Below are 115,343 nucleotides of genomic sequence, written 5' to 3'. Positions count from 1 at the left end.
TGATAACAATCTGGAAAATAACAGATTCAATCCACGCGAGAATTTTTTCTTCTGCCGATAAGTTTTCACTAAAACGCGATTGCAAATCGGTTCGCCAATAAGGTGCACTTAGGCCGCCGACGGCATTTAGGAAATAGCAATCAGCTGTGGGATCTAGTGCAAGTGCGCTATCAATGTCTTGCGGTGTAATTGCCAAACCGGTTTGTTGTTGGATAAAACTGATCGCAGCCGCTGCGCCGTTTACGGTTGCCTCCCATGCGTAATATTTTTTATCTACAGGATTTTCCGGCAACCAGAGGGGGCTCACCAATAACCCTTCAGGTGCATGCAAATTTTCACTCAGGCGCTGGATAAATGCGCCGGTGCCGATATTGATGTAACAGCTATCCGGCTCCGGTAAACCGCGCGCAAAAAGTGATGCACCTTGATCGCGCGCGCTCGCGCTGAAGGGGATGGTGTGATTGCCCAACTGCAAATCGCCAAAGTGGCTATTGTGATATTGGCAATGCGGCAAAACAGCGCGTGGGATTTTAAAAATATCCAGTAGCGATTGGTCCCACTCGTTGCACTGCAAATTCCACAATAAGGTGCGCTGGGCGTGGCCGGGATCGACAAGGGATTGTTTGCCAAGCAAATGCCAAAAAATATAACTGACGATGGGGCCGATACTGAGGCAATTGTCTTGTTGCGCTTGTACGACGTTTTTATCGTGCTCAAGGCACCAACGTATTTTGGTTGCGCCGTAATGCGGAGACAAACGCAAGCCTGTGAGCTCTTGGGTTTGTTGGTGTGTAAGTGGACTATTCGTTAAGTAAGGTTCACCGCGAATATCTTGCCAACTTAACACTGGCGTCAGCGCTGCACCGGTTTGATTGTTCCAGCACAACAGCGATGAGCCCTGCCCGGCAAAACTCGCGGCCTGGATTTTTGTTACATCGTCGCCAAGATGCTGTTGTATTTTTTGCAAACAGTCGCGAATACCGGTGAGGATTTCTTCGCCGTTTTGTTCGATGTATTCGTAGCTCGATTGAGCAGGCCTGCGATGTGTTGTTGCGCAGGCGGCAGAGTAACAACAGATTTGTTTGCCAGTGCTTGAGTAGATTGCAACGCGGGTGCTTTGGCCGCCTTGGTCAATTGCAAGAAAAAGATCAGAGGGAAGATGGACTTGGGACATGACACTTGCTCAATAGGGTTATTGAGCAAGTGTAGCGAGAAAATGAGATGTTATTCGCCAAGGTTGGGATTGGGCATAAATCCGCCGTAGGGGAACTGGGCGATTTTATCGCTGCCGCCTTTGACCTCGGAAATCTTGGCGGGACCTTCTTTTTCTACTTCATCGATACGCACGATGGAATGCATCGGAATGTAGGAGCGTTTTACACCGGCAAACTCGGTTTTGAGTTTTTCTTCGGCGGGATCTATCAATAAACCACTGCGCTCACCAAATACAAACTCTTCAATTTCGATAAAGCCATACATTTCGCTTTGGTAAATCGCAGAGCAAAATACTTCGTAAACCTGACCTTGGTTGAGGAATATCACTTTGTATACGGGTTTAACAGCCATAACACTCTCTTGGGAAATCATTTGATAAACAGCTCGGGCAAGGTACCTGATCAGACCTTGCAAAGGGCGCGCAGGATACCACATGTTTCCTCTATTCTCGCCCCATTTGACTGATTTTCATACAGAGCTATTAGTCGATTGGGTTATTAACCACCCTAAAGCCTAACCTTAAATTTTCTCACCGCAGGGGCAGAAACCCGTGGTTTAGGTAAGCTAGAACCACCTAATACAGGGCGTTAACCGGTATACTGCGCGGCCTTGAATACTAACCAGTCGATTTGTTTATGAACTTTGCCTCCCTCGGCCTCGCACCCGAATTACTCCATGCCATTAAAATCATTGGCTTTAAAACCCTGACGCCCATCCAGCAGGAGGCGATTCCCGCTGCACGCCGCGGCATCGACCTGCTCGCTACCGCCCAGACTGGCACGGGTAAAACCGCCGCCTATAGCCTGCCGGTATTGCAGCAAATGCTGGAAAAAACCAAACACACCGAGGCCGGTTTTGTACGCACCCTGATCCTCGCGCCTACGCGCGAACTGGTGCAGCAAATCGCCGAGGCAATGCAGCAATTCGCGCAGTTCACGCCGTTTAAAATCACTACCGTCTATGGCGGAGTAAAACTCACCGGCCAGGCCAATAAGCTGCGCGCGGGTGTCGATATTCTGGTAGCAACACCGGGGCGGCTGATGGAGCATGTCGAGCTGGGCAATATCAATTTGGCCAAAGTGGAATTCGCGGTACTCGATGAAGCCGACCGCATGATGGATATGGGTTTTGTTACCGATATGCACGCGATCCTCACCAGCATTGTGCGCAAACACCAAACGATGTTTTTTTCGGCAACCAGCTCACCGCTGGTTACCAATCTCGCCAAGCAGGCAATGAACCGACCCACCCTGATCTCCATCTCCAAGCGCAATTCAGTCGCGGAAACTGTGGACCACGTGCTCTACCCGGTGGACAGCGACCGCAAATATGAACTGTTCATCCATTTACTGCGCGAACAGAATTGGTATCAGGTGATGGTGTTCAGCAGCACCCGCGAAGAAGCGGAGAACCTGCACAAGGCATTGAAACTCGATAAGGTTGACGCGGCGGTAATCCACAGCGAAAAAACCCAGGGTTCGCGCAAACGTGCGCTGCAGGAATTTAAAGAAGGCAAACTGCAAGTGTTGGTGGCGACCGAAGTCGCCGCGCGCGGCTTGGATATCCAGGGGCTGGATTATGTCGTCAACCTCGATCTACCCTTCTTTACTGAAGACTATGTACACCGCGTCGGCCGCACGGGTCGCGCCGGTAAAAAAGGTGTCGCAATTTCATTGGTGACACCCGCTGAAGAACACAAAATATCGCTGATCGAAGAAGTGATCGGCACCAAAATCAAACGCGAAAAAATCAAAGATTTTGAAGTGACCGAACAAGTCGTCAAAGTCGCAAGCAAACCCAAAAGTGGTTTGCTGAAATTGGCAAGCAAACCTTCGGGCAGATCCAAAGCAGGCGACCCTAAAAAATCAGGCTTTGCCAAAGCGGGTACATCTAAATCGGCCGCCCCCAAATCAGGAAGAGGCACTGCTACAACCAAAACCAGCAGTAAACCTGCCAGCAAACCCAAACGCGCCGGCTCAAAAGATGCGCGCCCGGCCAGCACACTGGGTAGATCAACACGCCCGAAAAAGAAATAAGCCAACAGAATTGATGGCAATAAAAAAGCCGCCTCCGGGGTTCCTGAGGCGGCTTTTTTACATCTGACCTGAGCGATTAATCATTCAGATCTTCGTCATCATCAATACTGTCATCACCAGCTTCGCGCGGTTTGCGGATGCCGTGCGCAGCTAAAATCTCAACGTAAAAACTATCGCCACCAGCAACCGCAACTTCATCCATCTTTTTGGTGAGTTCGCCCAAACGCACCACTTCTGCGACATCCGCCGTCACGCCAAATTTGCAATCGAATGCCCAGTAATCGACACCTTTTGGCAGGGTTTTGCGGCGTTCGCGTTTTACGTATTTGCGCACTTCGTGCTTGATGGCCTCCAATACGCGGTCACTATTTTTGCCTTCGACATGGAGTTTGAACGTCTTTTTCATGGTTTACCTATAAGAATTTGAATCGGGAACAGCCATAACCAGGCTGGATCGCGGGCGCGCATAGTAACACGGGCGCCCTCACCTGCGCTGGCTCTATCGGCGATGGCCAAACCGTCCAAGCGGCGCGCGATAAATCAACCAGAGCCCTGCACCAATCACAGCGGCAGTTGCGCCCATATCACGCCAAGTGTGGTAGCCAAGATAAAACATCAGCTCACCGTAGGCCAACAGGCTCGTGCCCAACAGAATCCACACCAAGCGAGTACGCAATCCAACACCAATAAATATCGCCAAAGCCAGAGCCGCCGCAGTGTGGGTGGAATAATCCAACCCCAGCGCTGGCCACCAATGCCAGCGGTTATCGGCAAACATCAATCCATACACCAGCAGTGCTGACGCCAGCAAACGCAGCCAAAACCAGCGCTGGCCATTCATCCATTTAACGGTTGCAACACCCAATGCAATGGCTAATAGCAGAGGTACATAGACATCGGCGATTTGGTCGAGTATGGCATTCATGGATTATTGGCTCATAGAGGATAAAAACCGCCGCAGGCTAATTCATCGATCGTCGAATGCCAAGGCCTTTTCTATAGGCTTTACCCCGTAAGATAGCTATAATGCGCGCCTTCTTTTTCTGCGCGTTTTTCGATCAACGGCGTAACCAAACCGTGATTTAGCAACACGCATCAGTCAGCGTAATTCCAAGCAGGTAGTCGTTCGATGTCCACCACTGAAGTGCCCAGCAAAAAGCTCTATATCAAAACCCACGGCTGCCAGATGAATGAGTACGATTCATCGCGCATGAAGGATTTGTTGGGTGAATCGCACAACATGGTGCCCACCGAAGACCCGGAGGATGCTGATGTCATTCTTATCAACACCTGCTCCATCCGCGAAAAAGCACAGGAACGCCTGTTCCATGAACTAGGTCGCTGGAAAAAACTCAAGAAAAAGAACCCGGACCTGGTGATTGGTGTCGGCGGTTGTGTTGCCAGCCAGGAAGGTGCTGCTATCGCCAAGCGCGCACCCTACGTGGATTTAATTTTCGGCCCGCAAACCCTGCATCGCCTGCCGGAAATGATGGAAACCAAGAGAAGCAACGGCGTAGTCGTGGTGGATGTCAGCTTTCCTGAAATTGAAAAGTTTGACCGTTTGCCACAACCCGATGCCGATGGCGTCAGCGCCTTTGTATCGATCATGGAAGGCTGCTCCAAATACTGCACCTTCTGCGTAGTACCCTACACCCGCGGTGAAGAAGTCAGCCGCCCGGTGGCCGATGTGATGGCAGAAATTCTGCACCTCGCCAAACAAGGTGTGCGTGAAGTCAACTTGCTCGGCCAAAACGTGAATGCCTATCGCGGCGATGCAGCAGACGGAACCCAGATTGATTTGGCGGAATTGATTACCTACGTTGCTGCCATCGATGGTATCGATCGCATCCGTTTCACGACATCGCACCCGGTGGAATTCAGCGATGCGCTGATTGAGGTTTACAACCAGGTTCCCGAATTGGTAAGCCACCTTCACTTGCCGGTGCAGAGCGGCTCTGACCGTATATTGATGGCTATGAAGCGCGGCCACACCGCGCTGGAATACAAATCCAAATTGCGCCGCATCAAAAAGAATCGCCCTAATATCAGTTTCTCTTCGGATTTTATTATCGGCTTCCCCGGAGAAACGGATGCCGATTTTGAAGCAACTATGAAGCTGATCCAGGATATGGATTTTGATACGTCATACAGTTTTATTTACAGCGCACGCCCGGGCACTCCTGCGGCTGACTTCCCCGATGACACACCGGAAGAAGTGAAGAAACATCGCCTTGCTATTTTGCAGGATCGTTTGATCCAACAAGCGCTGGCAATTAGTCGCCGCATGGTGGGCAATACCGAGCGCATTCTGGTGACCGGTTATTCCAAAAAAGATCCCGGCCAACTCTGCGGCCGCACCGAGAATAATCGCGTAGTGAATTTCCGCAGCGACAATGCCGATCTAATTGGTAAATTTGCCGATATTCTTATCGAAGAAGCGCTGACCAATTCATTGCGCGGCACATTGGTCAGCTCGGAACTGGATGCAGACTGGATAAAATAATTATTCCCCAAAAATAGGAATTGAAAAGCGCAATAAAAAAATCCCCATGCTGGCAATACCAACACGGGGATTTTTATTTGCCAAGACTGTAGGTAAAACTATCAATAGTTAAACACTAGCAGTTCTTGTCGGATGCCTCTTCGCAAGCATCCTCAACACCATCCTTGATTTCATCCGCGGTGTCATCCAATTTATCGCGGGTTTCATCAAGCGCTTTATCAACATTCTCGCCCAGCTTTTCAGCTGATCCATCGTTGGAGTCACATGCAGCTAAGGGCACAGCTAACAAAGCGATGATAAATACACGTTGTAATAAATTCATAAAAACTCCTTATGCAGTGGTTGTATCGACACAGAATATATAGCGTATTGCGTGCCAATCCTGCAAAACACAGAATTGGCGGGCACTTTACCGGCACAGGAGGTATAAATAAAATCAGGATGGCATCTGAATTTTGTATGTTTTACAAAATTTGAATAGAACTAGCACAATTATTTAACAATCCGCCAAAACAACAATCCACTCAAATTACTTAGGCCAATATAGCCTCAAGCTGGGCGAGCGACACTGGCTTTAATAAACTGGCCGTAACACCGACATCTGCAGCCCGTTGAGGATTAACAGCTTCTCCGCTGGCAATAATAATACGCAGTTGAGGGTTTAACTTATGAATTTGTGCAGCACAGTCATAACCATTCATATCAGGCAAATTCAAATCGATCAGCACTGTATCCGGTTTGTGTTGCTCAATTGCTGCCAAGGCGGCAGTGGCATACTGGGTACTAAATACTTGCCAGCCTATAAGGGTTAATAACCCCTCCATTGCTGCCAAAGCATCTGCATCATCTTCCACGACTAAAATGGATTTTTGCTGTGGTGGTATTACCGGTTCATTCTTGGAGAGCCCACTCTTCGCAGGAGACAGAAATCGAGATAAACAATTATAAAGCCGGGTTTGATCAAGTGGTTTACTTAAATACGCTGTAAACCCCGATTCAAAACACCGATCCATATCACCTTTCATATGTGCTGCGGTTAGTGCCACCAGCGGCCGCGTAAAACCCTGATAGCGCAACTGCTGCGCAGCCTGATGCCCATCCATAACCGGCATATGAATATCCATCAAAATCAAATCGAACGTTTTATCGGCAAGGTTATCGGAATTAACGATACGGATAACATCCGCGCCATCGGTGGCGTAAACCACTTCCGCGCCGGTAAGTTGAACAAATTGCCCCACCAGAGTACGAATATCGCGCAAATCATCAGCTACTAGTACGCGGCCAGTAAAATGTGGTATCTGTACATGAAGCTCTTCCGGTTTATCAAAATTTAATGCAAGAATTTCGGTTTCTACACATTCAAGATGATCCAGCTCCAAGGTAAAACTGAACTCGCTCCCTACACCAACTTCACTGCGGACCTCTATATTTCCGCCCAAGCGTTCCACTAACTGTTTACTAATCGTCAACCCTAGCCCGGTGCCCGCACGAGGATGAACTTGTGCATTTTTTGATTGCACGAAAGGTTCAAAAATAACTTTAAGAGTCTCTGCACAAATACCGATTCCGGAATCTTTGACACAAAAACAGATTTTATTATTTCCATTCTCCTCAAGCCAATCAATCTTTAATAGGACTTCCCCTTCACGGGTGAATTTAATCGCATTGCCCATCAAATTTAACAAAATTTGTCGCAAACGCATTTGATCGCTGTAGATAACAATGGGTAATGGGTGCGGTGCTTCAATGCGCAACTGCAAATTTTTGTCAGCTGCAGCACCTTGCATTAAAAAATAGATATCAGTGAGAAAAGCTGAAAGCGAAATCGGTTGCTTCTCCAACTCCAATTTACCCGCCTCAATTTTAGATAAATCCAAAATATCATTGAGCAATCCAAGTAAGTGTTTGCCATTGCGATGCACTATACGCAAATGCGCAGAGCTTTCTGAATCATTGCTTTTATTCAGTAATAATTCGGTAAACCCTAAAATGGCAGAAAGTGGTGTGCGCAATTCATGGCTGAGATGGGCAAGGAATTCACTTTTTGAACGATTCTCAGCTTCTGCCTTTAACCGCTCTACTCGCTCGCGCTCAACTTCACGACGCGCCAATGCATAGCGAATTGCGCGCGCAAGTTGTTCGGCACTGAGTTTGGATTTTACTAAATAATCAACAGCACCTGCCTGTAACGCCTGACGATCCACCTCAACCTGATGCATACCAGTAAGCAAGATAACCGGGCCAGAAAAACCTACTTCATTGGAAAACTTTAACAATTCAATACCATCACGTGCACCGAGTTTATAATCCATCAAACACAGGTCGTGTCTATCTTCTGCTAATAATCGCTGGCCCGCCTCATAGGTCGAGGCCCAATCCAGGATGCAGGTATGACTAATATCTTCGAGTAAATCCTTAACGAGTATGAAGTCATCTTCGTCATCATCGATAATTAGTAGCTTTACATGATGCATGTTAGCTTTTTGCCTCCTTGATAATTACGGCAGCTCCACAAACTCTACCCAATATTTTCCCAAAGTGCGCATCAATTCAACCAATGCATCAAATGTCACGGGTTTGGTGATATAGGATGCAGCACCAAGATCGTAACCTTTCACCATATCCTCCTCCGCTTTTGATGTTGTTAAAATCACAACCGGGATACGACGCAGTCTAGGATCAGCTTTAATTTCTGCCAGCGCTTCACGGCCATCCATTTTTGGCATATTTAAATCCAATAAGATCAAACCTGGCATTGGGTATAATGCGCGATCACTAAAATCATTATCACCACGCAAATAGCTTAACAATTGCACCCCATCCTCAACAAAATGCAATTCATTGAGAACACGGCTTTCATGCATAGCTTCTTGTGCTAACAAACGATCATCAGCATCATCATCTGCCATTAAAATGATCAAGGTTTTTTTGGGAACATTCATAGGTACATCCTTAGTTTGCTAAAATAGCGACATCTCACTGCTATGGAGCATCCGCAAGCAAATCGATTAAAGGCTCTATCACCATTTGTGTCATAGGTAGAAAGATTGTAAATATGGCACCTTCACCGGGTTCACTCTGCGCTGTAATTGTACCGCCGTGGCGTTCAATAATTTTTCGACATAAAGCCAAACCTATACCAGTACCGGAATACTCGTCGCGTCCGTGTAAACGCTGGAATAGGCTAAATACCCGCTCAGCATATTGAGCCTCAAATCCGATACCTTGATCGGCGAAGCGTAAACAGCACCAGTGACGTTTATCATCCGCTATAGGTGATGCCAGGTTACTTTCGCAAGTGATGGCAATAATAGGGCGCGCATCAGGCGAATGAAATTTCAAGCTATTGGCGACCAGATTCATAAATACTTGTGCCATTTGCGAAGCATCGGCATCAATTGTTGGCATAGGATCTATATGTAATTGGGCATTGGTTTCTTCAATCGCATAATCAAGATCATCCATCACCCTATGCATGACTTCATTTAAATCGACCCTAACAAATGGCCGCTGTTTTGTGGTCACGCGCGAAAAACTCAATAGATCATCAATTAACGCTGACATACGTTCAGACGCCGCCTGCATGCGCACAACATAATTAGAACCCGTTTCACCTAACTGACCAGAAAATTTTTGTTGCAATCGATCACCAAAAGCACGAATTTTACGCAAGGGCTCTTGTAAGTCATGGGAGGCAACGAAGGCAAACTCTTCCAACTCCCGGTTACTGCGTTGCAATTCCTCGGAGTATTGCAATAACGCTTGGGTGCGCACACCGACCTTTTCTTCCAATTCGGCATTAGCGAGCGCGAGGGCTGAATTCAATTCCGCTACTTTATTGGAATTACGGTACAAGGTATAAAAAACGCCTAACGATAGAATCAAACCAATACCATTCGCCAGCAACAACGCCATGAGAATAAATTGCTTATTCTCTGCTGCGACCACTTTGTTTTTTTCCAGCAACGTAAATTCTTCATTTTCCATTTCACCCAGTAGCTGTGAAATAGCACGCATCAATTCAATACCCTCGTCGGTTTTAACCTGACGTATTGCCGCTCGAATTTCATCCCTATTGGTCAATGCCACTATCCGTTGCATTTCATCAATTTTTTTTCTCACATAATTGTGAAGAAGTTCGAAACGATTTTTTTGTTGCGGTAGTTGCGTTGTCGATTCGCCCAACCGATTTAATAAATCATCGACCACAACCAATGTTTGGTGATAAGGCTGAAGATAATCGGCATCTTCAGTTAGCAGGTAACCTCTTTGACTGGATTCTGCTGCCGCAAGTTCCGTGTTTAGATCTTTAATCAAATTAATTGTATGCAAGGTATTATTAATACTGATGTTATTTTCAGTAATCACATCAATAGAGCGATAGGCAAGTACAGCACTAACAGCAAAAAAAGTAATGGCAGCGGAAAGAGCCATCACCCACACAGAGCTAGGCAGCTTATTGATAATATATTTATTGAATGGATTGTTACCGATTAATGAGTCGCTACTCACGTCTCCCCGCCCTCGCTACTACTATCGAGCGCACGAGTGAACCGGGTATTGTGCAGTGTTTCGAGCACCTGGCTACACTGCTGGCACTCCGTCAAAATAGTCTCAAATATACTGATTGCTTTACGTATATCCCCTGTGCGCTCCAAGGTCAACTTACCCAGCTCTGCGTTAATTGAAATGGTATTGAGAGGATTGCGCAAGTCATGCACAAATCGATTTTTTTCGCCGTCCATATTCAACTCCTATAACTCAACATTGCCATAACTGTTCAATCGGTTATAGAGTGTCTTTAAACTGATACCAAGAATATCGGCAGCCTGCTTTTTATCGCCATCAAAATGCTCCAGAGTAGACTCTATAAGCTCACGCTCAACCTCTTCAACTGTTTTCCCAACACGAATACCCGCCTGAGGCTGATGAGCAACTTTAGAAAAAGGTGATGTAAGATTTTCAGGCAACACCAATACCTTTTGTTGTTGATCAGCCATAATGTAAGCGCGATGAATAGCATGACGCAGTTCGCGTACATTGCCTGGCCAGTCATAATCAATCAATCGTTTCATTGATTCGTCATTAATACCTATGGCGCCATTATATTCCTGATTAAATCCAGCCAAAAAATGCTGGACTAATAATGGGATATCTTCTTTGCGCGCGCGCAACGGTGGAATGTGAATGGGAAACACCGCCAAACGAAAATATAAATCCTCTCGCAAGCAACCCTGCACGGCCATATCTTGTTCGGTGCGATTAGTTGCGGAAACAACCCTTCCCTCAATATCAACACTCGTTGTGGCGCCCAAGCGGGTCACTTTCTGGGTTTCCAATACGCGCAATAAATTAGGTTGAAGATCAATTGGCATCTCCGTAATTTCATCTAGAAATAAAGTTCCCTTATTTGCCTGTTCAAATACGCCAATTTTTCGATGGGTTGCACCGGTAAAAGCTCCCTTCTCATGACCAAATAATTCGCTATTGATCAACTCACGTGAAAAAGCGCCGCAGTTGGCCGCAACATAATCCCCCTCTACCTGACTGGCATAATGAATCGCTGCAGCCACCATTTCCTTTCCTACACCGCTCTCACCCAACAACATAACATTGGCTTTGGTTGCCGCCACTCGTTCAATCATTTCATATAGATGGCGCATGGGTGCAGATTCACCAACCAAATAACCAAAATGTAATTTGATAGAGGACTCTGATTTGGCAAATGCCAGCTTTTTTTCTTCAAAAAGTGATTCCAATTGTTGCAAATCTATGGGCTTGATGAGGTAGCCTATATTTGACCCATATAAATTTTTTACAATCGATTTAACAGAGGGGTGACCAGTAATAAGTGTAATTTTCGTGGTATTCGGGGTTGGCAAGGCTTCCAGCAAATGCAAGCCGCTGCCATCGGGCAGGATTAAATCCAAAATCATATGGGTGTAGACATTTTTGCTGATCAACTCCCGAGCCTGTGCAACAGAATCTGCAGCAGTCACACTATGCCCCAATAACCCCAGCAGTTGCACAGTTGCGTCCAGAAAACGTTTATCGTCGTCAACCAGTAAGACATCAGCCACAATCAAACTCCTCATGTTAGCTAGCTAGCATCGAGGCGTATTCTAGCACCAGTCAGAGAGAAGAAAGCAGCAGCTATAACGAACTTAGCGATACAATTCACTTTTTTGTGCCAATCGAGCGCTGCGACCAAAATCTCAAACCAGACAAAGCAACACGGTACAGCTGATGCGACATGAGGATTTTAGCTCCCAATACGAGCTGGGTCACGGCACCAGCAATAAAAGGAGCTATTGCAAACGTAATCAAAAATGAACTGAATTTAGACGTATTAATTCTTGCACACCAACATTGCTGCAGCACTGTATTTTGCAACAATAACTGATCATTCTTTCGTTTTATCTCTGCTATTAAATCCATCTTGCATACTCCGTACAAAATTATCAATTTGTAGGCGCGTACAGGGCAAGGTCATACGTGTACGATATTTTACAAACAACCAACGACAGACTAATAACAATAATACCTGCTGCAGAAAAAACGTCAGCATACCCAAACCGATCTGCCCACTTGCTGCAAATACCGCCCACGCCATAAGTACAGAAAAAGCGCACCAGGTTAATAACATAACGGGCATCATTAACAGCCACAACATGATCAACTTAGGGAAAGTACGAATAGCAAGTAAAGCCTCTACCCTCGCTAAATCCACGACACCCCCGATAAAGCCTACCAATTGCTCTCCCAGCTGCAAGGTTTGCTCTACATCGGCTTCCCAACTGGCAGAAGAGAGTGGCGACGCATTATTTTCTGTCGTACTTTCCCCTAAAAGTTTATCACCTAGAAAACTCCCCCGAGGATTTTTAACATCAGGGGAATTTTTTTTATGATCATGACTATTCATGAACCGACAACTCAGTGGCGACGTTGCAATAAATAAGATACTAACCAACCCGCCGCAAAAGCGACGCCCACTGTCACCAGGGGTTTAGCCCTAACAACTTCTTCAGCTTTTTCTTCCAACTCCAAGGCGCGTGCTTTACCTTCTTGAAGGTGAATTTTTGCGTTAGCAGCAGTTGCACTGCCAATAGAACCAACAGCATCATAAATACTGGATGTTGCTTCTTTAAATTGAGCAATAGCCTCTGACATAGAGATATCGTCCAATTTACCATTCTCATTACTTTTTAATGAAGCTTGAGTAGCCATGGTTATTACCTCTCAGTTTGGTTAATTAAACACATTAAGGACTGTGTAAGTTACTCACACTTGCGATAACAGCGTAGTGATGCTGTCACTTAAAGACGGCGACGACCAAAAATCAGCGACAAAACAAAAAGCACTAAAAACACAAAAAATAAAATTTGTGCTATCCCTGATGCCGCACCGGCAATGCCACCAAAACCGAGAAGACCGGCAATAATGGCAACGATAAAAAATATCAACGAATAATAAAGCATGGGATTCTCCTTTTTAAGCATTCATATTGTTACCTTCAATGAACGTGCCAAGTTATTTCCTTTTTACAGAAAGTACATATTGTTCTTTGAAATAAGCAATTAAGATAAAAAAGAGATAAAACCAATGGATTCATGCACTTATAACATGATCGACAATACGGATGGTGGTGTGCAGATGGTAATTATGCTTAAAAACTATTAAACAAAAAAATATTGAAATATAAATATTGCAAAGGTTACAAAAGGTAGAAAACCTTACACAACAATCATCGTGTTACTACCTCTTTTCACAGCTATTATCGCCATCCAACACATTGATCCAGCAGCCAATTAAATCAAGGTGCGAAGATAAAATTTTAAAACAAACCAATAAGGGAATTGCAATTAGCAGCCCGATTACGCCCCATACCCAACCCCAGACAAACATCCACAACACTACCAATAAGGGATTCATATTGAAACGTTGCCCCAATACTGTCGGCGTAACGAGTTGTGACTCAATAAAATTTAACAGCAAAAAGCTGCCGGGCACCATGAGTGCCAAGCCCCAAGTTTCATATTCAATGAAGCCCACGCCAGTCAAGATGATTGATAAAACCAAGGGGCCTATATAAGGTGCAAAATTCAAGATGGCCGCTAAAGCCCCCCAGAGAAATGGATCGTCTACACCCAACAGTGCCATTACACAGGCCGTCGCCAGACCTAAACCAATATTAATAATGGAAATCAACAGTGCATAACGTGAAATATCATCACGTACAGTTTGAAAAATAATAACCGCTTTCTTTTTCTCAGCAAAAGACGATTGGGCACGCACCAAATTTCGCATTAAATTATCGCCATATACAAGAAAAAAATAGGTGATTACAAACACCGCGACAATTTCTATTAAAAACATTGCCGTTGTTCCCGCAACCACAGAAAATGCAGAAAAGAAAATAGTTTCCAGTGCATTACCAACCGCGCCACTGTGCCCTTCTGCATCGGGCAATATTTGTGCCCTGAACAGATTAAATCTATCTGACAATCCATTAATTTGCGCTACAAGTTTGTCACCCAAGGCTGGCAAACTATCCAGCCAATGGCCCGCCGGCCCAACAAGAATCACAAAGGTAGCCCCCAACCCCACAATTAGAAGAAGCACGACTAATGCTGCTGCAAGGGCATGCGGCACTCTAAAACCAGCAACAAAACGAACTAGCGGGCTGGAAAACAACGCTATAAAACCTGCTACGAATATAGGAAGCATCAATGTGCGACAAAAATACAAGGTATAAAGCACCGCAATCACAACTAATATATTCAGCGCCAAGGAAATAACGCCGTCTTTTCTACTAGTTGGCTCACGGATGATGAAAGTGCTATTCATATGGCCTTCCTCAATTTGCTGCAGTGACCAAAGGCTCTTGCTATTTTCATACCACCTGTAACAGACATTTAAAATCACAACCGAAAGAGCATTTAAAATGCACATAAAATTTACAAATTTTGTAGATTTTTCAAATTTATTTAGAATTTTTATTTTAATTTTAAAATTAAAATACATAATTTGTTTTTACTTCCTACACAAGAAAGACGTGGGCTTTAGGGTGTTTTTAGGAAATTGGCATAAAATCAGCATTATTTTTGTATGCGTTTTTAGTTAAACGCATCGACTACTTTTTAACTTTCTGCTTTACGATTGACCGAGTTACAAAACAGTTAGCAAAAGGAGAACATCATGAAATCGACTTTATTTTATTCGATTGCCATGCCACTGAGTGCATTTGCACTAACTGCTACCATGTCAGTAGCCGCCAACAAAGAGTCAGGTACAACCAACAGCACCTACACTGAAAAACAATCAGCTGCCGAATTTTGGGCCGAATTTAAACAAGACAGTGAACAAACCTGGCAAGACAGTAAGTCCGCATTCAAAGATGGCTGGATTGAAAGCAAGTTGGAGACTGCGTTGATCCTTAATAAACACCTCAACCCGTTCGAAATTGACATTCGCGTGGATGGCGATAGAGCAACGCTGGAAGGAAATGTATATTCCGATATTGACAGAGAGCTTGCAGAAAATATTGCACTGGGTATTGAGGGGATTGACTCAGTGACGAACAAAATAAAGGTTATTGAAAAACCCGCCAAGGTGGCGGAATCCAATCGTCTTAAGGGCCGTAGTTTTGCCCAGTACGTGACCGATGTTTCCACGACTGCGGCGATTAAAACTGAGCTTTTGGCATCCAAAAATATTAAGGGCATCGACATTGATGTGGATACACTCAACGACAAAGTGACTTTGTCAGGCAAAGTAAAATCACAGGAAGAGAAAGCGTTGGCACAGGCTATAGCGGCCAAACATAATGATGTAAAAGGGGTAGTGAATAACTTGCTGGTAAAATCCTGATTGCAAAAGCAAATATTCCGGGGGCGCCTGTCGCCCCCGTATCGACAGTCATATAAAATTAAAAATAACAACAAATACAAAGAGTTACTAAAACAACCTAAAAAAACAATTAAATTAAAGAACCATTCAGCACAGATTCAGCAGTAATTTAGGCTTTATCACTTCCGCCGAATGGTTTAGTCTTAGTTTTCATTGAGTCACAAGAGCTTACCAACCACTTTGAATACCCAGGTTATAGCCCCCCCGGAAATAGTCACCCAGTCATTGACGCTGGAACCCAGTGATAGTCGTCGCCTTGCCAATCTCTGCGGCCTTCTTGGCCAACATCTGCGCCAGGTTGAAGAACGCCTGGAGATAGAAATCCGCCATCGCGGTAGCGAATTCGAATTGACCGGCCCTTCCGCCAGGATTCGCGCGGGCGCGGAGCTGCTGCGCAATCTCTATCTCACAACCGAACAAAACGAACTCACCCCCGATGAAGTGCATTTAGCACTGCAAACTTCTGGTATTGAACAACTTATGGAACAACTGGATAACGCAGAGGCTCAAGCGCTGAGCGGCGCGTCACCTACTACGATCTCAAATAACGATGAGGCCGGCATTACCCTTATCCGCACCAAAAAATGCACCATCAAACCTCGCGGTTTGAACCAGCAGCGTTATGTACGTGCCGTGCAAAAACACGATATCAACTTTGGCATAGGCCCAGCCGGTACCGGTAAAACCTATCTCGCCGTTGCCTGCGCTGTGGAAGCGCTGCTAAAAAATGAGATTGAACGTATTCTGCTGGTACGCCCGGCAGTAGAAGCTGGCGAAAAACTGGGTTTCCTGCCGGGCGACCTCGCCCAGAAAGTTGACCCCTATTTGCGCCCGCTCTATGACGCCTTGTTTGAAATGCTGGGTTTTGACACCGTTGGCAAACTAATGGAACGTGGGGTTATCGAGGTTGCGCCGCTGGCCTTTATGCGCGGCCGCACTCTGAACAACTCCTTTGTGATTCTCGATGAAAGCCAAAACACCACTCGCGAACAGATGAAAATGTTCCTGACCCGTATCGGCTTTGGCACTACGGCTGTCATTACTGGCGACCCAACCCAAATAGACTTGCCACGCGGCATGGCCTCTGGACTGCGCCACGCAATTGAAGTGCTGGATAATGTGAATGGCATTAGTTTCACTAACTTCACCTCCAAAGACGTGGTCCGCCATCCGATTGTTCAACGCATCGTCGAAGCCTATGAAGCCTTTGAGCAACAACAGCCGAAGCAAGACTAAGCACTATGGCCTATCAAATCGATATTGAAAGCAACAGCCAAAGCCAGCAAATCCCTGCGGTGGCTGATCTGGAACGCTGGATTAGTGTCGCCTTGCAAAGCCAAAAGCTTGCAGAGGCAGAGGTCAGTGTTTATATCGTCGATGAGGACGAAAGCCAGGAATTAAACGCGCAATATCGGGGGAGAGATTATCCAACGAACGTGCTCTCCTTCCCCGCTGACATTGCGGAGGAAGTTGGAGTGCCACTACTCGGTGATCTGGTAGTCTGCGCCCCGGTAGTGGAGCGCGAAGCGCAAGAGCAAGGCAAAACACTGCAGGCACATTGGGCGCACATGCTGATCCATGGAACCCTGCATTTAGTCGGTTTTGACCACATTGATGACGATGAGGCCGAAGCAATGGAAACCCTGGAAACCCTAATCTTGACCAGTTTAGGGTATCCTGCCCCCTATCAAGAAATCACTGAAGAATAAAAGACCTTGGGAACTTATATCATGTCGGACGACCATCCGAGTAGCACCACTACCGAAAAACACGAGCGCCACGAAAAGCATGAGAAATCGTGGCTGGATAAACTGCTCCATGCATTCAGTGCGGAACCAAAATCCCGCGATGAACTACTGGAAATTATTAAAGATGCCGCCGACAACCAATTGTTGGATCAGGAAGCCTTAAGCATTATCGAGGGCGCGCTGGATGTCTCATCACTGCAAGCGCGCGAAATCATGGTGCCGCGCTCACATATAGTAGCGATCCGCATTGAAGATTCACCACAAGAATATTTACCGCAACTAATTGAATCCGGCCACTCGCGTTTCCCCGTAATCGGCGAAAATATTGATGACGTAAAAGGCATTTTGTTGGCAAAAGATTTATTGCCGCTCGCGCTAAAAGGCACAGACAATTTTAATCTGGAAACCATTTTACGTCCCGCCACTATTATTCCGGAAAGCAAACGCGTCAATGTGTTACTGCGCGAATTCCGCGAAAACCGCTACCACATGGCATTGGTTATGGACGAGTATGGTGGCATTACTGGCTTGCTTACCATTGAAGATATCCTCGAAGAAATCGTCGGCGAAATTGAAGACGAAACAGACGAGCAGGAAGAAGCAACTGATTTTATCAAGCGCGTGAGCGAGAATGATTACATCATTAAGGCCCTAACGCCTATCGAAGACTTCAATGAGTTTTTTGGGAAGGAGTTCAGCGATGAAGATTTTGACACCATCGGTGGCATACTCATGCAAGAATTCGGTCACTTACCCAAGCGCAATGAAGTTGTGCAAATGGACAATATGCAGTTCAGAGTGCTTTACGCCGATAACCGCCAAATTCATTTACTGCGCCTGACGATATTAAGTGATTAATTTGCAGCGAATATAATTGATAACAATCCCGCCACACGGCGGGATTTTTTTAACCGGACACATAAAAGACAACACCTATGCCCGATAAAATCCTGAATTTATCACAGCCTGTGGCGCTATTCATTGCCCTACTCAGCGGTGCATTAATCACCTTGAGTTTTGCGCCTTTTACGCTCTGGCCGATTGCGCTTATCAGCCTGGCTGCCTTTTCATTATTGTTAAAAGAACAATCGCTCAAAACCATTCTCTGGCGCTGCTTTGCATTCGGAGTGGGGTTTTACGGTGCAGGAATTCACTGGATTTATGTTAGCATTCATAACTTTGGTGGAGCTTCGCCACTATTCGCTGGTTTTCTTGTTTTTATCTTTGCCTGTTTTATGGCGGCCATTTTTATCCTGCCCTTTTATATTTTCGGTCGCTGGTTTAATCATCACTCGCTTGGATTAATAATTGCCCTGCCCGCCTGCTGGCTGCTGGGTGAATGGATGCGCACCTGGTTGCTAACCGGTTTTCCATGGTTATTTTTAGGCTATGCCCATCTAAATACACCACTTGCCGGATGGGCACCAGTTACCGGCGTGATGGGTATGAGTTTTATTGTGATTCTGACTGCTACAGTATTTGCGGAATGGATATGGAAAATAAAAGCTGAGCCTGCAAAAAAAATCTCATTACTTATTGCTAGCACCTGTTGTGCTGCATTTTGGATCGCGGGAATGACTTTAAAAAACATTACCTGGGCAGAAGCTGATCCAACTCCCATAAAAATCGGCATGGTACAACCCAATGTCGACCAAAGCACCAAACTCAGCTTTAATCAGGACACCACTATCACCGCACTCAATCAGTTACGCGATCTTAGTACTGACTTGTGGACGAATGATTGGGTAATTTGGCCCGAAGCTGCGATTCCAACATCACTAACTTATCAGGACGCACTACCGTTTTTGGAAGAGATGAACACCACGGCCGCCGAACACGACACTGCACTTTTTACCGGTGTCATATATGAAGACCGAGATAAGAAAAAATATTACAACTCAATTGCAGGGCTCGGCCAAGGGTATGGTTTTTATCACAAACGTCGTCTGGTTCCATTTGGTGAATATGTACCATTGGAAGAACAACTACGTGGCCTGATTGAATTCTTTAATCTGCCGACCTCGTTTATCCATTTGGGACCACAAGACCAGCACGGTTTAATCGCAAAAGGTGTGCGCATTACACCGGCAATCTGCTACGAGATTGTCTACCCCGATTTAATCGCCCGAGCAGCCAAAGAGACGCAAGTGCTATTGAGCGTCAACAATCTCGGCTGGTTTCTCGATTCAATCCAGTCAAAACAATTTATGCAAATGGCGCAAATGCGCGCTCTTGAAACTGGCCGCTATCTGGTTTACAGCACGAATAATGGCCCCAGTGCGATCATCGATAACCACGGTAAAATCCTCAGCCGCAGCAATTCATTCCAGGCACAAACCTTCACAGGTGTGATTTATGCCGTAAAAGACTGGACCCCCTTTATGATGTACGGCAGCGGTCCATTGGTAATATTCGCGACATTGCTATTGTTATGCATCAGCTTGCCACAGTTGCTTAAGCGCGACCCTTTGCCCGAAGAAGCACAATAAGTATTTCGAATGTAATAGCAATATTTGGGGTGTCTTGCAGCGGTTTTATCGCTAGAGTAAAGCTAACGTCATCACCTCAGTATTGCTATGAGCACCACAACTACCAACACATTTGCTGATCCACGCTGGCCTCTATTAGGCGACGTCGGCGCTGATGGCCAATTTATGTATGCCGTTATTACCACTGGCGTTTACTGCCGCCCTGGCTGCCCTTCGCGTCGCCCCAATCCTGACAATGTGCGCTTCTTTGACAATCACACCCAAGCAGAAGCAGCCGGCTTTCGCGCATGCAAACGCTGCCATCCACAACACTTGGGCAGCGATGCATTGCAAACACAGCGCATCACTAATCTATGCCGGTTTATTGAATCTGCAGCACAAGAACCCAGCCTTGCTAACCTTGCAGAATATGCCGGTATTAGCAGTTATCACTTACAGCGCATATTTAAAGCTGCGACTGGCCTAACACCCAAGGCGTACGCCAAAGCCCATCGTCACCAACTAGAAACTCAACGCAACTCACTTATTCCCAGGAAGCAATCCGCAATGACTCTTTATTTTGCTCTGGAGACATGTTCACTCGGCGCTGTTCTAATCGCACAAAGCGAAAAAGGTATCTGTGCAATTCTATTAGGTGATGATCCACAACTTTTACATGCCGATTTACAGCGTCGCTTTCCCACTGCTGAACTTATCCCAGCGGATTCAACATTTCTAAAAACTGTTATTCAAGTCATTCGCGCGATAGAACAACCACAACTGAAAATTGATTTACAGCTGGATATTCGCGGCACTGTATTTCAACAAAAAGTTTGGCAATCACTACAAAAAATTCCTGCCGGCGAAACACGCAGCTATACAGAAATAGCCGAGGAGATAGGATCTCCCAACGCCGTGCGTGCCGTAGCAGGCGCTTGTGCAGCCAATGCTATAGCCATCATTATTCCCTGTCACCGAGTAGTGCGCAGCGACGGCAATCTGTCGGGGTATCGCTGGGGTGTCGAGCGAAAACAAAAATTATTGCAGCAGGAAGCAGAAGAGGGGAAATCATAAATCCATGCCGACCATCATCGAGACCTGCATTGCGTTACCACACAACTTTCGCCTTACAGACTTTTTAGCATTCCATCAGCGCGATGCGCAAATGCTTGCTGAAGTAGTCAATGAACAGCAATTAAAAAAAGGGATTGTGTGGCAAGCTATGCCCGCCTGCATCACATTCAGGTTTGTTAAAAAACACGTGGAGGTACAGCTCCATCTAGATTCTGGTCGAAAAAAAATGGATGCCGAAAAAACTCAAGCTCGTTTACACCAACATGCCCAACATATGCTCGGCCTGAACCAAACGATTAGCGATTTTGAAAATTATGCCGCAGACCATCCACAGGTCAAACATTTGATTGACCGACAATCCGGCTTGCGTGTTCCGCAAGCAGCGACGACTTTTGAGGCATTGACCTGGGCAATTATTGGGCAACAAATAAGCGTTAACGCTGCGGTATCTGTCCGCCGAAAATTCATCCAGCAAACAGGTGTGCGACATTCGTCAGGCATTTGGTGCTACCCGAGCGCAACACAAATTGCTGCACTCTTAGAAGACGATTTGCGCTCACTAGGATTTTCGCATAGCAAAGCACGAACAGTCATAGAATTAAGCAAGAATATCCATAACGGCGATTTGCCACTCGAGGATTGGCTTAACGATTGTTTGCAAGGAAAACCACTCGCTGCACAACTTATTTACGATGCCCTGATTAAGGTACCCGGTATAGGCCCCTGGACAGCCAATTACGCCTTACTACGTGGTTTTGGGTGGTTGGACGGCTCGCTTCATGGCGATGTAGCCGTGAGAAGCAATCTACAGCTTTTGCTAAATACTGCAGAAAAGCCCGATGAAAAAACAACACAATCATGGCTAGCCACGTTTTCACCTTGGCGCGCCCTGATTGCAGCACATTTATGGAAGATGCAAAAAGTAGAAGGGTTTTGAAATACTATTAAATAATTAACTTAAGACGAATGAATAAAAAATGCATGCTACAAGGGGAACGCAAAAAATGTTATCCGTCAGAAAACTCTTTCTTTACTGAGGAACAAATCTATGTTCATGACAACTCAAATCCTGATATTGTTAATCGCGCTTCTGCACATTTATATATTAATATTGGAAATGTTCTTGTGGGAAAAGCCTGCAGGCCTGCGCGCATTCCGCAACACCCCGGAAAAGGCGGCAATTACCAAAGTATTGGCGGCTAACCAAGGTTTATATAACGGATTTTTAGCGGCAGGTTTGCTCTGGGGGCTATGGTTGGGTGAAGCAGGCACATCGATTAAGGTTTTCTTTTTAGTGTGCATCGCAATTGCTGGTATCTATGGTGCAGCGACTGCCGCGCGCAAGATTCTATATATTCAAACGATTCCGGCATTGATAGGTTTAGGATTGTTATTGTTTGCATGATGCAATAGGGATACCCTGCTTAAGCCTCTTAATAAAAATCAGGCATTATAACCTTGGGATAACCCGTATGATTTTGCTCTCGCCTATCAAAACACTAACGCTTTCCCTCCCATCGCACAAAGACCGTCACCCACACTTGAGTGCTGCGAGCGGTTTGGTGCAGGTTGGCAACTGGCTGTATGTAGTCGCCGATGATGAAAACCATTTGGGATTATTTGCGCGCGATGGCGATGGCCACGGAGAGTTAATTCCACTCTTCTCCGGCGATTTACCCCTGGAACTTGAAGAGCGCAAAACCGCCAAGCCTGACCTGGAAGTATTGACCCTGATTCCCGCCTCAAAAAAATACCCGAATGGCGCACTACTGGCGCTGGGCTCCGGCTCCAAAGAGGCGCGCCACAAAGGCGCTATTATTTCATTTAATGACCAAGGCGAATTAGGCGATGCAGAAATTATTGATCTCGCATTGCTTTATCACGAATTAAAGGAAGAGATAGGTAAAATTAATATCGAAGGTGCAGTCATTATCGATAAAGATATTATTTTGTTCCAGCGTGGCAACAAGAAAAATAAACTCAATGCAACCATTCGCTTTTCACTTAAACAATTTTATCAATACACACTTACGAAGGATAAAAAGTCCAAACATAAACTCGATGCGATTATTAGGCCCTACGATCTAGGAGAGATAGCGGGGGTTCCACTTTGTTTTACCGATGCAACCACTTTGCCCGACGGCACCATTATTTTCACTGCTGCCGCAGAAAATACCTCTGATGCTTACCTGGATGGCCAATGCATGGGTTCTATCATTGGTGTTATCAACAGCCAAAGCGATTTGCACAGCACTATCGCCATCGATAAAATAATCAAGGCAGAAGGTGTGGAGGCACAGCTGGTCAATAATAAAATCCACCTGCTGTTAGTCACCGATGCCGATGATGCAACCCTACCGGCACAAGTCTACGCCGCCGAGCTCAGCGGGTACCCATTTTAAAAACCCAGTATTGAACAGGTAGAACAATTCCCGTGATCTATATCGCCAAAAGTATCGCCGCACTATTTACATTGACCTTGCTGGCCTTTGCCGCCCTGCAATTTAATGATCCCGATCCAGTGATTTGGGTGAGTTTTTATTGCCTCTGCGCTGCCACCCCACTACTGGCGCTGGCAAATAAATTTATCAGCCCGCTTTTCTGGTTGACGCTAGCGTTATGTGTTTTAGAATTAGTCCTGACTGCACCCGGTGCCTACAATTATTATTTGCACATGGAGCAGGAACCGTTAATGCAAAGCATGAATCCGGACAAGCCTTACATAGAGGAAGCGCGCGAATTTTTAGGCGCACTGATTGCTGTGGTTCTGGTATGCCTTAGTGCCTTGCTTGCGCGCTACACGGTCAACAATAATAAATAATTTCAACACAGGCTATTCCAGCCTCTTTATGTCCAACCTCGATAAGGTGATCCAGCATATGCAATTACAAAAAAAACTAGGCTTGGGATTTATTTTCTTTGGTGTTGCCATCATTCTTGGGATGTATTTTGTAGCGGATGGTGGAGCGTTTTTGTTCTCGGCACTCATTGGTCTCATGGCCATTTTCTTCGGCGCATTCCAGTTGATGTTAACCGCTGATTTAGCCACCAAGCCGGCCGCTAAAAGCAAACCTAAAAAAGCTCGCAAGTAAACGCTGACTGCATGGATTGTCCATAAACCCAATGGCAACCCATGCGTTTTTAGCAAACTCACAAGCTTGCCAAGGCTACCTGATTGCGCCCTAAATGCTTTGCTTTATATAGCGCTTGATCAGCACGTTTAATCCAATCCCCTGCGGATTCGCCGCGCTGTAAATCCGCTACTCCCAGACTGATACTCAAGGGCTCCTTCAAACCAAATTCAGCAGTAAAGATTGCCTGTCGCAATTTTTCTGCAACGTTGGTGGCCGCCAACACATTAATTTGCGGTAATAGAATTAAAAACTCTTCGCCACCCCAGCGCCCCAGCACATCTGACTGCCGCAAGTTTTCGCCCAAAATATCGCTCACCTGACGCAAGACCTTATCGCCCATTGGATGGCCGTAATTGTCATTAACTGCTTTGAAATGATCGATATCCAAAATAATTAATGCTGTCGATTGGTGATAGCGCTGCGCGCGCTCAACTTCATCGTGCACTAGCGTTTCCATATGGCGACGATTAAACGCCTGGGTCAGCGAATCGGTAATTACCAGGATATTGGCTGCGGCCAATGCATCCTGCAACGCTTGGGTGCGCTCATCTACGCGTGCCTCCAAATGGCTCTGGTAATCGAGATTGTCATCCAGCACTACCCCCATCAATAACATAGGTGTGCCCAGTGCGAGCACAATCAACGACCAGCGGCTAAAGGCTTCAATACCCGCGCCCATATGTAAAGGGTCCAAACCGAGTACCACGAGCAATGCCGCACTGCCACCGGCAACTGATACCGCCAGTGCAGCACCAATAAATCGCAGACGAATAATAATAAAAGCCACCAGCGGAAATAATAATGCCGCGAGCGATGGCTCAAACCTCGCCAATAGCAGTGGAATAGGAATCGCCAGTGCGCTAAAAAATAATGGGTAATTAATGATTGCAGAAGCTTTGTTGCGCAGCGCGAGCCACAGGGGCACCACCAAAAATAATCCCTGCATATCGGACAAAGCCATCATCGTAAACCGTGACAACAATTCATCAGTACTGATCAACCCAACTGCCAAATGCAGAATCGCAATGCCGGCAACGCTGATCATTACTGCAACAATAATTGCCAGCAAAAAGCGCTGCAAACCAATACGGCTGAAGCGCGGTTCATTGTCCAAACGCCACAAACGCCAGGCCAGAAAACCTTGCAGCGTATCAAACAAAGGGCTGAATATAATGAGAGCAATCGTTGCCAGCACACCATTAGTCGGCATCGCCAGCAAGGCAAAAGAACCATTGATGACCAGCGACGCAAACCACACCAACGGGATGGCACGGCGGCGATAGAGACTAAACATAATCAAACCAACCCCGGAGGTCAGCCAGACTTGCGCAAAAAAAGTACCCGGAAATGCAGCGTAACGAATACCTACATAGCCCAAGACTACATAGCCCAGCATAAATAAAAACGCCTGCAGCCAGGGGAATTCTGACCGGGTAGGCGCTGCAGAAAGACGGAACAAAAAACACCTCCACACCCGGCAACTCCCCTCAGTATAGTAATGATTGGCAGCATGGCAGTTGAAACATGAATGCCAGTGCAAAAAATGCTTGCATGCTGGGAGCTATTCTCAAGCGAAAAATATTTCTATAGCCTCATTTCCTGCAGCCTCACGACACCATCCTGCAACAATTACCCATTAGCCTGTACTTTCTGAGCCAAACACGCTCCTGTACCCGTCGCCGAATAATCACCACAGGCTTATCATGAACTCACCCTTACAACAGCTGACCACACTCGGACACCAATTAGACGGCACACTCCAGCGCTACAAATCTGTGCTCTACCCACAACGATACTGGGAATATCGCCGCTGGTTGAAACAACAGCGCCGGGATATTCCACAAGACGAGCCGCTGGTCGTGTTTGACTTTCGCGATACTCGTATAGACGGTCCCCAAGGGCGACGTTTTTATTGCTTGTTTATGTATTTTATCCGCGCCGGGTTTTATCCAGTGTTGCGTGAAAATTATTTGGTGTTGGGCAATATCCAGGACAAACATAAAAAGCTCTGCTTACAACAACACTTTTCGGTGCTACTGGATGAGCGGGATTTACCGCAAGGCTATTTGCTGGTTACCGATAAATGGTATTCAGGTCTCGCGCACAAAGCGAAAAAAATAATTACCGTTAATTACCAACCGGATTACCAACCGGGTGACAGCTGCTTCCCCATGCCCTTTCCAATGTTTCCACCGATTTATGCAGCACAGCAGGATTTGCAGTTGGAAAATTACCGACAGCAAGCGCGCCAGTGGCAAATATTTTTCGGCGGCGATGCCGAGCCAGGGAAATACAATAAAAAATCTATCCGCAACATTTATACAAAACTCAGCCGTGCACAATTGCTGGAAAATCTCGCACACTCCCTCGCTTCAGGGAGCATCATCGAATTGCAGAATAATGCGGCGCGGCAAAGTGCCGAAGAAAACCACCATGCCGGTTTAATCGTTATGAATTCCCGCCTGTGCAAGGTACAACCGGAGGACTGGCTAGGCACCCTCGCCCGCTCACGATTCTTTTTAGCATGCCCCGGTGTACGCTATCCTATGTCGCACAACATTATTGAAGCTATGGCGGTAGGTAGCATTCCCATCACTCAATATCCGGAAATGTTTTTTCCTGCGCTGGAGGATGGAAAAAATTGCCTGACATTTAGCAATGAAAAAGAATTACAAATAGCGATTATCAATGCTATGGCAATGAGTGAATCCTCAATTGCGACAATGGCGCAAGCAGCTACTGACTACTACGATAACTATTTGGCTCCCACTGCAAGCATCCACCGTTTGATTAACCATAATCCCAATCGTATCAGCTTGCGGCTCTTGCCATTCCTAAAGTCGGGTGGCGGATTTGCTTAGCGCTAGCTGCAATAAATAGATATAAGCATGCAGCGCTCTTGAATACTGTTAAGTATTTTCAGCATGAGCCCGATCAACAACATTGTCATGGATTTCATTGTGGCATTAATAAAGCCATCGAAATTGAAAAAACTACAGAACACATGAAAGGATTTCAAATAGGACAAGTGTACAAAGACAAAAAAATAATAAATACGATAAAAATAAATCATAATTTTAATAAAAAAACATCTACCAAAACACATTAATCCTCGGTTTACGTCCCAAACCAAACCTCGTGGCATGCATGTTGCAACATCCCTTTTACTCAAAAAATTCATGCTTTGATCTGCATTAAACAGCAAGATTATTGTCTTTTTGATAAAAAGGGGAAACGTATGTCAACCTATATCAACTCACCAAAAAATCTTCTTATTGACGCACTTTGTCTGGAAACCCAACGTCGGCTATTTCCTCACCTTGAGGTTGTACATTTGGAAATGGGGGAAGTTATTGCAGAATCCGGAGACGTCATGAAAAACGTTTACTTCCCCATAGATTCAATTGTTTCATTGCTATATGACACGAGAGAAGGTAACTCGACTGAAATATCCCTGGTGGGCAATGAAGGTTTTGTTGGCATTGCGTTGTTTATGGGTGGCGACAGCACACCCAGCCGTGCTGTGGTACAAAGCGCTGGCAATGCTTATCGTCTCTCCAGTAGAAAATTTAAAGAAGAACTGAACCAGCATGGCGATTTACAAAAGCTTATGTTGCGTTACATTCAATCATTATTTACACAAATGGCGCAGACAGCCGTGTGCAATCGACACCATTCAATTAATCAACAACTTTGTCGTTTTCTATTGTTGATGCTTGATCGTCTCTCAGACAATCATTTATTACTCACTCAAGAGCTCATCGCAAATATGCTGGGAGTACGCCGTGAAGGTGTTACGGATGCCGCAGGAAAATTGCAAAAATTAGGCATAATTGAATACACGCGCGGCCACATTACCGTGCTGGACAGAGCCGAATTGGAAAATTTAACCTGTGAATGCTATACCGTTGTGAAACAGGAGACGGATCGTTTATTACCGCAACACCACCTCCACCAGCACAATATTTATCGGCAGTCCGCCTAGGTTATCAATCCACAGTGTTCATTTCCCGTTGCTGAATTGAAGTGCTTCTGGCGGCCTTAACTCGATTCAAATGAAATTGAATATTCAGCCTAAATAGCAGATGCTACTGCTTCATTTATCGACACCAACAGGCATGGAGTAACAGGTTATGAATATGCTGGCAATTTGCGGTAGCTTGCGGAAAAAATCCACCAACATGGGGCTGCTGCGTTATGCGCAAGCCAATGCCCCTGAGGGTAGCACTATTACTATTGCTGATTTATCGGCAATCCCTTTTTACAATGCCGACCTCAGCGAAAAACCGGCAGCAGTCATTACTCTGTTACAGCAAATTGGCGCTGCTGATGCGCTGATTTTTGGCTGCCCTGAATACAACTACTCTATGGCCCCCGCACTCAAGAATGCGTTGGATTGGGCGTCGCGCGAGCCGGAAAATGCATTGCTAAATGGTAAAGCCGTTGCCCTGATGGGAGCCGGTGGAGGTATGGGAACTTCGCGGGCGCAGTACCACTTGCGGCAGGTCTGTGTATATTTGAATTTGCATCCACTCAATAGACCAGAGGTATTTGCAAATGCCTTTACACCCGCATTTGACAGTGATGGCAATCTGGTAGATGAGAAAATCCAGGGTACGATCAAAACGCAATTGGCTGCCCTGATAAGCTGGGCTGCAAAATTGAAATAGCTGCCATGAACAGTCGCCATCTAGCAGATGGCGACTTCCGCTAACAAAAAAAGCTACGCGCCACCATTACACGACCTTACATCTGTACACACGTCCGAATCACTCCATTTTTTAATATCACCATTATTTTTTAGTGCTTTTTCACATTTTCTTAAGCCAATCTATGGCGCCTTCCTCTACCTGATCTATAGTCTTTCCAACCTGTCTTGAAAACCTTAAAAATATCGTACATAGAACGCTACAGCACGCTGGGGAATGAGGTATGCCCCGAAACTTACACCAGGCGACGAAAAAGTAGCATTAGGAAACGGCAATGATCGATAACGAACAGAAAAACTATTGTGCAAACCTTGTTGAGGTCAATAAGAAGCAAGACGTCATCACCAACCAGGCAATTTACAACCAGCAAGGCGTATTGCTCTTGTCTGAGGGATCACGTTTGGATGAAAAGCGTTCCCAGATTTTACTGCAACATAAACTGATGAAACCGCTTGAACAGTGTGTTGGCATCGCCACTAGCATGGACGCCCGTACCCTTTTTGACTACCTGAACAAATTTGCCAAAAACCTGCCTGGTCTTTATGCCGTTACTGACAATGAGGGTTACCAAAAAACCCTGCGACTGGTCTGCCTGTTTTACGAAAAATTTCCGTTGCTACGCCAGAATTTAACTGTGCTGGCATTGCGCGCACGCCATATTTATTTTCACGGAATTTTCAGTGCTTTGGCGGGCGTTGCCATAGCACGCAAGCTCAATCTCAGTTTGCCCGACATACAAGCAACCTTTATCGCTGGTTTATTTCACGACGTCGGATTTTTATATCTCGAACCCCATTTACTTGAAAAAAGCCATAGTTTTAGTGCGGATGAATGGAAAGCCTTGCAAGCACACCCACTGATTGCACAACGATTTTTAGGCATGGTGCCTGGGTTACCCAAAGAAATCGGTATTGCCATTATCGACCATCACGAGCGCATTGATGGCACCGGATATCCACGCCATGTCTTTGGCGATAAAATTTCGATGGTAAGCCAAATTATTGCTGCTACTGACCATATTATTTTTAATCACAGCCGCTATCAGGATTACGGTGTGCATGCGCATAGCATGTTGCTCGCCGCACTAAAGCTCAGCGACAATATTTATTTTGAATCAGTTTACAACGCTGCCACTATTTTGTTTAAAGAAGCACCGCCACCAACCGAAACACTCCTGCAACTTCCATCTATTGAATTATTACTCGCGCGGCAAAGAAAATTACGTATCCAGTTTGAATCTGCAAAAAGTCTGGCCCAACAACTCTTTATCAATTCCAAAAGTCCGGTTATCCGGTCGGTGACCGCAGTAATGGGCAGACTTGCGATTTCGGTCGTTCGCAGCGGAATACTGCAACCCGAGCAAGAAGATTGGCTAACCAAAGTCGGGGCCAGTCGCAGCAATTCCGAAAACTGGTCACTGGTCGAAATCAGTGTGATGCAAGATCAGATTTACGATCAGCTTGTCCACCTAAAAAACTTGATGGAGCGGGTCATCGAGAGTCTTGCAAGTGATCATGAACAACTCGAACACTTTAATAGCACCCTCGATAAAATTGACTTGCACGAAACGGCGCTCGTCTAGCAAGGTTAAAAACCTTTATACTGGCATTTTTCTCCTGAGATAGAGGTATATCCCTTGAATTATGATGCCCGCACTAACAGCTCCGACGCCGACCGCGCCGCCTTTATCCAGTGGTTGACTGACCAGACTGTTGCTGAGTTACAAGCTGCACGCGATAATGAAACAGCCATTCACGCGGCAGTGAAAACCTATGTAAAACACGCGTTGGATGCCTATCTGCCCTTTGAGGAAATTGAAGAAGTACTCGGCATCAACGAACCCTGCATTATGGATTTAGCCGAATTGTCCGAGGCGGATGAAGAAGCGGTCGTGGATGCTTTTGAAGACCTGTGTAATGCCTGATGTAACACCTCTGGCGAATCACCAGTGCCCGCTGTGTAGCCAACCCAACCACTGCGCACCGGCAGCAACTGGCAGTTTTGTCAGCAGCTGCTGGTGCAAAGCACAAACCTTCCCGCCCGAATTACTGGCGCAACTTGCGCCCGATCAGCGTAATAAAAGTTGCATCTGCCAGCAATGTGTTGATCGCTTTAACAACCAACACCCACAGCAATAAAAACACTGAGAAACAAACCAGCGAATCAATGCGCCAATCCACTTTTATTGCATAGAAGAGCATGGATTAAAGGTAAAACAGAAAAATTAAATTATGTTCACCTTAACAGCCAAACAGAATAAGAAAATAAAAGTGGAACTTTCGTAACAAAAAATACTGTGTCAATTATCTACATAAAAAAACGATTTATTTTATTTGGTAAGTTGATGCGACATATTGCCCAGCGACCTTTGACAGCTCCTACCTTCATCCCTTATCAATAACCTGCACCGGGAAATATCGAATTCGATAGTGCATTTACCTGTATGGATTATGTCATCGTTATTTTTACAAGGGGGTTTTTATGCGAGCCAGGAATTGCTTGTTTTCTACCAGTATGCTGTTGTTAATAGGCAGCATAGCCATAGCGCCAGTTGTATTAGCGCAAAATTCCAACAACAAACCAAGCGCACTGAATATCACGAAACTGGATGATAAAACCGCGACAATTAGCGCGCGTTTTTCTACGCTTTCAACACGTGAAAAAAAGGTGGGAATTTTTCTCGACAAAGAAGCTGTGACACTTTTGGATGATGGAACCGGCGGCGATCTGCGCGCAGGTGACGGCTTATTCAGTGCTAAAGTGGATTTTGATTTTGAAGCGTTTACCAAAGCGAATATGCAATTGGCGAAGTTCACCGACGGGGAAAAAAATAATCTCTTTGCTCCCGGCGGCCGCCAACAAATAACCCGGCAGCGCATTGCGATCAATGGCGATAAAATGGAAATTTTCGGTGTGAGTAACGGCAAGGAACAAATTTTCACACTGCCATTTGACCCGACATTAATTAAGGTCAACCAGCCGATTGCGTTGCCATTATTTAATTTTCCGATTGGACTACCGGTCGATTTTGACCCTGTACCCGCTGCCTCAGTCAGCATTCCGCAATCGCTGATGATTACCGATGTGAGTGTGGTCAATGATCCCGGCCGCACCTGGGCTTGCCCTACCAGCAGTACATCACCCGTAGGTAATGCAACCGGTGAATGGACCTTTTGGCGCTTGATGGAAAATATGGCGAATGGGACTTCTTCTACTTCCGATTACATTAAAGCACTCTTTAAACATTGGACGATTAACCAAACAATAAATGGTTTTAACGTTGCTGCACGGCCTGGTGTTTATCAGGAAGTGATTAAGGATTGGGAGATTCGCAGCGGCGGCCCGGGCGCAACGCTGTTGCCACAGGAAAGTCCTTTCCGTTTACTTGGCATTGTATTGCGTGCAGATTTGCGTGGCGGCACCGGCCCTTATGCGGGTGGTGACGCCGGTGAAGGCCGCTTTGTGTTTGCCCTGCACGATGGCAATTGCAACAACTTGAGTAAAACCCTGATCCTCGAATACAAAGTACCGATTGCGGGCTGCACCAATATCCGTACCTGGGCGCAAAAGTGGATCGACCTCGCCAGCTCAGCCAATTACAACAATGATTTGGCAAGCCTGACCAATGTATTCACCGCGGCTGGTGCAAATCCTTCCGCCCCCAACCAAAGTGCCATAGGCCAAGTGCGCACCAATGAGCTTTTACCCGGTTCGCCTTTCTGGGAGCTGCGTGAATTTGTATTGCCAGCCAGTGGCGGCAATTTGGTGGAGACCGATGTCAAACAAGAGCCGCATATGAGCTTCAACAACTCTTTGACTCTGGCCACCTATATCAACGCGAATTGGCCACTACTCGTCGGCCCGCCTTCAGGGCAGCACACAATTCCCTTGAGCTTTATGGGCAATCCTTTTGCTGCGGGCAGCGCGCCAGTCATGTCGATGTGGAATGCTCCTGCAGCCTCGTTGACGGTGCCATTGACACCAGCTCCCGTAACGCCACCGCCCGCCACAGTGAGAGACGATGCCTTGTTTGAGCTGGCGCTCAACACCTGTAGCGGCTGTCACCTGATGGAAACAGGAACCCCCTTTGCGCACCTGGATTACAACTCGGTTCCCGGCATGCCTGCGCAGCTATCCGGATTCCTGACCGGCATTTCTATTCCCGATCCACGCAACCCGGCGGTGATGCGCAATTTCAACGATCTGGCACGGCGTGCGGCGGATTTAACCGTAGCAGCTAATATGAGCTGCGGTCGAATTGCCCCCATAGGTAACCTGCTGTTAAATGAATTGAGCTCACCTGCGAGACTTAGGGCTGTGCATTAACCCATTGCGTCGCGTTCCCTATCCCTCAACTACAGGCGCTTGAAGCGCCTGTAGTTTCTATTGCCAACCACACTTCAGCGCTGTAATAGCCTAGAATCAGCTATAGTTGAGAGACCCCTCCCCCTCGCATCACCGCTTATTCGCAGGAGCACGCCATGAATCCCTATCACCAAAGCCTGATTTTAATTGGCATGCCCGGCGCGGGTAAAAGTACGTTGGGATTATTGCTGGCCAAAAATTTAGCCAAAGATTTTGTCGATACGGATTTGCTGATCCAACTGGAGCATCGCAAAACCCTGCAGGATATTCTGCATGAAAAAGGTTACCAGGCTTTGCGTGAAGCAGAGGAACGCGTACTGCTAAATGCGCAATACCCCAGCCATATTATTGCCACTGGTGGCAGCGCCGTTTACAGCGCCGCAGGCATGCAACATTTAAAACAATTCGGTCCGATTATTTTTTTGGATGTCAGCATCGAAATATTGGAGCAGCGGATTCACAACATAGATAACCGCGGCATAGCGCGCCCGAACAACCAAACCTTTGCCGAGATTTACGCGGAGCGTCGCCCTTTGTATTTGCAATACGCGGATATAGTGATCGATTGCAATGGAAAAAATCAGGAGCAGTTAGTGGATGAAATCATCTACGAAGAGGCAGATGCGTTTATCCAATATGAAGCCTGATTTTTCACCCCTCTCCCATTAAAAAAGCTCTACCCGGCTATCACTTTCAATCGCAGTGGGTTGTACATCCTCCTTTGATTGCAACAGACTTGATACTGTATCCAGCTGTTGCAGCAAACTGCGAAAATGTTCTTCCACTGCAGAGGTCGCCTCTTGCAAACCTTCCAGCGAATTAAGCGCGCGCTCTGAAAGCCCTAATAATTCCGCCTCTTGCCCCATATTTAAATCTAAACCGGTAGCCATAACACGTAGGGAATCGGATAAACCCGTCATAATATCTTTGACCGAATTGCGGTTATCGCGCGATGCCATTTCCAACAACATCATCACCATCCGGGTATTGTCCTGCTGAATTTTCAAGAGCGTATTGACCTTGAGGGTTTTTGCGCGCGCTTCTGCAATCGACACCAAATGCGCTAACACATCACGCAGGCGCCCATAGCGCTCTGCATCCAGATAAGGTGCATCAGTGATTAACAATTGAATATGGTCGAAGCTGAACAATAAAAAGCGCCCCTGGGATACGATGCGCGCATCTGACTCGCGCGCACTGTGCAATAAGCGCTGGTAGGAAATAGAAACATCGGCAGGAAATAAGGTGATGTCCTCATCAAATATAAATTGGATCACGCCCTCCAAGCGTAAATCTTTCAAGCAGGTAAGCAGGAGTTGCGCGAGGCGATGCAAATCCATCACCACCTGCACTTTTTCAGCAAACACCGCGACGGTTCCCATTTCAGATGCGGATGACATGGCTGTAAATGCAATCGCGGAAAAATTTTTTAATTCTTCCTGCAAACTATTAATCGCTAATTTGTCTTCATGGATTTTGTTCAACACCACTGCAAAATCCGCCTGGTTCATAGCGCAGGAAACATAACCATCTACACCCGCCATAGTGAGTTGTACACGCGCTTCGGGGTGGCTGTTATCGGCTAAAAAACCAAGCTTGGGAAGTTGCGGGGGGATGGTTGAAAGCCAGAGCGGGTCCAGAGGAGCGGCGCCCGCCACGAGTATCACAATGTCCACTTGGGAGCAGAGGTTAGCGAACTCATCCGCAGTGGCCAGCGTCTGCTCAAAGGTGACCGCATTGCTGGATAACTGACCTTGCCTATCGATAATAATTTGCTGATCCGGAACCCGGAAACATCTACCCGGATTGCCCAATAACCACAGTGCGTCCATAAGGTCGTCCTCGACAAAATCACTCGGTATCACTTAACGATTTCAACACTAACGCTTAAAATATAGGCATTAATTACTATATCCGTCAGACAAATTGTGAATAAGTGTCGCCCGAAAACGTAAAGAGTGAAATTTGCCGCCCATGGGCGTAGAGTGGCAGCCCCTCCGATGACCACCGAGACAGCGCAATGGAACCAATAGAAAACCCTATTCCCCAAGAGGAACCCGCCCTGCTCAACGCTATTGAAGCCCGCGTACTGGGTTCACTAATGGAAAAACAGCTTACCACGCCCGACCAATATCCACTGACATTGAACAGCCTGTTGCTGGCCTGCAACCAGAAAACCAGCCGCGAGCCAATCAGCAATTATGAAAGTGGCGTTGTGCAGCGCGCAGTGAGTGAATTGCAAGACCGCAACTTCGTGGCGGTCGATTACGGCAACCGCGCCGCGCGCTACGACCAGCGCCTGACCCGCGTGCTCAGTGTCGATAAACCTACCCAGGCAATCCTTACCGTAATGCTATTGCGCGGCCCGCAAACCGTAGCGGAGATTTTAACCCGCACCCAACGCATGGCTGAATTTGCCAGCGCGCAAGCGCTGGAAGAAAAACTGCAACAACTTTGCGCTAAAACCAAACCGGTGGTGGTACACATTCCCCGCCAGATTGGCCAGCGCGAAGACCGCTATATGCATTTGCTGTGCGGCAAACCGGATTTAGCGGCGATTGCTGCAATGCAGAACTCCACGGCCAGCCCAAGTAGAGGCAGCAGTGGTAACGATGAGCACACAGCGCAACTCGAACAAAAAATTCAACAGCTCGAAAGCCGAGTCGAATTATTGGAAAAACAAGTCGCCACCCTGATGGATTTAAACGGTGTCAGCAACGCCGATTTGACCTGAGTTCACGCCAAACAACAGCTATAGACGTTATCAATTTATTCAAGTGTGATTTAAAAGAAAGGTAAAACCCATGACCGCAGCAACAACCGCAAACGAAAAAAAAGCCCCACAGCGCAGCAAACGTTTGCGTAAAAAATTATTCCAGGACGAGTTCGCCACCTTTGGTTTTGAATTGGAATGCGAATTTAAAAACGACCTGACCGATGAAACCATCAGCCAATTTGTCGATAGCTTTTTTATCGACGCAATCAATGCTGAAAACCTGGTATTTGGCGGCGGCTTATCTAGTAAACGCCTGTCCGGCTTTATCGGCTCAAGCAAACGCTACGGCTCAGCCACTGAAGCCGACAAAGCAAAATTGCTTGCCTGGCTCAAAGCGCAACCACAGGTAGCGACGGTAGAACTGGGTGAAATTATTGATGCGAATTACTATGTCTAATTAGGTTTCGCGCGATACTATTTCCATCCAATGCAAAAAGCCCGCACAAATTTTTGTGCGGGCTTTTTGTTGGTCTTATTTCAACAAACTCAGCTATTGGCCAGAACTGGAATTGGTGTACTTAACCAACACCGATGTGTAAGTCTGACCACCACTCTCATTGATGTGTTTTACGTTGGCTTTCACTTCTGGTGAATACCAATATACATCGTTCATAGCACTGCTCCCGCGCGCATTCTTAAATGTTCCGCGATGCACAATCTTGAACGCTGAATATGTACCACTCGGCACGGTAATTTTTTCAAATGCAACCACTTCTACGTCTTGCCTTGTATAACCAGTAGTACCGTCGTCACTAGTCCAGCTTTCTTCGTACTCCCATTTGGCTCCTACTTTCAGGGGCCATTTGCGAAAAGCCTTTTCATTGACCTTGGAGTCAGCTTGGTCTATTGCAGAAGTTTTTGAACCACCAGCGAATTTTTTAACGAATTTCTTTTCGCCAGCATCCAGAACAACCGTACGCGTTTCAAAGCTCTCCATCAAAGCCCTATTCGGCTCGACATCAACTACAAGTTTCTCCTTCCACTCCCATGTTTCACCAACAGTAAAACTCTCAATACCGGGACGCTGCGCTTCCTGAGCTATGGTATTGACGCTTGCCAAGCCGATGATAATGATTGTAATGAAAACTGAAGAAAATTTCATTTGTAAATCCTTTAATGTGAATGAGACAGACTTTCAGATGTCAATTAAATTAGGAAGATCAGGATCCGCAACATCGCTTTGTTATGTTCGCTTTAATTTTTTTAGTATTTTTACTTTTGCGTCAACGGAACACAGCTACCTTATATTATCGACATACACCTAACAATCAAAAGTTAGGCGATGTGGTGCTGGCTAGGGCACTAATGATAAATAATGAAATAAAAAAGGCTGTGCCGGTTTAACACCGGGCACAGCCTTCTTAAAATCCGTATTACTAATCAAGCCCCTGTTTATAGAGGGGCTTGATTTAATGCAACTACGGTAACGCGATAATCGAAACAGAACCTACCGGATCATAGGAGTAATCGTCTTTCGCTTCGCCTTCATCGGCGGTCAGGATAAATTTCCCATCCGGTGAGAAGGTCAGCATATCTGGCAAGGCACCTACTTTGGCGATACCTAACAATGCATAGGTTGATGTATCAAACACCACCACCGTGCCCTGCTGGGTTTTATCAACACCTTGTAACGCACCCGCCAATTTTCCATTCTTGACGGCAACACTGTTAATACCGCCAGCGTAAGGGCTGAGGTCAATGGTGGTCAGCAATGACAATTTAGTTGGGTCAGCAAGATTCAATACTTCGATGCGCGAATTCTTCAACAGGGTGCCGTTATTCAATACAAACAAACGTTTGGTGGTTGGATCATAGGCGCTAATCTCCGCTGCTGCTGCGCCGCCTTCCAATACCAGGCGCGATGCAAAACTGAATACACCGTTAGCATCACTTTGGTAAACAGTGACGTTGCCGCTGTCTTCATTGGATACCACTAACAATGGATTGCCACTAGGGCTATCAGTTGCACTTACAAACAGAATGCCTTCGGGTGCATCATCACCGGTAGTTTTGAGGAATTGTTTGAAGGTGATATTACTCATGTCGGTAATATCGTAAACCGCAACTGCATCGGCGCGTTCAAGGCCAACAAACACAAAACGTTTGGAGCCGATAATACCAATCGTCAGATTTTCCGGTTCAACGCCTTTGGCATCACTGCGGTCATCCGGATAAGCATTAGCAGTATTTGCCTGCACTTCCAGATCTTTGCCACTGTCAAACACTTGCGCACCGGTAGTGCCATTCCAGATACTAAATGAACGCGCGCCAAAACTCAGCAAGTCGCTGTAGAGTGTTTCGGCAGTTGATGACTTAGCAAATTGCGTAACAACCAAACGGCCTAATTGCGCATCTTTTTTCAATTCAACAGCATTTGGGAAATCTGATTCATCCAATGTCAGGCCAGAGACTTTTACACCTTCAACAAAATTGGTGTAGTAATCGCGCACATCGCCTTCGTTCGCGGTAATCACATAATCCATTCCGCCTTCATTAAAAGTCGCTATACCATCGGGCTGATACATACCAACTACTTTTGGATACTCGGAAAAAGCAATTTTGCTGTCTTTATCGCTCGGGTCGATTTCATTGCCGGTCGCGCCGTAATCTTTAAACCCCAGCGGAAATATATTGGTAATTGCCGGTGTACCATTGAGATTAATACGCGCAAGACCATTATTTTCCTGCAAGCTTACCCAAGCAGTTTTTGAATCGGCAGCTACAGCAATGTATTCCGGTTCAACATCTTTGGCTAAATCCGCATTCAAACCAAATACGCGGAAACCGCCTGCTTCTAATGTTGTTTCCTGATTGTTGTAGGAAGAGAAATTCAACGTAGTCACGGTTAAATTCAACGCGGGAGTTGCAAAATTTTTCAGCGCAGGTGATGCATACAATTGCGGCTTACTGGCATCGGCCAAATCAATCCAGTTGCCACCATCGGGCAGACGGCCGAAGGAATTGACATGGAAATCGCCGTAACTGATTTGATCGCGCTGCTCACCCTTGTAAAACAGGGTAATCGTTTCTTTTTTGCCGATACCAAAGGTTTCAGTACCGCCGTTCAGAATCGCACCTGCTGGAGCATTAGCGGGCAAGTTTGCACCAACGGCCAAATCCGTCAGTAAAATAATATGGCCTTTCGCCGGGATCTCTGTGCCGGCAGGAATTGGCATAGGTTTATTTCCGGTATCCGTTAATGTCCATTCGCCTGCAGCAAAGGTATAGGGCTGCTCACCTTTGTTATAAATTTCAATGTAATCAAAATTAATATCCGGGCGGCCACTGGACACGATTTCGTTGATCACAATATCCGTAGGGCCAGCAGGTGCGACCACAGCGGGCAATTTATTGCTTGCACCGGGTGTTGCTTCCAGTGCTTCGGTTTGCACATGCCATGCAGCACCATCGGGCAAACGGCCAAACGAATTAATGTGCGTGCCGTCATCCCATTTTTTCTGGTCGAGAATTTCATTTTTGTAAACTAATACCGCAGTATCGCCTTTACCCAAACCAAAATTCGCAGCACCACCGATCAAGGTAGATGCAGGCGCACCAAAAGGTACGGCGCTTTGGTCTACCGCAACCAATAAAAATCCTTTGGCAGAAATAACAGTGCCCGCTGGAATCACAATACCGGGAACCTTATCTTCAGCAAAACCTTTAATATCATTCACAGCCCACTCATTAGCTGTAAAGGTGTAATCCGCATTTGCGGCGTTGTAGAGTTCGATGTAGTCATAACCACCGCCGTCAGAACGCATTTCGTTTAACACAATTTGCGGTGCAGGTGTTGGAGCGACGGATGCAGCAACACTAGACGCAGTGCTTGAGGCAACACTCGATACCAGACTAGAAGCAACACTGGAAACTGATGATGAAAGTTGGCTGGACGATGAAGCGCTGCTGGAAGATTTATTGTCGTCACCACCACAGGCAACCAAGGTAAGGGATACGGCAGCCAATGCTGCCAACTGCGGAAACTGTTGAATAAGCTTCATAGTTATTCCTGTTGCTGAAAAATAAATAGATCCGGAACCTGCGCAAGACTTCGCAGGTGGATAGCGATTAAATGGATATTTTCGGCGACAAGACTAATCAGCGTTTATGACGGGTTCGCAACAAATTTATGACAGATTGATGACATCACACCTCCCCACTTTCTCTCATGGGGCTGCAACGAGTAACCCTATCGAAAACCATCTCAGTACGATTAACGATATTAGGCCAGCGCAAAATCGATACCGCTGGAATAAGTAATAACGGCAATGTTGGTGGCTTATTTTTTCGGACAAAAAACAAACACAGAACCATATTGGTGCAAAGCAATTTCATTCGCACCAAAATAATCAGGCACCTGCCCCAAAACAGAACCAAAACCTGCCTGTTTTTTCGCCACCACCGCCCTCTATATTCCACTTCATGAACTGGCGTACATTCTGCATGGCGTCCATTACAACTTAAAAAAATAGTCTTACCCCACTAAAACTATTACGACTCTTTAGAAACAGGTGAAGAAGACCTATGCAACAACACCATTATTTACACAGCGACCTTATGCATTTGTCGCCCGCGGAGCGAGGCTGGCTTAACTGGTATGGAAAAACAGGCAAGGTTTCCATGGGCTGGTCTTGCTGGTTAAACCGCAACCGCTATGCAGTGATGGAACAAGCATTTGAAAGCATCGCCAGTACTCGCATAAAACTATTGCAGCAGTGGGTAAAACGGCAGTGGACGCAATTGGAATCCTGTCGTAGCCAATTACAATTTCTCGACGACAGCTACGACAATATTCTGCGTAAAGCATGGCAAGTCATGGGAGACTGCACGGAATTATTTATTATCGACCAACAGGGTATGGTGACTGCCACAACCTACAATCGCCGGCTTGGTGTTCTCGATTTAAATCCGCGCGCGGTAAAAACAGGATTGGAAAATCCATTTCTGCATGGCCCTTATATCGATACGGAAACACTGCATATCGGAAAGCGCAGCTCTGCCTTTCACGATCAAGTGACATTGATGTTTTACCTACCAGTCGAATTCAACAATGGCAATAAAGGTTGCTTGTGTGCACGCTTCCCCAATGATGTGTTAGGCGATTTAATCCAACGGGAAGCAGGCCACATTTTTACTGAATCTGGCGATAATTATTTATTTATGGTGAAAGCAGTTTTTGATCCGGCAATTAAAAGCGGTACCGCTCTCTCCCGCTCGCGCTTTGAAGACAATACATTTTCACATGGCGAAAATTTAAAATCAGGTGTGCATACCGCATGGGGTGTCGTAAAAATCCAGCAGCACACAGAATTTGAAATCCGCTTTACTGACCCGGCCACTAATGAATTACATCCGGGTGTACGCGAAACGATTCGCAAAAGTAGCAATTTATTTGTCACCTACCCCGGCTACTCCGACTATCGCCATATTCCAGTGGTGGGAAAAGGTGTAACCTTTTCATTGCAGGGCTCGCCAGATACCTGGGGCATGATGTGCGAGGCGGATTTGGAAGAAGTTTATCGCCATCGCTCACTGAATTTTAAACTGATGAATATTTACACGGCTTGTGTGGGCAGCAGCTTTTTAGTAAATGCTGCACTACACGAGTACACCGACTGGTCTAATAACGCCATCAATCTATTTACCCTGTTAACCCTGGTAATCGGCGGAATTATTTTTAAACAGCGCGGCCCACGCAAATTAGCGCGGCGCCTGGGGAAAATGACTGAGGTGATCCACACCATTGCTGAAGGTGGCGGTAATTTGCAGCAGCGTCTGGATACGCGCAAGTTAGCCAATGATGAAACTGGGGATTTAGGGCGCTGGACAAATAGTTTTATCGACAACCTCGATCATATAGTTGGCGAAGTCATACGCGCGGCAGATGAAGTGATGAAAAACAGTGATAGTTTACTCAAACGAAATACCGAGGCGAATCAGTCATCCAACCATGTTTCCAGTTCTATGGAGAAAATGCTGGAATTGGTACATACCCAGTTGCAAGAAATCAGCAATGCCTCCGGCACGGCCAGCGATATGAAAAAAGTCATGGAAAGCGTGGTACAACAAGCGCGTAGCCAATTTGAATCGGTGCGTACAGGAACCCAAAGTATTCGCGATGTGGTGGAAAATTCAGCGCGTACCATTCACACACTGAATAGCCGCACCAGCGAAATCGGCAATATGGTTTCCTTGATCAGCGACATCACTAGCCAAACCAATTTACTTGCGCTCAATGCAGCCATTGAAGCAGCACGTGCGGGTGAACATGGCCGCGGGTTTTCAGTGGTCGCCGATGAAGTACGCAGCCTGGCAGCACGAACTGCAAGTGTGGCAAAAGAAATTGGTGAGAAAATTGAAGCCATTCGTACTGAATCGCAAACGGCAGCCGCCTATATGGAAACCAGCGTCGCCGATGTGGATCGCGGTTTACGTTTAGCCGAGGAAGCATCAACCGATAATTCACAACTACATCATATTGTGGAGCGCATGTTCGATATCATTCATCATATCGACAACAACAGCCAACAGCATGGTCATCACGTACGTGAAGTTGCTAGCGCAAGCCATACGATGAATAAAGTAGTACGCGCCTTGCAAACCAGTTCGGATCGCTTAAAAAATACCGCAACCAAATTGCATCAATTGGCTGGCGTTTTCCAGGTGACTTCGCGTTAGTGATCCATTATTGGAATAAAAAAATGGCAGCCATTTGGCTGCCATTTTTTTCTAGCAATTTTCGCTTGAAAAATTATTGATAAACGCGAACATAATCCACATACATGCGCTGCGGGAATACGCTGCCTGCATCCGGGCTACCTGGCCAGGTTCCACCCACGGCTACGTTGAGCAACAGGAAGAAGGGATTATCAAATACCCAAGCACCGTAGTTTTGCACTTGCGCGCGCGTTACTGAATAGAATTGAATGTTATCGCGGAACCAGCGAATACCGTTGGTATCCCATTCAACGGCGTACACGTGATAATTCACATCCACATATTCACCCAAATTATGGGTTCCCATAAAGGGTGTATTGCCTGAATAGCCTGGGCCGTGAATTGCTCCGTGAGTGGTAGTCGGTTCAAAACCTACGTGTTCCATGATGTCGATTTCACCTGAAGCAGGCCAACCCACTGACCCCAAATTGTTACCCAACATCCAGAATGCAGGCCACACACCTTGGGTTTGCGGCAATTTCAAACGCGCTTCAATTCGGCCATATTTAAATGATTTCTTATCGCGCGAGATCATCCGTGTTGAAGTGTATTCACAGCGACCATACCAACAGCTGTAATTGGCTGGGTTATCGCGGCGCGCTTCAATGACCAATACGTTACTGCCCGCAGCAGGGTCGTTTTGGATAAAGGCATTTTGTCCGCCGGTGTAGTATTGACGCTCGTTGTTACCCCATCCGCCACCACCGGTTTCAAACGTCCAGTTAGCGGTGTTGATGCTGTTGAACTCATCAGCAAATACCAATGGGCGACCGGTAGCTGCTGCACGCACAATGACTGAACTAACGTTATCGTTAAAGCCTTCATTGTTCAGGCAATCATCATCTGCCGTTACTACACGCGAAGTACCGGTAAAATTATCGCCCTGATAAAGCACTGCTTCATAACCGGCAGTCACACGAATGGATGACGCATCGTTGTCAACAAAGCCACGCGCTTGCAGCGCCGCTAAATTGTACGAGCCAACATCCAAGCCAGCAGCCCAACCGGTGAACGGACAGTGTTGGTAAACGGTTGCCCTTGCAGTACCAGAACCGTTAGCCACAACTTCAATCCAGTTAAAATTCCAGCCGTTGGTTTTAGCAAATACACCCAGGCTGTAATTGCCTGCATTTAAATTGACAGTGCGGGTTACAGTTGTCCAGTTTTGCCAACCACCGGTTGCGGGAATAATAAAGTCACCCAGCACAATCGAACCGCCATTTAAATCGACAGATGCTGTAGCGCCATTAGCCGATGCCACACGCATACGGATGGTGTAACTGCCGGCAGTAGGGATGGATAAATTATTAAACGCGAGCCATTCATTGGCTTCAATCCAGCCGACATTGTAGCCGCCACCGGTATCGGTAGTTGCTTCTATATCAACTGCATCACCGCGAAAAACACCACCGGTGTTGCCCGGGGTAGTATCGGAAAATGCGTTGTAATTTTCTGCTTGAAAAACGACAGCATTGGTTGCCGATGAAACACCAATACAAGCAAATAACATTGCCGATAACAGTGTCCATCTAACTGATTTTTTATTCTTCATCGTTAGGTTCCGTTTGTGTAAGGATGGAAATAGAGTAAACATTGATACGCAGGTGTCGTGTATCCAATGACCAGACCGGAAAAATGCCAACTGCCCTTGTTATTATTTGTTACTGCCGTTGTCGCACGAGCGGGAGTATAAAAAATACCAATCAAAACTCAAACAGCGAAAAGGAGCCAAAAACCGCCGCAAATAGGCAATGTTTATTTTTTTGACGAGCAAATAAAAAAGTCGAACCTCGCACCTACCCTCACCACAGGATTCCCACTTTATTTGCATCAACCTGAAACGGTTTTTTTACTTTATTGCTAATTAAGGTTACACAATCTGTTAACCCATCCACTTTATTTGCGGATTTGGGTAACAGTTTTACAGCAGGAATCGATGAAGGGTGAGCGATGCGTCAATCGGTGGGAAATGTGAGTCAGCACATGTGCCATGTTGTGTCTTCCTCATATCGGCACAGTGTTATTTTGGTTTGATGATTTAAAAATAGAGCATGTGATATCAATTCTCAGAAAATCACAGGACCCATCCCTTCAGATTGGCGATAACAGAGATTAACCGAGGAATGTCCTGATTGGCAGAGGCTACGAAATCCTGATCATTTATTGATGCGCCAGTTAACTCAATATCATTACCAGCTGTTTGGATAAAGCTTGAACCCACCGTGTGATCTGGCCCTTCCACATAAAACTTCCATGGACCGGAAGTAGTCGCCAGGCAACGCAGAAGGATGTCTTGTAGCTCAGTTTTTGTAATGTTCAAAACAATTCCTCTAGTTGGTACAATCAAAGCTGACAGAAGGTAATTTTTTTGGGGGAGTTCTAATGTCAACTTCGACACATCAGGAGAACCATAGGCTATTCCTTAAGTTTCTCCATACACTGGAACTTCACATCAGCAACCTCTAACTTAACGGAAAATTGCCGACTATCAACCGACTCAAAGCAGACAATTTCTTTTGCTACGCCAAACTCGATAATTTGATACTGAGCCTCAGCATCAGGTCGCAGCTGTTTTAGCCTAACAACAACGTTCTTCCGGTTATTTTTCAGTAAAGCATGGCGGCCATAAATCACTGTTATTTTCTTTTGGCTAAGCTCACCACTTATCACTTTTCTGACCTTGGCGTCATACAGATAAAAAGTTGACCATGTATGACAATCTTCGCCTTCATCTCCATAGCACATAACACCAGACGTAATACCGGTATCTTTAATAAATTTCAAATCCAAGACCGCTGTCAGCTCTTCAGCAAAACAGCTGTTGGATGTAAATATTATAAAGATAATGATAAATCGAGTCATGAGAGTTTCCATGCGTACGGTGTCCATTTTTTCGGAAATCATAGAGTAACCCAAAAACCTGCAAAACAAATATCCTGAATTTGCAGGTGAGGTAAATACCAGCACAAAAAAGGGAGCCAAATGGCTCCCAAGGGGATAGCTCAATCGATAAACGATTTTGCTGGAGAAAGATGAGCTTATTTTTTCAGCTGTAGTGATAACAAGTGGTAGCCACCAGCGTTGGCGTAGATGCGGATTTTATTGGTGCCTTGCAATAATTTTACATTTGCCAGTTTCACCTGCTGCCATTTTTCTGATTGGGCGACCGCTGTGTCTACCGCGAGCAATTCATTATTTACACTCACGCCAAGACGGCCAGTCGCTACTGTAGCCTTAACTTCTGCCGATAATCCGTATACGCCAGCCTGATCGGCCTCCAGCGTGTATTCAGTCCACTCGCCTGCCTCTATGTGATTTATGAAGTGGGATTTTTTTGCTGGATCAAATTCAATATCTACACCTTCATTGCGATAAGTTGTACCGCGATTCCAGGGCATACGTTCGCTGCCGGCCGAGATGTGATAATTCGCCGAGTCTTTATCATGATAAGCAATGCCGCTGCGCCCCATGTCGTAATCTACCGCTGTAATGGTGCCACCAGTTTTACTAATGCGGTGGGTTTTAAACGGCAAATTCAGTTTGGAGTAGGGTTGGCGGAACATGGCATCAATCACTTCCGGATGGAACTGGGTGTTCTCAAAACGGATATCGTGATTAGCCAATTGCAGCAGCGCTTTTTTCGCGTCTTTTGCGGAAGGTTTTTCGCCTTTGCCATTCCAATAATCCACCAATGCGAGGTAACCGGCATTGGGTTTTACTTCTAAAGGATTATTGAAACCGAGTTTTTTCAGCGGCCACCACGCCCAACCAATCCCTTGGGATTCCACCAATGCAATCGCATCGGTAAACCAGAGATTGGAGTTTTCGCCAGATTCGCCCAACCAAATTGGCATATTGTATTTTGCACGCAAATCCAAATGGCTTTTAATATCGTCCAGCGTGTTGTTGTTCCAATATTTATGGAAACTCAACACCATGTTATTGTCCCACTGCGGCAATACGCCCGCGTAATTATTACCCCAGCAGTTACCTTCGATAATAATCATGTGTTTGGTATCAACCGAACGAATCGCCTTGGTGACATCCACCATCAATTTTTTCAACGGCTCGTTTTTGGTTTCTTTGCAACCATTTTTGTCATCCGCATTTTCAAAACCCCAGTTGGGTTCATTGATAATGTCGTAAGCACCCACTGCTGGTTCATTGGCATAACGCTGTGCCAGTTTGCGCCAGAGCTCGATCATTTTTTGCTGGTTGGCTTCACTCTGCCAGAGCGATGGAGTGTTGGGGTTGCGATCAGAAATCGCAAAATCATTGCCCTGCCCGCCCGGTGCCGCGTGCAAATCCAGAATCACGTACATATTATTGGCTTTAGCCCAGGCGATAAGCGCATCGGTCATGGCAAAGCCTTGCTCCAGCCAAGTGTTTTGGCCTTTCACCGGTTCCTGTTCAATCGGTAAGGTATAGAGATTGAAATGCATAGGCAGACGCACAGAGTTGAAGCCCCATTTCGCCATCGCATCTATATCGGCTTTGGTGGTGTGGTTAGCAAGCCAGGCGTTATAAAATTCTTGCGTGGCTTCGGCGCCAATTAATTCTTCTATTTTTGCCCGCATCGCATGCTGCTGGCCAAGGTTGCCGAGCTTGAGCATGTAACCTTCTTGCAACATCCAACCGCCCAACCCCATTCCGCGCAACAAGACTTTTTCGCCCTGCTCGTTGACAATAAATTGATCTTGAGCACGCAAGAAACTTTGGGAATGCGCATTGACGCAAGCGAAAGCCGCAGTCAGTAAAAGGCATAAATTAGCAATAGACTTCACACAATTCACAATAAAAACCTCTGTTAGGATTGTTATTCCAATAATGTAGATCCAATCCCGCAAATTGGCGTTCGAGTAAAGTAATCACGAACGACACCAGATCCCAGTTTTGTAATCATTGGGAGCAAAATATGGAACAAGCCAGAAAAAGAAACGAATAAACAACAAGTTAGGCACATCGCCTTGTCACAATCATGGATGTAAAGAATTGTCTGCATTGAAGATAGATCGGCAAGGTATGTACACTATTTAGCATAGGTTTTTTACAAGAACGAGAATCGCTGCTCTATACTCAGCAAGGACGATAAGTACAAAATTTAAACTATAACGATAACCAACCCGATTGCCACCCACCATGAACGAAACTATTTTCAATATTCACGACCTCGTCCTTATGATGACCGCCGTGCAATGCGCCTGTTTTGCAATACTCCTATTGGTGACTAATCCACCCACCAACAAAAGCAACTATTTCCTTGCTGCATTTCTGCTCGCACATGCATTTATCCCTATCCACGAACTGATTTTGTGGGGCGCTGATTTTAAAATGATCGCACTGGATAATTATCCGCGTTTATTTTTATGGATAGGCTTTGGCTATTATCTGGATGCAATACTGCTGTACTTTTACGTGAAATCACTGGTCTATCACGATTTCAGCCTGCACAAACGCGATAGTCTCCACTTGATTCCGCTCGGCTTATTTGCCTTATTTTTAAGCTTGACATTTTATAGTCACACGTTGGAAGAGCGGGTACTGCTGATTGATGACGATATTTACGTCTACAGCCCTATGTATCTCATTGTCGATTTTTTATGCAAAGCAACCCGCATAGGTTATTGCATCGCCTGTTTATTATTGATCGCCAAATATCGCGACCAATTAAAAACAACTCACTCAAATATCGAGCGCATTGATATACGCTGGTTGATCTCGTTGGTAGTCGGCTTCTTGATTATCACCGTTACTGAAGCTGCCCTCGCCTGCGCGAAATTGCTGCACTTGTTTATTGGCTTCCACCCGCACTGGTTTGAAGTGATTGGGTTAACAGGATACTACGTGGTGTTTGTATTGGTACTCGCGTTAGTGTTCAGCAGCATTCGATACTTCTCTGGTTTTGTCGCCGTCAAACAAAAAGATCAGCAGAAGAAACCCGTAGAGGAAAAATTACTCAATGCTGGTTTTGCCGAGAAAATCGACGCGTCAATGCGCGAGCATAAACCCTATCTACAACCTGATATTACTCTGGATATGCTGGCAGAGACATTGGGGATTCCGTCGCGGGATTTATCGCTGGTATTCAATCGTCACTTCGATAGCAACTTCTACGAATTCATCAACCGCTATCGTATCGAAGAAGCGAAAACCATGCTCTCTGACCCCAAACAAAAATCCAAAACCATCACGCATATTTATCTGGATGTGGGCTTTAACAGCAAATCGGTATTTAACACTTTCTTTAAGAAACACGTGGGGCAAACGCCTTCGGAATATCGGCAGGAACATTTGCAGGGTCAATAAATGGCAAAAACCTATCTGGACTATCAAATCACAAGTGAGGATATCGCCTGGGAGTTTTTAAAGCTGGGTATAGTCATTCCACTAAGCTTCGCACTGGTGGGTGGACTAATTAATCATTATGGGAAACAAAACGAGCCAGCTACTTTGTACGTGGTTGGCGGGATGATTTCCATCGTCTTTCTGATACTGCAAGGTATAGCGTTTTGGTATTTTCGCCATCCAAATTTTTACGAATTTAAAATTACCCATGAGGTTGTAGAATATAAAACGAATAGTGAAGGATACCAACTACCACTAGCCAGCATTCTACGAATTGAGACCTCCCGTACCATTGGCGGAGAAACCTCTAGGATCGACTACTTTTTTGTGACTGATTCTGGCAAAAGCTTTAAAGTGCCAAAAATTCATAAACTACCTGATGGAAAAATTGTAAAAATAATGATGGAAGCCAATCCTGCAATTGTTAAAAATTAAAGCATCTTTGGGTATTTAGCTTTTGGGAGCGGATAGGTTTTGGCTTTTTTACAACTAGGCTTTTTCCGCTTGCCAGCGCTCCATTTCCTCCCGAATAAAATAATTCACCAAATCCGAATACAATTTTTCAATCACATCCGGATTTAGACCCTGCTCCTGCGCCCATTCACGACGCCGCAACAGCATTGCCTTGAAACGTTCAGGCGCACGGACTGCTGTTTCAGAAGTTTTAAACTTGGCAGCAGCTTGCACATATTGATAACGCTTGCCGATAAGTTGAATGATCGTACTGTCCAATAGGTCAATTTCATCGCGAATATCAGCCATACTGATGCATTGCTCTGGTGATATTTTGTTAATCGCTTCCATTCCACTCTCCGCTGATAATTAATAATTTAAGATTCGTAAATCATTACGATGCAATATAACAAAAAACCGCGCGCAATTGCTTGCGCGCGGTTGAAGTTTCTCTAGAGCTATTTTTGTATTAGTAAACTTCAAAATCCCACAAGGAAATACCGTAACCAGTTGCGCGGGTTACGCTGAGGATACGCACGTAACGGCCACTGGTAGACAACAGGTGATCATCAAATCCACCGTTGCTATTGGTTTCGGCTTTTACAGTAGTCCAGGTAGTTGCATCATTGGAGACCTGGATATTATAAGCCTTAGCGTAAGCTCCTTCCCACTTCAAGGTTACACCGTTAACGCTCATGATGCTGCCCAGATCCACATAGATCCATTGACCGTCACTGAACTGACTACTCCAACGGGTGTTGGTGTTGCCATCCACTGCAAAATTGGCAGCGGTGCCCGCACCTTCACTGGTGGATGCAACAGCAAGTTTGTTTAACGCTTTATTGCCCACAATTGCCGGAGTGCCCTGTACAACAAATTCATACAATGAATAACCGTAACCTGTGCCGCGCTCTATGCCAAACATACGTACATAGCGACCGGTGCCCGCAATGTTTAATGTTTCTACACCGCCGTTGCCGTTAGTTGTGCCGTAGATTTTTGTCCAGGTAATCGCATCGGCAGAAGTTTGGATTTCATAACTTTTACCGTAAGCGCCTTCCCAACTTAAAACTACTTTGTTGATGTCGTAGCTCGCACCCAGGTCAACGTAAACCCACTCAGCGTTATTCCACGCACTGCCCCAACGAGTATTGGCGTTGCCATCCAATGCATTTACGACTGGCAAACCGTCTTGCGTGGTGGATGCAACAGCAGGACGATTCAACGCGAGATTCGCTGATGAACTAGCGACTGAGCTTGCTATCGAACTCGCAATAGAACTTTTGCTTGAACTTGCTACAGAGCTGGGCACAGAACTGCTGGATGAACTCTTCGAGGAACTTTTTGATGAAGAGACCACCGCAACACTTGAACTCCCAAGACTTGAACTAGAGGCAACAGGATTATTATTCACCTGGAAATCAAACAGTGAATAACCATAACCTGTACCGCGCGCGGTACCGTACATACGCACATAGCGGCCAGTGCCATTTACGGCGAGCGTTTCTTTACCGCCAACACCGCTAGTGGTTTCATAAATAGTTGTCCAGCTCATGCCATTGGTAGAGGTTTGGATTGCATAGTTTTTGCCATAAGCAGCTTCCCATTGCAGAACAACTTGATTGAAACTGTAGACAGCTCCCAAGTCCACCATAATCCAGGTTGGATCAACTGCTGCACTTGCCCAACGAGTTGTTGTGCTTGCATCTACTGCATTGTTTGCAGCCCATGCCTCGCCTTCTGTTGTTGATGCAACTGCAGGGCGATTTAATGCCAAATTGCCTACTGGATTCACAGCCATACTGCTTGCACTTGATGCAGTGGATTTTGAAGATGATGGCGCAATTGATGAAGACGGTGCTATCGACGAGGTTGTTGCAACACTGCTCGAACTTCTTACTGATGAAGATAAAAGTGCAATACTGCTTGAACTTCTTGACGATGAACTACCTACGCTTGAGCTTCCAGTACCGGCGATAGAAAATTTCATCCAGTTCAGGTTAATCGCCTGATTAAATACCAAACGCAATTTATGCGCGCCAGCAGTCAATGCTAATTGCGCATTAACGTTGCTCCAGTTTTGCAAACCACCGGTTGAGGGCACATTGATTGTTGCACGTTGTACACCATCCACTAACACATTAATAGTGCCCGCGGCTTCGCTCGCCACACGCAAATTCATATCGTAAGTATTAGCAGCGCCGTTTACGTTGTACTCCACCCACGCACCTACACCCACATCACTTAAGTTAAGGAAACCGGAAACGTCTTTGGTTTCTTGTACACGCAGGCCAGTACGGGTTGCATAATTTTCGGCTTGTACCAATTTTGGCAGTGTGTGTTTACTTGCATCGCCATGCAGCGGCATGTTCACATAAATATTACCGAGTTCCGACAAAACACCGGATTGGCGATAGTCGAACAAACCATTGAATGGATGGCCATTGCGACGACCGGTGAACCATGCGTAACGCTGCATATCCGGATTGTTTTCAAATGAATCTACCACTTGGATCAGCATGCTTTTTTGATCGTCCAGAGTCTTCACGGTTTCCCATGCCGAGAATTCCGTCATCCAGATTGGCTTGCCGTATTTTTTGAATTCATTCACGTACCACTCAATGCCATTGACATCGGGCATATAAGCGTGGATAGACAGTGCATCCACTTTACAGGTTGGGCAGAGCTCAAAGAAATCGTCAAAATAATCGAAGGGGCTGTAGTAGGTCGTGCCGTTTTCAGTCACGCAATTACCGCAGTAATTCATCGCCACGCTGACAATTTTCAAACCAAACTCATTGGCGATTGCTTCCAGACGCGGCCACTGTGCAACAGCTTGTGATGGCGTCATGTTCGCTTGGTCAATAAAGTTAGGTTCGTTAAACGCGAGGATATATTTCACATCCGGATGTGATGCGATATACGCGCGCAGTTCTGCATCATTGAAATTGCCGTTCCACGCCATAGGTACAAACTCTACGCCGTATTGCTGATAGACATTTTGAATCGACAGATCCGGTTTGATACTCCAGTTGTACCACCAGCTAATGCCTTTGGACATTACAGCCATATCATCAACAGAATGGGCACCGTAACCCAGGCCGCGTTTTTTACTTTTTGCATTGTTGAAATCTTTATCAACAAACACGACTGTTTTTGCAATAGCGTTGAGTTCGTCATCGCTCACGGTGAGTGAAACGTGATACGAACCTTCGTTGACGTAAGTGTGATTTACCGTTGCACCGGTAGCGGTAGTGCCATCACCAAAATTCCAGGTGTAGGTCAGCGCATCGCCATTTACATCGACTGACTTGGTACCGTCGAATGTAATGATCGCTGGGGCAATCCCGCCCATGATGGAGGTTTTAATCGCCGCAGAAGGCGCACGATTAACGACAGTGCCATCGGTACCTGGATCTTTTGCCGCTTGGCCACCAGAGAGATAAACATCATCGATGCTGATACCTGCGGTTTCGCCGGTGCCAAGCACTTGCAACAATTGGCGCACATCAAATAAATCCAGATCTTTTGCAATTTCGCTCATCGGGATAACGATGTCATGCCATTGGCCATCGCGTACAAAACCGTAGGGATCATTACCCGCTTTGAAATTAATCCACTTCTGGCCAATGTTATTGAGCGGGCCGCTTTTGAAACCGATTTGGAAATCGCCAGTGTGCGAAGTCTTCATGGAGAAATGCAATTTTGCATCGGCATTTTCAAACGCCGTCAGGTTAAAACCATCGCGCGCCGTCAAGCCCATACCATACCAACCTTTACCGGTTGATTTTAAATGCAGCGCCGAATTGCCTTCTTTATTGGTGCCGGTTTCCAGCGTGAGTGTTTCATCCCACAGGAATAAATCACCGCTCACACCAAATGCAAACTCACCGGCATTTTTGTGTGCGGGCGTTTCAGTATAAATACCAAAGCTGCCAAATTCCGGCGCTTGCAACGCAATACTTTCAGTTAAATAAATATTGTCGAACGCAATTTCCATAGGTGCAGCGGGGCCTGGGCCAAACACACTGAACAGGGTTTTCATGGTTTCAAAATCGAGGTTGCCGAATTTGCTTAACGGAATAGCAACGTGATGCCATTCGCCATCGCGCACGAGGCCGTATTGATCGCCACCGTCATTGAAATCAACTTTTCCATCACCACCGGAGGTACTGGCGAGACCAATACTGAAACTGCTGGTGGAATTGGTTTTGATATCCAAATGCAGGTAGCCGTGTTTGTAGTTGCGCAGGTTTTGGTCTTTGTGCACCAAGCCCATGCCCCACCAATTACCGGGCGCAATCGAATAAGCCAAAGCGCCACTACCTTCAGAAGACGTAGTCGCAATGCTGGTCATGTTATTCCATACATACAAACTGGTGCGATCGCCCCAATTCAATTCGTTCAATACCGGAGTCGTTTCGGTGCTGATACCAAAATTACCGCTTGGTAATTCGGCATTGGCAACCTGCACTTGCGTGCTTGGGTTGGCGTAGAGGCGCACGTAATCCACATACATTTTGCCGGGGAAAGGTGCGGTGATCATTGCCGGATCAGTAATCTCAACAAAATTCCAACCGCCGACAGCGAGGTTCAAAATGATTGACGCGGGATTATCGCGGAATTCCGACATGTTCGGGTCGGTGATATCCATGTTGAAGTAAGGATTGCTATCCACGCTGATGGTGATATTGGTCGGTGTCCAGTCAAGTTTATAGGTGTGGTAATCCTCATAAAAATTGGTGGGCAACTGGGTAGATACCGCGTGATCTGCCTGCAACCAATCGCTCCAGGTTCCAGTTTCATGCCACCAGTGCAGGGCTGCCGAGACTGATTTGTTGCCGGTACCATCGGCCAATGCCGATTTGTAACCTGCTTCGAGGATGTCCCACTCGCCGGATTTAGGCCAACCGTCCAAACCGAAGTTGGTGCCCAGCATCCAGAAGGCTGGCCAGAGGCCGTTGTCTACGCGGGGCAATTTAATACGCGCTTCAAGGGTGCCGTATTTGAATGACATACGGCCATTGGTATGCAAACGCGCCGAGGTGAATTGTTTACCCTCATAGGCTTCGCGTTTGGCTTCGATGACGAGTTTGCCATCTTCTATATAGGCATTTTCACTGCGGGCGGTGTAGTACTGCAGTTCGCCATTGCCGTTACCGTCGCCGCCAACTTTGTAGGACCAAATGGTATTGTCGATTCGCGTCCCGTTGAATTCGTCCGACCAGATAGGTGTGGTTTGCGCAAAAGCGGGGGCAGTCATGGTGAGACCAACACCCAGCGCCAAAGCGCCTTGGGTAATGTACCGCAAGCGAGTTTTCATGGTGTTACCTGCATCGTTATGGTTATTGATTTACGTTCTGTGGTCACAACTAACTATTGTTATTAGTCGATTACTGGTTCTCTCGTCTTATTCCCGCTGGCGCGGTGGCCGATTAAGACAGAGTTAGTTTCCACAGAAATAACGAAGCATGCGTTCGCTTGGTAACACTGATAAAAATATTTTGGTTTGGCTGGTGTGCGCTATCCGAACGTTGCGAACAAGCGCACACCAAGGCTTTCCGCTTATTCCGGAATCCGTCCCACTTTAAGTTTTGGTTGGATTATTCATAATCGTTCGCTGGATTTGCCTGCATCCGCAACTCCAGCGCTATATCAATCAATTGTGTAATTAATTGCCAGCCCATAGCTGCGTGGAGGGTTGTACAGCCCCCGGGGCACTCCGAGAAAGGACACTGAGCGCTGCCGGAGATTTGTTTCATCGGTGATGTTTTTCATCCACAGTGAAATATCCCAGTGTGAATCGATGTTCAGACCCACACGGGCATTGGCAGAAAAGTATTTGGGGATGGCATTGTCCTGCGTGTTATTTGGATTGGAAAAATAATCGCCGGTATAGCCGTAATCGATATGACCGTAGACCTCTGCTTGCCGAAACAGCGGCCGGCTGTAGTCGATGGCAACAAAATAGGTATGCTCAGGGGCGTAAGGAAGATGGTTGTTATCGTAATTCACCCCTAGCCCGCCGCCGTTTTTAAACTCGTCGAAACGCGCCTGGGTAAACGCAGTATTGAAGCTGACACTCAGGCTGTCAGTGACTAATGCGGTGATATCCAGCTCAACACCTTGGGTGGTGACTTTTCCGGCATTCGTCAATGACAATACTGCACCAGCTGACTGTGTGGGAACGAATTGGAATACCTGGAAATCGTCAAATTTAGTGATAAAACCTGCGAAGTTGGCAGTAACGCGTTTGTCCAAAAACGCCGACTTAGCGCCCAACTCATAATTAATGGCGTACTCAGGCTCAAATTGGAAATGCTCCAAGGTGGTTATGAAGTCGGCATTCCATCCCCCACTCTTGTAACCGCGCCCAACACTGGTATAAAACAATACATCCGGCGTTACCTGCAGATTAATACCGAATTTGGGCAGCGGCTCGTCAAAAGTCTTTTGATCGCGCAGATGATCAACATCGATAAATGAACCTATGTTATCCACAGTGGAGTAATCAATATTTTTGGTTTCATGCACATAGCGCAGGCCGCCCGTCAGGCTCCAGCGGGAATCGAGCTGATAATTGCCATGCATAAATAAGGATGTGGATTGTACTTCAGCCGAGGCGGGTGTCTGTATTGATGCGTTTGGCGCTGGGCGAAACAGGGCGCCGGTGATGGCACTACGCTGGGTTGAAATATCCTGCTCTAAAAAATAGGCGCCAATAACGTAATCGAACTTTTCACCTTTGGGTGATGCCAATCGTAATTCCTGGCTGACCTGATCGCTCTTTTCATCAAAAATACTGACGGCAACATCAAAGGGGGAATAATCCTCTTCGCTTAGTTCGGTAAATTCATTGGAGCGAATGCCGCTAATTGATGTCCAGCGAAAAGCGCCGGGAGTTTCGTAACTCGCTTCTACAGTAGCGCCTTTTAATTCCCGCTGCTCAAACTCATCGGCATTGTGCGCAACGACAAAGGGCTCAGGAGCCAGAGTAAAGCCGTTGAATCCACCATTGGCGAGTGCTTCAGCATTAGTGGATTTATCATCATCCTTTAAATAATCAAAGCCAATATCCAACAGTAGATTTTCAACACCCACATAGCGGAACTTCAGTTTTGCTACATCTCTATTAACGCCTTGAAGATCACGTTGGAGCGCAATGTTATCTATGTAACCATCTTGCTGGGTGGTACCAACCAACAAGCTGGCAAATAATTCGGCTGTGAGCGGTAGATTAATTTTTCCGGTCAGCGACTGTAAATTGTAGTTGCCGATATTAGTGAGCAACCCTGCGCTAAAATGATCCTCCGGTTTTTGCGTAACAATATTAATGGCTCCCGCTAAGGCATTGGTGCCAGCTAAAGTGCCTTGCGGGCCGCGCAACACTTCAAGGTGCGCAACATCCAACAAACTTTGGTCAAAACTGGATGAACGCCCGGTCAATACACCATCGATATAAACAGCGACGCGAGCATTGGTGCCTATATTCCGCGAGTAATCGCCCACACCGCGGATCGCTATCTCACCGCGGGTATTCCTATCACCGCGCCCGAAATTGATATTGGGAATCGCTGATTCCATGTCGGTTAATGAGCTGGCGCCTACCTTATCGATAAATTTTTTGTCATAGGCACCAATGGCAACAGGAATGGACTGAACACTTTCGTCGCGCATTTGCGCAGTGACAATCACCTCTTCCAGCGCAGGGCTTTTGGCATTTTGCGACCAAGCGAACGAGCCATAAGTAGCGCCGACAACCAAGCTCGTCAAACAAAAAAAATGGGGGGGCTGTATTTTTTTACTCATTATTCCCATGAATAACCGGCTCTTTGAAAGGGATTAGTAAATAGTCGTTATCACGCATGGCGGGCGTAAGCTCGCAATACATTTTGCAGTCCCTTCATTGTCAGCGGTTTTTCGAGAAAATCCGTAAAACCTCTGGCAAGTAATCCTGATTGATTAGCCCCCAATGGCAGGCTAGTCAATCCAATAATAATCGTTTCATTGCTGATACATGCCCGCAGCGCCATGGTTGCCTGCTCACCATTCATCTTGGGCATATGTAAATCCATCAAGATCAAGTCGTAATGCTTTTGCTCGCACTTACGAATGGCCTCCAAACCATTTTCGGCAAAATCCACCTGATAATGCGGCGATAACAAACTTCCCCCTATGTCACGGTGAACCACTTCATCATCGACAAGCAGAATTGTTTTTATGGATACCGTTCTTAAGGCCGCACTTGTTGACGCATCCATACTTCCGTTATGGATATTGGCAGTCGCGTTATCCCCAAGCGGGCAGGCGCTAAAATTATTCGCTTGGTGCAGGACAGATTCCGACAGTAGGTTTATTTTCTTTTGTACCACATCCAGATTCGACACCATGATCTCTGGTGCACTCAGCAGCGCCTCAATCACTTTTTTATCTCCAGGTAATAAATGCTGAAGATCCGGCGATTCAGCCAGTGACTTAATTAATTGCGGTAAATAGGATGCCAATAACCCAGCTTTCATTTTGGCGACTAATAATGGAGTCGCTATGTCATGAAATAGCGTTTCAGCACTGTCCGACTCATAGTGGTTTTTGGATTTATCTGTCATCACTCGCTGACCCTGGGTTCACTAAAAGCTACTTCCTTAAATTATTTTCTCCATTGTTATAAACCAAACAACAAAAATTCAAGCTTTATTGTCACATCAATACACGGCTGGCAAGTAAGTCAACGCAAAGGGACACGCCAAACGGTTTACGAATGCCAACCCAATCGCACCATTCAATCACTTAGCTATGAAGTTTTAAAGTGTTGTTTTAGGTCGCATAAATTTTGAGCATAATGGAGTTTGACGCCAAGTCCAAGTCGGACATGTCGTCAATACACCTATTTGGCGCATAAAACATCATAACTGATTTTTTTCAGCGTTCTTACTGTCGTAATCAAATGTGAACTTAAACGAGAGGTATCCGATGTTAACTACTGCTATTCAAACCCAACAAACTCAACAAATCCAACAAATCCAACAAATCCAACACAATGATTATTATAGCGTCATAGCGAAAGGTCCGATGCTAGATAGGGTGTATTCAATGCGCTATAGAAGCTATAGTGCTGAAGGGTACATAGCGGAAAACTCTTCGCAAAAATTTATTGATGAGTATGACAACAAACCAAACAGCACTTGTTTTCTTTTGTATCATCAAAATAAGGCAGTAGGATCTATGCGTACTTGTGTATTTGATAGCCACGATCGATTGAGCGTTCCAGTTATGGAAGTATTCGACGAGGAGATCAGAAGTAATATTGGTTACGATAGTACATTTGTAGAGGTCAATAAATTTGTTATCGACCCATCATTTCAAAGGAAAGGTGGAGTAGAAGCGCGAATGCTGCTTGTTGGAACGGTTGTAGAGGAAGCGATTCGTAGAGGTTCATCAAGTATTGTAATCGCAGTAAGGCCAGCACACGTGCGGTTTTATAAAATGTTGGGTTGCAACCAGATATCAGAGGCAAAATCGTATCCACACTTAACCTTTAAAACTGTGCTTATGGCATGTACAGACATTCAATGGTCAAGAAATTTCATCAGAAGCAAAGTCGATGTAGTAGAGAAATGCGATGATCCAGTACTTAATTACGGCAGTTATTGATATCGTCGTCGGGATTCTTGCCTTTTCCAAAAAAGGCAATCCCGCTGCTAAAGCTCTTGCGCTCACTGTATTTAGTTTAGGAGCTTGGTCGCTAGAGCTTTACTTACTGACAGTGGTAAAGAATGTTGATGTTTTGAACATTCTTTTCCACATTACTCGCTGGGGTATGTTTTTTATTCCATCGACATTTGCGTTCTTAACGTGGAGATTGATAGGCAGCCGCTCTCATAACTTTAAAAACTTAGTTGTTATCCCAAGCTTTATCGCGAGCGGGCTACTCTCTTTGGTTAACACATTCATCCTCCCTTCTACATTAAGAGAGGTTGATGGGGTTTTTTTGCCAAATACAGATATCATTTTCTATTTGTTTTTGCTTACCTTTGTTTGGTGCTTCGTAGGATCCATAGGAATAGTATTTGCCTCCTATAATTCATCATCAAACCGGGAAAAACAGCGCTTAAAATGGTTATTTATAACACTTTGCGTTAGTTTTATTGGCGGTGTTCTGGGCATTTCATCGATGCCAAGTGAATTCTATCTGTCAAGATTTTTAGGATCAATTACCAACATTGTTTTTGTTGTTTTATTATTTTACTCGACAATTCAACATAACCTCATGGACTTCAGATTGGCCTTGAGTGTGGGCTTATCGAAAGCTATCTTACTGGGTTTTTTCATCTGGCTATATTTCGTAGTGACATCTGTAGTTGGCGACCATACCGAATCCGTTGGTGGGGTATTGATTCTATTGCTTTTTGTCGCGCTAATTCTCGAAGCCTATCCAAGATTATTGAAATGGATTTTACCGAACGCCAAGAAAATTCTTGCAAAACACGGCTATGAATTCGATCAGGTGAGAGCCGATACGGAAAGCGCGCTCAGAAACTCCATAAGCTTCTCCATGATGTTTGAGGTGCTAGATTATCTGTTTGTAAAAATTCTCAAATTAAACAACTATAAAATCCTGATGGTGAATCAACAGAGAGAGCAAATAGGTAATGATGCAAACACCCGATCAACCAGCCTCCCGTTTGATTTAATCGACGAAGACAACTCTTTAGTCAATTATTGCACGCGACAACACCAAGTACTCTTGGCAGACGAAATGCCGGAAACTATTCGGAATGAAATGGAAAAGCATCTTTCCGGCCTGTGTTTTCCAGTTTTTTCAGAAAACGAGATATTAGCGATTGTACTGGTCGGAGAGCCCACCCAGTTTTCCTACTATCGCTACGACGATATGAAAATATTCGAATGGTTACAAACCGAATTAGAGCAAGTACTTAATCGCCTTATTAGGCTGAACAGCATGCATGATCAATTAGGTGAAGCTAAGAAAACACTGTCCATGCTCAGCCTGATGAACCACTATCATCACGATATAAAGGCACCTTTTGCCATTATCGACGGAATATTGTCCAACGATATCTATGACCGCGACAAACAGCGGGATATTGTGCTGGCACAAGTGGAGCGCGGTTCAAAACTTATTGCCACCATGGCCAGTATTTTGGGTGGTCACCACAAACGACGTATCCAATCCTGTGCTCTGGAGTCACTGGTGCAGGACTGCCTCTATCTTTTTGAAAAGTCGTTTGACAAGGTTGAATATGAGCTGGGCGGCATCCCCGATATCAAAGGCGATGCGGAAGACCTTAAGATCCTCTTTATCAATTTAATTAAAAATGCCGCTGAGGCGCGTCGCGATAATGAAGACTTAACCATTAAAATAAAGTCTTGGGTTGAAAATGGCAATGCATACTTTTGCATTTCAGACAATGGCACCGGCATGACGGAAAAGCAGTTAGCCAGCTTATGGGAACCGGGCTTTAGTGTAAAAAAATTCGGTAATGGTATTGGTATGCAGGCCATTAAACGCATAGTCGATGAACACAATGCGCGCATAGCGGTTAAAAGCGAGGTAGCGAAAGGCTCAGAATTTACACTGTGTTTTTTTGCATCCCAAATAGTCCATGAAAACGAGGACGAGGGCAAAACCAAAGATGAATTGGCAGAAAGACGGGCAGCGAATCAACTAGAAAAGCGAAATATCCAATGATTCAGGTGTTAATTGACAACACATTCTATAGATCAAGTACTAAGCTAAACTAGGCGCCACAGCAAGTGTGGCGCCATCTACCCCCTTCATTTTGGTTACCCTCTCTGCGCTAAATTGGCTTACAATATCTAACACATGCTTGAGACGGCATAGTGCGCAGATGAGCCATAAGGCCTTTACACATACTCGGGATTCCTAGCGTGAAATCAAAAATTCCTCTTTGTTTTTATCCGACACAAATTGTATTTGTCGATGATAACCCTGACTTTTTAGATGCGCTATCAGTGGCATTTTCCAAACAGTTTAATGTGCAGACATTTGACAATACGGATGCTGCCCTGCGATATATCAATGAATATCAACGTGAAGCCGAGCTTGTAGCGAATGATGAAAAACCGAAACTCCAAGGTGACTCAGATGCTTGGGTAAAGCGAGTGCTTACACATCAAAATGTAAAACGCTTTGATGAGCTGAGAATCAAAGAAGTGTCCGTATTGGTAGTTGACTACTCCATGCCTAGCATGAATGGCATTGAATTTTGTGAAAAAATTAATAATTTATCTATTAAGAAAATCCTGCTGACAGGTTATGCAACGCCAGCCGATGCGGTAAGAGCCTTCAATAACAACACCATTCATTATTATCTTAAAAAGAATGATGCCAATATGCTCCAAGATCTGGAGACAGCAATCAACCAATTACAACATGCTTATTTCAATGAGCTGTCAAGCACCCTGAAGGCAGAGGCCATCGATAGTGGCACACCTTTTTTCGCAGACCCACAGCTAGCGCGTTACTTTCAACAAGCCTGCGAATCATTGGGCGTGACTGAGTATTACTATCTAACCAACCCTTCACGTTTCGCATTGCGCACACGAGAGGGCAGTAATTTTTCTTGCGTTATTTACACCGAGGAGGATATTGCGGAACACTTACAAATATTGCAGGAAGAAAGTGCACCTAAAACCCTTTATAGCGCAATAGAATCACACAAATTCGTGCCCTTGTTTCAAACTGCAGATGGCTTTTATGAACCTGGAATGAAAGATGCCTCAGCTAGCATTTACCCTGCCGTACATATATCAGGAGCGGTAAATTACTACTGCGCAATAATCGAAGATGCCGGCGCTAAAGAAGTTCCAGCAATCAAATTACCTACGGGCGTACTGCACTAATAACATGCAGAGATCCCTCTCTGACTGATTTCCCATCGGCTCAGGAAAATTCCCTGAATAGCTTGCGGAATGTACTTGGAGACAAACCTGTCCAACGCTTGAATGCATTGGTAAAGCTAGTACGATCAGAAAAATCCAGCGCGCGCGAAACAAGATCAACACTGAGATTGTCATCAATTAAATATTTTATGGCGTAATGAAACCGAAGGTCATCGCGCAATTGGGCAAAGTTGGTGTTTTGGCTTTGTAAGCGACGCTGCAGTGTACGCTTGGTCAAGTTGAGATCAGAAGCAATCTGCTCTATCGATAGATCAGTGTGACCTACACGTAAATGTAACGCGTTGAGAACACGGGCGGGCACTCCATCGCAGTGGGGGATTCGTGCAAGCGACAAGTACTCTTCGTACGTACGAGTGTATGGCTGAATGAATTCTCCATCATTCACGTTATTACTATTATTGTAGTTGCGTTGTAGCTGAATCATTTAAGCCGCTCCTTACGCCATTAGGCACATGTAGAAATGAGAGGGAATCCTTGCAGCGAGCGCAAAAAATCATTTCCGGCCGCGCACGCTGCTCTTGTACCGATCATAGCATAATCATTTTGCACTAGTCTGCACCCACTTGCTATGTTCGGGACAACTGCCAAATACGATACAGATTCCATCCGGCCATAAACATTAACCACATCCCCACCCAGAAAACCCCAGCACTAAATATATGGTTAGCTAGTTCCAGTATTTCTACCGGTTCAACTGACGGATTATCGGTATGGACCAGAATCTGCTCAAAGCGACTTACTTTGAGCAGGATAACAGCCGCACCCAAGTTAATTAATGCCTCCATCACCAACTTGGGGATCGTCCAATACTGATAAACCATATTCCACAATCCAAAGAGCAAGGACACAATCATTACACCCGATAACAATGGAATCCATTCCCTGACCGGATCGGCAAACATCACAGCCAAACGTGACACATGCTCCAACGGCATCCAGAAACTGTAGTTGAGCAACAATAGAAAGAACAAATCGCTCGCGAAATCCACCCCCTGCTCAGCACTGCTGATGCGCTGCCAAGACCGGCTCACGGGTGGCAACTTTTCTGGCGACCAACATTGATAAGGGTTAAACAAAGGTTTACCACCGGGAGGATTGCTGAACACATAAAAAAGACCCGTAATGACCGCAAAGGTAATTAATCCCTTCATCACCAAGCCATGAAACAAATCAATAAAATCCATACTCCCCGAATTGAGAAAGCTTATTGCAAACTGGATCAACCCCAGGATAAATACCAGAATCACACCGTAGTGCAGCGACTGCTTATATAAAGGAAATAAGTCGGCCGATACCAATTGCTGCGGCGGCAGAAAACTGGCTGCCACCTGCTGTGGATGCCCCAAGGCGACCAACACTGCGGCAACCTCTCCTGCCGTGGGTTCACGCTCCTGCTGCTCGCGAATAGACTCTAGGCTATCCAGAATATTAGCGCGTAGTTCGCGGGTAATTTCATCGCGACGACGCTCCGGCAACGCTTGCGCAACTGCATGCATGTAACGATCAATTGTTTCCATTTTCCACCTCCAAGATCTTGCCCACATGTTTATTCAATTGCTGCCATTCGGCTCCAAGGCTTTCCAACAGCACAACACCTTCAGAAGACAATTGGTAATAGCGGCGTTCGCGCCCTTCCCCTTGCTGCCATTCGCTACTCAATAGCCCCTGATCGGCAAGCCGTCGAACCAGCGGATATAGCGTGCCCTCATCTATATCGATACCCGCTTCTTGTAACTGCTTGCGCAATGAGTAACCGTAGTGGGGTTGACGCAGCGAACCAAGCACTGCCAACACCAAAATTCCCCGGCGCAACTCTTGCCGCAGCTTCTCCAAATGCTCTTCTGACATACAACCTCACCATTACTGTGCCACACACAGTAAATACTATGCGGCACACAGTACCTAATTGCAAGCAAGGATAGTGAATATTTTTTAAGCAGCGAGAGGCTAAGGAGTTTAATGCGAACTATTAGTGGATAAAAATGGCACCAAAATCGTCGAAAAAGCTTACACATCAAAAAAATAGATAACTACATCACACTTTATAAATGATTGATGTGCCTATATATTTTTTATAAGGCATAAAAATTGCCTGTTAGATTTATCGTTTATAAACATTTGAGCGACAAAACACTCACTCCAAGGATTTTTCATGAATACATTGATCAAACTGGCCGGCGCAGGCGCATTTGCTCTGGCAGCTGCAGCTGCACAATCAGCACCTATTGTTAGCTTGTCTGCCCTCGGCGAGACGACTACTTCAGTCGCTGGTGCAACTACTATCGACTTTAACAGCGGTTGCGGTTACGCAACTTGTAGCGGCGACTTTCAAATCGTCCTCGGTTCAGCTAGCGGACTCTATGCGCAACCAGCTGGCACCAATACCGAATACCTAACTGTACCCAATCCGATATCAAGCGGCTCAGCTACCTTTACCCTTGATGCAGAGTCCGATTATTTTGGCCTTTACTGGGGTTCAATCGACGCTTACAACAGCATCAGCTTCTATCTTGATGACAGCTTGATCTCTACTTACAGTGGTTCTGACTTGGTAGGTCAATTTGCTAATGGTAACCAAGTGAACTTCAGCTCCAACCGTTACATTAATTTTGATTTCGGCAACGCGAAATTTGATACCGTTAAATTGACAAGCACCAGCTTCGCGTTTGAAAGCGACAACCATGCTTTCCGCAATTTGGCAACCGTGCCGGAACCATCTACCCTCTTGTTAGTATTGGGCGGCTTGTTGAGCCTGGCCGGCGTACGTCTGCGCAAGGCGCAATAAGTAGTCAAGCTAGTCACATACTCCACTTTTTCCAGAGTGTGTGATTAGTCTCCTCATACCGATCTACACCTGCTGTATTTTCATCGCCACTTCAGCAAATACACTCATTCGCAGTAGGTTTCCCGCTGTAATCTCTTACTGTGCGGTCCATCGCATGAAGTAATGGGTATTGCTGCAAGCATGACAACACCCGCACAAACTCTTTTTTTCATACAAATTCTCTAAAAAAAATGCCGCGCAACAAATAAAAAATTGTTGCGCGGCTTTTTACAAACAACTCATTCTTCAACAACAGTATTATTTAAATGCATCCCACACCGCGGTGGCCTTTCCGTTGTTATCCATCGCACCCAAGGTATAACCTTTCCAACCCGGGCGCGCTTCTGGCTCCCAGTAAAAAATGGCAATACCTTTACTACCACTCACCTGCCCGACTTTGGTAATCATATCGGCCACAATAGTTTTAGCTTGTGCATGATCCCAAGGCACTCCGATCTCAGCAATCATGACCGGAACACCGTAGCGGGACACCATATCATTGAGATTAGTTAAGCAAGCAGTGTTGGCCGCCTGCCAGGTATAACCCGTCGCGTTGGTGGGATAGGAAGATGCGGCAATTACATCAAACTTTCCGCCGTTAGCCTTAAGCCCATCAAAAATCCAGCGGAAATTGGCGTTGTCATGACAGTTGGCTAAATGCACAACCACTTTGGTGCTAGCAAATACACTTTTTGCCGCGTTGTAACCCGTTGCCGTAAGCCATGCATAATTTTTCATATTGACGGAAGCTTTACCGTCATCCCACAACATACCGTTGTTCGTTTCATTACCTACTTGCACCCAATCCACTGTGACGCCCGCATCTTTCACTGCTTGCAACGTATGAATGGTTGAGTTCCAGACCGCATCCATCAGTTGCTGGAATGTATAATTTTTCCAAACTGCCGGCTTGGTTTGCTTACCAGGGTCAGCCCAGCTATCACTGTAGTGGAAATCAATCATTACTTTCATTCCAGCAGCTTTGGCGCGTTTCGCTTTGGCGACTACGTCTTGCGTACTGCTGTACCAACCATCGGCAGGGTTAACCCATACCCGCAAGCGGACTGCGGTCATACCCTGCTCTTTCATAATCGCCAAAATATCTTTTTTCACACCACTGCGGTTGTAAAAACTAATGCCATTGGCCTCAATTTCCGACATCCAACTCACATCGGCCCCTTTTATAGGTGCGGCAACGCTTGCATATGAGGAAAGAATAAAAGCAGCCGCCATAGAAGCGGTTAGAACACACTTGATAAGTCTCATATTATTCACCGTTATTGTTATTTAGTTCTCTCATCCATCCACTAAGCCAGATAGACATTAATAAGGCCATTTCAGCCTCATTACATATTTATACGATAAATAAGAATTTAAAACAAGACTTCAGGAAAAGGCATTGTGGCGACTGGCGGCAACTAAAGGAGTATTTCTGGCTGTGAGGTTGAGCGGGAGCCTGAATTGGGAGGATTGTCGGCTGAACGATAGGTAAACACCATCGAAAACTTGGGGTTTTCAGTGGTGTTGCGGCCAGCAGCGTGAAAGAGATTGCTGTGAAATAGGAGTAAATCACCCTGTTGCAGCGGCACTGCAAGCGCCTGCTGCAACAAGTGCCTGTTCTTTACCAAGTCGGCTTTGAGAAATTGTTTTTCATCCAGCTGATCTGCATCAATTTCCAGGCGATGCGAGCCGGGAATGACCCACAGGCAACCATTTTCGGCCTGTTCGTTCCCCAAGGCCAACCAGGCCGATATTAGATCAGCGCGCGCAAAATGCCAGTAGCGGCTATCGCGATGCCATCCTGTCATACTGGAAAATGCTGGCTGTTTGGTCATGATGCAATTGTGATGCGCCTGGGATAAAAAAACAGTTGACCCCAACAACTCCTGCAAAATTTCTTTAAGCGAATCACCCGTTGCCCAGTCACGCAACATAGGTGCGCGCGCCGACGCCATCAACAATCGCCGTGCGGTTCCACCGCCCACCGCAGTTCGAGAAGCGGGAGCACCGGGGTACTGGACATCAGCCTCATATTCAATTGGCATTTTATGCTGTTGTAATTCATTGCGCGCAAAAGCCACTACCGCATCGCAAAATTGTGCAGTGGAAAATCCAGGCAATACCAGATAGCCGTTATTTCTGAACTCAAGAATTTGTGCAGGGGTCAACATCAGCAAAACTCAATTGGATGAAATCATCAGGGCGCGAATTAAACAACGAACAAGCCCGAGGGAAAAGCAGTTTTTACTCCCCAAACCCAAATGGGCTGTATAGGATAGCTTTCTTTGATTTTATTCAGATACCCGAACCATGTTGCAACCAATCAAACGTGAAACTCAAGCAATTGGCATTCTCGGCATAGCACTGTTGATCGTAGCCGCTATTGGCATCCATCAATTCACACACCTTAACGCAGGGCAGTGGTATTTGTTTGCGATGGCCTTGTGGATGTTTGTCGGGTGGCAATTATGGAGACGGCTCGATTTAAACCGCGTCAGCGCACAAGATGCCTTATATCCAACACTGGGCTTGGCCAATCACTTAAGTATATTGCGCGGTGGACTGATTGCATTGACCGGTGGCTTTTTGTTTCAGCCGCAAGCGACAGGATTAATGGCCTGGATTCCCGGTGTGCTCTATTGCATCGCCGCCATTCTCGACCGCATGGATGGCTATGTCGCGCGGCGTAGCAAACACACCAGTTTATTGGGCAACGAGCTGGATACCGTATACGACGCATTGGGATTATTAGTCGCGCCACTACTTGCTGTGGGTTATGGCAAACTTCACTGGAGTTTTTTATTGGTGAGCGCAGCCTATTATGTTTTTGTATGGGGATTGTATTGGCGGCGCATGCATCATTTACCGGTTTATCCACTAATGCCCAGCATGTTGCGCCGCACGCTGGCGGGCTTCCAAATGGGTTTTGTCGCCTTTATTTTATTGCCCTGTTTCCATGCCCCGCTGACTATGATTATCGGCATTGCGTTTATGCTGCCAATCCTGCTCGGGTTTATCGTGGATTGGTTAATTGTGAGCGGCAGGATTCCGGCTACTGCTACCACACAACAGGCATTCAATCACCTCGTACTATTTAGCCATAATATTTTTCAGCCGCTGTTGCGCGCATCAGTGCTCATCGCGACAGTGCTGTTTATATTTAACGGCAATTCTCTTTCATCTATATGGGCATCGGGTTTGCTGATCATTGCCGGTGCAACATTAGTGGGGCTGGTTGGTCGCGTATGCGCACTCGCGCTGTTAGTACTGATTACACTCTTGCACGGCGACAAACAAATCGATGGCATCATCACGGTGATTATTTTTAGCAGCGTTTGGTTAATGTTATTGGGCACTGGCCGCTTCAGCTTGTGGCAGTGGGATGACCGCTGGGTTAACCGCCGCGATGGCGAGGAGCAATCCTGATGCAGCGCGCCAAATTATTTACACTACTCGTGTGGTTAGTCGCTTTGAGTTTGGGTGCATGGACGCTAGCACAACTACCACTTGCAGAAATCTCCAACAGCATTAGTTCACTTAGCACAATGCAATGGATTTGTTGGCTAGGGTTGAATGGGATGATTATTCTAGTGCTCGGCCTGCGCTGGCAAATACTAAATATCGCGCTAAGCGCACCGATAAGATTGCTAAAGCTTTTAGCAATTCGCCAAGCGGGGCAAGCGGTGAGCTTTATTACGCCTGGCCCACAATTTGGTGGCGAACCACTACAAGTCTATTGGTTATATAAATACGGCCTGCCGCTGCGCAAATCACTTTTGTCACTGGGTATGGATCGCTTTTTTGAGTTGTGGATTAATTTTTCAGTGCTGCTATTGGCAGTGCTGCTACTGCTTGCCGGTATTGGCGACAATAGCGGTAACAACAATACCGCTAGCCCAATCGGCGATTGGCAAACTGCGCTGGTGCCACTACTGATTTTTTTAGGCCTGATGTTTTCGCTTGCATGGATTCTAATAAAACAACCGCAATGGATAAATAATCGTCTTGAGCGTATAGCCGCACGCTGGCAACACAATCATCGCCTGAGCAACATTAACCAGCATTGGCAGTCACTGGGTGATGATTTACGCATTGCGCTGCGCACACAAAAACCGCGTTTTCTGCTGGTAATTTTGTTGTCGCTACTCGGCTGGGCAGGACTATTAGGCGAGCTACATTTGATATTGCATTTCGTGGGAATTGATGCGGACCTAAACAGTTTTCTTATTATTTTGGTGGCAATGCGGATGGCGCTCTTACTACCCATGCCCGGTGGAGTGGGCACCTTGGAAGCATCTGTGTTATGGTCATTTCACACACTGAACTTACCCGCCAGCGCCGCATTGGGTTTAATTGCGTTGATGCGTGTACGTGATGCGATCGTATTGATAATTGGACTTGCCTGTTTGCGCGCCAGCAACTCATCCACCAACGCGCAAACCAAAGCGATAGCAGAAAGTTAAAATTGTTTGCGATACGCCGCCCAGCAAGTAGCGTTTTCCCACAATTTAATATTGAGCGAGCCAGCACCGGGCGGATGAATCAGCGCGATAATTTTTTCATTTATAATACGGCTAAAATGCTCAATGCTGGGGTTCAATCCGGCAAACTCTTCTTTATCGTTTAGCAGGCTATCACGAAAATAACCGACCACTTTATCCAGCGCTGCCTCTATTTCTACGATATCAACCAAGTAGCCATGCTTGTCCAATTGGTCGCTTTCAATACTGACTTCGGCCACATAGTGATGTGCGTGCGGAAAATTTTCACTGCCCCAATCGCCGCCGATCAGAAAATGGTTGGCGATAAAATCGCGGGTCACTGCAACGGTATACATAACAATTCCTGCCTGCTTACAAAAAATAAAATTGAAGGAAAATTAAGCGTTTGAATAAGAAAATATGGCTTGAAGTATCTCTGCCGGCGATTGATGAAGACGTTGATAAAGTGCTGGCGCATCACTGAGTGGGACGCGATGGGTGATTAATTGACTGGGGCGCAGATTGCGCAACATGTGCCAGCTCATTTCAAAACGGCGGGTTTTATCCCAGCGGCCACTTAATTCCGGCGCAAGACTGCTGACCTGGCTTGTAGTAATTTTTAACCGGTTGCGATGCGCATCACCACCTAATGCAATTGTCGCAGCTTTATTGCCATACCAGCTGCCGATAACGATCCGGCTGGAAAATCCGCTGAGTGCAATGGCAAGGTTTAATGCATCAGGCGCGCCGCTTACTTCATAAATAAGATCAGCACCTTTAACATTTTCCGCAGCAGTTAATTGTTGTTTAAGCGCGCTGATATCTGCCGTTGAAAATGGGTCAAACACCTTGTTTACACCGAGTTGCAGGGCACGTTCACGACGCAACGGAATCGCATCAACGCAAAGCAAGTCTGCCAAAGGAAATTGTGTTAGTAAATGCGTGGCTAACAAACCCACAACCCCCTGTCCCAATACCACAACACGTTCACCTAACGCAGGGCTGCCGTCTTGAATCAAATTTACCGCGGTTTCCATATTGGGCAAAAATACGGCATCTTCCGCTGCGATATCGGCAGGAACAGGGATAAGGTTTGCAGGTGTGGCGATGAAATGACTGGAGTGGGGTTGAAACGCAAATACGCGCTGACCAAGCCATTTGGTATCGACATTAGTACCAATGGTTTTCACAATTCCGACGCTGGCGTAGCCGTATTGCAGTGGATATTGCTGTTGATCTTGCAACGCGGTGATAGTCGCATCAAGCGCCATATCATTGGGGATTTGCCCGCGATACACCAACATTTCTGTTCCAGCACTGATCGCCGAGCACTCCACCTCAACCAGTAACTCATCTGCACGAGGTGCAGCAAAAATGTGCCCTCGCACTTCAACCTGTTCAACACCGGTAAACCAAAGTTGTTGCGCATGCACTGAGTGTTGTTTGATAAGCGTATTCGTCATGCTGCGTAATCACCATAATCCAAATTACCCCACACGATCAGATCATCACCCAACCGCTCGGAGAAAAACGGTTTTAGTTTGGGTAATGCGCAGCGCGATGCTTTACCCAAATCATTCACGGCCTTATAACCGCCGACAAATTGGGGGCTGATGGTGAGCACTAATGCATCTACCAGGCGCGCCTTTAAAAATGCGCTGATAACACTTGCACCACCTTCCACCATCAAACTTTTAATACCGCGGTGCACCAATAATTTCAACGCGCGCTGCAAACATACTTGACCATCCGCATTGCCTTCCAGCGCGGTAATTTCCAAACCTTCAATCACCGTGCCCTGATCATCAACGGTGGTTAACACCCAGCAGCGTTTATCGGGTAGGCAGCACAATCGCGCTTTTGCAGGAATACGCAGTTGGCTATCCAACACGATCGGCTGTGGATTGTGACCAATCCAATGACGCACGGTGAGCTGAGGATCATCACTCAATACAGTGCCTATGCCGACTAAAATGCCGTCATGCATGCTACGCAATTGATGGGTTAATCGCAGTGATTCCTCTCCGCTCAATGCAAGCGGCTCATCGCAGCGCAACGCAATACTGCCATCGAGGCTCTGCGCATAACTAAGGGTAACAAAGGGCCGGTCGAGCGAACGAAAAGCGTTTTTATTATCGGACAGCCAGTCTTCAATTCGTTGGTTGAGGTTCATGCAAATCACTGTGATGGGATGAAACAAACGGCTTGCTAAACAAAAGATGATCCATACGTTTGGCCTTGGTGATCATATACCCCTGATTTTCAGCGTTAACTGCAATCTCCAGCGGGACACGCGCAACCACCTTGATGCCTTCGGCCTGCAAGGCGTTGATCTTGGCAGGATTATTGGTCATCAAGCGAACTGATTGCACACCCAAATCGTCGAGAATGCAAGCTGCTAGCGAGTAGCTTCGCTCGTCAGCACCATGACCCAACATCAGGTTGGCGTCAACTGTATCGTAACCCTGGTCTTGTAAATTGTACGCCAGCAACTTTTGCTCAAGGCCAATACCGCGCCCTTCCTGACGCAGGTAAATCACCACACCCAATCCTTCGCTTGCAACCAACGCCAATGCGCGATCCAATTGCTCACCGCAGTCACAGCGCAATGAACCCAGCACATCACCGGTAAAACATTCTGAATGGACGCGAGCCAACACAGCCTCTGCCTGGGCCAGATCCCCCATATAAAAAGCCAGATGCTCTTTATTGTCCAAGGTATTGGTGTAGTAACACAATTGGAAATCCCCGTAACGAGTGGGAATTCGAGCGGCTGCAGTGCGAGTAACAGATGGTTTTGACATACACAACATCTTCAATGTGAAAGGTAATATCTATACGCAGGCCGCGATCTTACGGCTCAGTATCGCAATAGGCAAGGCAAGTTCCCGATTAGTATTGATCTGCGCACAACACTGCTTTTTATGCTCATAATTCAACAGGCAAGTGTTTATTTTTGCTGATAAATGGCCAAATCCAGACAGTTAATTTACTGGCAATACACCCGGCACTGGTAGAGAATTGTGCGGCTTTGCTTAACTAAAAAAATTCAACGAGCGTTGCGGTAATGGCTGAACTTTTTTTTGCAATCCCTGGCGATATCAACACCTTGACCGGTGGTTATTCCTATGACAGACGATTGATCGCAGAGTTGCGCGTACTGGGTCACAAGATTGAACATCTCCACTTATCCAATCGCTTCCCGGTACCCGATGCAGAAGCGCTCGCCGATGCTGCCGCGCAATTTGCTGCCCTGCCCGACCAAGCCATAGTGATTGCTGATGGCCTTGCCTTCGGGGTCATGGACACTATTGCTACACAACATGCAGCACGTTTGAATATTATTGCACTCTGCCATCACCCACTGATGCTGGAAGCAGGTTTATCGACTGCGCAAATGCAGCAACTTTTTTTAGCAGAGCAACGCGCGCTTAATGCGGCAAAAGCGGTGATAGTCACCAGCCATATGACCGGTAAAATTCTCATCGAACAATTTGCGATTCCCGCCACAAAAATTGTTGTTGCACTGCCAGGCACTGACCCACAAACATTTGCGCCCTGCAATGGCAATCCGCCGGTACTGTTAACTCTGGCAACACTGACCCGCCGCAAAGCACACGATCTCTTGATCGATGCACTCGCCAGAACTAAACATCTCAATTGGCGTGCGCGTTTTATCGGCGGAATGGATTTTGATCCTGCATGGGTTGCACTGTTAAAAAATAAAGTGGCCACTTACGGGTTGAAAGAGCGCATCCTGTTTGTCGGCAATGTGGCCGATTCAGCCAGCGAATATGCCAATGCCGATCTGTTTGTGCTGCCATCATTATTTGAAGGCTATGGGATGGCGTTTGCGGAAGCGCTGAGCTTTGGTTTACCCATTGTGGCCGCGCGCACCGGTGCAGTACCTGCGGTTGTGCCCGATAGCGCCGGTATTTTAGTTGCACCAGATGATTTGATTGCGCTCACAGATGCGCTGCATAAATTATTGGCCGACACATCCTTGCGCAAACAATTCCAAACCGGCGCACAAGCTGCTGCACACCATCTCCCAAACTGGAAAGATACAGCGGCAGTAGTCGCACACCTGATTAATCAAACGAACAGAAAAAGTGAGTAACCAATGAGTAGTTTTTCAATCGCATGGCTGGATTTACGTGAAGGCGCAGATTTTGCCGCGCGCGATAAAACACTGGCAACACAAGCGCTGGAATGGCTTGGCCAGGCAACTGACCCTGTATCACCCGACCGCATTATTGTTGACCTGGGTGCAGGTACTGGCTCCAGCTTGCGTGCACTGACTAAATTGGGCGCAAACAATATTGTGTGGCGACTGGTGGACCTGGACGGAAAATTATTGGATGAAGCCCTGCGCCGCCATGGCAAACAATATTTAATTGAAGATTATCAGGCGGATTTGAACATTGTGGGTGAACTGCCACTCACAGGTACGCATATAGTTTCTGCCTCGGCTTTATTTGATCTCACATCAGCTGCATTTATTGATGCATTGATCGATCGACTCGATGCACGCAAAACCGCCGTCTACGCAGCGCTGAATTATGATGGCACCACCACATGGACACCGGCACATCCGCTCGATGAAAAAGTGTTGGCCGCATTTAATCAGGACCAACGCCGCGATAAAGGTTTTGGGCCTGCACTTGGCTCCGCTTGCACCGGGTATTTGCAGAAAGCGCTGGAAAACAAAGGCTATACGGTCACGATCAAACCCAGCCCCTGGCAACTGGGAGCAAAAGACCAACCCATGCTAAACGAATTAATTAATGGTATTACCGCAGCAGTCAATGAACATTATGGTTTAACAGAAAGCGAGCTGGACGATTGGAAAAAATTTCGGCTTACCAATATTGCAGAGGGTAATTGCACCATTGGACATTGGGATTTATTGGCGCTGCCGCGCTAATGCGCGGGCAGTGAAAAAGTCTCTATTAATCTATTGCGCAACTCATCCATGCGCCACACAGGCGCATCGGCCGCGGGCAACATTCCCGGCGTCCATTGCCAATGCGCTACCGCGTCTATCACCTTCGGATCGCGCGCAATTAAATGGATTGGTACATCGCGCGCGCTGCTTGTCAGGTGACCACTATCACCCGTCACAATAGGCGCGGGCTGATGATCACCCAACACCAGCAGCACCAAATTATCATCGCCATAATTCATGACATAAGACGCAATGGTTTGCAGCGCATATTCAATCGATAAACGAAATTGCAAACGAATGCGCACGCTATCTTTCCAAACTTCTTCCGGGCTATCACCACTTATCGCTTGCTCATTAAACACAGAGCCATCGCCAACAGAATGCCAATCGATTAATTGCGGAACAGGTGTCCAGGGGGCATGGGATGAAATCAAGGCAATTTCTGCCATTACCGGTGTATGCGCCAATTCAATAGCGGGCTTGGCAAGCTCACGCGCATGAAACGCGGCGAGAGTGAATTGATCGGGCATGGTGACCCAATTAAAAGGTTTGCCCTGGTAACCAAGATTATGCGCATCGTAAATATGCTCATAACCGTAATAATTTCCCTCTGGCCAATCCATGGTAATTGCAGGCATCACCGCTACAGTCCGCCAACCCGCTTGGTTAAATAAACTGTTGAGCGATGGCCGCTCGCTGATCATTAAACTGTTGTAGCGAATTTGGTTATCAATCCACAAGCCCGACATAGCAGTGCCATGTGCAAGCCAACTTAACCCACCCACCGTCGGCGAGGTTAAAAAACCGCTGCGCACTGCAAAACCTTTCTCCGCTAACTCACCCGTGGTGCGCTCCAGCAAGGGACTGATCTGCGGCGCAAATTCAGGATTATCCAACACCGTGCGGCCATAGGATTCAACAAATATCACCAGCACATTTTTGCCGCGCAAGAGACCAAATAAATTTGCATCAGTGCGGGCAACCTCATCAACCCTAGCCAACTGCGCATTAAATGATTTGATATCTGTTGCAGTAACAAGAATATCGCGGGCATGCGCGGCCAAGTGTTGATAGAACCCGACTGATACGCGCGGATATTCAACAAAAAACAATACTGACCAGAGCGCCAACCCACCCACTAACAAGATCGCAGACTTGCGCACTGAAACACACAACACTCTTTGTGCCCGCCCCAACACCCAGAAAGCACCTGCGATAATTGCCAGCACCAGCAGCGCCAGCAACACTGCTACTAACAATGCCCCAGCCTTACCAATTGCCCCATTAAGCAAATTCATCCCGTTAGCAAATAAATAGCCATCAAATACCGGATTAAACGGCCGCGCAAACACCTTGAAAGTCGCCATATCCGCACATTTAAAAATGGCTCCCAATGCCAGGAGTGCAGCCATCACCCAACGCACAACCAAGCCGATAAGACCAGGCAGCAATAGCAAAAGACCGACAAGCAATAATTCAAGTGGAAAAAACAGAAAGGATGAAAAGTGAATATCAGTGAGGCGATTGGGGATAACCAAGGTAAGGATCACCAGCAGTAACGCAAACACACTGACAATTGCAGAGCAATACCGTGAAACTAACATGGAATTATTCATTATAAATGTGAGTATTAATTGACATTATTCTGCCCACCGGCTTAGTCGGCGCCAATGCAGTATAAATGTTGATGATTGAAAATACTCTTTTATATTTACCGCTATAGTAATGATGCAATCTATAGAAAGTTTTTCGAGAAGAAACTACATTAGAAAATAAGAACTTACATCCGGCTACTCATATCGATAATTGATATTTTCGCCGGACATAATAACCAAGATTTAACTACTAGTAGCAAGTATAACCTGATGCTGATCAACAGAAGCTATGCGATTACGCATATCCACTCCAACGGCTGGCTCGAATGACGCCATAGCCTGAATCAATGCATTAATATCAACATTGCCCGATATGTACCGATCTCTATTGTCTGGCAGAGTTGCAGCAAAGGAATCTGATGTGGCACTGGCAATAACCGTCTCTGTATGATTACCAAAAGCAGCCAATGATGCCTTTTCAATTGCGTAAGCAGCGACCGTTTCGAGAATTCCAAGATTGTTAGCAAACTGGGGCCTAGCCAACATTTTATTTGCCATGGCGGGAGCAACCACAGGTCTAATTGGAGAAACATTACCCGCTGCATCTTTCGCTGTAACATTTACCGTTTGATTGATGGCTAGTGCGGTCCCTAAAGTGATGGTGTAGGCCCCAGTTGTTGCGTGAGCCGTAAATTGACCCAACTTTGTACCCGCGGTGTTTTTTACCTCAACCACACTACCCGGCTCCGCAGTACCCGTAATGATTTTACGGGAAGTATCAATACTAGCTGTCGGCGCTAAGGGCGCTGTTTTATCCGGTGCAACGATAGCTTTTATTGCCGAAATATTTCCAGCTGCATCTTTGGCAGTAACGTTAACGGTTTCTTTATTGATTAGCGCTGTGGTCAGCGTAATCGTGTAAGCACCAGTTGTTGCGTTTGCAATAGCTGTTTTTAATTCAGTACCAGCTGCATTTTTAATACTAACTGTACTACCTGCTTCAGCCACGCCGGTTATGATTTTTCCTGTCGGATCGAAACTCGCAGTAGGAATTGTTGGCGCTGTTTTATCCGGTGCAATAATGGCTCTGATGGCAGAGATATTTCCTGCGGTATCTTTTGCAGTAACGTTCACCGTTTCCTTATTGATTAGCGCTGTGGTGAGCGTAATGGTATAAGCACCGGTTGTTGCGTTTGCTACGGCCGTTTTTAATACCGTGCCGCCCGCATTTGTAACACTGACTGTACTGCCTGCTTCAGCCACACCGGTAATGACTTTTCCTGTCGGATCGAAACTCGCAGTAGGAATTGTTGGCGCCGTTTTATCAGGTGCAATAATGGCTTTGATTGCGGAGATATTTCCTGCTGCATCTTTTGCCGTCACGTTTACCGTTTCTTTATTGATTAGTGCTGTGGTCAGCGTAATTGTATAAGCACCAGTTGTTGCGTTTGCTACGGCTGTTTTCAATTCCGTGCCACCCGCATTTTTAACGCTAACTGTACTACCTGCTTCAGCCACACCGGTAATGATTTTTCCTGTTGGGTCGAAACTCGCAGTGGGGATTGTTGGCGCTGTTTTGTCAGGGGCAATAATGGCTTTGATTGCCGAAATATTTCCTGCCGCATCTTTTGCCGTCACATTTACCGTTTCTTTATTGATTAGCGCTGTGGTCAGAGTAATTGAATAAGCACCAGTCGTAGCATCAGCAACCACCGACTTTAACGTAACACTATTGGTACTATTTTTAACAACAACTGTGCTACCAGCTTCAGCAATACCCGTTATAACCTTGCCCGTAGCATTAAATTCTGCGGTAGGTTGCGGCGGGGGAGTCAAGTCCGGTGCCTTTATTAATATTGCGGAGGATGAATTTCCAGAAATATCTTGCGCAATAACACTGACGGATTCCCTGTTTGTCAATGCAGGGAATAATTCCATGCTGAATGCCCCTGATACGGAGTCTGCTAGGGCTGAACCAATCTCAATATTGGCGTTGTTTTTAATGATGACAAGACTGCCCGCTTCAGCAAGCCCCTCTATCACTGTTCCTGTTGAGTTAAAAGTAGCTGTAGGTTGGTCTGGCGGCGTAACATCTGGCGCATGCAGCGTCAACTCATTAGAAATATTTCCGACCTCATCAGCAGAAGTTAGAGTAAAAGCCTGGAAATTTAAAAAATAACTACCCGTGTCAATAGAAAACGAGCCATTGGATAAATTAGCTTGCACAATTCCAATGCTATGTCCATAAGCATTTTTAACTGTAATGAAACTCCCTGCTTCGGCAAAACCACTAATGATGCGGCCAGCAGAGTCAAATGTTGCTGTTGGAGTAAGGGGGGCAATTAGATCTCGCGGTAATCCGGAAAGTTCACGCATAATCCACGCTTGATTCAAATTGGTTCCATCTACAAAGCGAATGCTCTCTATCGCACGGGTTAAATTAAAATTACCAGTGTTTTGATTGAAAGTATCAAATATCTTAATTTCGTCCCCTGTATTCATACTAAGAATTAAATCTGAACCGTTTCTGGTAAAAATCAAATCATTAACTGTAACTCCAACTCCAAATTCAATACGATCATCACCAGATTCGTCAATTATCTTGTCTTTACCGTCTCCGCGTGAAAATGTATATACATCATCTCCGTTACCTCCAACAATAAGGTCATCGCCCATCCCACCATGCAGGGAATCATTTCCATTGGATGCCTTTAATGTATCATTGCCTGCGCCACCATCTAAAAGCCCCATCCGATTATAAGAAATCTCCAGCACGTCATCGCCATCATACCCATAAAGGCTACCACTATAAAATCTGTAGGGTCCGGTAATGTTATCATTCGCATCAGTACCGAGCATCGACCGCCGTTCCACTTCGGACACAGACCAAGTTGTTCCTTCAGAAAATTCAACTTGGAAATTATTAGAGAAGCCGGATATAAAAATTTGGTCGGTGGCATTAAAGTGCAGGTAGTAGCCATCACCATTAGAACGCACAATAACATTGTCAGGCTCGATACCTGCCCCAAGGATTATTGTGTTCAAGTAAGTACCCAGTGTGATTGCATCTGAGCCATCACCAAGGTTAAAAAAGTAGCTATTACTTCCTGCACCTCCAAATAATCGGTCATTACCCGAGCCGCCAACTAAAATATCATTCCCATCTTCGCCGTAAATGACATCATTCCCCTTTCCACCTAGCAATGTGTCATCGCCTTTGCGTCCATTTAGATAGTCATTTCCTAATCCACCGTCAAGGATATCGTTCGCAGAAAATCCAACAAGGTCATCATTATTTTTCGTGGAGGCGTAACTTAAATGAGCTTTGATATCTTCAAAGCTCCATATTTCACCATCGGAAAACTCAATTGATTCTATAGAAGTCGTGGTAATGTTGCCGTCATAATCAAACATATTGGTAATGACAACTGAATTATTACTTCCATAATTTATGCTTGTCCTATATCCATCTGTTTTAACAGTAACTGAAGCTGCGGTTATGCCTGTTCCGAGTCGGAGAATATCGAAGCCACCACTATCATCAACAGTATCTATGCCATCGCTCTGATCTATATAATAAATGTCATTACCAACACCACCATCAAGCGAATCATACCCCATACCCCCCCTTAGATGATCATCACCATTACCCCCTAATAATTTGTCAGCGCCGTATTCTCCAATGAGCGTATCATTCCCGGAATCGCCAGTTAATGAATCACTACCGTTTCCACCATTTAGAAAATCATTAGCGTCACCCCCCGTTAAAGTATCGTTGAGTGTAGTGCCGCTGAACAAATCATTATCAACTGTACCAACTATCGTTACACCGATTTTCGATTTTAGTAGCTCCTCGAGAATTTTTTGCTGATCCCAAATTGCGCCACCAGAAAATTTAATGCTGTCAATAGAGTAATCAGACTTAAATATCTTTTTGGTTGTATCAAACATACCAGAGACAGTGATTGTTTCACCTGTATCAATGGTGATAACCACATCGCTTGAATCGATTAAACCTGTGCCTATACTTACCTGCGCTTCAGTAATATTGGCTCCTAATTCGATACTATCGAAACCCGTACCGGTTTCGATAAAATCTGGCCCATCACCAATATTAAATCTATATACATCGTTTCCTTTTCCACCATGGATCACATCGCGGCCAGAACCCGATTGGATTGTGTCATTACCATTCAGAGCGTAAATGTAATCAGCGCCTGTAGAGCCGGTCATAACATCGCCTGAGTCTAACCCATAGTAGTATTCCGCATCGAATGTATGCATGGAGACTGAAGGGTTGTTGATACTTTCTCGAATTGCTTCTTCTACATCCAAAAAAGAACCATCAAAAAACTCTATTTTTTCCACCACCTTGGGAAGAGTAATTATTCCTTCCGATGAAACAACGGCTGATAGATGAATGGAATCGGATGAGCCAATATTTATATCTACGTAACCACTATCGATATGAAATTTCAAATCATTCTTAGTTATGCCAACTCCAAATTTAATAATATCTACACCACCGGTATCGTATATGTCGTCTCGCCCATCACCTAAATTAAATAAATAGACATCATTGCCAGCTGCACCCTGTAAATAGTCATCGCCTTTGCCCCCATTTATAGTGTCATTGGTATCGAATCCGTTGATGTGGTCGGTACCGATAGTACCCTTGATTGCAGCCTGCTGAATACGAGCAAGATCCCAGGTATTTCCGTTTGCAAACTCGATGCGCTCTATACCACTGTCTGCATTCTTCGCCCCAGTAGTTGAGTTGAACATATTGTTAACACGTATTTCATCTCCACTCGTAAATGTTATCTCAAGCTTTGAGCCGAAACGTTGCAGACTAACATCACTCTCAACAATAGAAGAGCCCAACTTAATAGTATCAAATCCATTCACATCTGTGATTACATCAACGCCATCGCCAGATTCAAAAACAAAAACATCATCACCAGCACCACCATCAATTAAGTCAAAATCTTTACCGCCATAAATTGTGTCATTCCCATCAAACCCAAGTAGACTATCATTACCGCCACCACCAATAATTAAATCATCGACTGAAAATCCAACAATTTTGTCATTGCTATCTGTGTATGTAAAAAGCTCTGATTTAATTTTCGCTCTATCCCAAACTTCATCACCTGAAAACATAATTTGATTGATTGCATTTTCATTTATAGAGTCTCCAGCATCAGAACTAAAGTAATTTGCTATTCTGATTTCGTCAGTTTGATATGCAATGACAATATTCAAATCCCTACCAAGGCGCTCCACTTTTATATCATCTGGAATTATTGAACTGCCAAATTTTATAATATCGCTATCGCTCGAGTCGCCCAGATTGATGATTAAATCAAGACCATCACCTTTGTTGTAAACGTAAGTATCATCTCCGGCCCCGCCAGAAAGAATATCATCCCCTTCTTTCCCCGTTAAAATGTCATCCCCTGCATCCGCAAATATTTTACTATTGCCTAAAAGACCATAAAGATCATCCTGCTCAGCAGTGCCATAAACTTTTTGCACATATTCATTTTCAAGAAAAGGGCTCACATATGACATGCCACTCGTAATGGCATTGATGACACTGGGCTCATAATCAGACAAATCGTTAGATGATTTGAATAAGTTCCATTGCGCGATTAACGTAGTGATATTTTTATTATCATAAGGATTAACACCGTTAATGCTTTGGATAAGATCTGCTATGATGGGCATTGCCGTATCCGAATGTGTTGCCACATACTCCAGTAATACTGGAAACAATCCTGAAAAATCACCTGTAGATTTTTTTGTTATGTTATCGGTAGACCAGGTAATTTCATTAAAAAAGCGAGCAAGATGTGCTTGAGAAGACAGCTGATAAAATACGGTATCTACTAAATCGGCAAAATACTGATTATACATTTGAGCATATTGCAGCCCCGATCCCTTTGGCGAATCCACGGCATAACCGTAAAATGCCTCTAAGGCGACAATTCTTCTACTGTCAACAGGAGATTGATAATAAGGATCGTAAAGTGCTCCAAACTGACCAGTCCACGCAAATATTATTTGTTCAGCAAAAAATAAGCGCTCACTACGCAAAGGGGTAGTTACAAATTGCTTAACCAGCAACTTTAATGCTCCGGACGTATCGCGAACCATTGCCTGGTGTAACGAGTGTGATTTCCCAAAACCTACCGCATCCGGCAACAAACGAATATCCAGTGGAACATCCTTTATCTCCGCTTTCGAAATGGTGGGGTTTGTTGCAAACCATACATCTGTAATATTTCTAAAATTACCGCTTGTTGTTTCATAGCTGCCGACCTGATCCAGCACATTGCCATGTCGGTCTACTTGTTCAGGGTAACTCGTGTAATCTAATCCAATATCTTTAATGCCAACCGCATCCAGTTCAAATAATTCATTGGTTTCAGATTCGCCGTTTTGATTCAGGTCGCGCCATACCCGTAAGTCGCTAAATCCCCTATCAGTACTATTGATATGACCGTCTCTATTACCATCCAACCTTGCCAGCGCTGTAAATCCATTTGTCTCCAATCCACTCGTACCAACGGGCGCGACGGTTGAATTACCAAACAACTCGTACCCGGTGTTAATCATTCCATCTTTATTTCTGTCTAATACCAACAGCCCATCATCAGCAGAAACCCAGCCGGTTAATTCTTTAAACGTGTCGGATTGAAAGTCAAAATAAACGCCTGCCTCCATACCGGTAAGTTCGATTCCATCACCATCGAGATCTAAAACCAGAGGTGATGCGGGAGTTGGGCCAGGAACTGGAGGGGGCGGAGGTGAAGGCAATTCGGAATCATCCAAACCAAGCATACTGCCAAAAACTTTAACAAACGCATCACCACCCAGCACTCCCCCTGCAATACCTGCCAGGAAAGAAAGTCCGCCCGCGACGACAATTCCCACAGGCCCCATTAAATACATTGGCGCCAACACTGAACTTGCCAGTGCAGCAGCAGCCACCCCACCTGCCAAGCCACCGCTAAACTCCAAGCCCCATTTGGTCATGGTATCTATAGCTTTATTTGTATCGCCAGCGTCATAGGCAGCATTGGCTTCATTTATTGCAAAGCCTAATGCGATTGCATCACCTGCAATACCTAATTTATTTAATGCTTTTTCTGCTTTTGCAAGCGCAACTGAATCACCAGCTGCTATTGCGGCAGCTTTTTGTTCGTTGGCATAATTTTTCATTTGTTCGTTAGCGAACTGGGAATTTTCGAGATGGGTGTTAGGATCAATATTTTTGGGTATTGCAACTTTATCATCGCCGCGCGCTGTGATGATCACATTAGTCGCGCTAGAGGCAGTCATACCCTCTGGTATAGGCTGACCAGCAATAGACCGATCGTTAAAATAATGCTCAGTTCCAATGGCAACAGGCGTTTTATCGATTGTTTGAACAACACCTGCTTTATCCGTAGGGATTTGCAACCTTGAAACGGACTCCCCAGAGTGATTAACAATTGCTGAGAGCACAACTGAGTGCCCGCTGCGCCCAGATGTATTTGCATCAGCGGCAAGCCGCTGGTAGTCAGCTTTTGACTTCCCATCAACTTCACTTACATTTGGATTATTCAATAATTCCTTTAATTCAACTTCAGCGAAGACACGATTAGGGTCAGCAAAGGGAGCTATAACCCGAACATTGCCACTTGTTGCTGGCGATGATACAAAGTTTTTAGATACTGTAGCCCAAGCGCCTAATTCACCACCATAATTTACATCGAAGAGAAATTTGTTTGCTTCTGATCCCCGAATATCAGGATCAGCATCATCGCCACTCCAAAAAGCATCAAAAAGTTCAAGCAGTGTAGAGTTACTCTTGTAATCTAAAAACTTAGCTGCATCTACATTATTAACAATTCTGATGTTTGAATCACTGTTAGCTAAAGCTATGGCAATTCCTTCTGCACTAGTATTGACTCCAAACCCGCCGCTATAAAGCACTGTTACATTTCCAGAACCTGCGACATCTATTTGATTGATGAGATTGCGCAACTCTTCAGGAGTTTTTGGACGAGAATTGTTATCCTCAATTATTGATTTAGCTTGTTCCAATGTGATTGACATGGCATTCTCCTTAAAAACCAAAAGAAACTAATAACTCAGGACGTTGTTTCTCAACCCCTCTCGCGCCATACACGAGTAAAGCCTCCATTAGCACAGGCTTTATTTCTTCATCAGTTATAGAACATCCTTCAGGCCGCCATACATCCTCAAAATCCCAACGAATTGTATTTTTAGGTAACTCTGGATAACCAAACTTTCGTAAAGTTACACTTAAATATGTCCCTCTCCACCATAAGATACAAATAATTTGATTGGAATATTCTTCCTTTCCTGATTTTGCAGGAATAAAGAAAACACCCCTATCTTTATCAACCGTCCAGCTATGTTTTTTTTGCAAATTCAAATCATTTTTACTAAACGGATGAAACTGATCCCAAATCTCACGAATTCCATATTTTTTTATATCCTCTTCGGATATGTATTCATTAATAAACGCCATAACTTCACTCCATTTTGTTGTGGTTAATACTTAAAATATAATGCAACCTTAAGATCATTTCACTCTGTTAAGCAATTGCTTACCTAAACCAATTGCCGGATAGCTAACTGTATTATCATCTACAACCGTAGAATTTTGCGAAATTGCTCCGATTGCTACCGTAATCACACCATTGCTGTACGAGTATGTGGAAATTACTGCTTGCTCAGTTTTTCCTTCCACGCGGAAGGTTGTTTTGTCAAAATTGTATATCATTGATGGTATCGTTTGGCCATTATAAACAACCGAATCAGTTCGCCACTTACCCAACAGGAAATTCTTGTCCATTTTAATGGCAACTTTGGAATTACTATCCAATTTCAAATTTTCCGTATTCTGGCCTGCTGGTGACCTGTCACCGTAATGAACATTTCCCTTCGCGTCCACCCATTTTTTTAATATCACTAGCACCGGCAACTGAAGAAATTAACAGCAAAACAAAAAAATATTTACGCATAATCACCCCTAATTCAACTTGTTGATAAAAACCAATACTTATTTAACCCCTATGGATTGCACTTAAACGCAGCAATTAATGGTAGCCGCGCTCTACTTCAATTATGCAGCAACTCCCAACCAAAGAGATTAGTTTCCACAACACAATTACTTGCCTACAGCTAATCAATTAAAAATATTTTCTACCCACAACTTTTGCTTAAGCAAACACACCCTCTCAAGATCATACTGCTGCAAAATAAGTTCCCTTGCCATCTCGCCCAATCGTTGCCTTTCTACTTGACTCTTTAATAAGAAATCTACTTGCTCTGCAATTGCTTTTACATCAAAAAAATCCACCAACAACCCCGTTTCATTATGCTTAATCACTTCCCGCACAGGCGCTGTATCACTCGCTACAATCGCACAACCTGCACTCATCGCTTCCAGCAAACTCCAACTCAACACAAAGGGATATGTCAGGTACACATGCAAGGTGGACAATTGTAATAGCTGGATAAAATCTGGATATGGCAGTCTTCCTACAAAATGGACACGACTTAAGTCGAGCTGATCACATACTTCATTTAAAAAGAGTTGTTTCCAGGTTGTGCCCTCGGGTGGCTTACTGCCATAACTCACATCGTCACCACCCACAATAATCACTCTCGCCTTTGGGTTTTCTTTGAGTATTTTCGGTAAGGCACGCATAAAAACATGGTAACCGCGCATGGGTTCCAGATTGCGGTTTACGAAGGTGATGATCTCATCATTCTTCGTCAGCTCCATTCCATTCAACCGCATGGTGACGTGAGGATCGGGTTTGATGCGGCTGGTGTCTATGCCATCGTGTATTACAGAAATTTTATCCTGGAAATGTTTGGGGAAGGTTGAGCGCTGGTAGTGCGTGGGCGATATGCCGGCATCGGCTTGTAGCAGATGCAAATCAAAGTTGGCATTTTTAAGTTTTAAACGGCAGGCCATATCCAATTCCGGTGTTGAAAATTCCGGATCAAAGCCGACATCACCGCCCACTGCCTGATAATAAAACTCGCAGTAAAGCGCGAGCTTTGCATGTGGCCATACATCTTTCAAAAACAGGCTCTCGCCCCAACCGGGGTGGGCAATAATTAAATCGGGCATGAAGCCTTCTTTTTTTAATTGCATAGCGCCCCAAAATGCCGCTTCGGCTCGTATGGTTTTGGTTTCCATATCGGTAAGCCAGGGGTGTATGTCTTTACTGCTTGAACGTTTGATGTTGTAGGTATGCAGTTTTACGCCAGCTGGACATGGGCGATTGCTGGGTGTGAGCGCACGAATATCATTTTTAGGATCTGCCGCTAATGCAGGTGCCAAGTGCACAAACTGGGCGGGAAAGTTTTGGTGGATAAATAGTACGTTCATAGCAATAACTGATCCTTAGCGCTTACTACAAAATCGATATTTCTGGATACCCGCGTTCGCGGGCATGACGAAACATGGATACCTGCTTTCGCAGGTATGACGATGTATGCGCACCTTACCGCTCACGAATACTTTCCTGCTTATACCTAAGCAACGGTGACAGGAAATATTCAATTACCCTACGCTGCGTAGTTTTCACTTCCGCCGTGACGGCCATGCCCGGAATAAGTTTCACATCTTTGGCTTCCACACGAATCGTGCTCTTGTGCATTTTCAAATGCATGGTGTAAACGAGCCCCAGTTTTTCATCGATAATCGCATCATCGGAAATGTGCGTAACGGTCGCATCAATCAAACCGTATTTGGTAAACGGAAAGGTGTGGACTTTGATTTCAGCGGCCATGTCTTTTTGTACAAAACCCACATCCTGATTGCCGAGCATCACTTGTACTTCAAGACTTTCTTCTTCGGGCACGATGATCATCAGTTCTTGGGCTTCGGTGACGATACCGCCGATGGTGTTGATGGCGAGCTGCTGCACATAACCGGATACGGGAGCGTAGAGGATTTGTTTGTCATTCATATCGGTCGCTTTAACCAGCTCTTCACTGATGGTGGCGATTTGGTTGCGGCTGTCGGCGATTTGGGTGAGCAATTTGCCGAGGGTATCAGCTTTGAGGGAGTTGATTTGTTGTTGGGCTTCGTTGATGGCCGCGTTTAATTGCTGCTGCATTTGTTGTTGTGCAGCGAGGTCTTGCACGCGCTCGATACGCTGTTGCTCCAGCTCCAAATATTCCGCCTCGGAAGCCATATTTTTGGCATAGAGGCTTTCCAATGCTCGTGCCCGTTTGGTAATCATCGGCAGGGTTTGCTGGAGCTTTTTAATGGTTTCCTGATTGCCAATTTTTTCGCTTTGCACTTTTTTAAGCCCGCTGTGCAAACTACTTAGTTGCGCCTGGTATTGCTGCCACTGCTCCCAGGTTTTTTGTTGGTGTAGCAGTATTTCCGTTTCAGAGGGTTTGATAGCTGCACGAACTTTTAATTCGATTTCAGTGGCCATGCTCGGTTGTGTTGTGGGTTTTATATTTTTATTTGTATTTTGATGTGTATTGGTACTTGCGTCTGTTGTTGAACCTGAGGTGCTTACCAGAAACGATTGCAGCGCTTCTGCACCGGCGAGGTTGAGGCTGGCATTGTGTAACTCCTGCTGCATGCGCGCTTGATCGGCGGCGGTGATGGTGCGATCCAATTCAATCAGTGCATCCCCCTGATTCACAAACTGTCCTTCTTTCACATGAATCGCTTTCACAAAGCCTTTGGTGAGTGGCTGGATTTGTTTAACGCGGCTGCCGGGAATAATTTTGCCTTCTGCACTGGAGACGACATCCACTTTGCCAATACAGGCCCAGATCAGCGTCAGTACAAATAAGGCAATCAATACCCAGGCAAGCCAACGCACCAGCGGATTGGGTGGCGACTCCTGCAACTCCAGTGCAGCGGGCATAAATTCGGAAAGGTTTTGGTGTTTGGAACCATCGCCGAGTTTGGCGCGGTCACGCCAGGCATCGAGTAATTGCTGGAAAAAGTTAGTCATGGACCACCTCCAGCTTCGGGCTTGAGTGTGAATGAGTTGAAGTGTTTTTCGGTTGAGGGCTGTGTTGTTGATAACCGTGCAACTGGGCGTAATAGCCTTGCAGTTGCAGCAACTCGTCATGGGGGCCTTGCTCTACGATCTGACCTTTATTCATCACAATAATGCGATTGCAAATCCGCACCGTACTTAGGCGGTGGGCGATGATAAATACGGTGCGGCCTTTGCAGATCTCGGCCATGTTGTCCTGAATAATCCGTTCCGATTCATAGTCCAGCGCACTGGTGGCTTCATCAAAAATCAGGATGCGTGGATTGGTTAAGAGTGCGCGTGCAATTGCCAAACGTTGGCGTTGGCCACCGGAGAGATTGCTGCCCTGCTCGCCGACCATGGTGTCGTAAGCTTCTGGGAGATCGACAATAAACTCATGGGCGCCCGCGAGTTTAGCAACGGCAACAATGTGTTCCATGGGCGCAGCGGGGTTAGTGAGTGCGATATTTTCTCGCACAGTTTGATTGAATAAAAAGTTTTCTTGCAACACCACACCGATATTGCGCCGCAACCAGGCGGTATCCACCATCGCTAGATCGACACCATCCACCAATACCCTGCCGCTTTCCGGTAAATACAAACGCTGGATTAATTTGGTGAGCGTACTTTTGCCGGAACCGGAGCGACCGACAATGCCGATAATCTCGCCTGGTTTTACTTGCAGGTTAAAGCCGTCGAGAATTACCGGGCCATCGTGTCGATAGCGAAAACGCACATGCTCAAAGCTCACATCGCCGGCAATCGATGGCAAGGTGGAACGATTGGGGTTGTAGCCGGGTTCACGTGGGGTGTTGAGGATATCGCCTAAACGCTCAATGGAAATTCCCGCTTGTTGGAAGTCTTGCCAGAGTTGCACCAGTTTTAAAATCGGCCCGCTCACACGGCCTGCCAGCATATTAAAGGCAATCAATTCACCAACCGTAAGCTCACCACCAATCACCAGATGAGCACCCCACCAGATAATGCCAAGTGTCATTAATTTATTAATCAGGCCAGCGATTTGATTCGCCACATTGCCGAGATTTTGGCTGCGGAAAGACGCGCTGACATAATTGGCTAACTGGTCTTCCCACTTGCGCTGCATTTGCGGTTCTACCGCCATGGCTTTTACGGTTTGAACACCAGTAACGGATTCGGTGAGAAAGGCGGTATTGGCGGCGCCGTATTTGAATTTCTCATTCAGGCGATGACGCAAAATAGGTGTGATAAAAACAGACAGGAGGATGTAGCAGGGAATTGTGGCAGCAACGACAAAAAACAACGTGGAGCTGTAATACCACATCACCAATAGGAACACGATGGTAAAACCCAAATCCAGAATCAGCGTGAGTGCACTGCCAGTAATAAAATTACGGATGGTATCCAGCTCATGTACACGTGCAACGTTTTGCCCGACTTGCCGTGCTTCAAAATAGCCCATGGGTAAGGCCATCAAGTGATGGAATAAACGCGAGCCCAATTCCACATCAACACGGCTGGTGGTGTGGGACATGGTGTAACTGCGAATACCGCCGAGCAGTGCTTCAAATATCGCAATCGCAAAAAAGGCAAAGGCAATCACATCGAGTGTACTGAAACCGCGATGCACCAATACCTTATCCATCACCACCTGAAACAACAGTGGTGTAATCAAGCCAAATAATTGCAAAAAGAACGAGGCAATCAGCACTTCGCCAAACAGCTTGCGATATTTAATGAGTGAAGGAATAAACCAACTGATATCAAACTTTTGTTGCAGGCTTTCACGGATACCGAGGCGACGACTCAGGAAAATTACTTCGCCTGACCACAGCGAATTAAATTCATCTGCGCTTAATGTTTTAGGCGTTTGCTCACGTAAATCCTGCACCAGCACTTTCGTCGGCACGCCATTCTCTTCGGCAATACGCGCGAGAATGATGTAATCGCCGCCTTTGGTTTTGGCGATAGCGGGCAAGCTCGAACCGATTAATTTGGCGAGAGGGAAGGTAAAAAGTTTGGCTTTAAAGGTAAGCGCTTTGGCAGCACGGAGGATTTCGGTGTTGCCAAGGGGTTGGCCGGGTATTGCGAATTGGTGGGAGATTTGTGCCGCATCAGCGGGCAACTGGTGGAATCCTGCAAGTGCTACCAAGCACTGTAAACCTGTGTCCATGGCTTATTTATCCGTAAGTGACAATGATCAAAACGGCGCCAATATTAATTACGAAAGGTTCTAATTACAACCGCATTTAAAACTTTTGTCGCTTAAGACAACATGCAATATCAAATGCTTAACCTCACCGGGTGAAGCGCGATCCATCAAAGTGCGCCCGTCGACAGTAATTATTTTTTCCCATCTGGGTGTATGAATGCCTATATGGGGTACAACACACCGATAAGTACTTTAATGACTGTTATAAGAGGAGCTCACTAATTTTTAGGAGTTACGCTATGACTAGCGACCATGAGATACGCGAGCTGGCTTATTATATTTGGGTATCAGAAGGGAAACCCAGCGGGCAGTCGGACAAACATTGGCAACTGGCAGCCAAAATGGTCGCAGAGCAAAAAAATAAAAATACTGGATCAAACAAATCCACCAACCCTTATGAAAACAAAGGGGATACAGAACCTGAACAGCCGGATCAAACATAATTACTGGCGAGCAATTTTGATGACCCGGCGACATTGCGGATTTATTGTGTCATCGCGACGGTTTCAGTTTTGTTAACCGCCCTCTTCCTCCCATTCAACATCCAACCAATCGGCGTCCAGCGAACCAGCAACAGGTAGCTCACCGCACCTATTAATAACGTGATGCCGACTGATGCGCTGTATTTGGCAAGCAAGCCCCAGTTTTTATCCATCAATTGGTATTGCACTGCGAACAATAACGGCAAGTGAATAATATAAATCCAATAGGAACTGTCGGAGAAAAAGCGCATGGTGCGACTGTGGGAATTTACATAGCGTTTTCCTGCAACCAGGCACACCAGTGTCATCCACACAGAGATATAGGCTTCGCATAATTTCACAATAATATTCTGCGGAAACTCAAAGGGTGTTGATGGAAAGGTAAACTCTTTGGGTATAAAGAAATAGTAGGCGGCGTACAGGATCAGACTCGCCATAAACAGGGCGATGTAATACGGCTGGAATCTATCGATAAAATTCTGCGTGCTGAAAATCCAGTAGCCCAACGCGAAGAACAATCCAAAAAAGCCAAAAGCCCACAGCTGTGGTAATAACTTGTCAGGGGCAGGAAAAGGAGATTCAACCAATAGCAAACCCGGAATCAGCAAGAGCGGAAACAACAATACAAATGGTAGCGGTTTGATTGCACTAAACAGCTTGTATAAATGTGACCAATTGATATAGCTAAACACCCAGGTCAGTACGCAAAAAAACATCAGGTTATACAAAAACCATAAATGCATAGTGGAAAAAGGTGGCGGTGGAGTACCCGGCGTTGCCATAGCCTGTGCGACCATTTGTAGAAACGGTGACTTATGCTCAACTGTCGCCACTGCAGACATTAGCGACGCCACTATCGCCCACAAACACAGTGGAAGAAAAATAATAAACGGCAACAACACGCGCTTAGTACGGTTAAACAGCATGCCGCGCATACCGCGCTTGCTCACCAGATAGGCAACAAAAAAGCCGGCGATGACAAAAAATAATGGCATTCTAAACAGATGTGAGAACCATGCGACAATATCGATAATAACCGATTGCTCGCGGTCTGCCGTCAACCAAAGATTATGTAATGCGGGGCTGTAAGCCAGCATGGCATGAAAAAAAACGCCGCCGATCATCGCTAACGCGCGCAAATTATCCAGGTAATGCAAACGTTCAATTTCATAGGGGCGCACCATTTTATTGGCGTGCGAGTGCTCTGTGGAATTCATAATGACCACCTCATGCGAGTTGTTTGGGAATTGCCTGATGCAAATTCAGGCTCGAATCAAAGGACTAATAGAAAACTTTTTTGCGCGAGCGGAAATACAATGTGCCAACCAACAACAACACAATGGCGAGGATTTCACACAACAACACCAGGGTTGCTGTAGTCGTCCAGACGACGTCGCCATTCAAATTATGGCCACCGATATTGGGGGATCGGGCGAGAAGATATAACGCAGGGTTTAACAAACAGTTGAGGCCGATCATCACCAGCAAAAAACTGCCTTCAGTTTCAGTCGCCATGGTCACCGCCCAACAAATACAATGATTCACTGCAATAAGCACACAGACCAGCAAGGTAAAAGCGACCAATCCGTCTGGCAAGGGCGTAAGCAAAATCACAATTGTTGTGGCCAACACCAACAGCGACCAGGGGACAAAAAAGAGCACCATATTCGATAAAAATTTCGCCATGGCATAATCAGCTGGCGACACCGGCAAGCTCATTACAAACGCTAAGGTTTGCTCTTTGCGCTCGTTAATCATGGTGACAGATAACTGATGATTACCCATGGCCACCAGCATGGTAATAAACATAATGGCGCCCATAAAAAATTGCCATTCGCCCAAACTGATAATGCTCAACGAAAAAATTCCGCCGCCTACATAGACTGCCAATAATTTTCGATTTAAGTACCAATCCTTATACACCAGCTGTTTGATGACCGGCATATTGAGTACCGCACGATTCGCTATCGAATTCATTGTTTAGCCACCTCCCTTACACTCGCGATAAAAATTTGTTCCAGGGTCATGCGCTCAACTTGGGATATCTGTAACCCTTGTGCATGAATTCTGGCCAGCATTGCATCTTCAAAGCCCCTGATTTTAATTTCATGCAGGGAGCCATTGCTCTTAAATTCCGCCACACCAGGCAAATCCAGCGGCTGGTTGAGCGTGCCCGAACACAACACCCTGCGCCAACCTTCGATGTAGGTTTCCTTATCCTGACAGGCTAGCGTTTTACCCTTGTGTAAAAAGGTAATCGAATCGGAAAGTTGCTCTACATCCTGGGTACTGTGCGAGGAAAATAAAACACTTCGATTTTCATCGCGCAGGATTTCCGCCAATTCAGCCAGAACTTCGTAGCGCGAAACAGGGTCAAGCCCTGTGGTAGGCTCATCCAAAATCACCAAGCGCGGGCGCCTTGCCAACAACAAAATTAAACTGGCTTTAACCCGCTGTCCGTGCGAATAACCTTTGGTTTTTTGCTCGGCATTCATATCGAACCGTTTTAGCAAATGCTCGGCATAGAGCGGGTCCCAAGAGGGGAAAATCGATTGGATAAATTGCATATGCCAACGCAAATTTTCTGCGCCGTATAACCGCATATCCTCAGCGGCGTAACCAATATTTTCTTTCGCCAACACCTGTTGCTCAGGCAGGCGATAACCCAATACATCTACACTGCCGCTGTCTGGCTGGATCAAACCCATAATCAACCGCAAGGCGGTGGATTTACCTGCACCATTCACACCCACCAACCCCATCACCTGACCGGTTGGTAATTTCAGGTCAAGGTGATCCAGATAAAACTCCGGATAGCGCTTGCAAACCTGATTAAATTCAATGGCGTTTTGCATGATTGCGTCTCTTATTCAGGCAATTGGTAATCAAATTTTTTCGACACTTTCTTATCGGGGTAAATTTTCCGCACTGAGATTTGCATTCATACCTAGCAAGGTAAAAGCACCAGCAACTACCTGAATAAAAATTAGCTTTTTCATTAATCCTCCTAAAAAATATTGCATAACAACTAACTCCCAATTAATGCTTTTTTTACCAGCGCTACAATTTGGCCATCACTTAATCCCAACACATGTGCAGTGTTAATCACACTGGCGATATGCTTTTCCAACTCCGCTTCAAGCAGCGTTTTTTGCACATCCACCACATCGGCCACAAACGATCCGCGCCCTGGCTGAGTCACAATAACGCCTTCCATTTCCAACTCGGTATAGGCGCGCTTAACCGTAATCACACTCACCTGGGTTGACACACTCAACTCGCGGATTGAGGGCAAGGGGTGCCCCGCAGGCCAGTCGCCCGCGCGCACTTTTTGTTTGATCTGCTCCATGATTTGCAGATACATGGGCCGACTGTCATTCTGCGAAAGAAATAATGCCTCGGTCACGCAAACCCCATCTGTATATATACTATATACACAGTATACACAGATATACACAGTGCGCAACCAGAAAAGCCAATAGCCCTTTAAACTCCCCGTATAGGCATCCGCCTTCAAAGTGCTTATCATTAGCACCCGCCCGTCAAACCATAAGTCACGGATCGCATGAATCAACGCAGCCAAACACAAGCCATTATGTTCGCCGACGTCTCCGGTAGTTCGGCGCTATATAAGCGGGTGGGTAATGAACAAGCTAAAGCGACGATTGATGACGCCGTGCAATTTATGACGGCGCTGACCATAGTGCATGAGGGCACGTTGGTGAAAACCATTGGTGACGAAATCATGGCGCGCTTTGATTTGGTTAACCAAGCGTGTGAAGCGGCCATTGCGATTCAGCAGCGCAGCATTAAAGAGCCTCGACTGAAAGATTTGGGAATTCGTATCGGCATTGCCTATGGCGATGTACTCATCACACCCAATGACGTTTTTGGCGATAGGGTTAACGATGCGGCTTGCGTGGCGCACATCGCCCGCGCCAACCAGATCGTGATCACCCAATCCGTTGTGGATGCAATGGATAATGCACTGCGCCGCGATTGCCAGATGTTTGATCGTATCAACATCAAAGGTGAAACCGAGAAAACACTGATTTATCGCCTGGAGTGGGAACATTCAGGTAAAGACAACCGCGCGACTATGGTGATGCCGATTCATGATGTCACCCGTTTTGTCGATAATTTCCAGCTGGAATTGGTAGTGAATGGCCGCACTATTTCGCTACTGCCAGAACAGACGCCCTTTCACATTGGACGCGACCCGCACAAAGCACAATTGTTGATCGAAACTGAGTTGGCGTCGCGCGAGCACTGCCATATTGAATTTCGCCGCGGCAAATATGTACTTGTCGATCACTCCACCAACGGCACCTATGTCTACGTGGATGAGCAAGAACCTATTTATTTGCGCCGCGAAGAATTGCCGTTACAAGGCCGGGGGTTTATTGGCCTTGGCCAAACCGCTACTGCCAGCACGCCTTGGGCGCTGCATTTTAAAGTGTGACCCTCCAACATGAACAATCCCTCCATGAATATCGAAACAACAATTGAATACTCCACGCCCAGCCTGATGCGCCGTTTTGCTGCCATGGTGTATGACTCACTCTTAATTATGGCGCTCAGTATTTTGTATGGTGCGATTGTGGCGGGAATTAACGTGGCCATTAAGGGCGCACCCGAGACAGGGGAACGCATCACCTGGGGAATATTTGGTGCAGTCGTTTTTATTGGCTGGATTTTGACTATAGGATTATTTTTTTGTTATTTCTGGCACAAATCCGGCCAAACATTGGGAATGAAAACCTGGCGGATGAAAATCGTAAATAGCGATAACCTGAATTGCCCGAGCTATGCACAATGTATTATTCGTTTTCTCTGCGCGCCAATATCACTCTGCTTGGTGGGCGCCGGCTATTGGTTGATGTACGCCAACACCGAGCGCCAAACCCTGCACGATAAAATCAGCAAAACACGCACGCTGTTATTGAGCAAGGAAAAAAAATAATTTAGCGCGCTTTGTTCAACAAATAAACTCCCAACGCAATACACAGGAAAATAGGAATCATTACGGCAATAACAGGAGGAAAACCAAATACCAGGCTGGATGGCCCCAGTAAGCGTTGCAGCAACGCAAAAACAATTCCAAAAATAACCCCTGTAAAAATCCGCTGCCCCATAGTCACACTACGCAGTGGGCCGAATACGAAAGAAATAGCAATTAGCACCAGGCTGGCAGACGCAAGCGGTTGCAATATTTTCTGCCAAAATGCCAAACTGTAATTACTCGCAGTAAGATTTTGTACTTCAAGATAATTGATGTAGTAATGTAGATTGCGCAGAGAAATATCTTCCGGTGCCAATACCAAAATATTGAACAGGTTAGGCGTCAACGGCGTCTCCCAACGGCGATCAGCCAACGCCTCATTGCGCACACTGGCCTCTTCCATATAAGTAATAGAGATATCTTTTTCTTGCCAATATCCGTCCCGATAAACCGCTTCTTTAGTAAAACTGGCAGACTCCAATTGATGTTGGTCGTTAAACTTATAGCGAGTCAAGCCGTAAATAACCCCATTAGGCAACACGGCACTCACATACATAAACTCATTGCCTTCGCGATTCCATACTTTTTGTGGTGCCTGCTGGGTCACATTGTATTTTAAAAAGTGGCGACGATTTTCTGCCATTTGTTCTGTATAAGGCGAAACAAATTCGCCCAACAATAAAGCGATCGCGATAAAGATTAACGCAGGGCGCAGGGCAATCCAGGCAATGCGTTTTACCGATACCCCCGCTGCACGCACAATGACCAGCTCACTGGTACTTGCGAGCAACCCCAAGCCAGCAAGGCAACCGATCAAACACGCATATGGAATCAAATCGTAAAGGCGGCGCGGCACTGTCAGCGACATATAATAAAAAGCTTCCAATGCCGTGTAAGTCTCTGTGACTTTTTCCAGCTGACTAATCAACCCGAAAATAAAATCCAATGAAATAAATACCAGCAACGTCATGGCAATTGCATAAAAAACCGTGCGCGATATGTAAGCCGTAATTTTATACATGGGCAGCCCTCACCGATTTATTACGCGACTGCAACAGCGCCTGCCAATTCAACATCAAAAGAGCAATGACCAAAAAAGGAATATGTACCACCCACACTCCCAACCACACAGGCAGATCACCCTCGGCGATTGCTCCGCGGGCATTGATCAAGAAGGCGAGATAAAAAATGTAAATCAAAATGGCGGGCAACATTTTCAGGTAGCGCCCTTGACGCGGATTGGTCTTGCTCAAAGGCACCGCCAGCAAAGTAGCAATTAATACCATTAAGGGCATAGAGATACGCCACTGCAGCTCAGCTTTACTTTCCAAATCTCTCGCAGCAAATAACTCGGCTGTCGTTTTTGCATCAGCTTCACTTTCAAACTCTGCTTCACTGGTTGTAGGTGGAAGGTATCTACCCCACTCCTCAAACTTTGTGATTTTAAATTCGCTGGTACCCGGGCGTCCCTCGTAGAGATGCCCATTATGCAGTACCAAATAACGCTGGCCATAATCCGCGACATACGCCTGCTCACCGGTTTCGGCGATCACAATGGTAGAATTGGTTTGGCCATCTTGTTGGGCAACAAATACTTGCTCCAAACGCTTATTGTCATCGCTCACTTGCTCAACATAAGTCATGATGCGCCCCTGGCCGATTGCCTGAAAGCGCCCTTCCTGCAAGCTTTCAAACTCGCTGCGATTGCGCTGCTCCGCGAGAACTTGCTCAGTGAGTTGGGCACCTAGAGGGCTCAACCAAAAACTAAATGCCGCGACAACCAAGGCCACCAATGCAGCAGGCACCAAGGTAATGCGCACCAATTGCCACTGACTCATGCCAGTCGCCGATAACACGACCATTTCACTTTCGATATACATGCGCCCATAGGCAAGCAGAATCGCCAGATAAAAACCCAGGGGTAAAATCAATTCCAGCAAATCGGGCATGCGGTAGGCGATGATGGTGAAAAGCACGTCTACAGCAAGCTTGCCTTGCGCGGCATCATCGAGGTAATCGCTGAATTTTCCCGAGAGAAAGATGGTGAGCAAAATCGCGCTCACTGCCAAACTGGTGATCAACAAATCCCGCGAGAGATAACGAAAAATAATCAAAGTGATAATCCTGTCATTCGACATTGGCTACTGCATGTACAAAATGTGCCCAATAGGGTCTGCCGCTTTTACCGATAGATTGTACAGTTGTGACTAGTGACTTGTGGTAGGCGATAAGGTTCAGCTTTTCACCGAATTTTGCCGCCATGCACCGCGCAAATTGTGGCATTATCACGTACCGCGCCCGATTTGTCTTGAGCGAATTTTTCACTGCTTTTTTTACCAAGGACTTTCTATGACCGCCGCCAAAGCCTCTGCAAAATCTGCCAAACCTGCGACTGCCAAATCCGCCATTACCAAAACCAGCCTGATCCAGTTCTCAACCAAAGCGATCGATCCCATCAAACAAGTGACCCAATGTTTGGTAGTTGCCAGTTATGAAGGGGTAAAACTCTCGCCATCTGCCAGCGCGATCAATGCTGCCGATGCACAGCAATTGGAGGCACTGCTCAAGCGCGAGGGATTTCAAGGTAAGGCGGGGCAAAGCTTGTTGTTATTAAATCCACAAGGCATAGCCGCAGAGCGCCTGCTAGTGTTGGGTTTTGGCGCAACAAAAGATGGTGATGTAAGTGCCGATAACTATCGCCGTGCCGTACAAAAAATCAGCGACGCACTGCGCGCGACAACTTGCAACGAAATCACTATCGCACTGGCTGACGTCAGTGTTGCCCAGCGTGATGCCGAATGGCAGGCACGCCAAGTCGCAGAAAGTCTGAGCTTGCTGGATTACCGCGCCGATAAACTCAAAAGCAAACCGGCCGAACTTAGCTTGCAGCTAAAGAAAGTATTTTTTGGTGCAACCAAAGCCCAAACCGCTGGCGCAACCAAAGGCCTGCTGCTCGGCCAAGCTATCGCCAAAGGCGTCAATCTGGCGCGCGAACTGGGCGATTTACCGGGTAATATTTGTACACCGACTTATCTCGCCAGCGAAGCGAAGCGCCTCGCCAACAAGCAGTCAAAACTGAGTGTAAATATCCTCGAAGAAAAACAGATGAAAGAATTGGGCATGGGCTCACTCCTGTCAGTTGCCGCTGGCAGCGACCAACCCGCCAAACTCATCGTGCTGGAATACAAAGGCGGCAGTAAAAAGCAGGCGCCAATCGCGCTAGTGGGTAAAGGCATCACCTTTGATACGGGCGGCATCAGCCTGAAACCAGGCGCTGCAATGGATGAAATGAAATACGATATGTGCGGTGCCGCCAGCGTACTGGGTACCATCCAGACCCTGCTGGAATTACAACTGCCGATCAACGTAGTGGGTGTGATCGCCGCATCGGAAAATATGCCCAATGGCAGCGCCACTAAACCGGGTGACATAGTCACCTCCATGTCTGGCCAGACGATTGAAATCCTCAATACCGATGCCGAAGGCCGTTTGGTGTTGTGCGATGCCCTCACCTATACCGAGCGCTTCAAACCAAAAGCCGTTGTCGATATCGCTACCCTCACTGGTGCCTGTGTTATCGCACTGGGCAACCACGCGACTGGCTTGTTCAGCAATAACGATGAGCTTGCTAAATCCCTGCTGAAAGCCGGTGAAGAATCCGCCGATCGCGCCTGGCATATGCCATTGTGGGACGATTACCAAAAACAATTGGATAGCAACTTTGCCGACATCGCCAATATCGGCGGTCGCGAAGCTGGCGCTGTCACCGCCGCCTGCTTCCTCTCACGCTTTGCGAAAAAGTTTGCTTGGGCACATCTGGATATCGCCGGTACAGCTTGGCGCTCTGGCGGCGCTAAAGGTGCAACCGGCCGCCCGGTCACCATGTTAGTACAGTACTTGCTTAATCAGGTTTAATCGTGACTCAAGTGGATTTTTACATACTGCCGGAAACAACCAGCGAAGCCCGCTGGTTGTTTGCCTGCCGCTTGATCGACAAAGTACAGCGTATGGGCATGCGGGTATTGGTGGCGATGGACAGTGAAGCAGAAGCACGTGCGTTCGATGAATTGCTTTGGACGTTCAAGCCGGAAAGTTTTATCCCGCACCAACTGATAAATGGCGGCAAACCCGCGCCAGTAGAGATCACCTTCACTCCGGAAGCTGGCGATCATCAAGGTTTATTGCTTAACTTGAGCAAGACCACGCCACCCTACTTCAGCCGCTTCGAGCGTTTAAGTGAAGTGGTAATCCAGGAACAACAGAGTTTGCAATCCAGCCGCGAGCGTTTCAGTTTTTACAAAAGCCGAGGCTATCCGATTGAAACGCGCAAATTGTGATAAGCGCGCACAGACAAGGCGATTAACAGGTAAGCATCATGGCCAATACGAATAAAACCAAAGCCGAAATATTGCAGGAGCTGGAATCGATAAAAGGATTATTATTGGAAGAGGATGACATTCCTATTTTGCAAGATATGGAAGGTGAAGATGAAATTCTCGATGAGGAATTCCACGCAGAGCCACCCGTGCTTATCAATCGTCATGCCTCTGTTTTACCTGGCCAAGGTTCGCTCTTTGACGAACCAAAATCGACGCTAACCAAAATTGCTGAACAGCTCGATACAACAACCAAACCGCATGAACCAACGTCATCATTACAGGATCACAAAAAGCACGGCTTTGCGTCGCACCTGGGCACAACACAGTCAGGCATGCACACAGATCATCGCCCCCTTGCCAAAGCCAGCGGCGAAAATCCTTTTTTACCGCAACACATTCGCGAGCGATTGCACGGAAATAATCCGCCACCACTATTTGAATACGAAACTGCGAAAAAAATTATTAGTTCCACCAAAAATATTGCACACAAAACCAACAAGCCGCGTCAATATTTAGTGGAAGAAGTAATGCTAAGCATGATGCCGCAAATAGAGCGCGAATTACGCCACCGACTATTTGCAATGAGCGTGGAGGATTTGGAAAAGTTATTAAATGAAGATGAAGATTGAACCGCAGCGATTTACTAATCGCTGCTTCAACTGCTAGTCGCCGCTAATTCACGCGGACTTTTTACCTTGCCAAACACCCAAATAGCGACAAAAACCAACAGGATATTGACTACAAACACTTGATGGTAGCCATAGTAATCTGCCACTAAACCCACCATTAAGCTACTCAACAGATTACCCACGTGAGTGGTATTGGTGTAAAGCGCTGAAGCGCCACCTGAGCGACCCGGCATCAAATCCTGAATTACCGACACACCTAAGCCAGCCAACACACCGATAAAAATCGCATTGAAAATTTGCAGCACAAATAAGTGCCACAATTCACTCGCAAAATAAACGCCGACATACAAAAGCAGAGCCGCAACACCCGCACAGCGAATTAGATTAATTAAACGAAATCGGCTGGCATAATGCCCAGCCAATAACATAAACGGAACTTCCAGCGCGGCGGTTGTACCCATCACCCACCCCATCCACTGCGCTTCGATGTGCAAATTATCCTTGAGATGAATAGGTAAACTAATGAGATAGGCATTGTTCACCCCCCACATCAACGAAAATGCAATCGCACACAACCAGAGCGATTGCTTAATCATTGGCGATAAAGGCGATAGCGCGAGCTGCTCACCGGCGGCATTAACCGGTTTATTTTTTTTGGGTAACCGCGGCAATAATTTAAAACTTGCAGCGGCAACGAAGACGTACAAGATTGCTGCAATGCCGTAGCTGACATCAAAACCAAAATAGGTCGCCAGTAAAAAGCCGGCGGGCGGCCCCGCCACCCAAGCGAATGCAATCTGCGCGCGCATAATAGCGTTGAACAGGGGAATGCGTTCGACAGGAACTTCAGCCTCCGCATAATCCAGGCTGTAAGCCATGATTTGCGAGAAAGACACCATCGACAAACTGAGTAAAAAAATCGCAGTAAAAGCCACCAGCCAATAGTTACGCGACAATGCAAAAATCACACAAGCCAAGGTTCCCAGCAAACAACAAAACACGACTAACGGACGGCGATCTACCAGCTTGTCCGACCAATGACCCAACCAATGGTTGTATGCAATACTTGCGAGGGCGATGCCCGCAAACGCCAAACCCACCAACAGCGGACGCACGCCGATTTCTTTGGCCAGAAACAAGCTAAAGGTCGGCAGTACCAATGCCCCCACCACGCCGGCAGTAAAAAATAACAGGTATAAGCCCAATGCAATGGGGCGAAATAAGGGAGAGGACACAGAATTTACCGCAGGGAAAAGACGAAACCGCATCATAGCTGAAACCGGTTACCGCCAAAATGGGGAGTTATGAGGATTAATGCTTCTTAACAGCGACATGATGGATATACCCCGAGTTTATTAAGGGTGATCAGAGCGCGCTTTCTGTATAATCGCCACAATTGCACCCGAGGACAGACCCCACCATGCAATGCATCAGCATTCAAATCCAACCCAAATACAGCCGCGACTTTAACCGCGAAGAGTTTCTGCAGCGCGTGCGCGCCATTCGCTCACCGGAGGTGGATGCGATTGAAGAAAAAGGCAAACTCTATCTGAGCTTTAATTTTTTCACCGAGTTCCCTGCACCACTTTGGCAAGCACTGAACGCGTGCTTATATAAAGATGCCACTTACGGCGCAACCATTGCCCCGGTTTCGGTGGTGATTTGCGAAGGCGAATCCGATGATGAATGCTTGTTGCTGCATCATTTCGATTCCAGTGAGCAACTGGATACGCTTTAAAAAATTTCTTTTTGAGTAAAACATGTCAACAATCAATTGGTTCCCCGGCCATATGCACAAGGCCCGCAAAGAAATTGCGGAAGTAATGCCACATGTGGATGTGGTCATTGAAGTTATCGATGCGCGCATCCCCTTCTCCAGTGAAAATCCTCTGGTACCTAGTTTGCGTGGCGACACGCCACTGATTAAATTGCTCAACAAAGCGGATTTGGCCGACCCGGCGATTACTGCACTCTGGGTTGAAAAAATGGAACAGGAAGCGGGCGTAAAAGCGCTACCGGTGAGCCAACAACGCCCCGATCAAATTCGCAACTTATTAAATGTGTGCACCAGTTTAGTCAGCGAACGCCAGCGCGATGTTCGCCCCGCACGTGCGATGATTATGGGGATTCCAAACGTCGGTAAATCCACCATCATCAATACTCTGGCTGGGCGCGTAATTGCCAAAACCGGTAACGAAGCGGGCGTGACCAAAGCACAGCAAAAAATCAAATTGGAAAACGGTATCTTATTAACCGATACACCCGGATTTTTGTGGCCGAAATTATCGCCGCCCTCCTGTGGTTATCGTTTGGCAATTACCGGGGCGATAAAAGATACAGTGTTTGATTATGCCGACATCGCACTCTATGCCGCCGAGTATCTATTAAAAGCCTATCCGGATGCGCTAAAAAAGCGTTATGGTTTGGATGAGCTACCGGAATCAGATGTGGAGTTACTGGATGCTATCGGCATAAAACGCGGCTGTACCCGCAAGGGTGGCGGAGTAGAAATCCAGAAAGTATCGTCAATACTGATCACCGAATTGCGCGCAGGACTACTCGGGCCGATCAGCTGGGAAACTCCCGAAATGACGCAACTGGAAGTGGCAACAGCCAAAGCAGACGATGAGAAAAAACGCATCGAAAAAGAAGAAGCTGATCGCATCCGCCGTTTAAAAACCAAAAAAAATCGCCGCTAAGCGGCGATTTTTTGCATCAGAATTTCAATCGCAACATCCCTTTACAACAAGCTGCGAACATAAGTTGCCAGCGCGGCAGGTTCTGGGTTTTTAGCTAAATCCTCAGGCAATTTTTTCACATGCCAAACCACCGTCCAATCCAAATGCTCGCCCGGTGCCAAAGCCACTGATGCGCCCTGCTGTTTCATCTCAATAAAAATATGCTCAACGTGGGTAAATATTTCTATCTCACGCTCGCCGGGAGCAATTGCTGCAGGTGGATTATCAGCAAACTCTTTAACCAACAAATAACCTTTATCAACATAGGCAACCCAACCTTCTTTGCCATCTTGCATGACTTTGTGATGGTCAGTGCGAATTTTTTTGGCGTCATAGTGATACCAAGTCAGGTCATCAATATTTTGCACATCCAATGGATAAAAAATACCGCTAATGGGATCAGTATCACCACGCGGATAAAACAAATCACCCGACGGCGGCAAACGTGTCACTTCCAAAGGCGCTACGTTTTTTTTGTGGTCACTGTGATTGGTGATTCGATAAGTGACCGAGATGCGGTCATCGCCAGTTGGCATATAGGTTTTGGTAAATTGGTAGCCGGTTTTTTTATCGATATCACTGGTTAAAACCAAGCGGTCTTCCTGTGAGCCCAGCGTGTAGGGTTTGCTATCCAAGGTCTCAACAGGAGGCCAACTCCACTCTGATTGTGGACTTGACCAGAACACAGTTCCCCAATCAGTGATTTGATCCGGATCAGCAATGCCCACCAATATTTCATGGCCATCATATTTAAGCGAGGAAACGCGCGCGGCAACTTTGGGCATTACCTCCATGCTGATATTGCCCTGCTTGATATACAGACGCGAGCCATCCTGCTTACAAAATACCGGCAGTTGCTCAGCCTCGTTGGACTTGCCACACCCGAACAAAGCCACAGATATGGCCAGGAATGCGATCAGGGAATAGCATTTACTCATTGTGTATCTTAATCCTCTAGCAGCACGGTGACCGCCATTAAGGTCAGGCCCTCTTGGGACTCTCACATTACGGTTTTTTTACAGATGTTCCAGTGTACCCACTTTTGGTGGCAGCGACCATTTGCCGGGAGGTAAAGCCTAGTAAAGCAAAGTAAATAACTTACGCTGGAATTCAATCGCCAGAGGGTCTGCCTTGCCCAGAGCCGCGATAATTGCAGTAAAGGTTTTACGCGCTTCCCCCTCAGCAAAATTACGCTCCGTGCGAATAATTTCCAATAAATGTTCTAACGCAGATCGATATTGGGCTTCCTGATGATATTGCAGCGCAAGTTGATAGCGTACCGTTAAATCCTGTGGCGATTGCGAATAAGCTTCTTCCAGCGCGGCCAGCTCCGGCGTTTTTGCGGCCTGTTTTTTTAGTGCAATTTCCGCTATCAATTGTTCGTAATGCGCATCCTGATCGACTATTTTGATTGCCGATAAAATCGCTTCAGCATTGTCGATGCGGTTAAGTTCGAGATGACATTGCGCCATCAAGAGCGCAATGCTCGCCAGTTGTTGCGATGCATCGTGTGCTTCGCGCAACAACGGAAGTGCATCGGTAAAGTTTCCTGCAGCCATCAGCGCTTGCGCTTGGTTAAGCGGCGCCTCCCAGGGCTTGGGTAAGTATTTGGCCAGTAATTCACGCACTTGTATTTCGGGTAATGCTCCCGTAAAACCATCAATTGGCTGGCCATTTTGCATAACCATCACCGTGGGCAAACTGCGCACACCAAATTGCGATGAAATCATTTGCTGCTCATCAGCATTTACTTTTGCCAGTAAAAAAGCACCGGCATATTCGTTGGCGAGTTTTTCCAAAATCGGCATTAGATTTTTACAGGGGCCGCACCAGTCCGCCCAAAAATCAATCACCACCGGGCGATTAAAGGATTCATCAATTAAAAACTGCTGAGCGTTTTCGAGGGTTATATCAACAATCGCTAATAAGGGAGCATTCATTTCTGGAGTTTTCATAGGGGTTATTCCATCTCACGCAAGCTAATCGCCACATTCTCAGTCGCCGTGGAAACATAGGCGATAGTTTCGGTAATTGTGACTGTCAGGTTCATCGTTTTATCTGCCAATGCCGTCAGGGCCTGTAATTCATCCGCAGCAAAATGGTGGACGCTCACTTTGGGCAAGGCACGGATGGCAGCGCTGTTGGTTTTCCACCAGACATCCATACCGCGGCCATAGCTAAACACTTTCACCGCTTGCGCTTGGCCCGATGCTTTTTTCAAGCGATCCGGTGCCGGCTGCCCTACCTCAATCCACTCAAGGATAGTGCCGTTATCGTGCTTCAACCATAAATCCGGCTCCTCCATGGAGGATAGGCCTTTAGTAAAGGTTAAATTTTCCGCAGCGCGATAACAAAAGGCTAGAATACGCACCATCATGCGCTCAACAGTCTCAGAGGGATGGAGGGCGACGGTCAGGTTGAAATCGCCAAACACATTGCGATCCATATCCGACAAGCTCAGGTTCGCCTTATAAATAGTTGCCTTCACTGCCACAATTTTTCTCACTTATTTAAAGCTAAATAATGTCCGATACTTCATTTGAAATACCGCAAAAATTCGAATTCACTGTTACCCAAGCCGAGCAAACCGCATTGGATTTGTTGGCCGAAGGCACCGGGCTATCCAAGCAGCGCATTAAAGATGCGATGAATAAAGGCGCCGTCTGGTGGACACTCAAAGGCAAAACACTGCGTTTACGTCGCGCCACCAAAGTGTTGTACAAGGGTTCTAAAATCCAGTTTTTTTACGATGAGCAGGTGCTTGCACGCAAACCTGAAAGCGCCAACCTGATTTATGACGGGGGCAATTACAGCATTTGGTTCAAACCCGCTGGTATGCTCTCGCAGGGTTCCCAATGGGGCGACCACTGTAGCATTTTACGGTGGGTTGAAGTGAATGGCCAACCTAATGAAGGGCAGCGGCAACGCGAGTGTTTTTTAGTACACCGCTTGGATGCTGATGCAATGGGGCTCATTATCCTCGCGCACGATAGCCAAAGCGCTGCAAAATTATCCACTCTCTTCCAAGCGCGCGATATGCGCAAATTTTATCAGGCGTGGGTAGTGGATGATTGCGATGTCCCCACCACAGGGCTCACTCTGAATGAGGAGTTGGATGGCAAATCCGCCACTACCCATATCAAAAAAATTCGCGTGGAAAACAATAAAACATTGCTGGATGTGCATATCGAAACCGGCCGCAAACATCAAATCCGCCGCCACCTTGCCAATATCGGCCACCCGATTGTGGGCGACAAACTTTACGGCACCAAATCCCCTTCGGGTTTGCAATTGCTGGCTTATCGATTGGAGTTTGTTTGCCCCAATGCCAAACAGCCGGTAATTGTAGAATTACCGCAGGAATTGCAGCTCAAATAACGATTGATTAAAAATAGTAAAGGCTGGTGAATCCAAAACCGGAAAACATTCAGTCTTATCAATGCGAAATTGAATAACCGGTCATTTTCATGATCGAATTACCATCGTCGGCGCAAGGAATCTCCCATGACAGCATCTATACCCTCCCCCCATCCCATTCATAAAATGGATCGCATAGTCACTCTGGATGTCCTGCGTGGCTTCGCACTGTTTGGAATTCTCTACGCGCATATGATTTTTTGGTATGCCGGCGGTCCGTTGCCTCAAGAGACTTATCAACTTTATAAAGATTTAGGGAGCGGAATCGCAATAGGGACTTACATGATTTTTATACTTAGTAAATTCTTTGCGATTTTTTCATTCTTATTTGGCTTGAGTTTCCACATCCAGATTCAAGGGCTTGTCCAACGCCATGAGCCAGTCTTGACACGTTTCGGCTGGCGCTTGGCCATATTGGGTGTTATAGGTGCGTTACACCACATTTTTTGGCGCGCTGATATTTTAACAATTTATGTTCCGCTCGGGTTTTTGCTACTGTTTTTTCGCAACCTAAGTAATAAAACCTTGCTGATTGTGGGTTCGTTATTAGTATTAAATATCCCAACTAAATGCGCTGAACTAATTTCCATTCTACTACGCGATCAATTGCAGTTGATTCAGGAAGATCACAAAACTGCAGGTGCAGCATATTATGAAATCATTAAAAACAGCAATTTTGCTCAAATGATCCAGCATAACATCCATGCAGTAACGGAAAAGCTTACCTACCAGATTAATAGCGGTCGCGGTTTTATTACGTTTGGTTTCTTTTTACTAGGCATGCTTGCTGGGCGTATGCAGTGGTTCGTTAATATAGATCAACATCAGGCGCGCTTTAAGCAGGTTTTGAAAAGAAGTGGATGGATATTACTGATAACCGTTTTAGTAGGAATAGCTTTCGGCACAACCACTTTTGCATTAAAGATTGATATGCAAAATACTCCATTTGCAGGATGGATAGGCGGGTTTATTCTGGAAATTTTCAACACCAGCCTTACACTGATCTATATCACCGGCATTAGCCTATTAATTCTAAAGCCTAAGTGGGAAGCACGATTAAGCCCTCTGGCCAGCGTTGGAAAAATGGCACTGAGTGTTTACCTGAGCCAATCAGTTATCGGTGTATTTTTATTCTTTAACATCGGCCTTGGCTTATTTACGTTGACTAGCCCAGGCCAGAATGCGCTGTTATGCATAGCGATTTTCACCACACAAATTTTGATCTGCCGTTGGTGGCTGAAATATTTCAGCTATGGACCTATCGAATGGCTGTGGCGTTCAGCAACAGATTTAAAATGGCAACCGCTCTATAACCGCAGAGTTGAAATCAAGCTGAATAAAAATTAACCATTCGAAATTTTTTATTCACCAAGATCTACATAAAAAATCCCCACTAGCCTCGCGGCCAGTGGGGATTTTTTACTCGCGATCTAACGCTATCAGTTACATTGATTATTCAACGCACAAGCCTTCAGAGCATTCGAGAAAGCATAACCGGTTAAACCATCTTCCCACGTAGACCATGCCATCACACCGCGCAGATCTGGATAGGTTTTTGCTGGTTTGTAGCCGCTACCGCAATCACCGGAACGCAAGCAACGTATTGCCGCTTTCACAACAGTAGGATTGGTATAACCACTACCGGCTGCAGCGGGTGAAGTAGATGCTGGCAAACCGATCACCACTTTGTTAGCAGGCAGGCCCAGATAACTTACACCTGTGCTACCAATTGGGAAGCCTTCGATCAGCGCTTCTGTCCAAGCCACCAAACCGTCTTGCGTTGCAGAGTTATAGAACTGGCCATTTTTGCCTGGCATAGAACCGGTGTTGTAGTACTGCATTTGGATCCAACTGATGTCGTCGCGCAATGCATTCATCAGTGGCAAATAAACACCCCAGTTGTATTGACCCAACCAGTTATTGGGCAGGTTCGCACCTATGGTGTGTGCAGTTTCAGGAGCCATAGTCAGCAGGAAGTTCGCACCATAACGCGCTTTCAAACGCTTGATTGCACGCACCAGATAATCCGCTGAATATTGCGGGCTGGTTTGGCTAATTTGCGCATTTGGATTGGTATGCAAACCTTTTTCGGTATCGATATCAATACCATCCAAACCAAACTGATCTTTAATCGCGATGAAAGAGTTTACAAAATTATCTTCATGCGTTTGGTTGTTCAGTACAAAAGTCGCATTAGCTCCGCCGATCGACAGCAATACTTTTTTGCCTGCGGCTTTTGCTGCAGAAATTTGTTCTGCGGTTGGATTGTTTTGCACGCCACCATCATTACCAAGATAGAGCGAACCATTGGCATTGATTGAAGGGAATGAAATATTCAATACAGTGTAATTAGGAATTGTCGCTGGTACTTCCAACGGCCAATGCCAGTTTTCCCAATAGCCTACCAATTCCCTGCCATTGCTCGGCGCTACGGAACTACTGCTTGCTGATGAAACACTGGAGCGCGATGTACTCACGCTGGATGAACTAACCGATGACGGTACCAAGCTGCTGGAACTGGAACGAGATGTACTCGCACTGGATGCACTGGTACCCGGGCAATTGCCACCGGCAGTCCAGGCTTGTTGCCAATAAGTACCCGTGCCTGGTGCGTAAGCCCAAGTTGCCGTTGATGAACACCAACCCGGAACCTGGCAGGTGTAAGCACCACCGGCATTAATCACCACCGCACCGGCAGCATAACTAGTGCCCGCAACAAAGGCAGGGCAAGAACCAACACTGCCAACTGATGATGAAACACTGCTTGGCGCTATTGAACTTGGTGTTGATGAGCGAGAGCTTGAAGAACGTGAACTGCTTGGGGCCACAGAACTTGGAGCAACACTGGAGGTAGCGCCATCACAAACACCATTGTCGGTCCAATGTGCCCACTGTCCTGATGAAGTGGTCGGATTATTCGCTTGGGTCCAGTAATTCGCGGTATAACCACGATTCAAATGTTGGACCTTATTGCCCTGGGTATAAACGCTGCTGCTATTCCATTGTGGCAAACCAGCACAACTTACGGCAAAGGCATCCATTGAGGCTAAGGAAACGCTGAGTAGCGCACCCAGTGAAAGTATTTTTTTCATCGACGTTATTTATCCTTTCATTATCGTTAGTTAAGGAAACGGGGTTGGCGAATCGCAACAAAAATCTCTCACCGTCAATGGCGGTTGCATAAGGCTAAAACCTTTTTATATTCGCCGGTCAGCTATTGTCAACGTTGTCATTTGCAAATACACAGAAACCAGCAAGGTAAAAGGAACATCAATATCTGGGGAAATTTCCGGTACGGGCGGGAGGACAAACTTAAATCAAGACAAGCGACTGTCACTGAGAATAAGTATATCTTTTGTGCAATGCAAGCATTTACCGTATAAAAACACGAACAAACTAACATTTTGACGCTATAAAAAAAGTCGAACCGTGAACCAATATTTTTTATTCGAAGATACCAAGACGGAGCATAGAAAAGTACAGATAAAAAAATAGCGCCCTGAAGGCGCTACTTTCACTTCCGATCGTTATTCCGGACGCATGTGCGGGAACAACAATACGTCGCGAATTGACGGTGCATTGGCAAAGAGCATAATCAAGCGATCGATACCTATGCCCTCACCCGCTGTTGGTGGCAAACCGTATTCCAGTGCACGCACAAAGTCAGCGTCGTAATGCATTGCTTCGTCATCACCGGCATCTTTCTCGCGCACTTGTTGCATAAAACGCTCAGCCTGGTCTTCTGCATCGTTCAACTCAGAGAAACCATTCGCCAACTCACGCCCGCCGATAAAGAATTCAAAGCGGTCAGTTACTGCCGGGTTGTGATCGCTACGACGTGCAAGCGGCGATATTTCAATTGGGTACTCTGTAATAAATGTTGGCTGATCCAGTTTATGCTCAACGGTTTCTTCAAAAATTTCGGTTTGGATTTTTCCGAGTGCAGTGCCGGGTTTAATTTTCAAACCCAAATCTTCGGCCGCTTTGGTAGCACCTTCAACGCTGCTTAATTGCTCTGCCGTAATTTGTGGATTGTAATGCAATACAGAATCAAACATAGACAGGCGAACAAATGGCTTGCCAAAATCGTACTCGCTGGTTTGGTATTTCAGCGTGGTACCGCCAGTCACCTCAATACACAATTTACGCAGCAAATCTTCCGTTAAATCCATCAAATCTTTGTAATCAGCATAAGCTTGATAGAACTCCATCATAGTGAATTCTGGATTGTGGCGAGTTGAAACACCTTCGTTACGGAAGTTACGGTTAATTTCAAACACACGCTCAAAACCACCAACGACCAAACGCTTCAAATACAATTCCGGCGCGATACGCAGGAACATTTCCATATCCAATGCGTTGTGATGGGTAATAAATGGCTTGGCAGATGCGCCGCCTGGAATAACATGCAACATGGGCGTTTCTACTTCCATAAAACCACAACCGCTCATGTAATTGCGGATAAAACTGATGCACTGTGAACGCAAACGGAATGTGTCGCGCACTTCCGGATTCACAATCAAATCGACATAGCGTTGGCGATAGCGAATTTCCTGGTCGCTCAGACCATGGTATTTGTCTGGCAGCGGACGCAGGGATTTGGTGAGCAGTTGGTACTCCTCCAAATTCACATACAAATCGCCTTTGCCTGATTTGTGCAATGCGCCTTTAACCCCAACGATATCGCCTATATCCCACAAACCCCATTTGTCTTTGATAACTTCTTGCGCTGCTTTATCAGCATACAACTGGATTGAGCCTTCACCATCCTGCACAACCATAAACGGGCCACGTTTTGCCATGATACGACCGGCAACACTAACCACATGATTCAGTGCTTCCAATTCTTCTTTGGTTTTTTCGCCAAATTGTTTTTGCAGATCAATGCTCTTGTCACCGCGACGGAAGTCATTAGGGAATGCGTTGCCCTTTTCGCGAATCGCAGACAGCTTTTGACGGCGCTCTGCGATCAATTTATTTTCGTCATGTGCATCTGGCTGTGCTGAATTGATTTCGTTGCTCATAGTCTTCACTGATCATTAATAAAAGGTTTAGGGCTGAAAAAATTTAGGGATTAACCAAAAAATAAATTACAAACCGGCTTTAAGGCTTTCGACAATAAATTGGTCGAGATCGCCATCCAACACTGCTTGGGTATTCGATGTTTGCACGCCGGTACGCAGATCTTTAATGCGCGAATCATCCAGTACATACGAACGGATCTGGCTACCCCAACCGATATCGGATTTATTATCTTCCATCGCCTGCTTTTCAGCGTTGCGCTTTTGCATTTCCTGCTCGTACATTTTTGCACGCAGCATTTTGTAGGCTTTATCGCGGTTGGCGTGTTGCGAACGTTCGTTCTGGCACTGCACCACAATGTTGGTTGGAATATGTGTAATACGTACAGCCGAATCCGTTTTGTTAATGTGCTGACCACCAGCACCACTGGCGCGGTAGGTATCGATACGCAAATCGGCGGGATTAATATCAATTTCGATGTTGTCATCGATTTCCGGTGAGATAAATACCGAACAGAAAGAGGTGTGACGACGATTGCCAGAATCGAATGGTGACTTGCGTACTAAACGATGCACGCCCGTTTCGGTGCGCAACCAACCAAAGGCATATTCGCCTTCAAAATAAATGGTGGCGCTTTTGATGCCGGCCACATCACCAGCGGACACTTCTTCCAGCGTCACTTTAAAACCTTTGGCTTCACCCCAGCGCAGATACATACGCAAAACAATTTCAGCCCAATCCTGCGCTTCAGTACCGCCTGAACCGGATTGGATATCAAGATACGCATTGTTCGCATCTGTCTCGCCCGAAAACATGCGGCGGAATTCCAGCACGCCCAATTGTTTATCAAGGCGCTCCAGCTCGGCCTGTACATCGGCCACCATGGATTCATCATCCTCTTCCACAGCCATGTCGAGCAGCTCGCGCGAATCGCGCACGCCGTTATCCAGATCATCGATGGTTTTTACCACCATCTCCAAGGCTGCCCGCTCACGTCCCAACGCCTGGGCACGCTCAGGTTTATCCCAGACGCTCGGCTCGCCGAGATCAAGTTCAACTTCTGCTAGACGCTCTTTTTTAAGATCGTAGTCAAAGATACCCCCTAAGCACATTAGTGCGCTCGGTCAGGTCTTTAAGGGCAAGTAATAAGGGGTTAATTTCCATGATGATGCGCAATTTAGTCTGGGTTTAGGCCTGAAACAGGCAGAAAAAGCGAGGCGCGCATTCTACATGAGATGACTCTTGAGGCCAAATCACACAGCAGGTAGCGATGACTGGCAAGTAGCTAAGCCTCTGCACCGCTTAAAAAATCAGTTTTTCCTGCGGCTAAGATCTAATCGGACTATCTGAAAGCATCTAGCGTATGTATACTTACAAAGTAACCGGTTACATTGGTTAATAACCCCATAATCCAAAATGATAATAAGCTCGGAGTCCTAATGAAGAGTTCAACCAAATTTGCTACAGGTGCAATCTGTCTGGGTATCACCTTAGTGTTAACGGCTTGTGGCGGAGGAGGAGGTGGCTCATCTAAACCTACCGCATCCAAACCGGCATCCAGCCCCCCTGTTTCGAGCATCGCCCCCAGTTCAATCGCATCAAGTAGCTCATCCCAAGTATCGTCATCGAGCCTTGCCGCGCTTGCTAAATGCACGGTTGATGGCAAGCAGTGGAATGTCTGCGCCAGTGATAATGGCAGTTGGAGTTTTGAAAATAGCCAATACTGCATAGCTCAAAAATTCTGCCCAGCTAACCGCACTAGCCTGCCTGTCACAGCAACACGTACAGCGCCAACCGATCCCAATGCAAATGCGAAAACTCAGGCAATTTACACTTACCTGAAGAGCATCTGGGGACAAAAAACCCTTTCGGGGCAGCAGGATTTAACCTGGAAAGATTCCATCGATATGGCGGAGCGCGTGTTTACTGATACGGGTAAATACCCTGCCATAATGGGTTACGATTTTATGAACTATGGCATGACTGCCAACTGGGTCGAGGGCGTTAAACAAACACAAGAAGCTATCGATTACGCCAAAAAGGGGGGCTTGGTGACTTTCGCCTGGCACTGGCGCGATCCGGCATTGCTCAATACCGCAAGTGTTAATGACGCCCAGTTTTATACTAAAGACACCAACTTCCAGATACCTGTTAAAGATGGCGCATTGGATACAGGCAGCGCAGCTTTCGCCCACATCAATGCCGGCATTGATTTAATCGCCGTTGAACTGAAAAAACTAAATGATGCCGGTGTAAGTGTGCTCTGGCGTCCGCTGCACGAAGCGTCAGGTAACAACGGTGATGGCTGGTTCTGGTGGGGGCGTACACGCACCGATGGTGTACCGCAGTCCTTTGCCCAAATTTTATTATGGCGACACATTTACAACCGATTGACGAACGATCACGGGCTCCATAATTTGTTATGGGTATGGAATGGACAAAACGCCGCTTGGTATCCCGGCGATGAATATGTGGATATCGTCAGCCACGATATTTATGACAGCACTGATAACAAAACTTATAAATCGCAAATCAGCACTTATACACAAGCACGCAAATACCCGTTTGAAAACAAAATGGTTGCACTGAGCGAAAATAGTTACATTCCCGACCCAGATAAAATTGCAACTGATGGCGCATGGTGGCTGTGGTTTATGGTGTGGAACGATGGACACACTGCAGAGGGCGCTGGTGTTACCCATAAAGATAACTTCTGGACGGGTGAGTATTACAACACCAACGCGCACAAAACCAAGGTCTACAATCACAACAATGTCATCACATTGGATGAACTGCCAACTTTCTGAACGCTGAAAAAAGTCCAACAAAAAAGCCCTCAAACGTGAGGGCTTTTTTAAATTCGGGACAGACCAAACTACAAATTAATCATCCGAAATTTCAATGTCCGGCAATGCTTGCATGGCGAGATAATGTTGCTGAACATTTACCACCAACTTCCGTGCAATGGCACGATATTTTTGGCTAATCGCCGATTCGGGATCAGCAGCCACTGAAGGCTTACCCCGGTCTGCATCTGCACGAATGGATAAATCCAAAGGCAAAGAACCCAACAACTCAGTTTGATAATCGCGTGCAATACGCTCACCACCACCCTCACCAAAAACATGCTCTTCATGGCCGCAGTTGGAGCAAATATGAATCGCCATATTTTCAATCACACCTAAAATTGG

Annotated in this window: 101 protein-coding genes and 1 pseudogene (2 of these 102 running past the window's edge); 45 read left to right on the top strand and 57 right to left on the bottom strand. The window is 46.1% G+C overall.

What is annotated here, in order from left to right:
- Nucleotides 1-1,174, bottom strand: partial view of an FGGY family carbohydrate kinase gene (locus tag J2X05_RS11300; protein ID WP_310072483.1) — the 5' portion only. It extends 290 nt beyond the left edge of the window; 1,174 of the gene's 1,464 nt are visible here — the first part of the coding sequence; its start codon is at nucleotides 1,172-1,174; its stop codon lies beyond the left edge, outside the window.
- Between the two features lie 50 nt (nucleotides 1,175-1,224).
- Nucleotides 1,225-1,566 (bottom strand): DUF1820 family protein, encoded by a 342-nt coding sequence (locus J2X05_RS11295; RefSeq protein ID WP_310072482.1) that lies wholly within the window; start codon nucleotides 1,564-1,566, stop codon nucleotides 1,225-1,227.
- 284 nt (nucleotides 1,567-1,850) lie between these two features.
- Here J2X05_RS11295 and J2X05_RS11290 point away from each other — a divergent pair, with 284 nt between their 5' ends.
- A complete protein-coding gene (locus J2X05_RS11290) occupies nucleotides 1,851-3,251 on the top strand; it encodes a DEAD/DEAH box helicase (RefSeq protein ID WP_310072481.1) in 1,401 nt (466 codons plus the stop codon).
- A gap of 76 nt (nucleotides 3,252-3,327) precedes the next feature.
- Here J2X05_RS11290 and J2X05_RS11285 read toward each other — a convergent pair whose 3' ends face one another.
- Both J2X05_RS11285 and J2X05_RS11280 read right to left on the bottom strand, forming a co-directional pair.
- A complete protein-coding gene (locus J2X05_RS11285) occupies nucleotides 3,328-3,657 on the bottom strand; it encodes a DUF6172 family protein (protein ID WP_310072479.1) in 330 nt (109 codons plus the stop codon).
- A 93-nt stretch (nucleotides 3,658-3,750) separates the two neighbouring features.
- Nucleotides 3,751-4,176, bottom strand: a complete 426-nt coding sequence (locus J2X05_RS11280) for a hypothetical protein (RefSeq protein ID WP_310072478.1) — start codon at nucleotides 4,174-4,176, stop codon at nucleotides 3,751-3,753.
- 204 nt (nucleotides 4,177-4,380) lie between these two features.
- Here J2X05_RS11280 and miaB point away from each other — a divergent pair, with 204 nt between their 5' ends.
- On the top strand, nucleotides 4,381-5,754 hold the full coding sequence (miaB, locus tag J2X05_RS11275) for a tRNA (N6-isopentenyl adenosine(37)-C2)-methylthiotransferase MiaB (RefSeq protein WP_310072476.1): 1,374 nt from the start codon (nucleotides 4,381-4,383) through the stop codon (nucleotides 5,752-5,754).
- Nucleotides 5,755-5,869: 115 nt separating this feature from the next.
- Here the strand turns inward: miaB and J2X05_RS11270 are convergent, their stop codons facing one another.
- From J2X05_RS11270 to J2X05_RS11225, 10 genes are all read right to left on the bottom strand, one after another.
- The gene (locus J2X05_RS11270; RefSeq protein WP_310072475.1) at nucleotides 5,870-6,076 is read right to left on the bottom strand and encodes a hypothetical protein; all 207 of its coding nucleotides are present in this window, start codon (nucleotides 6,074-6,076) and stop codon (nucleotides 5,870-5,872) included.
- 211 nt (nucleotides 6,077-6,287) lie between these two features.
- Nucleotides 6,288-8,231 carry a response regulator gene (locus J2X05_RS11265; protein ID WP_310072473.1) on the bottom strand — a complete coding sequence of 648 codons (1,944 nt, stop codon included), beginning with the start codon at nucleotides 8,229-8,231 and terminating at the stop codon, nucleotides 6,288-6,290.
- A 24-nt stretch (nucleotides 8,232-8,255) separates the two neighbouring features.
- Nucleotides 8,256-8,699, bottom strand: a complete 444-nt coding sequence (locus tag J2X05_RS11260; RefSeq protein WP_310072471.1) for a response regulator — start codon at nucleotides 8,697-8,699, stop codon at nucleotides 8,256-8,258.
- 40 nt (nucleotides 8,700-8,739) lie between these two features.
- Nucleotides 8,740-10,269 (bottom strand): sensor histidine kinase, encoded by a 1,530-nt coding sequence (locus tag J2X05_RS11255; RefSeq protein ID WP_310072470.1) that lies wholly within the window; start codon nucleotides 10,267-10,269, stop codon nucleotides 8,740-8,742.
- The gene (locus J2X05_RS11250; protein ID WP_310072468.1) at nucleotides 10,266-10,502 is read right to left on the bottom strand and encodes a histidine kinase dimerization/phospho-acceptor domain-containing protein; all 237 of its coding nucleotides are present in this window, start codon (nucleotides 10,500-10,502) and stop codon (nucleotides 10,266-10,268) included. Before J2X05_RS11250 ends, J2X05_RS11255 begins: the two co-directional genes overlap by 4 nt.
- 9 nt (nucleotides 10,503-10,511) lie before the next feature.
- Nucleotides 10,512-11,837: a sigma-54-dependent transcriptional regulator gene (locus J2X05_RS11245; RefSeq protein WP_310072466.1), complete on the bottom strand. Its 1,326-nt coding sequence runs from the start codon at nucleotides 11,835-11,837 to the stop codon at nucleotides 10,512-10,514.
- 323 nt (nucleotides 11,838-12,160) lie between these two features.
- Nucleotides 12,161-12,679 carry a hypothetical protein gene (locus tag J2X05_RS11240; protein WP_310072464.1) on the bottom strand — a complete coding sequence of 173 codons (519 nt, stop codon included), beginning with the start codon at nucleotides 12,677-12,679 and terminating at the stop codon, nucleotides 12,161-12,163.
- Nucleotides 12,680-12,690: 11 nt separating this feature from the next.
- Entirely contained in the window at nucleotides 12,691-12,984 is a 294-nt protein-coding gene (locus J2X05_RS11235; RefSeq protein ID WP_310072462.1) for a hypothetical protein, read from the bottom strand.
- 89 nt (nucleotides 12,985-13,073) lie between these two features.
- Nucleotides 13,074-13,256 carry a DUF1328 domain-containing protein gene (locus J2X05_RS11230; protein ID WP_445343908.1) on the bottom strand — a complete coding sequence of 61 codons (183 nt, stop codon included), beginning with the start codon at nucleotides 13,254-13,256 and terminating at the stop codon, nucleotides 13,074-13,076.
- A gap of 256 nt (nucleotides 13,257-13,512) precedes the next feature.
- Complete coding sequence (locus tag J2X05_RS11225; RefSeq protein ID WP_310072460.1) at nucleotides 13,513-14,781, bottom strand: AI-2E family transporter; 1,269 nt, start codon at nucleotides 14,779-14,781, stop codon at nucleotides 13,513-13,515.
- Between the two features lie 174 nt (nucleotides 14,782-14,955).
- Between J2X05_RS11225 and J2X05_RS11220 the strand changes: the two genes are divergently transcribed.
- The 11 genes from J2X05_RS11220 to J2X05_RS11170 all read left to right on the top strand — a co-directional run bounded on the left by J2X05_RS11220 (nucleotide 14,956) and on the right by J2X05_RS11170 (nucleotide 24,048).
- Entirely contained in the window at nucleotides 14,956-15,627 is a 672-nt protein-coding gene (locus J2X05_RS11220) for a BON domain-containing protein (protein ID WP_310072458.1), read from the top strand.
- A gap of 219 nt (nucleotides 15,628-15,846) precedes the next feature.
- Nucleotides 15,847-16,902, top strand: a complete 1,056-nt coding sequence (locus tag J2X05_RS11215; protein ID WP_310072456.1) for a PhoH family protein — start codon at nucleotides 15,847-15,849, stop codon at nucleotides 16,900-16,902.
- 5 nt (nucleotides 16,903-16,907) lie between these two features.
- Nucleotides 16,908-17,375, top strand: a complete 468-nt coding sequence (ybeY, locus tag J2X05_RS11210) for an rRNA maturation RNase YbeY (RefSeq protein WP_310072454.1) — start codon at nucleotides 16,908-16,910, stop codon at nucleotides 17,373-17,375.
- Between the two features lie 21 nt (nucleotides 17,376-17,396).
- Nucleotides 17,397-18,272, top strand: coding sequence for a CorC family transporter (locus J2X05_RS11205; RefSeq protein WP_310072452.1), 876 nt, complete (start codon nucleotides 17,397-17,399; stop codon nucleotides 18,270-18,272).
- Between the two features lie 77 nt (nucleotides 18,273-18,349).
- Nucleotides 18,350-19,903: an apolipoprotein N-acyltransferase gene (gene lnt, locus J2X05_RS11200; protein ID WP_310072450.1), complete on the top strand. Its 1,554-nt coding sequence runs from the start codon at nucleotides 18,350-18,352 to the stop codon at nucleotides 19,901-19,903.
- A gap of 87 nt (nucleotides 19,904-19,990) precedes the next feature.
- Nucleotides 19,991-20,956, top strand: coding sequence for a bifunctional transcriptional activator/DNA repair enzyme AdaA (locus tag J2X05_RS11195; RefSeq protein WP_310072447.1), 966 nt, complete (start codon nucleotides 19,991-19,993; stop codon nucleotides 20,954-20,956).
- 4 nt (nucleotides 20,957-20,960) lie between these two features.
- Entirely contained in the window at nucleotides 20,961-21,893 is a 933-nt protein-coding gene (locus J2X05_RS11190; protein ID WP_310072446.1) for a DNA-3-methyladenine glycosylase 2, read from the top strand.
- A gap of 111 nt (nucleotides 21,894-22,004) precedes the next feature.
- On the top strand, nucleotides 22,005-22,361 hold the full coding sequence (locus J2X05_RS11185) for a DUF1304 domain-containing protein (protein WP_310072444.1): 357 nt from the start codon (nucleotides 22,005-22,007) through the stop codon (nucleotides 22,359-22,361).
- A 67-nt stretch (nucleotides 22,362-22,428) separates the two neighbouring features.
- Nucleotides 22,429-23,358: a DUF6929 family protein gene (locus J2X05_RS11180; RefSeq protein ID WP_310072443.1), complete on the top strand. Its 930-nt coding sequence runs from the start codon at nucleotides 22,429-22,431 to the stop codon at nucleotides 23,356-23,358.
- A gap of 32 nt (nucleotides 23,359-23,390) precedes the next feature.
- Nucleotides 23,391-23,777, top strand: a complete 387-nt coding sequence (locus tag J2X05_RS11175) for a transmembrane 220 family protein (protein WP_310072441.1) — start codon at nucleotides 23,391-23,393, stop codon at nucleotides 23,775-23,777.
- 28 nt (nucleotides 23,778-23,805) lie between these two features.
- Nucleotides 23,806-24,048, top strand: coding sequence for a hypothetical protein (locus tag J2X05_RS11170; RefSeq protein ID WP_310072439.1), 243 nt, complete (start codon nucleotides 23,806-23,808; stop codon nucleotides 24,046-24,048).
- A 58-nt stretch (nucleotides 24,049-24,106) separates the two neighbouring features.
- Here J2X05_RS11170 and J2X05_RS11165 read toward each other — a convergent pair whose 3' ends face one another.
- Nucleotides 24,107-25,549, bottom strand: coding sequence for a GGDEF domain-containing protein (locus J2X05_RS11165; protein ID WP_310072437.1), 1,443 nt, complete (start codon nucleotides 25,547-25,549; stop codon nucleotides 24,107-24,109).
- A 244-nt stretch (nucleotides 25,550-25,793) separates the two neighbouring features.
- On the opposite strand from J2X05_RS11165, the gene J2X05_RS11160 reads away from it, so the two are divergent.
- The 8 genes from J2X05_RS11160 (at nucleotide 25,794) to J2X05_RS11125 (ending at nucleotide 33,811) form a co-directional block, all read left to right on the top strand.
- Complete coding sequence (locus tag J2X05_RS11160; RefSeq protein ID WP_310072435.1) at nucleotides 25,794-26,951, top strand: glycosyltransferase; 1,158 nt, start codon at nucleotides 25,794-25,796, stop codon at nucleotides 26,949-26,951.
- 377 nt (nucleotides 26,952-27,328) lie between these two features.
- Nucleotides 27,329-28,075 carry a Crp/Fnr family transcriptional regulator gene (locus J2X05_RS11155; RefSeq protein ID WP_310072433.1) on the top strand — a complete coding sequence of 249 codons (747 nt, stop codon included), beginning with the start codon at nucleotides 27,329-27,331 and terminating at the stop codon, nucleotides 28,073-28,075.
- Nucleotides 28,076-28,223: 148 nt separating this feature from the next.
- A complete protein-coding gene (locus J2X05_RS11150) occupies nucleotides 28,224-28,760 on the top strand; it encodes an NADPH-dependent FMN reductase (RefSeq protein ID WP_310072432.1) in 537 nt (178 codons plus the stop codon).
- Nucleotides 28,761-29,073: 313 nt separating this feature from the next.
- On the top strand, nucleotides 29,074-30,381 hold the full coding sequence (locus J2X05_RS11145; RefSeq protein WP_310072430.1) for an HD-GYP domain-containing protein: 1,308 nt from the start codon (nucleotides 29,074-29,076) through the stop codon (nucleotides 30,379-30,381).
- Nucleotides 30,382-30,435: 54 nt separating this feature from the next.
- Nucleotides 30,436-30,723, top strand: a complete 288-nt coding sequence (locus J2X05_RS11140) for a hypothetical protein (RefSeq protein WP_310072428.1) — start codon at nucleotides 30,436-30,438, stop codon at nucleotides 30,721-30,723.
- Nucleotides 30,716-30,937 (top strand): cysteine-rich CWC family protein, encoded by a 222-nt coding sequence (locus tag J2X05_RS11135; protein WP_310072426.1) that lies wholly within the window; start codon nucleotides 30,716-30,718, stop codon nucleotides 30,935-30,937. The genes J2X05_RS11140 and J2X05_RS11135 overlap by 8 nt, the downstream gene beginning before the upstream one ends.
- Before the next feature lie 343 nt (nucleotides 30,938-31,280).
- The gene (locus J2X05_RS11130; protein WP_310072424.1) at nucleotides 31,281-33,125 is read left to right on the top strand and encodes a choice-of-anchor X domain-containing protein; all 1,845 of its coding nucleotides are present in this window, start codon (nucleotides 31,281-31,283) and stop codon (nucleotides 33,123-33,125) included.
- Between the two features lie 155 nt (nucleotides 33,126-33,280).
- The gene (locus tag J2X05_RS11125; protein ID WP_310072422.1) at nucleotides 33,281-33,811 is read left to right on the top strand and encodes a shikimate kinase; all 531 of its coding nucleotides are present in this window, start codon (nucleotides 33,281-33,283) and stop codon (nucleotides 33,809-33,811) included.
- An 18-nt stretch (nucleotides 33,812-33,829) separates the two neighbouring features.
- Here the strand turns inward: J2X05_RS11125 and J2X05_RS11120 are convergent, their stop codons facing one another.
- A complete protein-coding gene (locus J2X05_RS11120) occupies nucleotides 33,830-34,996 on the bottom strand; it encodes a hypothetical protein (RefSeq protein ID WP_310072420.1) in 1,167 nt (388 codons plus the stop codon).
- 188 nt (nucleotides 34,997-35,184) lie between these two features.
- Between J2X05_RS11120 and J2X05_RS11115 the strand changes: the two genes are divergently transcribed.
- Together J2X05_RS11115 and J2X05_RS11110 are read left to right on the top strand one after the other, a co-directional pair.
- A complete protein-coding gene (locus tag J2X05_RS11115; RefSeq protein WP_310072418.1) occupies nucleotides 35,185-35,898 on the top strand; it encodes a YceH family protein in 714 nt (237 codons plus the stop codon).
- Nucleotides 35,899-35,968: 70 nt separating this feature from the next.
- Nucleotides 35,969-36,337: a YggL 50S ribosome-binding family protein gene (locus tag J2X05_RS11110; RefSeq protein WP_310072416.1), complete on the top strand. Its 369-nt coding sequence runs from the start codon at nucleotides 35,969-35,971 to the stop codon at nucleotides 36,335-36,337.
- A 93-nt stretch (nucleotides 36,338-36,430) separates the two neighbouring features.
- On the opposite strand, the gene J2X05_RS11105 is transcribed toward J2X05_RS11110, so the two are convergent.
- Together J2X05_RS11105 and J2X05_RS11100 are read right to left on the bottom strand one after the other, a co-directional pair.
- Nucleotides 36,431-37,042 carry a hypothetical protein gene (locus J2X05_RS11105; protein WP_310072414.1) on the bottom strand — a complete coding sequence of 204 codons (612 nt, stop codon included), beginning with the start codon at nucleotides 37,040-37,042 and terminating at the stop codon, nucleotides 36,431-36,433.
- Between the two features lie 316 nt (nucleotides 37,043-37,358).
- Complete coding sequence (locus J2X05_RS11100; protein WP_310072412.1) at nucleotides 37,359-39,941, bottom strand: choice-of-anchor I family protein; 2,583 nt, start codon at nucleotides 39,939-39,941, stop codon at nucleotides 37,359-37,361.
- A gap of 523 nt (nucleotides 39,942-40,464) precedes the next feature.
- Here J2X05_RS11100 and J2X05_RS11095 point away from each other — a divergent pair.
- Entirely contained in the window at nucleotides 40,465-42,618 is a 2,154-nt protein-coding gene (locus J2X05_RS11095) for a methyl-accepting chemotaxis protein (protein ID WP_310072410.1), read from the top strand.
- Nucleotides 42,619-42,691: 73 nt separating this feature from the next.
- Here the strand turns inward: J2X05_RS11095 and J2X05_RS11090 are convergent, their stop codons facing one another.
- From J2X05_RS11090 to J2X05_RS11075, 4 genes are all read right to left on the bottom strand, one after another.
- Nucleotides 42,692-44,209, bottom strand: coding sequence for a family 16 glycosylhydrolase (locus tag J2X05_RS11090; protein ID WP_310072407.1), 1,518 nt, complete (start codon nucleotides 44,207-44,209; stop codon nucleotides 42,692-42,694).
- A gap of 522 nt (nucleotides 44,210-44,731) precedes the next feature.
- Nucleotides 44,732-44,977, bottom strand: a complete 246-nt coding sequence (locus J2X05_RS11085; RefSeq protein ID WP_310072405.1) for a hypothetical protein — start codon at nucleotides 44,975-44,977, stop codon at nucleotides 44,732-44,734.
- A gap of 95 nt (nucleotides 44,978-45,072) precedes the next feature.
- Nucleotides 45,073-45,519 carry a hypothetical protein gene (locus tag J2X05_RS11080; protein WP_310072403.1) on the bottom strand — a complete coding sequence of 149 codons (447 nt, stop codon included), beginning with the start codon at nucleotides 45,517-45,519 and terminating at the stop codon, nucleotides 45,073-45,075.
- A 176-nt stretch (nucleotides 45,520-45,695) separates the two neighbouring features.
- On the bottom strand, nucleotides 45,696-47,441 hold the full coding sequence (locus J2X05_RS11075) for a cellulase family glycosylhydrolase (RefSeq protein ID WP_310072401.1): 1,746 nt from the start codon (nucleotides 47,439-47,441) through the stop codon (nucleotides 45,696-45,698).
- Nucleotides 47,442-47,796: 355 nt separating this feature from the next.
- Between J2X05_RS11075 and J2X05_RS11070 the strand changes: the two genes are divergently transcribed.
- On the top strand, nucleotides 47,797-48,963 hold the full coding sequence (locus tag J2X05_RS11070) for an AraC family transcriptional regulator (RefSeq protein WP_310072399.1): 1,167 nt from the start codon (nucleotides 47,797-47,799) through the stop codon (nucleotides 48,961-48,963).
- Entirely contained in the window at nucleotides 48,964-49,437 is a 474-nt protein-coding gene (locus J2X05_RS11065) for a hypothetical protein (RefSeq protein WP_310072397.1), read from the top strand. It begins immediately after the preceding gene.
- Nucleotides 49,438-49,491: 54 nt separating this feature from the next.
- Here J2X05_RS11065 and J2X05_RS11060 read toward each other — a convergent pair whose 3' ends face one another.
- From J2X05_RS11060 to J2X05_RS11045, 4 genes are all read right to left on the bottom strand, one after another.
- A complete protein-coding gene (locus J2X05_RS11060; protein ID WP_310072395.1) occupies nucleotides 49,492-49,806 on the bottom strand; it encodes an isochorismate lyase in 315 nt (104 codons plus the stop codon).
- A 118-nt stretch (nucleotides 49,807-49,924) separates the two neighbouring features.
- Nucleotides 49,925-54,778, bottom strand: coding sequence for a discoidin domain-containing protein (locus tag J2X05_RS11055; RefSeq protein WP_310072393.1), 4,854 nt, complete (start codon nucleotides 54,776-54,778; stop codon nucleotides 49,925-49,927).
- Nucleotides 54,779-55,110: 332 nt separating this feature from the next.
- Entirely contained in the window at nucleotides 55,111-57,264 is a 2,154-nt protein-coding gene (locus J2X05_RS11050; RefSeq protein WP_310072392.1) for a TonB-dependent receptor, read from the bottom strand.
- A 50-nt stretch (nucleotides 57,265-57,314) separates the two neighbouring features.
- Nucleotides 57,315-58,061, bottom strand: a complete 747-nt coding sequence (locus J2X05_RS11045; RefSeq protein ID WP_310072538.1) for a response regulator — start codon at nucleotides 58,059-58,061, stop codon at nucleotides 57,315-57,317.
- 364 nt (nucleotides 58,062-58,425) lie between these two features.
- Here J2X05_RS11045 and J2X05_RS11040 point away from each other — a divergent pair, with 364 nt between their 5' ends.
- The 3 genes from J2X05_RS11040 (at nucleotide 58,426) to J2X05_RS11030 (ending at nucleotide 62,340) form a co-directional block, all read left to right on the top strand.
- Nucleotides 58,426-59,106 (top strand): GNAT family N-acetyltransferase, encoded by a 681-nt coding sequence (locus tag J2X05_RS11040; protein ID WP_310072390.1) that lies wholly within the window; start codon nucleotides 58,426-58,428, stop codon nucleotides 59,104-59,106.
- Entirely contained in the window at nucleotides 59,075-61,165 is a 2,091-nt protein-coding gene (locus J2X05_RS11035) for an ATP-binding protein (RefSeq protein WP_310072388.1), read from the top strand. The genes J2X05_RS11040 and J2X05_RS11035 overlap by 32 nt, the downstream gene beginning before the upstream one ends.
- Nucleotides 61,166-61,365: 200 nt before the next feature.
- Complete coding sequence (locus tag J2X05_RS11030) at nucleotides 61,366-62,340, top strand: response regulator (RefSeq protein ID WP_310072386.1); 975 nt, start codon at nucleotides 61,366-61,368, stop codon at nucleotides 62,338-62,340.
- Between the two features lie 40 nt (nucleotides 62,341-62,380).
- Here J2X05_RS11030 and J2X05_RS11025 read toward each other — a convergent pair whose 3' ends face one another.
- From J2X05_RS11025 to J2X05_RS11015, 3 genes are all read right to left on the bottom strand, one after another.
- A complete protein-coding gene (locus J2X05_RS11025) occupies nucleotides 62,381-62,824 on the bottom strand; it encodes a helix-turn-helix domain-containing protein (protein ID WP_310072384.1) in 444 nt (147 codons plus the stop codon).
- Between the two features lie 142 nt (nucleotides 62,825-62,966).
- Entirely contained in the window at nucleotides 62,967-63,917 is a 951-nt protein-coding gene (locus tag J2X05_RS11020; RefSeq protein WP_310072382.1) for an HAAS signaling domain-containing protein, read from the bottom strand.
- The gene (locus J2X05_RS11015) at nucleotides 63,904-64,248 is read right to left on the bottom strand and encodes a PadR family transcriptional regulator (RefSeq protein ID WP_310072381.1); all 345 of its coding nucleotides are present in this window, start codon (nucleotides 64,246-64,248) and stop codon (nucleotides 63,904-63,906) included. Before J2X05_RS11015 ends, J2X05_RS11020 begins: the two co-directional genes overlap by 14 nt.
- A 304-nt stretch (nucleotides 64,249-64,552) precedes the next feature.
- Here J2X05_RS11015 and J2X05_RS11010 point away from each other — a divergent pair, with 304 nt between their 5' ends.
- Nucleotides 64,553-65,185, top strand: a complete 633-nt coding sequence (locus J2X05_RS11010) for an Npun_F0296 family exosortase-dependent surface protein (RefSeq protein ID WP_310072378.1) — start codon at nucleotides 64,553-64,555, stop codon at nucleotides 65,183-65,185.
- Nucleotides 65,186-65,482: 297 nt separating this feature from the next.
- Here the strand turns inward: J2X05_RS11010 and J2X05_RS11005 are convergent, their stop codons facing one another.
- Together J2X05_RS11005 and J2X05_RS11000 are read right to left on the bottom strand one after the other, a co-directional pair.
- Entirely contained in the window at nucleotides 65,483-66,490 is a 1,008-nt protein-coding gene (locus tag J2X05_RS11005) for a glycoside hydrolase family 53 protein (RefSeq protein WP_310072376.1), read from the bottom strand.
- A gap of 152 nt (nucleotides 66,491-66,642) precedes the next feature.
- Complete coding sequence (locus J2X05_RS11000; protein WP_310072374.1) at nucleotides 66,643-67,395, bottom strand: phytanoyl-CoA dioxygenase family protein; 753 nt, start codon at nucleotides 67,393-67,395, stop codon at nucleotides 66,643-66,645.
- Between the two features lie 139 nt (nucleotides 67,396-67,534).
- On the opposite strand from J2X05_RS11000, the gene J2X05_RS10995 reads away from it, so the two are divergent.
- Nucleotides 67,535-68,650: a CDP-alcohol phosphatidyltransferase family protein gene (locus J2X05_RS10995; RefSeq protein ID WP_310072373.1), complete on the top strand. Its 1,116-nt coding sequence runs from the start codon at nucleotides 67,535-67,537 to the stop codon at nucleotides 68,648-68,650.
- On the top strand, nucleotides 68,650-69,687 hold the full coding sequence (locus J2X05_RS10990) for a lysylphosphatidylglycerol synthase transmembrane domain-containing protein (RefSeq protein WP_310072371.1): 1,038 nt from the start codon (nucleotides 68,650-68,652) through the stop codon (nucleotides 69,685-69,687). Before J2X05_RS10995 ends, J2X05_RS10990 begins: the two co-directional genes overlap by 1 nt.
- On the opposite strand, the gene J2X05_RS10985 is transcribed toward J2X05_RS10990, so the two are convergent.
- Genes J2X05_RS10985 through ribA form a run of 4 tightly spaced genes read right to left on the bottom strand, consistent with a single transcriptional unit; the run spans nucleotide 69,684 to nucleotide 72,509 of the window.
- Nucleotides 69,684-70,061 carry a 6-pyruvoyl trahydropterin synthase family protein gene (locus J2X05_RS10985; protein WP_310072370.1) on the bottom strand — a complete coding sequence of 126 codons (378 nt, stop codon included), beginning with the start codon at nucleotides 70,059-70,061 and terminating at the stop codon, nucleotides 69,684-69,686. The genes J2X05_RS10990 and J2X05_RS10985 overlap by 4 nt on opposite strands.
- Nucleotides 70,062-70,103: 42 nt before the next feature.
- The gene (locus tag J2X05_RS10980; protein WP_310072369.1) at nucleotides 70,104-71,168 is read right to left on the bottom strand and encodes a zinc-dependent alcohol dehydrogenase; all 1,065 of its coding nucleotides are present in this window, start codon (nucleotides 71,166-71,168) and stop codon (nucleotides 70,104-70,106) included.
- Complete coding sequence (locus J2X05_RS10975; protein WP_310072368.1) at nucleotides 71,165-71,878, bottom strand: RibD family protein; 714 nt, start codon at nucleotides 71,876-71,878, stop codon at nucleotides 71,165-71,167. The genes J2X05_RS10980 and J2X05_RS10975 overlap by 4 nt, the downstream gene beginning before the upstream one ends.
- Nucleotides 71,856-72,509, bottom strand: coding sequence for a GTP cyclohydrolase II (gene ribA, locus J2X05_RS10970; RefSeq protein WP_310072367.1), 654 nt, complete (start codon nucleotides 72,507-72,509; stop codon nucleotides 71,856-71,858). The genes J2X05_RS10975 and ribA overlap by 23 nt, the downstream gene beginning before the upstream one ends.
- Nucleotides 72,510-72,772: 263 nt before the next feature.
- Here ribA and J2X05_RS10965 point away from each other — a divergent pair, with 263 nt between their 5' ends.
- Together J2X05_RS10965 and J2X05_RS10960 are read left to right on the top strand one after the other, a co-directional pair.
- Entirely contained in the window at nucleotides 72,773-73,825 is a 1,053-nt protein-coding gene (locus J2X05_RS10965; protein WP_310072365.1) for a glycosyltransferase family 4 protein, read from the top strand.
- Between the two features lie 3 nt (nucleotides 73,826-73,828).
- The gene (locus tag J2X05_RS10960; RefSeq protein WP_310072362.1) at nucleotides 73,829-74,632 is read left to right on the top strand and encodes a class I SAM-dependent methyltransferase; all 804 of its coding nucleotides are present in this window, start codon (nucleotides 73,829-73,831) and stop codon (nucleotides 74,630-74,632) included.
- Here the strand turns inward: J2X05_RS10960 and J2X05_RS10955 are convergent.
- The 8 genes and pseudogenes from J2X05_RS10955 to J2X05_RS10925 form a co-directional block, all read right to left on the bottom strand.
- The gene (locus tag J2X05_RS10955; protein ID WP_310072361.1) at nucleotides 74,629-76,257 is read right to left on the bottom strand and encodes an alkaline phosphatase family protein; all 1,629 of its coding nucleotides are present in this window, start codon (nucleotides 76,255-76,257) and stop codon (nucleotides 74,629-74,631) included. The genes J2X05_RS10960 and J2X05_RS10955 overlap by 4 nt on opposite strands.
- Nucleotides 76,258-76,491: 234 nt before the next feature.
- Nucleotides 76,492-84,354 (bottom strand): Ig-like domain-containing protein, encoded by a 7,863-nt coding sequence (locus tag J2X05_RS10950; RefSeq protein WP_310072360.1) that lies wholly within the window; start codon nucleotides 84,352-84,354, stop codon nucleotides 76,492-76,494.
- A gap of 10 nt (nucleotides 84,355-84,364) precedes the next feature.
- Nucleotides 84,365-84,793, bottom strand: a complete 429-nt coding sequence (locus J2X05_RS10945) for a hypothetical protein (protein ID WP_310072359.1) — start codon at nucleotides 84,791-84,793, stop codon at nucleotides 84,365-84,367.
- A gap of 54 nt (nucleotides 84,794-84,847) precedes the next feature.
- Nucleotides 84,848-85,150, bottom strand: a complete 303-nt coding sequence (locus J2X05_RS10940; RefSeq protein ID WP_310072357.1) for a hypothetical protein — start codon at nucleotides 85,148-85,150, stop codon at nucleotides 84,848-84,850.
- A gap of 6 nt (nucleotides 85,151-85,156) precedes the next feature.
- Nucleotides 85,157-85,219 (bottom strand): annotated as a pseudogene (locus tag J2X05_RS21190) (hypothetical protein); the annotation flags it as partial.
- A 234-nt stretch (nucleotides 85,220-85,453) separates the two neighbouring features.
- A complete protein-coding gene (locus tag J2X05_RS10935; protein ID WP_310072355.1) occupies nucleotides 85,454-86,671 on the bottom strand; it encodes a glycosyltransferase family 4 protein in 1,218 nt (405 codons plus the stop codon).
- 115 nt (nucleotides 86,672-86,786) lie between these two features.
- Nucleotides 86,787-88,265 (bottom strand): HlyD family type I secretion periplasmic adaptor subunit, encoded by a 1,479-nt coding sequence (locus J2X05_RS10930; RefSeq protein WP_310072353.1) that lies wholly within the window; start codon nucleotides 88,263-88,265, stop codon nucleotides 86,787-86,789.
- Entirely contained in the window at nucleotides 88,258-90,444 is a 2,187-nt protein-coding gene (locus J2X05_RS10925; RefSeq protein WP_310072351.1) for a type I secretion system permease/ATPase, read from the bottom strand. Before J2X05_RS10925 ends, J2X05_RS10930 begins: the two co-directional genes overlap by 8 nt.
- A gap of 278 nt (nucleotides 90,445-90,722) precedes the next feature.
- Between J2X05_RS10925 and J2X05_RS10920 the strand changes: the two genes are divergently transcribed.
- Nucleotides 90,723-90,926, top strand: a complete 204-nt coding sequence (locus J2X05_RS10920; protein ID WP_310072349.1) for a DUF2934 domain-containing protein — start codon at nucleotides 90,723-90,725, stop codon at nucleotides 90,924-90,926.
- Nucleotides 90,927-90,967: 41 nt separating this feature from the next.
- On the opposite strand, the gene J2X05_RS10915 is transcribed toward J2X05_RS10920, so the two are convergent.
- The 4 genes from J2X05_RS10915 to J2X05_RS10900 all read right to left on the bottom strand — a co-directional run bounded on the left by J2X05_RS10915 (nucleotide 90,968) and on the right by J2X05_RS10900 (nucleotide 94,329).
- Nucleotides 90,968-92,182 carry an acyltransferase family protein gene (locus J2X05_RS10915; RefSeq protein ID WP_310072347.1) on the bottom strand — a complete coding sequence of 405 codons (1,215 nt, stop codon included), beginning with the start codon at nucleotides 92,180-92,182 and terminating at the stop codon, nucleotides 90,968-90,970.
- 64 nt (nucleotides 92,183-92,246) lie between these two features.
- The gene (locus J2X05_RS10910; RefSeq protein ID WP_310072344.1) at nucleotides 92,247-92,942 is read right to left on the bottom strand and encodes an ABC-2 transporter permease; all 696 of its coding nucleotides are present in this window, start codon (nucleotides 92,940-92,942) and stop codon (nucleotides 92,247-92,249) included.
- Nucleotides 92,939-93,820, bottom strand: a complete 882-nt coding sequence (locus J2X05_RS10905; RefSeq protein WP_310072342.1) for an ABC transporter ATP-binding protein — start codon at nucleotides 93,818-93,820, stop codon at nucleotides 92,939-92,941. Before J2X05_RS10905 ends, J2X05_RS10910 begins: the two co-directional genes overlap by 4 nt.
- 173 nt (nucleotides 93,821-93,993) lie before the next feature.
- Nucleotides 93,994-94,329, bottom strand: coding sequence for a GntR family transcriptional regulator (locus J2X05_RS10900; protein WP_310072340.1), 336 nt, complete (start codon nucleotides 94,327-94,329; stop codon nucleotides 93,994-93,996).
- 201 nt (nucleotides 94,330-94,530) lie between these two features.
- Here J2X05_RS10900 and J2X05_RS10895 point away from each other — a divergent pair, with 201 nt between their 5' ends.
- A complete protein-coding gene (locus tag J2X05_RS10895; RefSeq protein ID WP_310072338.1) occupies nucleotides 94,531-95,427 on the top strand; it encodes an adenylate/guanylate cyclase domain-containing protein in 897 nt (298 codons plus the stop codon).
- A 9-nt stretch (nucleotides 95,428-95,436) separates the two neighbouring features.
- A complete protein-coding gene (locus tag J2X05_RS10890; protein ID WP_310072336.1) occupies nucleotides 95,437-95,928 on the top strand; it encodes an RDD family protein in 492 nt (163 codons plus the stop codon).
- Nucleotide 95,929: 1 nt separating this feature from the next.
- On the opposite strand, the gene lptG is transcribed toward J2X05_RS10890, so the two are convergent.
- Both lptG and lptF read right to left on the bottom strand, forming a co-directional pair.
- The gene (gene lptG, locus J2X05_RS10885) at nucleotides 95,930-96,988 is read right to left on the bottom strand and encodes an LPS export ABC transporter permease LptG (protein ID WP_310072334.1); all 1,059 of its coding nucleotides are present in this window, start codon (nucleotides 96,986-96,988) and stop codon (nucleotides 95,930-95,932) included.
- Nucleotides 96,981-98,081 (bottom strand): LPS export ABC transporter permease LptF, encoded by a 1,101-nt coding sequence (lptF, locus tag J2X05_RS10880; RefSeq protein ID WP_310072332.1) that lies wholly within the window; start codon nucleotides 98,079-98,081, stop codon nucleotides 96,981-96,983. Before lptF ends, lptG begins: the two co-directional genes overlap by 8 nt.
- A gap of 235 nt (nucleotides 98,082-98,316) precedes the next feature.
- Here lptF and J2X05_RS10875 point away from each other — a divergent pair, with 235 nt between their 5' ends.
- Genes J2X05_RS10875 through J2X05_RS10865 form a run of 3 tightly spaced genes read left to right on the top strand, consistent with a single transcriptional unit; the run spans nucleotide 98,317 to nucleotide 100,975 of the window.
- Nucleotides 98,317-99,882, top strand: a complete 1,566-nt coding sequence (locus J2X05_RS10875) for a leucyl aminopeptidase (RefSeq protein WP_310072331.1) — start codon at nucleotides 98,317-98,319, stop codon at nucleotides 99,880-99,882.
- Nucleotides 99,883-99,884: 2 nt separating this feature from the next.
- Nucleotides 99,885-100,304 carry a DNA polymerase III subunit chi gene (locus J2X05_RS10870; protein ID WP_310072329.1) on the top strand — a complete coding sequence of 140 codons (420 nt, stop codon included), beginning with the start codon at nucleotides 99,885-99,887 and terminating at the stop codon, nucleotides 100,302-100,304.
- 38 nt (nucleotides 100,305-100,342) lie between these two features.
- Nucleotides 100,343-100,975, top strand: a complete 633-nt coding sequence (locus J2X05_RS10865; protein WP_310072326.1) for a hypothetical protein — start codon at nucleotides 100,343-100,345, stop codon at nucleotides 100,973-100,975.
- 26 nt (nucleotides 100,976-101,001) lie between these two features.
- On the opposite strand, the gene J2X05_RS10860 is transcribed toward J2X05_RS10865, so the two are convergent.
- Nucleotides 101,002-102,246, bottom strand: coding sequence for a sugar efflux transporter (locus tag J2X05_RS10860; RefSeq protein WP_310072324.1), 1,245 nt, complete (start codon nucleotides 102,244-102,246; stop codon nucleotides 101,002-101,004).
- A gap of 149 nt (nucleotides 102,247-102,395) precedes the next feature.
- Between J2X05_RS10860 and J2X05_RS10855 the strand changes: the two genes are divergently transcribed.
- Both J2X05_RS10855 and ylqF read left to right on the top strand, forming a co-directional pair.
- Nucleotides 102,396-102,713 (top strand): hypothetical protein, encoded by a 318-nt coding sequence (locus J2X05_RS10855; protein ID WP_310072322.1) that lies wholly within the window; start codon nucleotides 102,396-102,398, stop codon nucleotides 102,711-102,713.
- A 22-nt stretch (nucleotides 102,714-102,735) separates the two neighbouring features.
- Nucleotides 102,736-103,674, top strand: coding sequence for a ribosome biogenesis GTPase YlqF (gene ylqF, locus J2X05_RS10850; protein WP_310072320.1), 939 nt, complete (start codon nucleotides 102,736-102,738; stop codon nucleotides 103,672-103,674).
- A gap of 41 nt (nucleotides 103,675-103,715) precedes the next feature.
- On the opposite strand, the gene J2X05_RS10845 is transcribed toward ylqF, so the two are convergent.
- The 3 genes from J2X05_RS10845 to J2X05_RS10835 all read right to left on the bottom strand — a co-directional run bounded on the left by J2X05_RS10845 (nucleotide 103,716) and on the right by J2X05_RS10835 (nucleotide 106,219).
- Nucleotides 103,716-104,651: a YidC/Oxa1 family insertase periplasmic-domain containing protein gene (locus tag J2X05_RS10845; protein ID WP_310072318.1), complete on the bottom strand. Its 936-nt coding sequence runs from the start codon at nucleotides 104,649-104,651 to the stop codon at nucleotides 103,716-103,718.
- A 138-nt stretch (nucleotides 104,652-104,789) separates the two neighbouring features.
- Nucleotides 104,790-105,668, bottom strand: a complete 879-nt coding sequence (gene trxA / locus J2X05_RS10840; RefSeq protein WP_310072316.1) for a thioredoxin — start codon at nucleotides 105,666-105,668, stop codon at nucleotides 104,790-104,792.
- Between the two features lie 5 nt (nucleotides 105,669-105,673).
- Entirely contained in the window at nucleotides 105,674-106,219 is a 546-nt protein-coding gene (locus J2X05_RS10835; RefSeq protein ID WP_310072314.1) for a YaeQ family protein, read from the bottom strand.
- 17 nt (nucleotides 106,220-106,236) lie between these two features.
- Between J2X05_RS10835 and J2X05_RS10830 the strand changes: the two genes are divergently transcribed.
- Complete coding sequence (locus tag J2X05_RS10830; RefSeq protein WP_310072313.1) at nucleotides 106,237-107,091, top strand: RluA family pseudouridine synthase; 855 nt, start codon at nucleotides 106,237-106,239, stop codon at nucleotides 107,089-107,091.
- Between the two features lie 126 nt (nucleotides 107,092-107,217).
- The gene (locus J2X05_RS10825; protein WP_310072312.1) at nucleotides 107,218-108,477 is read left to right on the top strand and encodes a DUF418 domain-containing protein; all 1,260 of its coding nucleotides are present in this window, start codon (nucleotides 107,218-107,220) and stop codon (nucleotides 108,475-108,477) included.
- Between the two features lie 92 nt (nucleotides 108,478-108,569).
- Here the strand turns inward: J2X05_RS10825 and J2X05_RS10820 are convergent, their stop codons facing one another.
- The 3 genes from J2X05_RS10820 to prfB all read right to left on the bottom strand — a co-directional run bounded on the left by J2X05_RS10820 (nucleotide 108,570) and on the right by prfB (nucleotide 113,316).
- The gene (locus tag J2X05_RS10820) at nucleotides 108,570-110,222 is read right to left on the bottom strand and encodes a glycosyl hydrolase family 18 protein (protein WP_310072310.1); all 1,653 of its coding nucleotides are present in this window, start codon (nucleotides 110,220-110,222) and stop codon (nucleotides 108,570-108,572) included.
- A 435-nt stretch (nucleotides 110,223-110,657) separates the two neighbouring features.
- Nucleotides 110,658-112,154 (bottom strand): lysine--tRNA ligase, encoded by a 1,497-nt coding sequence (gene lysS, locus J2X05_RS10815; protein ID WP_310072308.1) that lies wholly within the window; start codon nucleotides 112,152-112,154, stop codon nucleotides 110,658-110,660.
- A 66-nt stretch (nucleotides 112,155-112,220) separates the two neighbouring features.
- Nucleotides 112,221-113,316, bottom strand: a protein-coding gene (gene prfB, locus J2X05_RS10810) for a peptide chain release factor 2 (RefSeq protein WP_310072306.1) whose coding sequence is annotated in 2 segments (ribosomal slippage) — nucleotides 112,221-113,243 and nucleotides 113,245-113,316 — 1,095 coding nt in all. Because the reading frame shifts where the segments join, the coding sequence is not laid out codon by codon here.
- Nucleotides 113,317-113,591: 275 nt separating this feature from the next.
- Between prfB and J2X05_RS10805 the strand changes: the two genes are divergently transcribed.
- On the top strand, nucleotides 113,592-114,959 hold the full coding sequence (locus J2X05_RS10805) for a glycosyl hydrolase (protein ID WP_310072304.1): 1,368 nt from the start codon (nucleotides 113,592-113,594) through the stop codon (nucleotides 114,957-114,959).
- A gap of 75 nt (nucleotides 114,960-115,034) precedes the next feature.
- Here J2X05_RS10805 and apbC read toward each other — a convergent pair whose 3' ends face one another.
- Nucleotides 115,035-115,343: the end of an iron-sulfur cluster carrier protein ApbC gene (gene apbC, locus J2X05_RS10800; protein ID WP_310072302.1), read on the bottom strand. It continues 546 nt past the right edge of the window; only the last 309 of its 855 coding nucleotides appear in the window; its start codon lies beyond the right edge, outside the window; it ends in the stop codon at nucleotides 115,035-115,037.

Origin of the sequence: Cellvibrio fibrivorans (genome assembly GCF_031457055.1) — a bacterium.
GTDB lineage: Bacteria > Pseudomonadota > Gammaproteobacteria > Pseudomonadales > Cellvibrionaceae > Cellvibrio > Cellvibrio fibrivorans.
Note: the sequence above shows the minus strand (reverse complement) of the source record. Positions and strands in the feature narration are given on the sequence as shown.

Coding starts and splice junctions, on each gene's coding strand:
- J2X05_RS11295 (WP_310072482.1), bottom strand. CDS start 1,566: ATGGCTGTTAAACCCGTATACAAAGTGATATTCCTCAACCAAGGTCAG.
- J2X05_RS11290 (WP_310072481.1), top strand. CDS start 1,851: ATGAACTTTGCCTCCCTCGGCCTCGCACCCGAATTACTCCATGCCATT.
- J2X05_RS11285 (WP_310072479.1), bottom strand. CDS start 3,657: ATGAAAAAGACGTTCAAACTCCATGTCGAAGGCAAAAATAGTGACCGC.
- J2X05_RS11280 (WP_310072478.1), bottom strand. CDS start 4,176: ATGAATGCCATACTCGACCAAATCGCCGATGTCTATGTACCTCTGCTA.
- miaB (WP_310072476.1), top strand. CDS start 4,381: ATGTCCACCACTGAAGTGCCCAGCAAAAAGCTCTATATCAAAACCCAC.
- J2X05_RS11270 (WP_310072475.1), bottom strand. CDS start 6,076: ATGAATTTATTACAACGTGTATTTATCATCGCTTTGTTAGCTGTGCCC.
- J2X05_RS11265 (WP_310072473.1), bottom strand. CDS start 8,231: ATGCATCATGTAAAGCTACTAATTATCGATGATGACGAAGATGACTTC.
- J2X05_RS11260 (WP_310072471.1), bottom strand. CDS start 8,699: ATGAATGTTCCCAAAAAAACCTTGATCATTTTAATGGCAGATGATGAT.
- J2X05_RS11250 (WP_310072468.1), bottom strand. CDS start 10,502: ATGGACGGCGAAAAAAATCGATTTGTGCATGACTTGCGCAATCCTCTC.
- J2X05_RS11240 (WP_310072464.1), bottom strand. CDS start 12,679: ATGAATAGTCATGATCATAAAAAAAATTCCCCTGATGTTAAAAATCCT.
- J2X05_RS11235 (WP_310072462.1), bottom strand. CDS start 12,984: ATGGCTACTCAAGCTTCATTAAAAAGTAATGAGAATGGTAAATTGGAC.
- J2X05_RS11230 (WP_445343908.1), bottom strand. CDS start 13,256: ATGCTTAAAAAGGAGAATCCCATGCTTTATTATTCGTTGATATTTTTT.
- J2X05_RS11225 (WP_310072460.1), bottom strand. CDS start 14,781: ATGTATTTTAATTTTAAAATTAAAATAAAAATTCTAAATAAATTTGAA.
- J2X05_RS11220 (WP_310072458.1), top strand. CDS start 14,956: ATGAAATCGACTTTATTTTATTCGATTGCCATGCCACTGAGTGCATTT.
- ybeY (WP_310072454.1), top strand. CDS start 16,908: ATGGCCTATCAAATCGATATTGAAAGCAACAGCCAAAGCCAGCAAATC.
- J2X05_RS11205 (WP_310072452.1), top strand. CDS start 17,397: ATGTCGGACGACCATCCGAGTAGCACCACTACCGAAAAACACGAGCGC.
- lnt (WP_310072450.1), top strand. CDS start 18,350: ATGCCCGATAAAATCCTGAATTTATCACAGCCTGTGGCGCTATTCATT.
- J2X05_RS11195 (WP_310072447.1), top strand. CDS start 19,991: ATGAGCACCACAACTACCAACACATTTGCTGATCCACGCTGGCCTCTA.
- J2X05_RS11190 (WP_310072446.1), top strand. CDS start 20,961: ATGCCGACCATCATCGAGACCTGCATTGCGTTACCACACAACTTTCGC.
- J2X05_RS11185 (WP_310072444.1), top strand. CDS start 22,005: ATGTTCATGACAACTCAAATCCTGATATTGTTAATCGCGCTTCTGCAC.
- J2X05_RS11180 (WP_310072443.1), top strand. CDS start 22,429: ATGATTTTGCTCTCGCCTATCAAAACACTAACGCTTTCCCTCCCATCG.
- J2X05_RS11170 (WP_310072439.1), top strand. CDS start 23,806: ATGTCCAACCTCGATAAGGTGATCCAGCATATGCAATTACAAAAAAAA.
- J2X05_RS11160 (WP_310072435.1), top strand. CDS start 25,794: ATGAACTCACCCTTACAACAGCTGACCACACTCGGACACCAATTAGAC.
- J2X05_RS11155 (WP_310072433.1), top strand. CDS start 27,329: ATGTCAACCTATATCAACTCACCAAAAAATCTTCTTATTGACGCACTT.
- J2X05_RS11150 (WP_310072432.1), top strand. CDS start 28,224: ATGAATATGCTGGCAATTTGCGGTAGCTTGCGGAAAAAATCCACCAAC.
- J2X05_RS11145 (WP_310072430.1), top strand. CDS start 29,074: ATGATCGATAACGAACAGAAAAACTATTGTGCAAACCTTGTTGAGGTC.
- J2X05_RS11135 (WP_310072426.1), top strand. CDS start 30,716: ATGCCTGATGTAACACCTCTGGCGAATCACCAGTGCCCGCTGTGTAGC.
- J2X05_RS11130 (WP_310072424.1), top strand. CDS start 31,281: ATGCGAGCCAGGAATTGCTTGTTTTCTACCAGTATGCTGTTGTTAATA.
- J2X05_RS11125 (WP_310072422.1), top strand. CDS start 33,281: ATGAATCCCTATCACCAAAGCCTGATTTTAATTGGCATGCCCGGCGCG.
- J2X05_RS11120 (WP_310072420.1), bottom strand. CDS start 34,996: ATGGACGCACTGTGGTTATTGGGCAATCCGGGTAGATGTTTCCGGGTT.
- J2X05_RS11115 (WP_310072418.1), top strand. CDS start 35,185: ATGGAACCAATAGAAAACCCTATTCCCCAAGAGGAACCCGCCCTGCTC.
- J2X05_RS11110 (WP_310072416.1), top strand. CDS start 35,969: ATGACCGCAGCAACAACCGCAAACGAAAAAAAAGCCCCACAGCGCAGC.
- J2X05_RS11105 (WP_310072414.1), bottom strand. CDS start 37,042: ATGAAATTTTCTTCAGTTTTCATTACAATCATTATCATCGGCTTGGCA.
- J2X05_RS11100 (WP_310072412.1), bottom strand. CDS start 39,941: ATGAAGCTTATTCAACAGTTTCCGCAGTTGGCAGCATTGGCTGCCGTA.
- J2X05_RS11095 (WP_310072410.1), top strand. CDS start 40,465: ATGCAACAACACCATTATTTACACAGCGACCTTATGCATTTGTCGCCC.
- J2X05_RS11090 (WP_310072407.1), bottom strand. CDS start 44,209: ATGAAGAATAAAAAATCAGTTAGATGGACACTGTTATCGGCAATGTTA.
- J2X05_RS11080 (WP_310072403.1), bottom strand. CDS start 45,519: ATGACTCGATTTATCATTATCTTTATAATATTTACATCCAACAGCTGT.
- J2X05_RS11070 (WP_310072399.1), top strand. CDS start 47,797: ATGAACGAAACTATTTTCAATATTCACGACCTCGTCCTTATGATGACC.
- J2X05_RS11065 (WP_310072397.1), top strand. CDS start 48,964: ATGGCAAAAACCTATCTGGACTATCAAATCACAAGTGAGGATATCGCC.
- J2X05_RS11060 (WP_310072395.1), bottom strand. CDS start 49,806: ATGGAAGCGATTAACAAAATATCACCAGAGCAATGCATCAGTATGGCT.
- J2X05_RS11055 (WP_310072393.1), bottom strand. CDS start 54,778: ATGAAAACTCGCTTGCGGTACATTACCCAAGGCGCTTTGGCGCTGGGT.
- J2X05_RS11050 (WP_310072392.1), bottom strand. CDS start 57,264: ATGAGTAAAAAAATACAGCCCCCCCATTTTTTTTGTTTGACGAGCTTG.
- J2X05_RS11045 (WP_310072538.1), bottom strand. CDS start 58,061: ATGACAGATAAATCCAAAAACCACTATGAGTCGGACAGTGCTGAAACG.
- J2X05_RS11040 (WP_310072390.1), top strand. CDS start 58,426: ATGTTAACTACTGCTATTCAAACCCAACAAACTCAACAAATCCAACAA.
- J2X05_RS11035 (WP_310072388.1), top strand. CDS start 59,075: ATGATCCAGTACTTAATTACGGCAGTTATTGATATCGTCGTCGGGATT.
- J2X05_RS11025 (WP_310072384.1), bottom strand. CDS start 62,824: ATGATTCAGCTACAACGCAACTACAATAATAGTAATAACGTGAATGAT.
- J2X05_RS11020 (WP_310072382.1), bottom strand. CDS start 63,917: ATGGAAACAATTGATCGTTACATGCATGCAGTTGCGCAAGCGTTGCCG.
- J2X05_RS11015 (WP_310072381.1), bottom strand. CDS start 64,248: ATGTCAGAAGAGCATTTGGAGAAGCTGCGGCAAGAGTTGCGCCGGGGA.
- J2X05_RS11010 (WP_310072378.1), top strand. CDS start 64,553: ATGAATACATTGATCAAACTGGCCGGCGCAGGCGCATTTGCTCTGGCA.
- J2X05_RS11005 (WP_310072376.1), bottom strand. CDS start 66,490: ATGAGACTTATCAAGTGTGTTCTAACCGCTTCTATGGCGGCTGCTTTT.
- J2X05_RS11000 (WP_310072374.1), bottom strand. CDS start 67,395: ATGTTGACCCCTGCACAAATTCTTGAGTTCAGAAATAACGGCTATCTG.
- J2X05_RS10995 (WP_310072373.1), top strand. CDS start 67,535: ATGTTGCAACCAATCAAACGTGAAACTCAAGCAATTGGCATTCTCGGC.
- J2X05_RS10990 (WP_310072371.1), top strand. CDS start 68,650: ATGCAGCGCGCCAAATTATTTACACTACTCGTGTGGTTAGTCGCTTTG.
- J2X05_RS10985 (WP_310072370.1), bottom strand. CDS start 70,061: ATGTATACCGTTGCAGTGACCCGCGATTTTATCGCCAACCATTTTCTG.
- J2X05_RS10980 (WP_310072369.1), bottom strand. CDS start 71,168: ATGACGAATACGCTTATCAAACAACACTCAGTGCATGCGCAACAACTT.
- J2X05_RS10975 (WP_310072368.1), bottom strand. CDS start 71,878: ATGAACCTCAACCAACGAATTGAAGACTGGCTGTCCGATAATAAAAAC.
- ribA (WP_310072367.1), bottom strand. CDS start 72,509: ATGTCAAAACCATCTGTTACTCGCACTGCAGCCGCTCGAATTCCCACT.
- J2X05_RS10965 (WP_310072365.1), top strand. CDS start 72,773: ATGGCTGAACTTTTTTTTGCAATCCCTGGCGATATCAACACCTTGACC.
- J2X05_RS10960 (WP_310072362.1), top strand. CDS start 73,829: ATGAGTAGTTTTTCAATCGCATGGCTGGATTTACGTGAAGGCGCAGAT.
- J2X05_RS10955 (WP_310072361.1), bottom strand. CDS start 76,257: ATGTTAGTTTCACGGTATTGCTCTGCAATTGTCAGTGTGTTTGCGTTA.
- J2X05_RS10950 (WP_310072360.1), bottom strand. CDS start 84,354: ATGTCAATCACATTGGAACAAGCTAAATCAATAATTGAGGATAACAAT.
- J2X05_RS10945 (WP_310072359.1), bottom strand. CDS start 84,793: ATGGCGTTTATTAATGAATACATATCCGAAGAGGATATAAAAAAATAT.
- J2X05_RS10935 (WP_310072355.1), bottom strand. CDS start 86,671: ATGAACGTACTATTTATCCACCAAAACTTTCCCGCCCAGTTTGTGCAC.
- J2X05_RS10930 (WP_310072353.1), bottom strand. CDS start 88,265: ATGACTAACTTTTTCCAGCAATTACTCGATGCCTGGCGTGACCGCGCC.
- J2X05_RS10925 (WP_310072351.1), bottom strand. CDS start 90,444: ATGGACACAGGTTTACAGTGCTTGGTAGCACTTGCAGGATTCCACCAG.
- J2X05_RS10920 (WP_310072349.1), top strand. CDS start 90,723: ATGACTAGCGACCATGAGATACGCGAGCTGGCTTATTATATTTGGGTA.
- J2X05_RS10915 (WP_310072347.1), bottom strand. CDS start 92,182: ATGAATTCCACAGAGCACTCGCACGCCAATAAAATGGTGCGCCCCTAT.
- J2X05_RS10910 (WP_310072344.1), bottom strand. CDS start 92,942: ATGAATTCGATAGCGAATCGTGCGGTACTCAATATGCCGGTCATCAAA.
- J2X05_RS10905 (WP_310072342.1), bottom strand. CDS start 93,820: ATGCAAAACGCCATTGAATTTAATCAGGTTTGCAAGCGCTATCCGGAG.
- J2X05_RS10900 (WP_310072340.1), bottom strand. CDS start 94,329: ATGTATCTGCAAATCATGGAGCAGATCAAACAAAAAGTGCGCGCGGGC.
- J2X05_RS10895 (WP_310072338.1), top strand. CDS start 94,531: ATGAATCAACGCAGCCAAACACAAGCCATTATGTTCGCCGACGTCTCC.
- J2X05_RS10890 (WP_310072336.1), top strand. CDS start 95,437: ATGAACAATCCCTCCATGAATATCGAAACAACAATTGAATACTCCACG.
- lptG (WP_310072334.1), bottom strand. CDS start 96,988: ATGTATAAAATTACGGCTTACATATCGCGCACGGTTTTTTATGCAATT.
- J2X05_RS10875 (WP_310072331.1), top strand. CDS start 98,317: ATGACCGCCGCCAAAGCCTCTGCAAAATCTGCCAAACCTGCGACTGCC.
- J2X05_RS10865 (WP_310072326.1), top strand. CDS start 100,343: ATGGCCAATACGAATAAAACCAAAGCCGAAATATTGCAGGAGCTGGAA.
- J2X05_RS10860 (WP_310072324.1), bottom strand. CDS start 102,246: ATGATGCGGTTTCGTCTTTTCCCTGCGGTAAATTCTGTGTCCTCTCCC.
- J2X05_RS10855 (WP_310072322.1), top strand. CDS start 102,396: ATGCAATGCATCAGCATTCAAATCCAACCCAAATACAGCCGCGACTTT.
- ylqF (WP_310072320.1), top strand. CDS start 102,736: ATGTCAACAATCAATTGGTTCCCCGGCCATATGCACAAGGCCCGCAAA.
- J2X05_RS10845 (WP_310072318.1), bottom strand. CDS start 104,651: ATGAGTAAATGCTATTCCCTGATCGCATTCCTGGCCATATCTGTGGCT.
- trxA (WP_310072316.1), bottom strand. CDS start 105,668: ATGAAAACTCCAGAAATGAATGCTCCCTTATTAGCGATTGTTGATATA.
- J2X05_RS10830 (WP_310072313.1), top strand. CDS start 106,237: ATGTCCGATACTTCATTTGAAATACCGCAAAAATTCGAATTCACTGTT.
- J2X05_RS10825 (WP_310072312.1), top strand. CDS start 107,218: ATGACAGCATCTATACCCTCCCCCCATCCCATTCATAAAATGGATCGC.
- J2X05_RS10820 (WP_310072310.1), bottom strand. CDS start 110,222: ATGAAAAAAATACTTTCACTGGGTGCGCTACTCAGCGTTTCCTTAGCC.
- lysS (WP_310072308.1), bottom strand. CDS start 112,154: ATGAGCAACGAAATCAATTCAGCACAGCCAGATGCACATGACGAAAAT.
- J2X05_RS10805 (WP_310072304.1), top strand. CDS start 113,592: ATGAAGAGTTCAACCAAATTTGCTACAGGTGCAATCTGTCTGGGTATC.